This is a genomic window from Swaminathania salitolerans, from assembly GCF_007988945.1.
Classification (GTDB): Bacteria; Pseudomonadota; Alphaproteobacteria; order Acetobacterales; family Acetobacteraceae; genus Swaminathania; species Swaminathania salitolerans.
In genome coordinates, this window is the sequence record NZ_BJVC01000002.1 from 1 (window position 1) to 115,343 (window position 115,343).

Sequence of the window (115,343 nt, forward strand, 5' to 3'; positions counted from 1 at the left end):
ACGCGTCCCGTCACGCGCACGCTCCCCTCTCTATGCTTCGTCCCTCACTATCTCCCTGACACAAACAGCGCAGGGTAAGGCAGAAGCGACGTTGCACTGATCGCTTTTGATCAAACCTGTCGCTGATCCGCTCCTAGCTTTTCCCTACATCTCCAGATTGTCCCGCAGCGCGAGTTTTGCCTGCGGCGTTTCTGCGCTTTCGTGCGCCTTGGGGAGTGAACCGGAACATGCCTTTCCAGCTTTCGATCGCGCCATGCTGCTGGGGGGTCGACGATCCCGACCGCGAGGGGCTTCCCGATTGGCGACAGGTTGTGACCGAGGCTGGTCTGGCCGGATATCGCTGGATGGAGCTCGGTCCTACGGGGTATCTCCCCGCGGAGAGCCCTGAACTGGCAGATCTCATGCGGGAACACGATCTCTCTCCGGTTGCCGGAACGGTGTTCGACGATCTGGTCACGATTTCGAACCGCGATGCCTTGATCGGACATACGCGCCGCACCTGCGCCGATCTCGTTCGTCTGCGCCGAGAGACACGAATGAGCACGGCGATGCCGCTCTATTACGTGATCATCGATTGGGGGCACGAGGCGCGCGATTATGCGGCCGGTCATCCGGATCGCGCGCGGCGCCTCGACATAGCCGATCACGTCGGGATGATCGAGACGATACGGACACTCGCCCGTATCGCATGGGAAGAATACGGCATACGCCCGGTCATTCATCCTCATGCGGGGGGGCATGTGGAATTCGAGGATGAGATCGAGCGCGTCCTGTCCGAAATTCCGCAGGAGGTCGCAGGGCTCGCTTTCGACACCGGTCATACGGCCTATGCCGGTATGGACCCCGCCCGAATGATCGCGCAATGGGGGCAACGGATCGACTACGTTCATGTCAAGGATATCGATGGGGCAGTCTTCCGGAACGTGATGAAACGACATATCCGCTTTTTCGATGCATGCGCCGAAGGTGTCATGTGTCCGATCGGGAGGGGCATGCTCGACTACGAGGCGATCCGCGATGCGCTGCTGCGTACAGGCTATGATGGTGCCGTCACTATAGAACAGGAGCGAGATCCAGCATCCTCCGGGAGTAGCCTTGAGGACGTAACCGGTAGTCGAGTCTATCTGGAAAATCTCGGTTTCGGCAATGAGGAAAGATCCGACGCCTCGCGAGCGGTGATGAAGCAGGCTCCCGGTCGAATGATAAAATAAGGGACGTCTCCGGTAAAAAGGTTATCCTTTATGGAAGAGCGTGGCATTGATTGTTGCGTTCTTCTACTCATCAGGGAAACCGTCATGTCTCCGATCATCAAGAAGCTGCGTCACCCCAAGGAGGGTCTCTATGGCGGCATAATCAGGGTTTTCGGCTGTCTCTTCTGGATTTTCATACTGCTGTTTGCCATCGCAGAGGCGCTTTCCTCACCCCACGGTGGGGCCAGAATCCTGATGATATTGCTCTACTTTGTCTTGGGACTCGTTTTTACTCTTTTTGGCGAGGCTCTCTTCCGCGCGCGCGCGATAGGCAACATGGTCGAGGTGACGCCCGCCCAATTTCCCCGGATTCACGGCGAGATCACGGATGTCGCGCGCGCGCTCGGCCTTGCCGTGGCTCCCAGAACCTTCATCTACAATTCGCACGGCGTCACGAATGCCTTTGCGATGCGTCTCTTCCGCACGCGATACGTCTTTCTCACATCCGGCATCGTCGAGGCAGATGACGACGCCCAGCTTCGCTTCATCATCGCCCATGAAATCGCCCATCATGTGCTCGGCCATCTCAATACGATCCAGCGCTTTCTCGCTGCTCCGGGCATCTTCGTTCCGTTTCTCTATCCGGCGTATTCTCGCGCCCGGGAGTTCAGTTGTGACGCCGTAGGAGCCTCCGTCATTCCGGATCCGGAAAAGGCGCTCACGGCCTTGCAGATGCTCGCCTGTGGCGCGCGGCGTCTCAATGCGCAGATGAACAGCACGGCCTTTTACGCGCAGGAGGATCATGTCCCGGGCATTGCGGGCTTCGTTCTGGAAATCTTTTCGAGCCATCCCCGCCTGACCCGCCGCGTCCAGCGGCTGCGGCGCTGTTTTCCCGCCCGGCGGGCCCCAGTCTCCTGAAAGTAGTCTCCTGAAACCGGCGCTCTCGTCATGCCGCCCCGGTCTCGCTCCGGGGCCGTGCAGGTCGGCTGCGCTCAGAGAGGCATGCGTATGCTGACAGAGAACGCCCTCGGGGTGCCGAGCAGGATCTGTGACGGATAGCTCGTATCGGCCCATTGCACGTATTTTTTATCACCGACATTGTCGATACGTCCGAACACAGTGATGTTCTCTCGCGCGTGCCAGGCCACGAAGAGGTTGACGAGCGCATAATCGTTCAAGGTCAGCCGGTTCGCATAATCGCCCTTGCGGGCCGAAACATAGCGAAGTCCCGCTCCGAGATCGACGGGGAGGGCAAGGGGGCTCGACCAAACCCCCCAGAGATTCGCGGTGAGGCTCGGCACGTCAGGCACCTGGTTGCCTGAAGCGTCGAGTTGCGGAGAAGGAAAGAACCGCCCATATCGGGCATGGGTATAGGCGACGTTACCGGAAAGGCTCAGAGCCTTGTCTGGACGCCACATGCCGGACCATTCCACGCCGCGCGCGTTCTGGGTTCCCGCTGTCGAAACAGCGTCCTGCCCTGTCTGAACGAGGATATGACGGCGCCGGATGTCGAAAAAGGCAAGAGTCGAGACGAGGCGACCGGAGAGCGTGTGGCCCTTGATGCCGATTTCGCCCTGGCGCGTGCGGCTCAGGCGGGTGAACTGACCGCGATTGGCGAGAAACAGGTTCGAACCAGGCGGATCCTCGGCGGTGGTGTAAACACCGTAGAGACTCAGATTGGGAAGCAGATCGTAAACCGGGCCGATCCGGAAATTGCCTGGCGTGTAATGTCCCTTGAAACTGGTCGCGGAATCGTATGCGCCGTTTTGTTTGTAGTTCTGTCGATCGAGCGATAGCCAATCATAGCGGAACCCGCCAACGAGCCGCAGGGACTTCCGCAGTTCCAGCGTATCCTCGACAAAAATCCCGGCATCGACCATCGTCGTAGGGGATTTCCTGAAAGGATACTCGCCGGGGAAAGGACCTGAAACGCCGGCTTCGGGATCGGTCAGGGAAACGCTGTCCGCATAGGTTGCGGAGGGGAAGCCGCGATTGCGTATGAAGCGGAGATAATAGGCGTCCGCTCCGACCACCACGCGGTTTCTGACACCGAGAATACGGTGGTCGTATCTCAGGTCGAGGGCGTCGCCGACCTGATGCTGGTTCTGATAGACATAGAAACGATCGCGACCGATCTCGCCCGGAGGGATTGGACGGCCCGCGCTGTCGGCGTCATCAGGTGTCCGGATATAGGTGTAGGTCTCCGCATTGTTCCACCGGCGCTTCGCGTACAGGAAATAGGCCTTGTCATGAAGGGTGAGGCCCGGACTGACCTTCCAGTCGAGATGCAGGGTCGGCAGGGCATTGACGGATGACGCGCGCGGATCGCTGACATTGTAATTCCGCCAGAGCGATGCCTTGCTGATCGCCAGCCCATCCGCGGAATGCAGGAGTCCGCCCTGCACCGGACCTGCCATGCTCTTCGGTACCAGAGGCGTTCCATAATAGGTCGAGAGAGAGTCGGTCAGATAGTCGATGCTCAATCTGGCAGCGAAATCATGGCCGGGCTGCCAGAGCAGGGTCGTTGTCCAGTCGTTGCTTCTGGGGTTGGCTCCCTTGACATATCCGTCGGACGAGGTGCGGCTGAAATCGCTTCGGAGCGCGAGCGTTTTCGCAAGCGGAACGGACAGACCGAACCCGGCATTCCAGCTGTTGAAACTCCCGTAGGATACGAGAGCCTCTGCCCTAATGCGTTCGAGATCCGGGCGCTTGTAGCGCATATCCATGGTCCCTCCCACGGCCCCCTGTCCGAACAGGACGGAAGACGGTCCTTTCATGATCTGGACCGAGGCGAGGTTGAAGGCATTGGCCGGTCGATTGACCATCGTTGTAGGGCCGAAATAAAATCCGTCCCGGAGAATGAGCACCTGATTGCCGCTGAAACCTCTCATCATGAGCTGGGCAGGGTTTCCGGGAGATCCTCCGGATGTCACGCCCGGTGCGAAATCCGCAGCATCCTCGGCATGGGTATAGCCCCGCAATGCGATCGTCTTCTGTGTGATGACCGAGAGAGAGGCCGGCGTGTGTTGCTCGGTCAGACCGAGCCTCCCGCCGATCGCCGGCCTCGATTGCAATCCGGAGGGCGTCCCGTGCGCGGTGATGATCTCGTCACTTTCCTCCGGCGCAGTGATCGCGTCGGAAGTTGCGGCGGATTCCGCGCGGCCCCGCAGGTCATGCGTCGAGGCGCGCGCACCGGTATTGGCGCGTGACAGGGGTTGCGCGCATGCGCGCGGGAACAGGCTCTGGAACGGGAGGGCAACAGGCGACAGGGCAAAAGGCGACAGGGCAAGAAGAGAGATGCCCGCCAGAAGGCCGGGCCGGGAGGAAGAAAAAGGAGACATGAGCGGCTGCGCGTATTTCCGAATGACATGTCACTACGATGGGCCGCCTGAGCGGCCCCCTCAGGGACACCCCGCCCGTCGGTCTCGTGCATGACGATGGCTGATGGCAGGTCTCCTGACTCGTGTATCGCCGATGAAAGAGCAGCCTTCCCGGGGGGAAATCCCAGTGGCATGGCGTGACGCCTTGTCTTTCATCTCCTCACTTACAGTTGCGGGGGCAGTCACGGCTTCGAACCGCGTTCCCTTTTCATCCCGCCAGGCGGGAACCATCACGCGCAATCTACCTTTAGGATCGCGAAAGTCAACGATATGTTATAACATACGGATCCGATCGTTCCTTCGGCGTATGCCATTCCGTGCATGCCGTGAGAATGGAATGGACGTCTATGCGCCCATACAGAAGCGTGGATCGGAGCGGCTCGGCTCTCCGTTTTCGACATGCCCGGCAACGCTCAGCATACAGCCTTTGCCCTCCTCCACGATGTCGAGATGATACCAGCGATCGTTGGGCGCCAGAGCGACGGAGAAGACCAGCGACTTGCCGTCATCGGATGTCAGGGGCGTCGTTGTCCGTGCATAGTGATCGAACACGGAAAGGGCGCGGGCCGTGCTGCGCAGGTCGAGGAGCGTAAGAGTGAGACGATTATCGTCGCTCTGGATGCGGGACACGAGATCGGCTTGTGCATGCTGGAAATGATAGAAGCCGTTCGGCCCGTAAATGGTGACGGGTGCGTTCTCGTGGCAGACGAATTCGCGCGTTTCTGCTGGAAGCAGCGTCACATGACGCGAGGGAAGACCGGTCTGCCTGATCCGGAGCACAGCGCCTTGCGCGCCTTCGTTCGACAGGAGAAGGCGCCTCGCATCGGACGCGTCGCTACGGACAGAAAGACGATAGGGCAGGGCGCGCGCCGGGCGTTGGCCCTCCTCCTGTTCGGGCAGCGATCCCCGTTCGGGCAGAACCGGCGGCGGATGCTGGCACGAAAGCCGGGTCTGATAGAGATAGGCGTCGGTATTGGGCAGGATCGTGGTCCAGACGGGATCCTTGCGTGAGAAATCGAATGCCGAGGTGAGGTCGCCGCAGACGGCACGACGCCACGGGGTGATTTCGGGGCAGGGAACGCCGAACCGTTCTTCCAGAAACCGTATGACCGAGCTGTGATCGAAAACCTGCGAATTGACCCAGCCCCCCTTGCTCCAGGGGGAGATCATCAGGGCAGGGACCCGAGGCCCCAACCCGACCGGTTCGCCGTGATAAAGCTCTCCTGCAAGCAGGTTCCCGCGATCGCTCTCCCCGACAGGGTCGGGAACCGGAGGGGGAACATGGTCGAAAAACCCGTCATTCTCGTCATAATTCAGGATGAAGACGGTTCTGGACCAGATTTCGGGATGGCGGACGAACACGTCGATCAGACGCGAAATGAGATGCTCTCCAAAGCCGGGAGGCGCTTCCGGATGCTCCGACAACGCAGCGGGGGGCACGATCCAGGAGACCTGCGGCAATGCGCCGCTCGCAACATCCCGCTCGAATGCCTCGATCAGGAAACGCCCGTCCAGAGCGTGCATGTTCTGCTGCGTCGAGCCGGGGACGATGGCGCGTGCCTGACGGTACCGCCAGCCATTGCGGTCGAGATTGCGGAACTGCCGGAACGAGGCGAGGGGATTATCGCCGAAATTGTCGTATTCCTGATAGATTTTCCAGGTAACGCCCCCATCCTGCAGGCGGTCCGGATAGGTCGTCCAGTCGAAAGGAGCGAAGGCGGCATTATCATGCGCCATGTCTGCCGACCAGTTCCCGTCATCGACATTCTCGACGGCCTGTTTGCCGTCCCGTCCCACGGCGAGACCATTCGTCCCGGTGAAGAAATAGAGGCGGTTGGGGTTGGTCGGTCCGAAGATCGAGGCATGATAGGCGTCGCAAATCGTGAACGCATCCGCGAGGGCATAGTAATAGGGAATTTCACGACGCGTGAAATATCCCATCGTCATGGCGGTCTTGTTGGGGATCCAGCAATCCCACTCGTTCCATTTCGACTGACTGCCTTTCCAGCTATGGTCGAGACTCTTGAGACAGGCCGCCGAGGTATGGACGGTATCGAAACGTACCGGCCATATCGCCCGACCGTTTCCGTCGCGCTGGGCGAAGACCGACGTTCCGTCCGGCTGGCGTTCCGCACGTGGATCGCCGAATCCGCGCACGCCGCGCAACATGCCGAAATAGTGATCGAAGGAGCGGTTTTCCTGCATCAGGATGACCACATGCTCCACATCCCGGATCGTTCCGGTCACGCGGTTTGCAGGGATGGCGAGAGCCTTGCGCAGATTATTGGGTAGAGCGGCTCCGGCGAGCGCCGCTGCGCCGAGATTGAGAAAGCGCCGACGGGTGGGGGTCATGCGGATCGTCTCCTCCGGTCAGTCGAAATGCTTGCGCAGGGTGAAGAACACCATGCGGGGGGCGGCGGCCTGCAGGGTCTGGAAGGTGCCGTTCGGGTCGGAATTGACGAAACCCGTGCTCCCGACGCTTGCGACATAACGCTTGTCGAACAGGTTCGTGACGTTGATCTGGGCATCGAGCCCGCGCAACCAGAAATCGTGGCTCTTGAAGCGATAGCCGACATTCAGATTGAACACATCGTTGGCCGGCACGGACGCATCGTTGGTATAGGTATAATACCGCCTGTCCTGGATCTGCATCAGGATATTGCCCCAGATCCGTCCATCGTCATATCCGAGCTGCAGATTGGCCAGATTGCGGGGCATGGCGACGACGTTCTTGCCCTTGATCCTGGCTGTAACGGTACCACCCGCATAGACGTCGTCCTGATAGAAGGAGTTGTTGAAGGCATAGGAGGCGAAAAGCGACCAGTTCGGCAGAAACTGCCAGTTGACCGCCGTATCGATGCCACGGGAGATCACCCCGCCGACATTCGTCAGAACCGAGGGGTTTCCCTGGATGCCGACGCCCTGCGTTACCGAAAGCAGGCGGTTTTCGAACTGGACGTAGTATCCGGTCACCGTCGCCTGCACGCCGCCCGCGTGATACCGGTATCCGAGCTCTTCCGTGTTCGACATTTCGGGCTTGAGCTTACCCTGAAGCGCCTGGAAACCGGCCACCGTCGTGGAGAACGGTCCCGCCGTCTGGGCGCTTTCGAATGCGCTCATGTTCCGCGCATAATCGACGAAGAGTTCATGATGACGGTTGAACCGGTAATTGGCGCCGATCTGTGGCAGGAAACCGTTCGTCGTGTTGAGCGCACCGGAGGGGAAAGCCGTTCCGGTCGGCACTCCGAGGTAATTGCCGCTCAGGGCACGCGCTGCATTATCGACGATGAGAGATTTGAAACCGTAGCTGAGCTTGAGCTTCGGTGTGATCTTCCAGGTATCATCGAGATGAACCTGATAGGTCTTCGTGTTGAAGACGCTCTGCCACTGCGTGTAGAACGACCCCGATCTGTACCAGTGGATCGACCCCGGAGCCCCCGAGTCCTGAAGGGGGTAAAAGCGCCGCGCCTGATTGAAATCGTTGTTTTCGAACCAGAATCCGCCCTCGATACTGTGGTTGGCGATCCTGTAGGTCAGACTGCCCAGAAAACCGGCACGCTGGATCATGTATTCGGTCGTACGGGTAGAGAGCGGTGAGCCGCCGAGCGCGGCAGGCGTCGGGACATAGGGCGTCACCCAGGCGCCTTCGCCCGAATTTGTATGGCCGTACCCCATCACGAAACCGCTCAGACGTCTGTTGATTTTGAAATCGAGACGCCCGTATCCGAGGGCGTCTTCGCGCAGCCCGGCGGCGTTGTAATAGACGGTATCCACATTCTGGATGCCCTCGGGGTAGGGCGTGCCGTTCTGATAGGCATGGGCGATCTGCTTCGCCAGAGCGTAATTCCCGGTGATGTTGTCGAGATCGTATCCGTAGGTGCGGATCTGGGAGAGCGAAATGTCCTGATAGTCGTTTTCCCCGCGCTTGGACCAGTCTCCGAACAGCGTGAGCTTGAGATTCTCACCCAGAGGCTGGACATATTTCGCGTTCGCCTGATCCTGACGCTGGACACCGTCTCCTTTCCACTTGTTGGCGTCCTGATGGTTGTACGAGACGTAGAACTTGCCTCCTCCCCTGAGACGACCGCTATTGACCCGGGCGAAGCTGCGCCAGGTCGAGGCCGAGCCGATCGTTCCTGCGACATCCGCGCCGAATTTGTCCGTCGGATCGATGGAGGTGAACTGGAGCGCTCCGCCCAGATCGTTCGAGGCGGCGACGCCGAGCGCTCCCGCCCCCTGGGTCAGGGTGGAGGGGCCGTTATTTTCGGTCTGGAGTGCCCGCCCGATGGAGAGGCCGTTATTGTTGCCATAGGCGAGATTGCCGAGCGGAACGCCATCCATGGTAAAGCCCAGCCGGTTCTGCCCGAAACCGCGGATGATGATCTGTTGCGACCATTCATACGAGCCGAGCGGATCGGAGGAGGTGAACATCACGCCCGGCAATTTCGAGAGCGCCTTGAACGGGCTCGTTCCGGGTGTGTATTCCTCGATGGTGCGGCGGGAGATCGTCTGGGTTTCGCGCGCCTGCCCGGCGCCGAGAACGATGATCGACTCGGTGCGCGGCGTCGCGTTTTCCTTCTTTCCGGCGGGAGTTACGCCGTGAGCGGGTGCTTTCCCGTCAGCGCGTGCAGGAAAAGCGACGAGCATCAGGGAAAGGCTCGTGGATAAAGCGAGGCCGCAGGCGGGTTTCATCATCATCTACCGGATTTGTGACGTTTTCGGAACGCTTACGGTAGATAGAGATTCCGGAAGGTTTTCGTGTGATGATTTCGTGAAATGCTTTCTGAAACAATATTGAAATACGATTTGCATATATCCTTAATAGTCACGTCCCCATAGATATCTTCTTCCCGGTTTCTTTTTCTTCCTGCACTCTTCCGCCTCGCGATCGGGCGAGAGCCGAAAGGGATTGCAGGAAAATGACTCCGCCCGTGGCGCAGGAGAACCGGGGCGGCCGCAGAAATCCGGCGCGCGCATCCCCGGATATGCCCCGCCAGGGGCAGCGTACCCGTGTTTCATGGCGCGATGCGTCTGGCGGAAGAGGGAAGTCACTGGAAAAGGAAAGTCATCGGGAGAGAGCGAAGGTAAGACCGCCCATGACGGTGAGGCCCTGATTGGGAATTGAGGAGATCTGGCTTACGAAATAGCGTCGATCGGTGATGTTGTCTGCATTGACGAAAAGCCTGAGCTGTCGGCTCAGCTGATAGGCACCGAACATGTCGAACACGACATAGCCGCTCTGCCGGGGATAGGCGCCGCCCAGACGGGACGGTTGACCCAGCGTCCGGGTTGCGGCGCGAACCCGTGCGCCGAGTGTCAGCCTGTTCTCCAGAAGATGGATGCCGAGTGTCGAAGCGAGCACGGATCGCGGCGGGGTGGTCAGAAAGGCGCCGTATCCGCGGTAATCCGGAGCGCCGAGCTCCGTGGTGGTATTCGTATAGGAGAGGCTTCCGAAAACGAGGGATGACTCGTAACCGAGCTTCCCCTCGAAACCGTGGGTGAAGCTGTTGCCCGACGTGTTCTGGTAGAAATACCCGATATTCGGAATGAACGATCCGGGTGAGGGGCGACCGACAACCATGGTCTGTGCGATATAGTCCTTTATCCTCGTATCGAAATAATCGCCGTCGAAAGTGATCCTGTCGTTATCTCGCAACACGTCACGATAGCGCAGTCTTGCGCCGGCCTCCCATCCGAATGTGCGTTCAGGAGCCAGAGCCGGGTTCGGGATGAATTTCAGGAAACCGAGCCCGGGATGAGACCCGGCCATGAGCGTCTCCGTCGTGGATGGCGGACGGAACCCGAGTCCGTAGCTTCCGTATAGCTGGAGGCCGCGAACGGGGCTGACGGCCAGCGTGACTTTCGGATTGACGGCATCGGCACTGTTACGCGTCGCGAATGCGCCAGCCCCGGCGGAAGTGAACCCACCCGCCTCGTTCACCCCGCTGCCGGTGAGGCGATACGTGTCGTAGCGCAAGGCGCCAGTGAGCTGCACGATGCGCCAGTTCAGCGCAAGTTGTGAAAAGGCGCTTCCGATGGCGCGCGTGCCAGAGGGCGTGGCCCCGTCATAACCGGTCTGGTCGCGCGTCGCGACCGCATCGTGATAATATTCCCCGCCATAATCCAGACGGGCGCGAACCGGCCCCAGGGAAAACCGGGAAGCGTTATCGGCCTCGAAGCCGAGTGTCGTGAGGCCGTAATGCGTCAGATTGGCGGCAGCGACCGTCTGGGCGCGGAACGACGGCGTGAAGTTGCTCATCCCTTCGGAGACAACATACCCTTTGACATGGAGGGAGAGCAGCGCGCTGCCGCGTGGCGTGTAACGGTATTCGACACTGCCCTGATTGTTGCCGATCGTGTTGGATGTCGGAACGTTCGCGGTCCCCTGACCGAAAGCATTGTGATAGATGACCGTACCGAGGGTGAGCGACTGGTCTGCCCCGGGAACGATTCCGATCTTGAAAAGACCCGATTGCAACCGCTGATAGGTATTGGGTATGCGATTGCTCTCCCCATCGGCATAATCGCCCGAGCTGCGCATACTGAACGCGGCAGCGACGCTCAGCCAGCGACGGAGATGCGCGCCTGCGCCGATCATGCCCGATCCGTCATAATTGTTCGAGCCGCCAAGGGCGCGTGCGGTCACACCATAGCGCTTTCCCTGTTCGACCATGTCGTCGACCCCGAGGGTGTGAAGATTGACCACACCGGCGATCGCCCCCGCGCCGTCACCGGTGGCGACCGTGCCGCGCTCTACCTCAAGTCCGGACAGAAGCGCCGGATCGACGAAGACGCTCCCATTGGCTCCATGGCCGCTCGTCTGGAAATTCTGCCGGGCCCCGTCGATCATGACGTTGACCCGGCCGAAATCCTGCATGCCTCGTATGGAAATCGCGAGGGACGGCGAACCGTCATTCTGGAAATACACCCCCGGCAGCCCGGTCAGGATCATATAGGGCTCGGTCGGCGAGACACGAAGGATGTCCTTCCTGCTCAGAACGGAACCGGCCTGCGGGACCGCCGGAAGCGCGTCGCCCCTGATCCTCATGCGGGGCAGGGCGATCGCGCGGGCAGAGTCCGACCCATCCCGCCTCGTCTCGGCTTTGCCGGCTGCGTTTGCGGGGGCGTCTCCGGCTGCGTCTCCGGGCCTGGCCGGACTGGCGGGCGGCGTGTCCGGATCCGGCCCGGAGATGGTGGCGGCCCCGGCATATGCCGTGAGCGGGAAAAGCCCGGAAAGCACGATGCCCGCAAGGGCGAGCGAGGGTGAGAGAGCGCGTTGGCGGCCTTGGATGCCCATGATCGGAGGTCCCGGAGTCGTTAACAGAACGAATGGATCGATATTGCGAACGCTTCTCACTTGCAAGTCACGAAACTTCGTTCTATTCCCTTCGCGACGATGGCGGGTGAGGGGCAGGGGCCCGTTCCGGCCCGGTCGGAAATCCTCGGGGGTGTCATGAACGTCAGATTGTGCAGTCGTCGTCAGTTCGGTCTATCCGCCCTGATGACGGGTTTTTCCGGTGCCTCGATTCGTGCGCCGAGAGCCGATGGCGCGCGCCGGTTCGTCATGCAGGACTGCCGGGGCAGGCGCGTTGCGATCGGTTCGATGGACCGCATCGTATCGATCGGCGGAACAGTGACCGAAACGCTTTACGCGCTGGGGATGGCGCACCGGATCGTTGCGGTCGATATCACCTCGACCTATCCGCCCTCGGCGCTGCGTGAGAAACAGTCGATCGGCTATATGAGAACGCTTTCCGCCGAGGGGATTCTCGCGCTCCGGCCCGACCTGATCATCGCGATGAACGATGCGGGGCCCGCAGCTGCCATAGACCAGCTCATTGCTTCGGGTGTGCCGATCGTGATGATCGATGCGACAAGGAGCCTCGACGCCGTCGGTAAACGTATTCTCACCCTTTCGAAGATCATGGGCGCCGAACAGGCCGGAACCGCGATGGTCGTCCGTATCGACAATCAGAAACGGACGCTCAGCGCATGGAAATCCCTGCATCGCGAGCGGGCGCGTGTTCTCTTCGTCATGCGCATTGCCAACGGGCGGCCGATGGCGGCCGGGGCGGATACGGCCGCCGATGCCATCATCGGCCTTGCGGGGGGCGTCAATGCCGGGGCAGGGATGAGCGGTTACAAACCGCTCGAACGGGAGGCGCTTGTGGAACTCAGACCGGACGTCATTCTGATGATGAGCCAGGGAGGTCAGGCGATGCGCGAGGCGCTTCTCGGAGACGAGGCGATCAGGATGACCCCCGCCGGTGAGCGACACGCCATCATCGATATGGAGGGCGAGAAACTTCTCGGCTTCGGCCCGCGTACGGTCGAGGCAGCATTCGAACTGGCCCGGCAGATCGATCGTGTGACCCGTCCGTCATGAGCATCCGGAGTCGGAAGCCCGGGGTGACGCTGCTCCTCCTTGTGCTGCTCCTCTCGAGTGTGTTCGTGCTCGCGCTTGCGACCGGGCCGAGCGGGATCGGTCTGCGGTCCCTTTTCGTATCGCCCGGCCCGGAAACGACCCGTTCTGCCACCGGTCCCGACATGGCGCAGCTGATCGTTCTGTATATCAGGCTGCCGCGGGTGGTGCTTGCGACCCTTGTCGGTGCGGCGCTCGGCGCGGCGGGCGGCGTCATGCAGGGCGTGTTCCGCAATCCGCTCGCCGACCCAGGACTGATCGGCGTTTCTCCCGGGGCCGCGCTCGGCGCAGCTTTCGTCATCGTCGAGGGCGCGCGCTGGCCGGGCGCCGGGGGTATCATGCAGCTGGGCGTTCCGGTCGGCGGTATGGCGGGGGCTTTCATCATGACGGCCATTCTGAATCTTCTCGCCTTGCGCGGGGGCGGGTTTTCCACGAGCCGTCTCATTCTTGCAGGGGTCGCGCTGGGCGCGTTTGCCGCCTCGCTGACCGGAATACTGACGTATCGCGCAAACGATTCCGCTTTGCGTGACCTGGCGTTCTGGAGCATGGGCAGTCTGGCCGGAGCGTATTGGCAGGTTGTCGTCATCCTCCTCCCCCTCGTGCTGGTTTCCCTCATCCTGCTCATCGGTCTCTCCCGCCCGCTCAATCTCCTCCTCTGCGGCGAGGAGAACGCGGCCCTGATGGGCTGCCATGTGAGGCGGACGAAATGGCTGTCGATGCTCGCGGTGACGCTCGCCGTAGGGCCTTGCGTCGCCTTTTCAGGCGTGATCGGGTTTGTCGGGGTCGTCGTGCCGCATATCGTGCGGTTGTTCGCCGGGCCCGATCATCGTTTTCTCGTCCCCGCCTGTGCCCTGCTGGGCGCAGCGCTCCTCATCTGCGCGGATATGATCGCACGCATCATCGCCGCGCCGTCGGACGTTCCGGTCGGGATCGTGACGGCTGCGCTCGGTGCACCGGCATTCCTGTGGTTTCTCCTTCGCACCCGTGACGGCGATCTGCCGTCATGATGCTGCGTCTGGAAAACGTCACGGTCAGACGTCAGGATCGTCTTCTTCTCGATGGCATTTCCCTGTCCCTGCCAGCGGGCGCCTTCACGGTGATCGTCGGGCCGAACGGCGCGGGAAAATCGACTCTTCTCCGTGTGGCAGCGGGGTTGATACGGCCGGAGCGCGGGACGGTCCGGATCGACGGTCAGTCTCCCGATACGATGCCATCGATGCGCCTCGCGCGATCGCGCGCCATGCTCACCCAGGACCATGCCATCGAGGCGCGCTTCACCGTGCAGGATGTCGCAGCAATGGGAGTCGTTGCGCCCTCTTCCGGACGGGCGCGCCTGCGCCGCATGGTAGAAGTGTGTCTCACCGAGACCGGTCTGCGCGGCTATGAGGGGCGCGATGTGACGACGCTTTCGGGGGGAGAGCGCCAGCGTGCCCATCTGGCGCGCGTGCTGGTCCAGCTGCGCTGGCAGGGGCCGCGTACGCTGCTTCTGCTCGATGAGCCGGTCTCCGCACAGGATATCGCGCATCAGATGCGCGTTCTCTCCCTCGCGAAGGCCCATGCTGCCAGAGGCGGCGCCTGTCTCGCCGTCCTGCACGACCTCAATCTCGCGGCGGCCTGTGCGGACCGTATCGTTGTCCTCGATCGCGGACGGCTCCACATTGAAGGAACGCCAGCGCAGATCCTGACGCAAGACATGCTCTCGGACGTGTTCTCTCTCGAATTCTCACGTCCGGGCATTCATCGCGAGACGATGCGGCCCTATATCCTGCCGCACGACCTCGTTTCGTCCCCTATCGTTCAGGCACCGAAAGGCACGCTTCCATGTATATCGCAATGAACAGGTTTCAGGTCCTCCCCGAAAGCGAAGAGGCTTTCCGGCAGCGCTGGCTGGACCGGGAGGTCCTTCTGACCACGGTACCGGGCTTCCGGTCCTTCGCACTTCTTCGCGGGCCCGAACGGGACGACCATATTCTCTGGGCTTCCCATACGGTCTGGGACTCCCATGAAGCCTTCATCGCCTGGACGAAATCGGAGCAATTCCGCAAGGCGCATGCCGGGGCAGGCGGGAACAAGCCTCTCACGCTCGGCCCGCCGGTCTTCGAAGGTTTCGAAGTGGTCCAGCAGATCGGCAGCTGACGACAGGGCAGAAGCTCACGACAGGACGGGGGAGGCTTCCTCCCTCGTTCGATCGGGCTCTCGTTCGATCGGGCCTCTCCTCCGATCGGGCCGGTCGCTCGTCCCGCCTTCGAGGGGGCGGGTCAGGGAGATGCGGTTTGCGGTGGATCCAGCAACAGATCGAAGACACGATCGCAGCTCGCCTTGCGTATGGCGGCGCGATCGCCCTCGAATCTGTTGATCTCGTGATAGGGCGTATGGGTGCCGCGAACCAGGCCGATGCAGACGGTGCCGACCGGTTTGTCCGGTGTGCCGCCTTCCGGTCCGGCGATTCCGGTCACGGAAACCGCGATCGTCGCATCGGCGGTGGCCTGCAAGGCCCCGAACGCCATCTCGACCGCAACGACCTCGCTTATGGCGCCATTGGTCTCGAGACTGAGATGGGAGACCGCGAGGGCCGTATTCTTGAGCGCGTTCGAATAGGTGACGAAACCGCCCTCGATGCAATCGGAGGACCCCGCAATATCCGTCAGGGTCGCCGCAATCAGACCGCCCGTGCAGCTCTCGGCGGTGACGAGCCGATCCCCGGACGCGCGGAGTCGGTCGAGAACGCGGCGCGCCTTGTCGGAAGTGGGCAGATCAGCCATGAGCGCCGTTCTCCAGAACACGATAAAGAGCCATGTTTTCCTCCACGCGCTGGATATAGGAGCGCGTCTCCTCATAGGGCAGACTCTCGATCCAGTCGACAAGTCCGTCCTCGCTCATGGGGGCTGGCAAGGGGAGCGTCTCGAGCCACTGATCGGTCCGGTACGGTCCGGCATTATAGGCGGAGAGCACCGCAGGGACGACATTTCCGAAGCGGGCGAGAAGCTGGGCCAGATAGTGCCGACCCAGAATGAGATTGGTCGCAGGATCCTTCAGCCCGCGCGCGCTCGTATCCATCCCGGTCAGACCTGCACGGCGCGCGACATCATGCGCCGCACCCGTCTGGAGCTGAAGCAGCCCGATCGCGTGTGCGCCACTGACCGCATCGGGATTGAAGCTGCTTTCCTGTCGCGCGACAGCCAGGGCGAGGCCGTGCGGCAGGCCGTCTCCCTCTGCTTCCGCTCCGTCGAGCACCGGCCATCCTTCCGGATAAAGCGCCTGCCCCAGTCTTCCGGTGCGACGCGATGCGAAAACCGCGGGTTCGAGACAGCCGATACGCAAGGCGAGGCGTGCGATGGCTGCCTGTCCCGGGATATCCTGCGTCCGGGCATAGGCCATCATCAGGAAGAGACGCGCATGCCCATCGTCGTTGCGGGCATGTAGCTGGCTGGCGGCCTCGATCAGATCGTCGCGTGCGACCTTGCCGCTTGCGGGGGCAGGAAGACGATCGAGGGCGGCGACCAGACCCGGGATCGTGCCGTCGGCTGAGATCAGGCTGTCCTTGCGTCCGGCCAGAATCGCAAGGGCGCGTTGACCGTAGAAGGTCGTTGGCATGGTCGCGGCCTCGCGCCATGCGTCTTCTGCCCTGGCCTTTTCTCCGGCTGCGGCATAGCTGCGTCCGAGCCAGTAGAAACCGCGGCTCTTCGTGAGCAGGCTCGTCTGCCGGGCGAGCGGCAGAAAGGCCTCCCGCGCGAGATCCGGACGTTTCGAAAAGCGCAGTGCGATCCAGCCGGAGAGGAAATGCGCCTCCGCGGCGGCCGCTTCGCCATTGGGGAGCGTGGTGTCGCCCGCGAGATCCTGCGCAGGGCCGACAGCGCCTTGCATGAGAAGTGTCCGCGCCAGACGCAGGCGCTCGCCGGTCCAGTTTTTCGAGGGGTGACGCGCCTGTATCGCAAAGCCCCGGTTCTTCCAGAGCGTGACGGCTTCATCGAGCCGCTCGGCGCGACGCAGCTGGACCAGTCGCGCGAGAAGGATGTCCGGATCCTCCTGCAATGACGGCGGGAGTGCCTCGAATTTATCGTCCGCATCCGGCGTCCTTGCGCTCAGGGCGAGGCGGGCTGCGGCGCGCTGGCGCTGATCCGGAGCAAGGAGCGCGATCTGCCGCGAGGCGGCCGTGAACTGGCGCGTGCGAATCTCCCGGTCGAAACGGGCGAGATGATCGGCAGGTGTCAGCGCGGTCGCATAAGTGGAGAGGATCTGGCTCGCATCGCTTTCCCTGTCGGCTCCGTCCCGCCAGATCCGCCGCGCCTGCGCCGTCGCATTCCGGAGATACGGTGCGCAACGCATGAAGGCCTGGACGACGGTAAGCGTTTCTCTGGGACAAAGCGCCTGAAGCGCGCTCTCCGGGGTGCGCGATGCAAGAGCCTGCTGATAGCGGAGTTTCATGAGCCCGTATTGAGGCCAGACCGGTCGCAATGCGAGGAAATCGGCATAATCGCTGGCGGTGACGGTCCGATCCGGCTGGATGAGTGCAAGCCAGCGATCGAGACGCTCCGAGACGGCGCCAGAAGTCATGCCGGTGACGACAACCGGGCCTGATCCTGAACCCGGGCCTGATCCAGCCGATGCCGATGCCGATGCCGGTGTCGCGTGCAACGGGGCGGGTGCCGCCGTCGCTCTCGCAATGGGAGCGGGCACGGCGCTGCCGGTGGGGGCGATCCGTGCCTCGCCCGCGCAGCCGGACATGACGAGGACGGTCCCGGCCAGAAAGGCCGCCCGGACGGGATAACGGCGTTCGTGACGACGATATTCGTGACGACGGTGTTCGCAAGGGCGGCTTTCAGGCCAGAACATGATGGATCACCTCGGCGCTGCCTTTCCAGATGAGTTCGATGGCGACGAAAGCCACGATCGCAAGGCCGAGCCAGGCAATCCATCGGTAGCGTTCGAGCAGACGGGCCACGAGAGAGGCTGCCACGCCCATGAGCAGGACCGACAGGGCAAGACCGGTCACAAGTATGTAAGGATGCCCGATCGCCGCACCGGCCACGGCGAGCACGTTGTCGAGGCTCATGGAGAGATCGGCGAGCACGATCCGGAAGATGGCCTGCCCGAGCGATCCCGGGCGTTCGGCCTCCTCATGCGTGTCCGGGGAGACGAGTTCCTGGTACATCTTCCAGCAGACCCAGAGCAGCAGGATGCCGCCTGCGAGGGTAAGGCCGATGACGGCAAGGAGCCGCGATGCGACGAGGGCCAGAAGGATACGCATCACCGCCGCGGCCAGCACACCGACCGCGATGGCGATGCGTCTCTGCCGGGCCGGAAGACCGCGTACGACCATGCCGATCACGACAGCGTTGTCGCCAGCGAGCGTGATGTCGATCATGACGACCTGGGCGAGCGCGATCAGGGCGTGCCAGGTAAGATCAGGCGCCACGTTTCTCTCCTCACAATACGCATGACGCGTAACCGCGCGCCATGTTTTCGCAACTTGTCTGCAACGGGCGGATCGTACTGAAAGGCGCGGGCGCGCGCAATTCGGCCCGACCGCACGACATGGCGAAGACCTGCGATGGGCGGTGTTAAGCGGCGTCGAGTTCGGGTATGAGAGCGCGATCGAAGGTGCTTATCCCAGGAAGGAGCTCGCCAGACCATGGTGCCACGCTACAGCCGCCCCGTCATGACCGCCATCTGGTCGCCCGCCAATCGCTACCGGATCTGGTTCGAGATCGAGGCGCTTGCCTGCGAGGCGATGGCGGAGCTCGGCGATATCCCCAGGGAGGCAGCCCGTATCATCCGCGAGCGTGGCGATGCCGCCATGGCTGCGTTCTCCGACGAGGATCTGGCACGGATCGACGAGATCGAAGCCGTCACCCGTCATGATGTGATTGCCTTCCTGACATGGCTCGCGGAAAAGATCGGCCCCGAGAGCCGGTTCGTCCATCTCGGCATGACCTCCTCGGACGTGCTCGATACCTGCTTTTCAGTCCAGCTCGTCCAGGCGACCGATCTCCTGCTCGAGGATCTCGATGCGGTGCTCGCTGCGCTGCGCAAGCAGGCTTACGCGCACAAGGACACGGTCACGATCGGCCGCAGTCACGCCATTCATGCCGAGCCCACGAGTTTCGGCCTCAAGATCGCAGGCCATTATGCCGAGTTCGCCCGCAATCGCACGCGCTTGCTTGCGGCGCGCAGCGAGATCGCGGTCTGTGCGATCTCGGGTGCGGTCGGTACCTACGCCCATATCGACCCGCGCGTGGAGGAATTCGTGGCCGAGCGCCTCGGTCTCGCAGCCGAGGACGTATCGACCCAGGTGATTCCCCGCGACCGGCATGCCGCGTTTTTCTGTGCGCTCGGCGTCATCGCGAGCGGGATCGAGCGACTGGCGGTGGAGGTCCGGCACCTGCAGCGCTCGGAAGTGCGCGAGGCGGAGGAATTCTTCCATCCCGGCCAGAAGGGCAGCTCTGCGATGCCCCACAAGCGCAACCCGGTCCTTTCCGAAAATCTGACGGGTCTGGCGCGTCTCATCCGCTCTCATGTCGTGCCCGCACTCGAGAACGTCGCCCTGTGGCACGAGCGCGATATCAGCCACTCTTCGGTCGAACGCAATATCGGCCCCGATGCCACGATCGGCCTCGACTTCGCCCTGACCCGACTGGCGGGGATGATGGACAAGCTGGTCGTCTATCCCGAGCAGATGATGGCCAATCTGGAATCGCTCGGCGGGGTCGTCCATTCAGGCGAAGTGCTTCTCGCTCTGGCGCGTTCGGGTATCTCGCGCGAAGATGCCTACAGGATCGTGCAACGCAATGCGATGGAGACATGGACGAAGCTCGGCCAGCCGGAAGGGCGCAGCTTCCGCGAGAATCTGGACAACGATCCCGAAGTGGCCGGGCGGGTCGACGCCCGGGTGCTCGACGAGGCGATGGACAGCAAGCGGCACCTCGTTGCCGTGGACCGCATCTTCAACAAGATTTTTTGTTAACCTAACATAAAACCTGTTGACCTTGTCCCGTTCGCGTGTGGAAGTAACCAAGTTGTAATCTCGGGCGTGGCCTGACGATATCGAGGACTTGGGCTTTTCAATGGCTTCCACATCAAACGCGCGCGGGCGCTCCCTGACCAACTTCATCGCGCTGATCGCCGCGACGGGCGGTCTGCTTTTCGGTTACGATACGGGGATCATCTCCGCCGCGCTCCTCCAGCTCACGCCGCAATTCCGGCTGACGACGGAAAGCGCGGAAATCGTGACGTCCGCGGTCATTCTCGGGGCGCTGATCGGCTGTATCTCGGCCGCACCGCTTTCGGACAAGCTGGGCCGCCGCCGGACGATCATCGCCGCAGCGACCCTGTTCCTCATCGGTACGGTCATCGTGACCTATGCCGATTCCGTCATCGTGCTTACCCTGGCGCGTCTCATTCTCGGTCTGGCCATCGGCGCATCGTCCCAGATCGTCCCGATCTACATCGCCGAGATCGCCCCGCCGGAGCGGCGCGGCTCGCTCGTGGTGGCCTTCCAGTTCGCCATCGCCTTCGGTCAGCTCGTTTCCTTCGTTACGGGCTACCTCCTGCAGGATTATTCATGGCGGCTGATGTTCGGCCTCGGCGTCATTCCGGCGGTCATCCTGTTCATCGGTATGCTTTTCCTGCCGAACAGCCCGCGCTGGCTTGCCATGCAGGGCGAGTTCGAGCAGGCGCGCGACGTTCTCCGTCGTGTCCGCCACTCCGATGAGGCTGCCGATCGCGAGCTGAAGGAAATCACCGACCAGCATGACGAGAAGGCGCCCCTGTCCGAGGTCTTCAAGCCCTGGGTGCGGCCTGCGACGATCGCCTCCGTGGGGATCGCGCTCCTGTGTCAGCTCACGGGCGTGAATGCGGTGATGTATTACGCTCCGACGATTTTCGCCGATGCCGGGTTCGGTCAGTCTTCCGCCCTCCTGACATCGGTTGCCATCGGCGTCGCCATGGTCGGTACGGTGACCTTCGGGGGCTGGGCGGTCGATGCCTGGGGGCGGCGTACGCTCATGCTTCGCTTCATCCCCGGCGCCGTGATCTCTCTCGTGATCCTCGGTTTCATGTTCTTTGCCGGGGCGACGCATGGCACGGGGGCCTTCATCACCGCCGCTGCGATCGTCGGGTACACCATCTTCAATGTCGGGAGCCTTTCGGTTGCGATCTGGCTCGTCGGTGCCGAGGTCTATCCGCTTTCCTGCCGCGGCACGGGCATGAGCCTCGTTGCCGCGAGCCATTGGGGTGCGGATCTGATCATCTCCCTGACCACGCTCAGCATGGTGAGGGCTCTCGGTGCGGGCGGGACGTTCTGGCTCTTCGCCGCCGTCAATGCCTTGTCGTTCTTCTTCGTTCTCCGCTACGTGCCCGAGACGAAAGGGCGGTCGCTCGAGCAGCTCGAGGCCTCGCTGCGGAACGGCACCTTCGCCCCCGTGGACCGCAAGAACGCGGCTGCGACGGCAGAGTAAGCCGCGCTGCGATCAAGGGTATGAAGGGCGTTGCCGCACTGCTATATGCGTGGCAACGCCCTTCACCCATTTTGAAAGATCGTCATGGCACGCCGTCGTCAGCTCTATGAAGGAAAAGCCAAGATATTGTTCGAGGGGCCCGAGCCGGGCACGCTCGTGCAGTATTTCAAGGATGACGCATCGGCCGGAAACGGCGTCAAGAAAGGGATCATCACAGGCAAAGGGGTGCTGAACAACAGGATCAGCGAACACCTCATGCTGCGTCTTCACGAGATCGGCATTCCGACGCATTTTGTCCGTCGCCTCAATATGCGCGAACAGCTGATCCGCGAAGTCGAGATCATCCCGCTCGAGGTCGTCGTGCGCAATGTGGCTGCCGGATCGATCGCAAAGCGTCTCGGCCTTGCCGAGGGCACGCGTCTCCCCCGCTCCATTCTCGAATATTACTACAAGAATGACGCGCTCAACGATCCGATGGTCTCCGAGGAGCATGTGACGGCATTCGGCTGGGCCAATGCGCAGGATCTCGACGAGATGAATGCCTATGCGCTGCGCACCAACGATTTCCTGTCCGGAATCTTCCAGGGGATCGGAATCCAGCTCGTCGATTTCAAGCTCGAATTCGGTCGGCTCTGGGAGAACGACGAGATGCGTATCGTGCTCGCAGACGAGATCTCGCCCGATAATTGCCGCTTGTGGGATACCAAGACGAGCGAGAAGCTCGACAAGGATCGTTTCCGTCGCGATATGGGACGGGTCGAGGAAGCGTATCAGGAGGTCGCCCGACGTCTCGGAATTCTGCCCGAGGCCGGAAATGGCGATCTCAAAGGACCGGAGGTCATGCAATGAAAATTCGCGTCAACGTCATGCTGAAGGAAGGCGTGCTCGACCCCCAGGGCAAGGCCATCGGTCATGCGTTCGAGGTTCTGGGCTTCTCCAATGTGGGTGAAGTACGCGTGGGCAAGACCATCGAGCTCGAGGTCGACACCGCCGATCGCGAGGCGGCAGCTGCGCAGGGCGAGGCCATGGCGCGCGAACTCCTGGCGAATCTCGTGATCGAGGATTTCGCAGTCGAGGTCGCCGAATGATCCGCAAGCTGGCTCTTCTCACGGTCGTCGCTCTCGCTCTGCCGGGAGCGGCGCTGGCGGACGTACACCGTCTCTCCTCCATGCAGGCCGGTCGGTTCGGGCAGATCTGCTCCAAGCCGCAGGGACGAGGCGTATGCGACGCCTATATTGCGGGCATGGCCGATGCCGGTGCGCTTGCGGCCCTGAACGCAAAGGCGCATGGCGACATGCAGGCTTCGGGCGGCTTCTGCGTTCCTGATGCCGAGACCACAGAGGCCATGCGCGGCAAGGTCCTCTCATGGCTCAAGGCCCATCGTGACGTGCTGGGTGCGCCGGTCGGAAAGTCGGTCTTTGCGGCGCTTCATGCTGCCTATCCGTGTTCACCGATGAAGGGGAACAGTCTATGAAGGCGGGTATCGTTCTCTTTCCGGGCACGAACCGCGAGCGGGATATGGCGCAGGCGCTGCGTCTCGTCTCGGGTCGCGATCCGGTCATGCTGTGGCATCGCGACACGAGTTTGCCGCAGCTCGATCTGGTCGTGCTGCCCGGCGGGTTCAGCTTCGGCGATTATCTGCGATCGGGCGCCATGGGCGCACATTCGCCGCTCATGCGCGAGATCCGGAGTTTCGCCGAGCGCGGCGGTCATGTTCTTGGCGTCTGCAACGGCTTCCAGATCCTGACAGAGGCGCAGCTGCTTCCCGGGGCCCTGCTGCGCAATGCCGGTATGCGCTTTCTCGCCCAGGAGCATTTCCTGCGCGTGGAAACGGCTGACTCCCCCTTCACGCGGGACTGGTCCAAAGGCGATGTCTTCCGCGCGCCGCTTGCACATGGCGATGGCAATTACACGGCAGCCCCCGATGTTCTCGATCGCCTCGAGGCAGAGGATCGCGTCGCATTCCGTTATGTCAGCGCACAGGGGCAGGATGACGCCGCCGATCGTCGCTGCAACCCGAACGGGAGCCAGCGTTCCATTGCCGGGGTTCTGAGCGAGAACCGACGGGTCTGCGGTCTGATGCCTCACCCCGAAAATCTGGTCGATCCCGATCTCGGCGCGACCGATGGCGTTCCCCTGTTTTCCAGCCTGGTGAAGAGTCTCGTGGCATGAGCATGACCGTCAACGCCGAACTCGCCGCCCGTTTCGGTCTTTCCGCCGAGGAATACCAGAAGGTTCTCGACATCATGGGCCGCGTGCCCAGTCTGACCGAGCTGGGTATCTTCTCCGTCATGTGGTCGGAGCATTGCTCCTACAAATCCTCCCGGGTTCATCTCAAGACCCTCCCGACGAAAGCCCCCTGGGTCATTCACGGCCCGGGGGAAAATGCGGGTGTCGTCGATATCGGCGAGGGACTGGCAGCCGTCTTCAAGATGGAAAGCCATAACCACCCGTCTTTCATAGAGCCGTATCAGGGCGCCGCGACGGGCGTAGGCGGCATCCTGCGCGACGTGTTCACGATGGGCGCACGTCCTGTCGCCAATCTGAATGCGCTGCGTTTCGGCGATCCGTCTCTTCCGGTCACGCGTCGGGTGATCGATGGCGTGGTGCGGGGCATCGGCGGTTACGGCAATTGCGTTGGCGTACCGACCGTTGGCGGAGAGATCAATTTCCATCCGGCCTATAACGGCAACCCCCTCGTGAACGCGATGACGGTGGGGATCGCCCGGACGGACAAGATCTTCCTGTCTGCCGCCGCCGGTATCGGCAATCCGGTGGTCTATGTCGGCTCCAAGACCGGGCGTGACGGCATTCACGGCGCGACCATGTCTTCGGCGGAATTCGACGAACATGCGGCGTCGAAGCGCCCGACCGTGCAGGTCGGCGATCCCTTCACGGAAAAGCTGCTGATCGAGGCCTGTCTGGAACTGATGGCTACCGATGCCATCGTGGCGATTCAGGATATGGGGGCGGCCGGGCTCACCTCCTCCGCGGTCGAGATGGCCGGCAAGGGCGGGGTCGGGATCGAGCTCGATCTCGACAAGGTGCCCCAGCGCGAAACGGGCATGACGGCCTATGAGATGATGCTCTCGGAGAGCCAGGAGCGTATGCTCATGGTTCTCAAGCCCGAGCGAACCGAGACGGCGCGTACCATTTTCGAGAAATGGGATCTGGACTTCGCAGTCGTTGGCGTTCTGACCGATACGGCGCGCATCACCGTCAGGCATAACGGCCGGACGGAAGCCGATATCCCGCTTGCGCCGCTCGCCGATGAAGCGCCGCTCTATCATCGTCCGCTGGTGCATACGCCGCCGCCGGGAAGGATTGGCATCGTGGCCGATCCGGTGGGGATCGAGCACGCCCTTCTGACCCTGCTGGCCTGTCCGGACCTGGCCTCGCGGGCCTGGGTCTGGAACCAGTACGACAGCGGCGTGGGCGGACAGACCTCCCGGCGCCCCGGTGCGGCCGATGCCGCCATCGTGCGCGTGGAAGGGACACGTCGCGGCCTTGCGATGACGACGGATTGCACACCGCGCTACTGTCAGGCCGACGCCCATGCAGGCGGAGCCCAGGCTGTCGCGGAGGCGTGGCGCAACATCACGGCCACGGGCGCCCTTCCTCTGGCCGTGACCGACAACCTCAATTTCGGGAACCCCGAAAAACCCGAGATCATGGGGCAGTTTGCCGATGCCGTGCGCGGCATGGGCGAAGCCTGCCGGGCGCTCGATTTCCCGGTCGTGAGCGGGAATGTCTCGCTCTACAACCAGACGAGCCACCCGAACGGGATCAGCACCCCGATCCTGCCGACACCGGCAATCGGTGCCATCGGCGTGATCGAGGATGTCACCAAGGCCGTGGGGCTGGCTATGCCGGAAGGCTGCGAGCTCGTGCTGATCGGCGAGATCCGGGGCGAGCTCGGGCAGTCGCTCTGGCTGCGGGAGATCTGCCACCGCGAAGAGGGCGCTCCGCCGGTCATCGATCTCACTGCCGAGAGACGCAACGGCGATTTCGTGCGTCGCATGATTGCTGAAGGCCGGGTCGAAGCCTGTCATGATATCGCCGATGGCGGTCTGCTCGTCACCATTGCCGAGATGGTCATGGCGAGCGGAACCGGATGCTATCTGGAGCGGCCGCATTTCGGGACGAGCCTCCACGCCTGGTATTTCGGTGAGGATCAGGCCTGCTATGTCATCGCGACCAAACAGGCCCGGGAGCTGATCGATGCCGCAGAAAGCAGCCACGTTCCGGTGCGTCATCTGGGGCGCAGCGGGGGCGATGCGCTCGTCCTCAACGAAGGCATGAAACTGTCCGCAGAGAGGATGCGCGAAGTCAATGGCGCGTTCTTCCCGAAATTGATGGAGCGTTGAACCATGCCCATGAGTGCAGAAGAAATCGAACGGACGATCAGGGCCGCTCTGCCCGACGCCGTGATCACGATCGAGGATCTGGCCGGTGATGGCGATCATTATGCGGCGACTGTCGTAAGCGCAGCCTTTGCCGGTCTGCCACGCGTGCGCCAGCACAAGCTGGTCTATGACGCCTTCGGTGGGCGTATGGGTACCGAGCTTCATGCACTGGCGCTCAGGACACAGGCTCCCTGAACATAAACACCCTGACAATCGAGACTGCGTTGGTCTAGGATGGCGTCATCACAGCCAACGCACTTATCGGGAAGAGGATAGAAAAGATGGCCGAAGCCGTATTCCAGCAGATCCAGCAGCTCATCGATGGCAACCCTGTCATGCTTTTCATGAAGGGAGACAAGCTCTTCCCGCAATGCGGGTTCTCGGCGCGCGTCGTCAAGATTCTCTCGCATATGGGGGTCGAGTTCGAAACGGCGGACGTGCTGGCGAGCGCTGAACTCCGGCAGGGAATCAAGGATTTCTCGCAATGGCCGACAGTGCCTCAGCTCTATGTCAAGGGCGAGTTCCTCGGTGGATGCGACATCGTCACCGATATGTTCCAGAGCGGCGAACTCGAGTCTCTTTTCGACGAGAAGCAGATCGCCAGAAAGGTGGCATGAAGGCGCCTCATTGACGCCATAAATTGAACGATGTGCCATAGTTTGGTCGCAAACTATGGCACGATTGCAACACCCCTCCGGTATCTCGAAAAAACCGTTCATCCGGCTCTTGTTGCCACTCCGACCCGCCGCCTAACCTTGTGGCCATAGAGCAGAGGGAATTGAATATGCGGCGTATTTCGGTAGTCAGGCGTGCCACCCCCTTGATCACGGCGGGTCTTGTGTCAGCAGGCCTTTTCTTCGGTGCGCAGGGTGCGAGCGCGCGAGAGATTACCGATCTCGAGGCATCCAAGCTGACTCTGGATGCGCTTACCGCGACGCCGGTAGCCCATCACGTGACGCATCATTCCCATCATTCCGCGAGCCACCGTCATTCGGCTGCGAGCCATCACCAGGCGACCTCCAGGCACTCGCTGGTTCACACGGTCGTCTATCATGCCAAACCCTCCTCGACCCACGGCAAGAAGCGCCATAGCCGTCATCACGGGTAAGATCGCTCGGGCGCGGTTCGTTCTCGCACCTTCCTGCCGCGGACCTATGCCCGTTCCGGCTCGATGAGGTGAGGCGGCACAGGGAGCGGGATCAGGGCAGGGCGGCTTCGATCCAGCGTATCGTCCCCCTGTTATCGTACAGGACCACATCGAAGCGGGTTTCGTCCCTGCGCCATTCCGGCCTCGTCGCAAAGACGAATTCAGCGGCGCTCATCAGGCGAGAGCTCTGTCTCGCGCCGAGAGAAAACGCGGCCTCGTCGAGGGTCCGGCGGCGCTTGACCTCCAGGAAAACGAGACATCGCGCATTCGCGGCAATAATGTCGATCTCGCCAAGCGGCGTACGCAGACGGCGCGCCAGAATCCGATAACCATCCCGTTCGAGGCGCGCGCAGCTTCGTGTCTCGGCGGCGAGCCCCTCGAGATAGGCGGCAGTGCCACGGTCGCGGCGCAGGCCGACCATCAGGTCTTGCGCAGGAGTCGCGCCGCCTCGACGGCAAAATAGGTGAGAACGCCGTTGCACCCGGCCCGGCGGAAGGCGAGAAGGCTTTCGAGAATGGTCTTGTCGCGATCGAGCCAGCCATTCCCGATCGCGGCCATGATCATCGCATATTCCCCCGAGACCTGATACGCGAAGGTCGGCGCCCGGAACCTGTCCCGTACCTGCCGGATGATGTCGAGATACGGCATTCCGGGCTTGATCATCACCATATCTGCGCCTTCCTCCAGGTCGAGGGCCACTTCGCGCAGCGCCTCGTCGCTATTGGCCGGGTCCATCTGATAGGTGCGCTTGTCTCCCTTGAGCAAACCGCCCGAGCCGAGCGCATCGCGGAAGGGACCGTAGAACGCGCTGGCATATTTGGCCGCATAGGACATGATCCGTACATGCTCGTGCCCCGTCTCGTCGAGTGCCGCACGGATTGCGCCGATACGGCCGTCCATCATGTCGGACGGCGCGATGATGTCGATCCCGGCGCGGGCCTGGTTTACGGCCTGGCGTGCGAGACATGCGACCGAGGCATCGTTGACGACATAATCGTTCTCGATGAGCCCGTCATGTCCGTGATCCGTATAGGGGTCGAGCGCGACATCGCCGATCAGCCCGAGCGCGGGATAGACGGATTTGATCTTCCTCGCGGCGCGACACATCAGATTATCGGGATTCGTTGCCTCGCTCCCGGTTGCGTCTCGTTTCTCCAGAGGCGTGATCGGAAACAGGGCGATGGCGGGTATCCCGAGCGCAACCGCCTCGGCCAGATGTTCGTCGAGAAGATCCACACTGACGCGCTCGATCCCGGGCATGGATTCGACCCGCGAGCGCTGGTTGCTGCCTTCACAGACGAAAATGGGCCAGATCAGATTGTCGACGGTCAGGGTCGTCTCGGCCACCAGCCGACGGGTGAAGGCGTCGAACCTGTTGCGACGACCGCGTGTGGTCGGAAAACTGCCATGGATCATGCGCGGGTCTCCTTGCTGTTCAGGACGCTGTTCCGGCGTCCGTAGACCATATAGATGATTAGTCCGAAGGCGAGCCACAGAAGAAGGCGAAGCCATGTCAGACCGTCGAGAGAGAGCATCACGGCGCCGCAACTCAGAATGCCGCATATGGGCATGAGAAGCCCCCCCGGCGCCCGGAACGCACGGACGCGCTCAGGCTCGCGAAGACGCAGGAGAAGCACTCCGATACAGACTATGACGAAAGCGAGAAGCGTGCCGATGGAGGTCATGTTGCCCAGGGCGGAAATGGGAACGAGACCTGTGAGGAGACAGGTGATGACGAGAAAGACCAGATGGGACGTCGCAGGCGCGCGGGTGCGCGGGCTCAGTCTCCCGAAGATCTGCGGCAGAAGGCCGTCATGCGACATCGCATAGAAGACACGCACCTGACCGATCATCAGCCCCATCAGGACCGAGATATAGCCGAACAGGATACTGAACTTGATCGCGCTTTGCAGCCAGGACATGTGGGTCACATCGACTGCCGTCGCCACGGGGCTGCCGTCATTTTCCATCTGCCGGTAATCGACGACCCCCGTGAGCACCAGGGCAAAGACGATGTAGATCACGGTGCAGATGGCAAGACTGCCGAGAATCCCGATGGGCATGGTGCGCTCGGGGCGGCGCGCTTCCTGCGCCGTGGTCGCGATGATGTCGAAACCGAGATAGGCGAAAAAGATCATGCCCGCGGCGCGCATGATGCCCGATATCCCGAAATGGCCGAACTCGCCCGTATTGGGGGGGAGGAACGGGTGATAGTGCACCGATTTGATGAATGGCGCGCAAAACACCACGAAAGCGAGCACGACGGCGAGCTTGAGCACGACCACGACCGCATTGATCCGTGTCGATTCCGAAATGCCGCGCAGAAGCAGCATGACGATGAAGACGATCGCTCCCATAGCCGGGAGGTTGATCCAGCCATGGGCAGTCGTCCCATCGGCAAGCACGACCTCGGTCAGAGGGGAGGCCATCCAGCGGGGATCGGGATGGATATCCCATTGCGCGAGCATGGAGGCGAGGTAACTCGACCAGCTCGATGCGACGGCTGCGGCGCCGACCGTATATTCCAGCACGAGATCCCAGCCGATGATCCACGCGACCAGTTCACCGAGCGTGGCATAGGCGTAGGAATAGGCGGAGCCAGCCGTGGGGATCATGCTGGCGAGCTCGGCATAGCAGAACCCCGCGAAGCCGCAGGCGATTGCTGCGATGATGAAGGCGATCACCACGGCAGGTCCGGCATTATGGGCGGCCGCAATCCCGGTCAGGCTGAAGAGTCCGGCCCCGACTGTCGTCCCGACGCCCAGTGCGATCAGGGAAAAAGGGCCGATGACCCGTTGCAGCCCGTGGCGCGCGTCGTGCCCGGTGGTGGGTTCGATCGGTTTCCGCCGCCACAGGGCGGCAGTGGGATGGGCCATGCGGCGATCCTTATCAAGTCGTCCGTCGCGCGCGGAACGGGTTGGCGACGAAGGGCAATCTGAGATATTGCCCTTCGGGATACGCGATTTTCGACAACCGCGCGCCCCCTCTGGGAGAGAAAAGAATGACGACCCGCGAGAATATGACCGCCCAGCATGATTTCTTCCATCAAGGCCTGCAGGATGCCGACCCCGAGGTCGCAGCCATTCTGAACGCGGAACTGGTCCGCCAGCAGGACGGGATCGAGCTGATCGCCTCCGAGAACATCACCTCCTTCGCGGTTCTGGAAGCGCAGGGCTCGGTCCTGACGAACAAATATGCCGAAGGCCTGCCCGGCAAGCGGTATTACGGCGGTTGCGTGGACGTGGATCGCGTCGAGACGCTCGCCATCGAGCGCATCAAGGACGTGTTCGGCGCAGCTTATGCCAATGTGCAGCCTCATTCCGGTGCCAATGCCAATCAGGCCGCCTTCATGGCGCTCGGCAAGCCCGGCGATACGGTGCTGGGCATGAGCCTTGCTGCGGGCGGTCATCTCACGCATGGCGCTGCACCCAACTACTCCGGCAAGTGGTTCAACGCGGTCCAGTACGGGGTGCGTGCCGAAGACGGCTTCCTCGACTACGAGGAGATGGAGCAGCTGGCCCGCACGCATAAACCGTCGATCATCGTGGCGGGCGGCTCGGCCTATCCGCGCCATATCGATTTTGCGCGGTTCCGTCGCATCGCCGATGAGGTCGGTGCCTATCTGATGGTGGATATGGCGCATTTCGCGGGTCTGGTTGCTGCGGGTCTCTTCCCGAGCCCGGTACCCCACGCCCATATCGTGACAAGCACGACCCACAAGACCCTTCGCGGCCCGCGTGGCGGAATCGTGCTCACGAACGATCCGGAAATCGCGAAGAAGGTCAATTCGGCGGTCTTCCCGGGCCTGCAGGGCGGCCCCCTGATGCATGTCATCGCTGGCAAGGCTGTCGCTTTCGGCGAGGCGCAGGGCGAGAAATTCAAGGCCTATCAGACGGCCGTAGCCGAGAATGCCCGCGTTCTGGCCGAGGAGCTCGTCACGCGCGGCTTCGATATCGTGACCGGCGGCACCGATTGCCATCTGGTGCTCGTCGATCTCCGCCCCAAGAAGGTAACGGGCAAGATTGCCGAGGCCGCGCTGGAACGTGCAGGCATCACGGCCAACAAGAACGCGATTCCGTTCGATCCCGAGAAGCCTTTCGTCACGTCCGGCATCCGTCTCGGCAGCCCCGCCGCCACGTCGCGCGGATTCGGCAAGGAGGAGTTCCGGACCATCGCACGTATGATCGACGAGGTTCTCTCCGCCTATGGCACGGACTCGCAGGATGCGGTCGAGCAGCGCGTGCATGAAGAGGTCAAGGCCCTTTGCCGTCGCTTCCCCATCTACGACGTTGCCTATCCCGGCGCCTGAAGCGGCCTTGAAACGAAGCGGCCTTGAAACAGAGGGGGCGGATGCCGGCTCGGACTCCGCTCCTCGAGGCTGACCGGTGACCTCTCCGGGAGCGATACCAGCCTGTCGTCGCCAAGCTGCGGACAGGGGTTGCCGGATTTCGCTTCCGGGGGGGGGGATCCGGTCCTTCGGACGGAGAGGTGGTAGAGGAGGCGGTAGAGGAGGCGGACGTCAGAGATGGCGGGCCAGTCTTACCGCGAGCTGGCCGCGGCGTACGCAGAGATTGGGCATGATGAGAATGCAGCCGTCATAAGGCGTGCAGATCTCGTCCTGGCCGTCCGTTGCAATGACCGTCCCTGCATCGGCAATAGTCTGTCCGCCCCTGTAGGGGGTCTCGAACCGGAAACAGGCGCTGTGGGCCACGACGTTATCCGTGACGACAGCCTGTTGCGGCATGGTCGGATGCGGAAAACAGGCATCGAAATGAAAGCGTGCCGCGTTGTCGATGAAATAGCGTATCGCGTTGCGGCTCGTTTCCACGGTTTCGGGCGCCCAGTGCTGCCCGGCCTCCAGCAGCACGCTGCGCGCCCCGCGCTCGGGAGAGAGGAAATGAGCCTCCTCGATCAGTCTTGCACCCCCGACATGCCCCAGATCGGTCAGAGTGAGAAACGGCGTGTCGGAGCAGGCGGACAGGGCGCCGGCGAGCGCGGTGGAACGTTCTGTCTGGGGTGAGATGAGAAGAGGCGACGAGTCCCAGAGCATCGAATGCAGGTCGAGAAGCATGTCGCTTCTGCGGATGACGGGGAGAAGCGCCTGGGCGCGGGCCATTTCCGGCGAGGCAGGGCGACGGGCCAGCCTTTCGGTACTCCAGACCCTGTTGAGATCTTCCCCGGTAAAGCGCGATGCCGTCGGGCTCTGACCGTCGAAGCGGTGGAACGATTCGAGATTCGCGAATACGAAACGGACAACGCCGCAGAGGGGGCGTATGTCCTCGCGCAGAATCTGATCGAGGGCGATCGCTCCGGCAAATTCATTGCCGTGAATCAGCGACACGATCGTTATCTCGGGTCCGACGCGCCCGCTGTCCCGTTCGATGACGCCATCGATCCCGATATTTCCCTTCTCCCATGGGGTCAGATCCGGCGGCGCGATCCGGATAGGAAATTCGGGCAGATGACGTGGAAGAGTCAGTTCCGTCGGGACGCTTCGCTTCCGGCGCCGGACCGGAAAATGGTCCCGCGGGAAAGCGCCGCAACTCATGCCGACAGGCACACGCGCCTGACGAGCGCGTCGATCATCGTCTCGCAGCGTGCGATCTGGTCGCGGGAGATCCATTCATCGGGTCTGTGGGCCTGCTCGATACTTCCGGGTCCGCAGACGATGGTGGGCAGGCCAGCCTGCTGGTAGATCCCGGCTTCGGTCCCGTATGAAACATAGCCTGCACTGTTATGCCCGGTGACCTGCTGGAGCAGGGAGGCGAGCGGCGCATCGGGAGAGAGCGCGAGCGGAGGCAGATCGACGAGCGGCGTGAAGACGAGGCCGCATCCGGGACCATCGGCGCGCAGTGCGTCGTGCAGGGGAGCGAGGGCATTGAGGATGCGCGCGTAGATCTCCTCGTTGCTTTCTCCGGGAACCGCGCGCCACTCCATCTCGAAGCTGCTTTTTTCGGGAACGATGTTGAGAATGCTCCCCCCTTGCGCCAGCCCGACCTGCATTGTCGTGTGATCGGGGTCGAAGCCCGGCACGTGCAGGCCGTCCTGCGGGAAGGATTCGGCAATTTCGGCGATGATGGCGATCGCCTTGCCCATGGCATGGAGCGCATTCGTCCCGAGGGCAGGACGCGAGGAATGGGCAGGGCGCCCCGTGATATCCACGCGTACCGTATATCGTCCCTTATGGGCGATGACCGGGGCGAGGAGGGTCGGCTCGCCGATCACGCAGAAATCGGGCATCAGACCGCGCTGCTGCACATCCGCGACGAGATGGCGCGCGCCGTCGCATGTGATCTCCTCGTCGAAGGTCAGGAACAGATGGACCGGCCGCAGAAGCGCCTCGGCCCTGATACGCGGGATCGCTACGAGCATGACGGCCACGAAGCCCTTCATGTCCGCGGCACCTCGTCCGACGAGCCGTCCGCTCTCTTCCCTGAGCACGAAAGGATCTGCCGACCAGTCCTGTCCCTCGACCGGGACGCAATCGACATGTCCCGAAAAGGCAAGTCCACCCGGCGCTACCGGACCGAGGATCGCATGGAGGTTCCACTTGCCCGGCTCCGGCCCCACGCTGCGCCAGAAAGGAACGTCCATCCGGGTGAGATAGTCCTCGACCCAGCTCATGAGCGCGGCGTTCGGGTTGCAGCTCGTGGTGTCGAACGACACGAGTTTCGCCAGAATCGCGCAAACATCCATACCGGGGAGGGGCGGAGGGGTCATGTGACGAGTTTAACCCCGGCGCAGAGAAAAGCTCAAGCAGGCGGGGGAGCGGAAACGGTCGCATCCCCTTTCCGGAGGGGGTGGCGGAAGATCACGAAACGATGCTGATCCGGTAGCCGATCTCCTTTTCGATCGCACGAAGGAGAAGCCGGTCGTCGCGCGTGCAGAAAGACAGCGCCTCTCCCCGCTTTCCGGCTCTCGCCGTGCGACCGATCCGGTGCACATAGGTCTCGGCCTTTTCAGGGAGATCGTAATTCACCACGAGATCGATATCGTCGATATCGAGCCCGCGTGCAGCGACGTCGGTCGTAAGAAGGATCTGCGCCTTCCCGCTGCGCAGCGCTTCGACCGCCTTCTGTCTGGCGGTCTGATTGAGATCGCCATGCAGGGTCGCGACGGCGAAACCGGCTTTCCGGAGCAGCTTGCCAGTCTGTTCGACGGCGGCTTTGGTTCTGAGAAAGACGATCTGTCGTCCTTCGGTCTTGCCGCAGGTTTCGGTCAGGGTTTGCGCCTTGTCTTCTGCTTCGACGAATAGCGCCCTCTGCTTGATCCGTCGCGGGGTTACGGTCTGGAGGGCGAATTCGTGCAGGACCGGCTTGTGAAGCAGGCGCTTCGCCAGAGCGCGCGCCTCTTCCGGCAGCGTTGCCGAACACAGGATCGATTGGCGTTCACGGGGGATCTGAAGAAGGATTTCCGCGATGGCCGTGCGGAATTCGTCATTGAGCATCTGATCGACCTCGTCGACCACGAGAACCTCGATCATGTCGAGCCGGCACGATCCTGCAGCGAGAAGATCGAGAAGGCGGCCGGGGGTGGCGACCGCGATATCCACCCCTTCGTCGAGGGCGGCAATCTGGGCGTCACGCGGAAGCCCGCCACAAAGGAGCCGCGTCCGGAAGGCGAGCCTGCGGCCCACCTGTCGGAAAACACCGGCAATCTGGCTTACCAGTTCCCGCGTGGGGGCGAGGACCAGAACGCGCGGAGCGGTGGACGCACGCGCGCCCTGCGACCCGACGAGCCGCTGCAGGACCGGCGCCACATAAGCGGCTGTCTTGCCCGATCCCGTCTGGGCGACGAGAAGGACATCGCTCCCGGCCACGAGGCTGGGCCAGACCTCGGTCTGGACGGCGTTCGGGCGCGCGATGCCGTTCTGCGCGAGTCCGGCAGCGATGAGAGGGTCGAAAAGCGGAAAATCCGGGGCGGCATGCGTGGTCATGGGCAGCTTCTTGCCAAAAAACCGCCGGTGAAGGAATTACCAACTCATGAGTGTTGCGATCATAGCCGAAGATTTTGCCGGAATGCGTGCCCAGGCCCGAGGCCTCGTGGAGCGCGCCGGACTGCCATGGCATTTCCACCCGGTCCGTATGACCGGCATGTGGCGGCATGTCCCCACGCGCTTCTGTCCCGTTCCGCTCGCGCATACGGCCGGGATCGCGCTTCCGGCCGGGACCGCGCTGCTCGTCAGTGTCGGGGGCACGGGAGGGGCGATCGGGGCGGCCATGAAACGGAAGACGGGCCTGCCTCTGGTGCAGATCCAGAATCCGCGGATGTCGGCGCGGCATTTCGACCTGATCGTCGCCAGCGTTCATGACAGGATGTCCGGAGGCAGGGTTGTGTCCTGCCGCACCGCCTTGCATGGCATCACACCCGATATCCTCCGTGACGCGCGGATCAAATGGTCGCCGCGCCTGCGCAAGCCCGGTAAATTTCTCCTTTCCGTACTCATAGGGGGAACGAACGGGCGATTCAGGTTCGGCGTCGAAGAGGCGCGCGATCTTGCCCGGACCCTTCTGGGCATGGCGTCGACAGCGCCGGTGCATTTCGCGCTGACACCGTCACGACGCACCGACCCGGCGGCGATGGCGGTGCTCGAAACGATGCTGGCCGGCCAGGATGCCTGGTTCTGGCGCGGAGAGGGCGAGAATCCGTATCAGGGCCTCCTTGCCTGCGCCGATGCGATTGCGGTGACCAGAGACAGCGTATCGATGGTTTCCGAGGCGGTCGCCACCGAGGCACCGGTGATGATCATCGATCTTCCCGGGCGTTCGAGGCGGATCGGCGCCTTTATCGACGGGCTTGCGGCCGAAGACAGGGTACGCCCCCTCGGAGCGGAATGGATGCTCTGGCCTGTATCGCCGCTTGACGATACCGGTCGAGCGGCAGAAGAAATGACACGACGTCTTGCTCTCCCAGGAGGGCGAGACCCGCAATAAGGAAACGAGGTCAGGACGGCCATGCTCGATATCATCACTTTCGACGCTCAGGGCGGCGGTAACATTCTCTACAAGGCCCTTGCCCATCCGCTTGCGAGCGAGGCCCTGCGAGATGTGGCGGCGACCCTGGCTGAGAGCGGTGCCTTTGCCGTGTACGACCCCGAGAACATGTTGCAGACGCTGGTCGCGCTCTATCCCGAATTTGCGCCGCAGGCCGGTGTCTATACCCATGATACCGAACAGGTCGGGCTGCCGGACGGTTTCGGCGGGCAGAAACTTGCGCTTACCGATCTCTCGACAGGCAAGGCCCGCGCCGTGCTGGCTCTTTCCTTCGAGCAGGAAAAGATGCGCGCGCGCCTGTCGCGCGTAACCCATGCCGACCAGCGTATCGTCTCTCTGGAGCCCGCCAAGCTTCCCGAGCGTATGCTGACCAATACGCGCGCCTATCTCGACAAGCAGAATTTCGCGACCAATTTCGCCTTTTTCCGGGATGACGAGCGCTTCAGCACGAGGCTCGTGACCGCAAATTACTGGTGCAATTACGACGCGACCGATGTGCGTTACTGGATGCGCCTGTTCGATGGTGACGGCGCGATCCTGGCGGAGTGGGAGCATGAAGTGCCGGATGCCCCGGCTGGAATCGTGGTCGATAGCGCGGAGATCCGCGAGCGTTTCGGCCTGCCTTCTTTCTGCGGGCAGCTCTTCATTCATGTTCTGGGGGCGAGGGGACACGACGTCGTCAAATACGCGCTCGATATCTACGGCAAGAACGGAGAGAAGAGTCTGTCGGTCACGCATGACGCCAATGCCTGGCCGTCTCCCCGTTTCGCGACGTTGCCCGCCCCGCGCGAGGATGAAAGACTGGTTCTGTGGGTCCAGAACAGTCATGCGACCCCGATCCCTGCCGGGGCGATCACGCTGAACGAGATGGGAGAGGATACCGCCTATCCCGTTCCGCTCGAGATCGCGCCTTTCGCCACCTATCCTCTCGATGTCGGCGCGCTGGCCCCGGGAATCGTCTGGCCGGCGCAGTTCGAGCTGCGATCGGGCAATCATGTCGTGCGTCCCCGTTACGAGATCACGCAGGGCGCGCTGACGCGGATCGCGCATCTCAATGTCGAGCGTCGCGATCTGAAGCCCGAACCCGCCCTGAGAGCGCTGCCTCCCTCGATGGGACGCGGATTCGTCCTTCCGTTTCCCGTGCTCGATCCGGCCCGTTTCACGACCGTCGTGCAGCCCAATCCCATGTCCGAGCAGATACATAGCCTTCCGCTCAGGATCGACGTGTTCGACGAGGCAGGCGCGCTCGTCTCGCAGCGTTTCCTCGGCAATCTGCCGCGCAATCATCATGTCGCGGTCGCGCTGCACGAGCTGACCGATCGCCCGGGACACGCCGATCTCGTGTACGATTTTCGCGACGGGGGAGACGGCGATGGCTGGCTCCACGCCATGATGCGTTATGAGAGCCGGGAGACGGACCATGCCGCCGAAACCAGCTTCGGAGGGCATATCTTCAACACGCTCATGACGTGGCGTTCCGAGCCGCAATCCTATGCAGGACCGCCGCCCGGACTGACGACACGTCTGTTCCTGAAGCTCGGGCAGGAGGGACATGAGAGCTTCTCGTGTCTGATCCATCCGGCCTCTGTCGAGGGAACGGCGCCTTCGGAAACGGTGCTTCATCTCTATGCGCACGATGGTGTCGAGCTCGAACGTCGCCGGATCTCGATCAATCCGAGCGGGTCCTACATGGTCTGGCCGCATGAGATATTCGGCCCCGAGAAGGTCGCCGAGGCCGGTATCGGCGGCTATGTGCTGATCCGCGATCTGTCTTGTCGTCTGTTCGGCTACCACGGCCAGCGGGACGCGCGCGGCGGCTTCTCTCTCGATCACATGTTCGGCTTCTGATCTTTTTCCATCCCCCCTCTTGTCGCGTCTCCCGCTCTTTGCTAGAGACGCGTCACCGCAGGATGGGTGCGTAGCTCAGCGGTAGAGCACTGCCTTCACACGGCAGGGGTCACAGGTTCAATCCCTGTCGCACCCACCATCCTCCCCCGCAGAAAATAGCCGTTTCCTGAGGATCGAACACTACGGACCTCGGTGTATTTTGGTTCATTCCGGTACGTTTCGAGTCGAGTCGTATCGTGTCGAATCGTGCCAGATCCGGACCGCTTACTGCGAGTCGGGCCTCTCGAGCTGCCTGCCGAACCGAACGGTTCCGTGACGGCAGATACAGTGCGGTATCTCGTCTCGGGGCCACTTTGCCGGTCGCTGTGACGGGTGCGCGGCCCAATATTTCGAGCTTCCGCCTCACGACTACTTCGCGAAAATCTTGGATGCAGACACACCGAAGAGGGACAGGTCGGAACGCTCGAAAGGCTGCATTCATCCCATCGATGGAAAGAGTTGCCGGTAAGCGAAGACAGCGCTGGAAAGCTTGGAAGCCAGCCATCGGCGGCTTGCACTGCCGGGCAAGTGTTTCCCCTCCATGCCCCGCCCCGCAGGAGCAGGCGGGGATTCGAACTCTATGATGGGCCTTGCCTTTCTCCGGTCGCGCCATGCGTGCGCGACCGGGGAGAGGGGGTCAGAATTCGCTCGTCAGCGTTGCGATCGCGGCGAAGGGCGAGGCGATCTTGTAGGTGGGGGTCGAACCGCCGATGGTGTTGCCGAAAACGCCGATTGTCGGATTTGCGTTCGTCTGGGGAGACTGGATCCAGCTCAGATACTGGTTGTTGCTGATGTTCTGCAGGTTGAGCCTCAGGATCGGGCGCTTGAAGATTCCGACCTTCGGGAAGCGATAACCGACACCCACATTCATGCGCACATAACCCGGAATGCTCTGGTCGTTCATGAAGGTGGCATATTGGCGTGCGACATATTTCAGGTTGAAATTGGCGAAGCGCGTGCCGTCGTCATAGTCGAGGCCGAATCCGACCTGCCAGTCAGGTGCCTGAGGAGCGCGCTTTCCGGCGCTGCGTACGTAATCCGCGCCGCTTCCCGAACCCGCCGGGAGATTGCTGTCGGTCACCGCGTGCAGATATTCCACCGAGACATAGGGGCGGAAATTGTGGATGGGCCGCGTTCCGATCTCGGCGTCGAATCCGTCCGAATGCATGCCGCCTGCATTGATATTGGTGGAGTAGAACGCGCCCGATGCCTGATCCTGGACGGATTGGGTGTAGAGTCTGTTGGTGAAGTTGTAATGGAAATAGGTCAGGGAGGAGGAGATCAGATCCCCCTGATAGCGCCAGCCTGCCTCTTCCGAAATCGAGATTTCGGCTTTCTGGTCGGGGTTGGCAAGGGTCGAGTAGAGACCTGTTTTCTGGTTGAAGCTGCCAGCGTCGTAAAGCGCATAGTTTTGCGGCATACGGAAATTCGTCGCCACGGAGACGAAGACCTGGTTCCTGTTGTCGATCTTGTATCTTATGGCGGCTGTGGGAAGCGCCTGGTTATAATTGGTCGAAACATATTTGTTCCGCACATCCGGCAGGTAGTTGGTGCCGTTTCTTTTGACGATGGAATATTTCAGACCGGCATCGATTGTCAGCTTGTCATGCAGGAGGGACAGGCTGTCTCCGATGAAAGGCGTGTGCACCTGGGTCTGGGTGAACGTGTTCCGATACTGAGCCTTCGCGCCGTTGCTCAGGATGACATTGTTCTCGTCGCCCCATTGACTGAGGGGCGTCCCGTCCGGTCCGACGAAACTGTAAGGCGCCGTCTGGCGCTGCTTGGCGTATTCGAACCAGTAGCCGATCATGAGTCGGTTGATTCCGGTCGTGAGGGTCAGTTTCGTCGTGGCGCCCGGACGATAGGTTTCCGTGAGAGACGGATTGTAAAGCACCCTCATACCCGTTCCGCCCTGCCCGTTGACGGTGCCGGAAAGCGTCTGGGTTCCGTAGGTGAAACGGGACATGTCCGTATATTGTGCGCCACCGCCATTGCCGTAGCCATACCAGAAATAGGGGGTTTCGGTCAGGGTCAGATGATCGTTCAGCTTGAAGGTGGACGGCATCGAGGCATAGATATTGGTGAAAGGGTTGGGGCGGGTCTTGTAATAATTGACGGAACCCGGTCGTGTCGGCGTGTAGTAATGTGCGTCGTACACGGTGTTGGGCGGATCGCCCGCGGCCAGACCGCTTCCGCCCACCGGGTTGATGAAGCCGGTGCCCCATTTCTTCCAGCTCGCGAGGCTAGCATTCGGATAGGCGTTGTTCTGGATGTTGTTGCCGACCACGGCCAGAGAGACACGATTGCCGTCGCCCCAGTCATTCACGATCTTCATCTCGCCGTGTTTCTTGTTGTCCCAACCCGGGCCGCGCCAATGATCCTGACGGCTCTGCGAGTAGGAGAAATAGGCTCTGAGATTGGTCGCGCCGATCCTGCCGGTATCCAGACGCAGAAAGCCGCGCGTGGCATTGAAGGACCCGTAGGTCATATCGACCATCCCGCCGGGGCGGAATTTCGGATCGATCATATACATATCGACCACACCGCCCGAGGCGCTGATATGAGGCGAGTCGAGATCGGCCGAGCCCTGCGCCAGGCGCACGGTCTTGAGGTTCTCGGCATCAACGATTTCCTGCGGATAAACGGCGAAATTGCCGATATCGTTGATCGGGAAGCCCTCGAGCGTGAACCCCATCTGGGATTCGGTCAGGCCGCGAACCGAGAGATTGCCACCCGTCATGCCGAGCGGATCGGTGTCGGATACGTTGGCGCCGGGAAGCAGGGCAATGAGCTGCATCGGGTTCAGCGCCGGATTCTGTTTGGCGATGAAATCACGGGTGATTTCCGAAACCGATTTGGGGCTGTCCTGATTGACCATGAGACCGCCGCCGAAGGCGCGCCGCGTGACGCCATCGCCATAGCTATGTCCGGTAACCTCGATATGCTCGTCGGTCGGTGCGGTGGCGCCGAGCATGGAGGGCGCACGCGATGCCTCGGTGCGGGCGCGTCCGGGCTGCTTTGACGCCGATCCATGCGTGGCGGGATTATTCCGGGTCGAAACCGAATCGTTCCGCTTCTGTGCCTCGGCGCATGGCGCGAATAGCGTAACCAGTGCAGTCGTCGCGAACAGTGTCGCTGTGCGTGAGAACATGGAGCCGGTCTTTCGTGACATGATAATGAGTACCGTAGGGCATAAGTATTGCGTGATGGTCCGACTGCCATTGACTAGAAGAGAAAACGGAAATTCGTTCGTCGCGTCTTCGGCCATGCGGTCGGGCATGGCTCGCTTGTTATCGGGTTCTTCATGACAGCAATGTGAAATGACGGAATGTCGTTCCGCGCTATCTGACCACTATGTCAAAAAAGCCACATTTGTCATTGTTTGACATATTCCGAGGCAAGCGGAAGCAGACCTGACACCGCCATGGACCCACATGACCGGGACGCAATGCCAGACGCCTGTCGTCCATGCGGCTTCCGTAACATCTGTCGATCAGGGATGAGTGTACACGGGAGATTGAGGCCCGAGGCGGCTGCGTCATCGCCCGGCACTTCGGGGCGGTGGGCTTCGACACCATATCCGTGCCGAGGCGCAGCGAGGATCGGATGCGCATCCCGAACGATCTGCCCGGATCAGTCTCGTTCCCATCCGCCCCGGTCGGAATGCAGGCCCAGGGGAGAAGAGGTTTACGCTCCCGGCTGGACGATAGCGCCGGAACGCTCGAGCATGGCAAGCGCCATTTCCCGTTCGCCCATGATCACGTGATCGGCTCCGAGGCTCGCGAGATGCTCGACCGCGCTGTCGTAATGCGCACGCGCAATGATCGTCAGGTCCTTCCTGATAGCCCGCGCCTGCGAAATGATCTGACCCGCCTCGAACGGCTCGGGAATGGCCACGAGCAGAAGTCGCGCTTTCTCGAGATTCAATGCCTTGACGGTCCGGCTCTCGACCGCATTCGCGACGAGGCATTCGACGCGGTCCGGGGGATAATCCGGGGTGGAGATCTTCCCGGTCTCGACGATGAGCACTTTCTCGCCCTTTCGCATCAATCCGTCGACGACGAGACGACCCACGCGCCCGTATCCGACCACGATGACATGATCGTCGAGACGCGTCGGGACAGGAGGCGGGAGGAGGATACCCGTCTCGTCCGGCACCGCATCGGTCGGATGGGGCGCGCGTCGTGCGATCCAGGCCTCGATCCTCTGCGTCGCCATGAGAATGAACGGATTGACCAGAATCGAGAGTATGGACGCCCCCAGGATGAGATCGCGCCCGTGCGGGTCGAGAACGTGCATCTTCACGCCCAGTGCCGCGAGAATGAAGGAGAACTCGCCGATCTGCGCCAGGCCGCTCGCAATGAAGAGGGTGGTGTTCCAGGGCTGTCTCAGCAGCCTCAGAATACCGATCACTGCAAGGGGGGTGCCGATCATGATCACGAGAAAGGTCAGCAGAAGCGGCAGAGGCTGACGAAAAAGCACGAGCGGATTGAACAGCATGCCCACCGAGATGAAGAACAGAACGGCGAAGGCATCGCGCAGAGGGAGGGTTTCCTCGGCGGCGCGATGACTGAGCTCGGACTCGCTCAGCACCATTCCGGCCACGAAGGCCCCCAGCGCGAAGGAGACGTCGAACCATTCGGTGGCGATGAAAGCGACGCCGAGAGCCAGAGCGAGCAGGGAAAGACGAAACAGCTCCCGGGATCCGGTATGGGCAACATAATGCAGAATGGCGGGGATGACGCGCTGCCCGACCACGAGCATCAGCGCCATGAAGGCCGCGACCTTGCCGATCGTGAGCGCAATTGCGACGAGAATGCCGCCCAGGCTGATCGAGGCATGGCCGCCAGCCTGCATGATCGGGGCAAAGATGGGGAGCAGGACGAGGGCCAGAACCGTCACAAGATCCTGGATGATCAGCCACCCGACCGAGAGACGCCCCCGCTCGGTCTCGATCAGGCGCTGTTCTTGCAACGTTCGCAGGAGGACGACGGTACTGGCGACGCTCAGCGCTATGCCGAAGATGAGACACGCACCCGGCGTGAAGCCGAGCAGCCAACCGACGCCCCCGCCTATCAGGATCGAGGCGGCGATCTGCATGAGCGCGCCCGGAACGGCGACGGCGCGGACCGCGATCAGATCCTTGAGAGAGAAGTGAAGACCGACCCCGAACATCAGCAATATGATACCGATCTCCGAAAGTTCGCCTGCGAGCGACTGATCGGCCACGAAACCGGGGGTGAACGGTCCGACGGCGATCCCGGCCAGAAGATAGCCCACGAGAGGCGAGATCCGGATACGCTGCGCCAGTGTGCCGAGGATGAAGGCCATCCCGAGGCCCATGACGAGAATGCCAATCAGCGGGGTATCTTGACTCATGAAGTGATCGGGTCCCGGACTCAATGAAAACACTGGGTAAACAGAAGCGGAACCTTCGGGGATCGTCGCAGGATTTGCAATCCGGCTTTCTCATTTTCCGCGCGACCGGTCAGTATTCATCTTTTGTCACGAACTTCATGCCGGATGACGACCCCAAGCCGATGGGGCAGATTTTCAGGAGATCTTCTGCATTCGTCTCGATGCTTTCTCATGATCGGCGAGAATACGGTCGAGATCGTTCTGGCAGGGTTGCCCCTCCCTGACGCATACCTGACCATTGACGACGGTATACCAGGCCATTGCCGGGGCGCAGCGAAGCAGTGCCTCGACGGGGTCGCTGAGTGCGCCCGCGCGTGCCACGGGCGGTATGTGCCAGATAACCAGATCGGCGCAGGCTCCGGGGCGGAGATGGCCGATTTCATCGCTCCAGCCGAGACAGGCCGCACCGCCTCTGGTCGCCATGTCCAGCGCATCCCGCGCGGTCATCGCATGGGGGCCGTTGCGGTAGCGTCCCAGCAGCAGGCTCATGCGTGCCTCGAGCCAGAGCGATCCGTGATCGGTAGAGGCCGAACCGTCGCATCCGAGCCCAACGGCCATGCCGCGCCGGCGCAGATCCATGACGTCTGCCGAACCGCCGCCGATCATCATGTTGGAACAGGGACACTGGGCGGCACAGACACCCTTGCGCGCGAGACGATCGATCTCTCCGGAGGAGGGATAGATGAAATGAGCGACCCAGGCGCGATCGTTCGACCAGCCCGAGCGCTCGAAGAACTCGACAGGAGTACATCCATAGCGTTCCCGGCAATAGAGGATCTCGTCACGATCTTCTGCAAGATGGGTGTGGAGCCGTACGTCATGGCGTTCGGCCATGGCGGCGCTCTCTGTCATGATCGTGTCCGAAACGCTGAACAGCGAGCAGGGAGCGAGGGCGATACGGGTCATCGCGCCGGGCGAGGGATCGTGAAAGCGGCGTATGAGCCGCTCGCAGTCCTCCAGTATCGTCGTCTCGTCCTGAACGACGGAATCCGGCGGAAGTCCCCCGTCCTTTTCCGAGCGGGTCATCGAGCCTCGCGTGGCCATGAAGCGGAATCCGAGATCCCGCGCAGCCCGGATCTGGGCATCGATCAGATGGGGCCGGGGATGCACGTAGTGATGGTCCATGGAGGTCGTGCATCCGCCCAGAAGAAGCTCGGTCATGGCGATCCGGGCGGAGAGATAGACGTTTTCCTCGTCGAGTCCGGCCCAGAGCGGATAGAGTCCTCTGAGCCATTCGAACAGCGTACCATTGGTGACGGGAGCATAGGCGCGGGTAAGATTTTGGTACATGTGATGATGCGCATTCACCATGCCCGGAGTGACGAGCCGCCCTCGCGCCGAGATCCTGTCTGCGGGCGGCACGCGATTCACGGGCTGGGGATCGCAGGGGCCGCCGGTCGCAATGACACGGCCCTCCTCGATGTGAATCCATCCGTCCGGAATTTCCCGGTTCCTGTCGATATACAGATAGGCATCGTGAACGAGGAGAGAGCGGCTCAAGGAGATCTCTCCCAGAACCGGTCATGCAGTGCTGCGGCCTCATCCTCGAGGAGGGGGCCGATGACGACAACCTCTCTCTGGCCCGCTGCGAACACGGTTCGACAGGGAAGGTCGAGCGTCGGGTTTTCTGGGTGGTTGCCGGTCAGTGCTTTCAGATGGGCCTCCGACTGTCCATAAACCACGCGTCCGATCCCTGCCCAGTAGATGGCACCGCTGCACATCGCGCAGGGTTCCGCCGAGCTGTAGAGCGTGGATCCGGCCAGCAGGGTGCGGTCGAAACGACGGCTCGCACGGCTCGAGAGAAGACGCTCCGCATGGGCCGTCATGTCTCCGCCTTCCGAAGTGAACCCGTTTCCCTGGCGCAGGAGAACCCTGCCTTGCGGCGAGACGAGAATGGCGCCGAAGGGATGATCGCCCTTCGCCCGGGACATGCGGGCAACGGCAAAGGCCTCTCGCAGGAAAGCGCGATCGCGCTCCGGATCGGGCTCGCTCATTGCGCTTCCTTCCAGTGCGCTCGACGGGTGGGGGCGGGGATGCTCAAGCGCCGCGCCCGTCATGTCGTGCGGGGCGCGATGCCCCGATCATGTCGCCCCGATCGCGATGCTCCGGCCGTGACGCCCCGAACGTGACACCCTGGGCGCGGAGCCATCGGCGATAGGCGACCGAACTGCGATCGGAGAGGGTCGAGATCTCGCTCGACGAGTCCAGGGGCATCGCCTCCGGTCGGTGATTTTCCAGTATCGTCCGGTCCTGGAGGAAGATCATCTGCTGGAATGCGACAAGGGCGTCGCGGTCCGAATTGCCGTCCAGCAGAAACATGACCGGATGGGCACGGCAGGTTTCCTGGGTCATTGGCTGGACGAACAGGGCGATCACATCCTTGCGCCCGGGCTGCTCCGGGCAGGTCTTGTAAAGCAGGGTCGAGAACGGGGATGCGATACGATAGATGTAGTCGACCATGAGCCCGCCATCGGCCGAAAGGGCTGCCTGAGGCTGGAAAAAGCGGCATTCAACGGCCCAGATCTCCTGACCGTCCTTTCTGGTCTCGACCGAATAGCGCTCGACTTCCGTCCTCGGTTCGGCACCGAGGATATCGGTATGAACGAATGGAAAATGCGCCATATCGAGAAAGTTCTCAACGACCCGCAGGGCCGAGGCACGCACCATGACCGATCCGCAGCAGACCAGACGCCGATCGTCCTCCATGGCCTCCTCGATGACGGGGACGAGATCGTGTCCCGTCCCGTCCGACAGGAAAGAGGTCCAGACATAGCCATATCGCAGGAGGGCGGTAAGCGGCCTGTCTCCCCACATCGCCCGGATCGTGCCGTCCGGGGCGCGGGACAGGGCGATCTCCTCCCCCAGAAGCAGCGTCACGATGCCATCTGTCGTGACGTCCTCTTCCATTCCGAGCGGATACCACTGGCGCAGCGTCACCGGATCCGCATCGGGAAGGAGAGGCATAAATCCGTCCTTTGATCGTCTCGTTTCGGGTTCGTTCAGAATAATACTGTATTCGCTCTTGTCAAAAAAATAATTACAGGCAAGATCGCGGAACGATCTCCTTGTGGAAGGACCGTCTCCCGATGACAGGACCTTTATACGTTCCGCGTGGCAGAAAGCGTTACAGTGACGCGTCCCGGGCCGGGCACGGTTCGGGATACCGCGGGACGCGACGGACTATCGGGCTGTGATACCGGTCGGACTGAGCAGGGATCTTGCCTGCAACGAGATCGCACCCGTCAGGCATGGCGATGACGCGTTTGTGCTCTGGCGGGACGAAGGCGGCATTCTTCATGCTTTCGAGGATCGCTGCCCGCATCGCGGGGTCCGTCTGAGCCTCGGCTTCGTTCGCGATAATCGCCTCGCCTGCCTCTATCACGGATGGCAGTTCGATGGAGACGGGGCGTGTCGCCATATCCCGGCTCATCCGGCGCTCAAGCCGCCCTCGACCATAAGAACCCGCCTTTTCAGCGTTATCGAACGCGCCGGGATGATCTGGCTCGCGCGGGAGGACGAAGCCCCGCCTGCAACCGCGCTTCTGCCGGCCGAGACGAGACGGGTCGGCATACGCAGCCTTGCAGTCGAGGTCGGTATCGCGACGGTACGATCGGTCCTGTCCTGCGACCGGGCATTCTGGCTGGAGCGCGACGGTCGTCTGATCGCGTTTCACGCGCCGGAACCGGCGATATCGATGCTCCATCTCGCAATCGCGCCCGGGGAGGATCGGAAAGAGGCCTCGTCATGGCTAAGTCATCTGCGCGACGCGCTCGAGGATCATGCATCCGGGAGGGACGCATGCTGATACTCCGGGGGTGGATCGTCGATGAGCGCAGCTATGCGATCCGGCTTGCGGCGTCCCTGCTCGGAATTGCCCTGGCCGAGGATACGGATCGCCGCGCCGAGCGGTTCGGTCCCGTTCTCGAGGACGAGACGGGCGAGCGCGCTCATGTCGGTTTCTACGATTGCCTTTCCGGGCTCGCCACGCTCCCGCGACGGCCCTGGGTCTGGCCGGATCCCTCCGGGCGCGAGATGCTCGATTGGGCCGTGGATTCGCTCGAACGCTTTTCCGCGGTGCGGCGGGCCGTGCTCTGCGCAACCCGACCTTGCGACGGCAGAACACCCGAAATCCTGCATATCTACCGGAGTCTGGAGGATCGTCTGCACGACAGGGCCATGGAGGACGGATTATGGCTCTCCGGGCCGGAATGCGGCTTCGTCGATGTCGCGATCTTTCCGGTCGCCGGGCTCGCGAGGGATCTGGGCATCGGGATGGATCTCTACCCGGCCATACGACGCTTCGACGCCGGCATGAGGCGTCAGGCCGGATTCATCACGATGCCCGGCATCGCGGCATGTCACTGAGGGGGGCTCGCCCCGTTACGGCGCGCTCGAGCGCGTCCCTTTGCCCGATGCCGAGGCGCAGGATGACCGGTGCTGCCGGTGCCGCTCTCGCTTCGCTCGTATTTCCCGGCACTGCGCGTTCCGCGAAGCATTTCGGAACGCTTGCCGAGTCCGAACTCCTCATAGGGTTTGCGCATACCAGCCCGGTCAATGACGGAGGATGGACGCAAAAACACGACGAGGCGATCAGACATCTGCACGCGCTCTATCCGGCGATCAGGACCCTCTATGTCGAGAGCGTTCCCTATTCCGCCGATGCGACGCGCATTTTCCGCCAGTTCGTGGCGGAAGGGGCGCAGATGATCATCGCCACCTCGAATTATGGCGATTTCATCAGCGATGTCGCAGAGCAGGCACCCGACACGATCTTTCTCGAATGCGACGGGCACCGGGTGAGCGATAATCTCGGCTGGTATTACATGACCCACTGGTATGCGAGTTATGTGATCGGCATTGCAGCCGCACGTTTGAGCCGGTCGGGTCGTCTCGGCTATGTCGCCTCTTTCCCCACGCCTTCGGTTCTGGCGAGTGCGAATGCGACGCTTCTTGGCGCGCGCAGCGTCAATCCGTCCGCGACACTCAGGGCGATCCCGATCAATTCCTGGTTCGATCCGCAGGCTGCGGCCTCTGCCGGTGCTGCGTTGATCGATAGCGGTTGCGATTTCCTGGCCGGGATCATGGACGATCCCGGCTATTTGCGGGTGGCGCAGCAGCGCGGGGTGTGGGCAGCGATGTGGAATACCGACATGCGCCAGTTCGGCCCCGACGCCTATGTGAGTTCGGTCGTACTCGATTTCGCGCCGTTCTATGCACAGACCGTCCGCAGACGGCTCGCGGGTAGCTGGAGAGCGGAGGGTCGTTTCCTGAAGCTGGGAGAGGGTGTGGATCGCGATCGCTGGGGCGCGCGTGTCCCTCCGGCCGTGGCGCGGGAAGCCGATGACGTGCGGCGGCGCATCCTGGCCGGGTGGTCGCCTTTCACCGGGCCGATACGGGATTCCCGGGGTATCGTCCGGGTCGCGGAAGGGCACACGATGAGCGATGCCGATATCTACGCCTGGGACTGGCAGGTGCAGGGTGTATCGGGCCTTGTCTGAGTCTGTCTCTCCCGCCCAGCCCCGTCCCGCCGGCTATCCTCACGGCGTGCCGCCGCTTCTCGCCCTGGAGGGAGTCTCGAAATACTTCCCCGGCGTGGTAGCGAACGAGAACGTATCGCTCGCCTTCTATCCGGGGGAGATCCACGCGCTTCTTGGCGAGAACGGGGCCGGGAAATCCACCCTGATGAATATCGTGACCGGCCTGTATCGTCCGGATCGCGGCGAGCTGGTTCTGGATGGATACGGCGTGTCCTTCGACGGGCCCGATGCGGCAATCGCGGCAGGGATCGGCATGGTGCACCAGCATTTCAAGCTCGTGCCCCGGTTCACGATTGCAGAAAATCTCGCCCTCGGTCGTCGGGACATGAGAGGCATTCTGTCACGGCGGAAACTCGTGGCATTTGCGCGGCGGGAAGCCGAGAAATACGGCTTCGCTTTCGATGTGGAGGCCCGTGTCGAGACCCTGAGCGCCCCGGAGCAGCAGCGCGTCGAGATCGTACGCGTTCTCGGTCGGGGTGCCCGGCTCCTCATTCTGGACGAGCCGACCGCGGTGCTCGGGCCATCGGAGGTTTCGGAGCTCTACGCGGCGCTGCGCCGGTTCCGCGCCGATGGAGGGGCGGTGATTCTCATCAGCCACAAGCTCGAGGAGATCATGGCGCTTGCCGACCGGGTGACGGTCCTGCGCCGGGGGCGGGTCGTCGCGACCCATCTCGCCGGTTCTCTCTCTCCCCAGGCGCTTGTTGCCGAGATGATCGGCCATGCGCCCGTAGAGGCTCTCCCAGCGCCAGAACCCCTTGCAGTCGATCCGGATCGCGAGACGATCTCGCTGCGGGATGTCACGATGCGTGACGAAAGCGGTCGTCTGCGCGTTCACCCGGTTTCGTGCGATATCTTCCGGGGGGAAATCTTCGGGATTGGCGGTGTGACCGGAAACGGTCAGGTGGCGCTTGCGGAAATGCTCGCCGGATTGCGTCATCCGGATACGGGCCGCATCCTTGTCGCAGGGCAGGATATGACCGGGCGCCCTGTTGCCGCCTTCGTCGAGATGGGCATCGGCTATGTGCCGCAAGATCGTCTCCGTCAGGCTCTTGCCCCTGCGCTCGGTGCCACCGAGAACGCTGCGCTGCGCGTCTTTCGTACGCCACCCGTGGGCGGCCGGTTTCTCTGGAACGAAGACGCTGCGACCCGCTATGCCCGCCTCCTGATCGACGAGGCCGGAATCGCTCTGGCCGATCCCTCCCGCCCGGTTCGCGGTCTCTCCGGGGGGAACCAGCAACGCCTCGTTCTGGCGCGGGAAAGCCGGATTGCCTCCCGTTTCCTCGTCGCCTGCTATCCCGGGCGCGGTCTCGATCTCGGCGCGATGGAGACGATGCGGTCCGCTCTCGTCGCCCTGCGCAATACAGGGAGAGGGGTCGTTCTGGTTTCCGAGGATCTCGACGAACTTCTCGCCCTGAGCGATCGCATCGCCGTCATGAGCGGGGGGCAGGTCAAGGCCATTCTCGGGCGGGGCGAGGCCACGCGGGAGGATATCGGCGCGCTCATGAGCGGGCATGGATCCGGATCCCGATGAGAGGCGAAGGCAGACAGATGGCGGTGATATCCTTCCGCAGAATCGTGATCGCACGCATGATCGCAATCGGGATCGTCTTCCTGCTCGTTGCCGCAGGGATATACGGGCTCGGCCTCGATCCCGGTATGGTCGGTCGTCTCGTCGTGACCTCTACTTTCGGCACGCGGTTCGGCCTCGAGAATCTCGCGCTCTACATGACGCCCCTTCTCCTGACCGGGGCGGCCGTCTGGCTGGCCCTGCGCGCAGGGCTTTGGAATATCGGTGCCGAGGGGCAGTTTCTCGCCGGCGCGTCTGCCGCTGCGGCGATCGGTTTGTCAGGGGGGGCGAACCCTGCTCTGGCCGGAAGCCCGGCCGCGTTCATGTCTTCGTCTCTGACGCTCGTTCTGGCCATGACCGCATCCTTTCTCGCCGGGGCGCTCTGGTCCGCCCTGCCTGCTGCGGGGCGCGCCTGGCTCGGAGTCAGCGAAATCATCACCACCCTGCTCATGAACTTCATCGCTCTCTATATGGTCTATGCGCTCGTTACGGGACCGTGGGCAGACAAGGTCACAGGGGCCCAGATGTCCAGCGCGCGCATCGAAGTCGTTCTTCCGGCATTTGCGGGCGCGGTTCATTGCGGGTGGCCCATCGCGCTGCTGGCTGTGGCCATGCTCGCCTTGCTGTTCCGCAGGAGCCGTTTTTCCTATTGTCTTGCCCTGTGTGGATCCAACCCGGAGGCCGCCCGCTACGCGGGGATCGATGTCGGCCGCCATGTGTTCGTCACGCTTCTTCTCTCGGGCGGTATTGCCGGGATCGGAGGGATGATCGAGGTTTTCGGAACCGTGCATCGCCTCCAGGGCGGCCTGGCCAACGGGTATGGCTATCTCGGCATCGTCGTCGCCCTTCTCGCCCGGAAATCGGCATTGGCCCTCGTTCCGGCCGCCTTGCTCATGGCGATCATTCTCAATGCCGGTATCGTGCTGCAAACGGTTCAGGTCAGCGCCTCGGCCGTTCTTGCGATGACCGGTCTGCTGGTTTTCGCGATCGCCGTGGCGGATGACTATGCGGCATGGTCCCGCTCCGGGAGAGCATCGTGACTCTGGTTCTCGCGCTGGTTCTGCATGCGATGGCCTATGGCAGCATTCTCGCGCTTGCCGCGCAGGGAGAGGTTCTGGCCGAGCGTGCGGGTGTGGTCGATCTCGGTGTGGAGGGGCTCATGGCTCTCGGCGCGGTTCTCGCCGTGATTGTCGCCGATGCGACGCATTCGCCATGGGCAGGCTGTCTGGCCGCTGCCGCGATCGGTGCCGCAGGGGCCGCGGCCTTCGGTTGCGCGACGGTCATCCTCGGTGCCAGCCAGACATTATGCGGCGTCGCGCTGACGCTTCTGGGTCTTGGCGCGAGCGGCGTGCTCGGTCACTCCGTCGCCGGACGCCCCGTTACTGCAACGCTGCCGCAATGGACTCTTCCCGGCCTCTCGTCAGGCTCCCCCATTGGCCCGGTATCCAGTCAGGGGCCGATGGTCTGGATCGCTTTCCTGATCCTGCCGCTGATCCTTCATGTCTTTCTGTTCCGCACTGCGCCCGGCCTTGCGCTTCGCGCTGTCGGTGAGGCCCCGGCCTCTGCCGATGCGTCGGGTCTTCCGGTTATCCGTATCCGGATGCTCGCGGTGAGTGCAGGAGGCGCGCTCGCAGGGCTTGCCGGTGCTGCCATGACGCTCTCCGTATTGCCTGTCTGGTCCGAAGGGATGATCGCCGGGCGCGGCTGGATTGCGGTGGCTCTGGTCATCCTCTGCGGATATCGCCCCGTTCTGGCTGCCCTTTCCTCGCTTTTCTTCGGGTTCGTGATGTCGCTCGGCTTTTTCGGTCAGGCGCAGGGCTGGCCAGTCGCTCCGCCCCTCATGAATATGAGCCCCTATGTCGTCACGATCCTGTGCATGATCGTGCCGTCCATTCTCTTCCCGAAGCTCAGGCGGCTCTGGGCGGCGCCGGCAGCGCTCGGTGCGCCCTATCGCCGGGAGGAGCGCTAGGCAGAAACGCCGGGCAGGAGCGGGCCAGGGTATGGCGCCGGAAGGCGGAGAGCCTCGGCTTGCGGATGTGGGCCAGCAGCCTCCGGATCGTAAGCTTCTCGCCAGAAGCGTTCGGGCCGTAAGCGCTCGGATCGGGGGCGCTCGGGCCGGGGGCGTTCGGACCGTAAGCCTCCAGACCGCAAGCCCCCGTACCAGAAGCCTTCAGAACGACCAGATGGCGTCGCAGGAGAACCAGAGCATGTTGTTGGTTCCGTTGCGTACCACGGGGTCTTCCACCGTTGCCGCCCGGTTGAAAGGCTGGGTTCCGTTGAGCGATTTGTCGAGCCGGATTTCAGGGCGTACCGTGAACTTCCCGAGTTTGAGGTGACGATTGACGAATTGCGGCTGGTAGGTCACGCCGACGGTCAGCTCCCCATAGGTCGTGGGCGGGGCGATGTAATAGGGGTAGGGTGCGTTGCGCAGCGCGTCGGTATAGGCGGTCGTGCTGGCATAGGAAGCGATGACGGCACCCGTATTGTCGCGGAAGACCTCGCCGCGCAGATTCAGGCGGACGGACGGATTGATATCCCATGAGAGATAGCTGGTAACGCCATAGACGTCGTCCCGCGAGACATCGTCATGCAGATAGGTGCCGTTGACCGTCGCGGCCAGCCGATCGCTGAAGTGATAGGTCAGCAGGATATCGCCGTTATACTGCATCTTGCTGTTTGCCGCCGGTCCGATTCCGGCACTGGTCCAGCCGGCGGGCGAGGTGACAGGATAGCCGTTATTGCCCTGCGGGCCGAAACGACCGATCACGTGACCGTCCAGCTTGCCGTCCATCAGATGCGCGAAGGCGAGACCCGCATAGCCTTTGGGGCGGCTGTTATTGCCCGCCCCGCCAAACGTCGTGGAATTGCCGGCATCGATTCCGAGCAGCCAGTCCAGATGATCCGTCAGATGTGTGGTCGAGAGAATGCCCACGGTTTCGAACGGAACGATGTAATCGGACGCGTAATTGAACGTATAGAACTGGCGTGCCAGGGCGGGCGTGCCTTCTGCCCCCATGAGACCGTAGATCTGTCCGATCTGGAAATCGACACCTTTCGGCACGATCCATGGAACATGAACATCGACATGCGCCTGTGTGGGGACGAACTGGTAGAGGCCCGTCAGGGCCTTGTCGGCCATACCGATCGTCGGGTCGAACCGGGCATCCGATCCATACATGACCTCGGCGACGAACCCGATCCCGTAACCGCTCCCGATATTGGTGACCGGATGGGAGATGGACCCCATGATCTGGTTGAGCGTGACGGTGTTTGCGCGGTCCGTATAGAACTGCGCGAAGTTGCGGCCCGATTTCGTCCAGGGGTTGCCCGCAATACCGGCTTCCACCGTCAGATGGGCTTCGAGCCCGTTCCAGTAGGTCGGCATCTCGCCGGAGCGGGGATGGAAGAGATTGCCGCCATGCTGGTCGGGGATCGGCTCTGCCTCATGGGGGTTCGGGGCGTTGCCGAGATAATCCGAAGTCGGTCCCGTTCCTTTCTGGACGTCGGGCATTCTCTTTCTGGCAGCTGCCGCAGCCGCGTCGGTCGTGTTCGCTGCCGGACCGGAAGTGTCACCGGTCGCTGCCTGAGTACTTCCTGAGGCTATGGCTGTACCTGCCATGAGGATGGCGAGGGAGAAGGCCGGTCTCAGATAGTGTCTGCCCATTATGTCTTTCCGTAATCCTAACGTTCCTTAACCGTTTCCGTAGCAGTTTTTTTAATGCCTGCCAAAAACAAATAGGCCAGGAGAATGAATGTCACGTAATACAGAAACAAAACGAAATTATAGTATATCACGGCGCTCAGGCAGATGAGCGCACCGACAAGCGCGAAGCCGGGAAGGAACGGATAGAGGGGGGCGCGATAGCTGCGTTCCAGCTCCGGTGCGATCCGCCTCAGGCGAAACAGGCTGATCATGCTCGCGCAATACATCGTCAGGGCTCCGAAGACGGAAAGCGTCACGAGTGTCGCCGTCAGGGGCTGACCGTGGATCGAGACGATGTCATCGGCAAAGATCGCAACGATACCGATGACGCCTCCGGCGAGGGTGGCGCGATGCGGGGTATGAAACCGCGGATGCAATGTGCCGAGCCAGGCGGGAAGGATCGACGCCCGCGCGAGGGCGTAGATCTGGCGTGCATACCCCATGATGATTCCATGAAGCGAGGCGACGAGACCGAACAGACCCAGCCATACGAGCATGGAGAGCCAGGGGCTGTGAGGTCCGACGACCCGTTTCATCGCCTGGGGCAGAGGATCGTTGAGATTGGCGAGCTGCGTCCAGTCGCCGGAGCCCCCCGCGAAGATCATGACCCCGAAGGCGAGAGCGACAAGGGTCAGGACACCGGCGAGATAGGCGATCGGGATCGAACGGCGCGGGTTGCGTGCTTCTTCCGCGGCCATCGCGACCCCTTCGATCGCAAGGAAGAACCAGATCGCGAAAGGAATGGCCGCGAAGAGTCCGCCCATGGCCTCCCATCCGAAATGGGGCGCATGTCCCCACCCCATTGCGGTGAAATGGGCCCAGGAGAACGAAGGGGCCACGACGGCCATGAACACAAGAAGCTCGACGATGGCCGCGATCGTGATCACCAGTTCGAAGCTCGCGGCGATATGGACCCCGGCGATGTTGAGGGTCATGAAAAGCAGATAGGCCCCGCATGCCGCGAGTTTCGGGGGCAGGGACGGAAACTGCACGTTCATATAGGCCCCGATCGCGAGGGCGATTGCGGGCGGGGCAAAGATGAACTCGACCAGGGTCGCCAGACCCGTGATGGCGCCGCCCGTGCGTCCGAGGGCACGGCTGGCATAGGCAAACGGGCCGCCCGCATGAGGGATGGCGCAGGTCAGCTCGGTAAAGCTGAAGATGAAAGCGGTATACATCGCGGCGACGAGACAGGTCGCGCCGAGAAAACCGAGTGTTCCGGCAGTCGCCCAGCCATAGCTCCAGCCGAAATACTCGCCGGAAATGACGAGGCCGACGGCGATACCCCAGAGATGGAATGCGCCCAGTTTTTTCTCGAGCTTCGGTGCTTCAGTCGTCATGCGGGGTTTCCGGGGAAGGGGAAGGGGAGGAGGAAGTGGGAAAGGAAGAGGCGGCCGAAGAGACGGAAGAAGGCGCAAGGGACGGTGCGCGATCCTTGAGGGCGACGCCGGTCGTCTGAAGACGGCGCGCCTCGTTCAGAAGCCAGACCAGCTTGGCGCAGGCTTCCGGAATGGCCAGACCGTGAGCGTGGATATTCGAAAGACAGTTTCGCCGGGAATCCGGCGTGCCGGAAACGGGTCTGTAGGTCAGATAGACGCCCATACTGTCGTGAACGGAAAGACCGGGACGCTCGCCGATCAGGACAGCGACGAATGCCGCCCCCATCGTTTCGGCAATTTCGTCGCCGATAGCGACACGGCCTTGCAGGGCGATTACGGGCGGCGCGATGCGCCATCCGGGCAGCGCCTCGCAGACGGCAGAAAACAGGGCAGGCCCCTGGGTTTCGACCGCCCGTGGCGAAAGCCCGTCTGCAAGGACCAGAACGAGATCCCACCGTTCGCGCGGCAGGACCGCCCGAGCGGACCTGCAAAGCCGTCTTCCCAGATCGGGCCTGCGCAGATAGGTCGCCCGGTCGCTGGCCTGACTGGAGACGACGAGAGGTTCCGGGCACAGGGGGCTGGCGTTGCGTATCGCCGCCGCAAGACGTGCGGGATCGAGAGCGGCATGGACGGCATCTCGCGCTCCGGCATGACAGCCCTGGAACGCAAGAACGTCGCGGGTGATCTGGGTGTCGCCCGTGCGCCCGAGCCCGATGCGTGCCCGGGTCGCGTTGCGAAGACGCGCCCAGGGATCCGGTGAAGAGGGACCCGACGATACGGCCTCGCGGGTTCCGGACTCCGCTTTCGCAACGGTCTCCCTGTCAAAGCTGGCGCGTGGCGGCAAGCCGGTCATGAGTCCCATCCGATCATGCGCGAGAGAGGCGTATCGGGCAGGGCGGGCGCCTGCATCCGTGCCGTCTGGGGATCGTAGAGCGCCATCCGTTCGAGCCATTGCGCGAATTCCGGCGCCGGTCGAAGGCCGAGAATGGCGCGTGTCGTCAGAATGTCGCTGAAGGCCAGGCTCTGGTAGTTGAGCATGATATCGTCCGCACCGGGAACGCCGATCAGGAAGGTCACGCCCGCCGCACCGAGCAGAAGCATGAGCGCGTCCATATCGTCCTGGTCGGCCTCGGCGTGATTGGTATAGCAGACATCGCAACCCATGGGCACGCCGAGCAATTTGGCGCAGAAATGGTCCTCGAGGCCGGCGCGGAGGATCTGTTTCCCGTCATAGAGATATTCCGGCCCGATGAAGCCCACGACCGTGTTGACCAGAAGCGGGTCGAAGGCCCGGGCGACGGCATAGGCCCGGGTCTCCACCGTCTGCTGATCCACGCCGTGATGGGCGTCGGCCGAGAGTGCCGCGCCCTGTCCGGTCTCGAAATACATGACGTTCTGGCCGCAGGTTCCGCGTCCGAGCGCACGCGCCGCATCATGCGCCTCCGCAAGGATACCGAGTGTCACGCCGAACCCCTCATTCGCCTTCTGGGTTCCGGCGATGGACTGGAAGACGAGGTCGACCGGACCGCCCCGGTTGATGATTTCGATCGTGTTCGTGACATGGGTCAGAACACAGCTCTGGGTGGGAATGTCGTAGGTGATCCGGAGGGTCTCGAGCATATCCAGCAAGGCAAGGCCGTTTTCGACGCTGTCGCTGGCCGGGTTGATGCCGATCACGGCATCGCCGCATCCATAGAGCAATCCGTCGAGCGTGGAGATCGCGATGCCCTTGAGGTCGTCCGTCGGATGATTGGGCTGAAGGCGCGAGGCCAGAACGCCGTGCTGGCCGATCGTGTTGCGAAACCGCGTGACGATCTCGATTTTCCGGCTGACCGCGATCAGATCCTGATTCCGCATGATCTTGCTGACGGCGGCCACCATTTCCGGCGTAAGCCCCGGGGCGACCGCCCTGAGCGAGACGCCGTCGGTTTCATGAGCGAGCAGCCAGTCGCGAAACGCGCCGACCGTCATATGTCCGACCGGCGCAAAAGCTCCGGCATCGTGGGTGTCGAGAATGAGGCGGGTCACATCGTCCGCCTCGTAGGGAATGACCTGATGCTCCAGAAATGTCTGGAGCGGCAGATCGGCCAGGGCGATACGAGCCGCGACCCGCTCGGTCTGGGAGACGGCAGCCAGACCGGCAAGCTGATCGCCGGAGCGCAAGGGAGAGGCCGCGGCCAGCAGGTGACGAAGATCGCGGAATACGAACCGCTCTCCCGACAGAGTTGCGGCGAGAATCATGATGATGGCGTCTCCTGTCCCGGCTTCTTTCGCGAGTATAGGTGTCTGCCGCGCGCCGACCAGTGCAATTTTGTAATGTTCTTTATCGACAAGGAGTTACGGACCTGGACCCTGGCGGGAACCGGGCTGACGCCGGACCCGGCAGAAGAAGCCTTGCCACGTCTTGACAACCGCGTGAGGGGAGGCCCCGTGGCCTACCGGATTCTGATATTCTGCTCTATCCGGTATGTGATTAATCACAGGGAGAGTGATCATGGAGATGAAGTTTTCTGCCGCCGATGTCGATCTCGATTTCGGTCTGGGTGGCAAGGTCGCTCTCGTGACGGGCGGAGCCTCGGGAATCGGTGCCGCCATTGCCGAGGCGTATGTTCGCAAGGGGGCGCGTGTGGCCGTGGTCGATGTCAATCACGACAACGCGGCCGCGAAGGCCTCGGCACTCGGAGAGGCCGCCCGGCCATTCGCCTGCGACGTATCGAACCCCGAATCGGTGAAATCCGTCGTGGCGGCGGTCCGGGACTCCTTCGGGCGGATCGACATCGTGGTCAATTGCGCGGGTGTCGTGTTCCTCGCTCCTGCGGAAAGCCTCAGCATGGAGCACTGGAACAAGACGATCGCGATCAATCTCACCGGCAGTTTCGTGATGACGCAGGAGGCCGGACGGGTCATGATCGAGGCGGGCAAGGGAGGGCGTATCATCAATCTCGCCTCTCAGGCCGGTACCGTCGCGATCGAGGAGCACGTCGCCTATTGCGCGTCCAAATTCGGTGTGATCGGCATGTCGAAAACCTTTGCCGCCGAATGGGGCAGACACGGCATCACGGTCAATACGATCTCGCCGACGGTCGTGATGACCGAGCTCGGAAAGAAAGCCTGGGCGGGAGAAAAGGGTGAGGCGGCGATCCGTCGTATTCCCGCGGGCCGGTTCGCCATCCCCGAGGAAATCGCTGCCGCTGCTGTGTTTCTCGCATCCTCCGGCGCCGCGATGATCAATGGCGCGGATCTTCTGATCGATGGCGGTTACACGATCCTCTGATCCTCTGATCCTCTGGCCCTGTTTCCCGCCTCATGGCCGGAAGCGGGGTCAGGTATCGATGCTGCGTGCGGACCGCATGTCGAGATGGAGGGCAGCGGCGGCAGCGGCCGAGGCGCGCGAGCTGAAACCGGCCTTGTTGTAGATCTGCTCGGTATGCTTGTCGATGGTTCGTGAGCTGATACCGAGGATCTGGGCGATATCCCGGCTCGTTTTGCCGCGTGCGATCCAGAGAAGAACCTCCGCCTCCCTCGCACTCAGATTGAAGGCCGTCTGGAGGGCGCTTGCCGGGTTCCGGACGGTTCGCTCCACCTTGAAGAGGAGCTCGTCAGGAGCGCTCTCGCCCACGATACGGAAATCGAGATCGTGGCTGGCAAGAGCCTGCCTCCGGAGGATGCCTCCGGAGGTTGCCCCGGTTGCGCTGCGAGCCAGGGTTTCCGCAAGTCCGGGCCAGTCGGGAATGTCATGCAGAAGCTCTGCGGCCTGCGGTGTCGCCCAGACCAGTTTTCCCGAGCGATCCAGCGCAAAGAAGAACCGACCGGCACGATCGAGCGCGGCATGGGCGAATGCCATGCGCCGCGCCGCGCCGAGGCGGATCTCGAGACGCGCGGCGATCTCGGCAATGTTGAAGGGCTTCGTCACATAATCGACCGCCCCGCTCTCGAAGGCCCGCAGGACATGACGGGTTTCCGTCAGTCCGGTCATGAAGATGACGGGAAGACGCGACAGGAGAGGATCGGCCGTGATGCGCTCGCATACCGCCCAGCCATCGAGCCCGGGCATGCAGGCATCGACGAGAACGAGATCGATCCCGCCGCGCGCGAGGATATCCAGCCCTGTCTGGCCGGATGCAGCCAGTCTGACGATATAGCCCAGCCGGCAGAGTTCCCGGTCCATCAGCCCGAGAGACGCGGGATCGTCGTCGATGACGAGAATGACAGGTCGGGAGGGAGCGGTTTCATCCATCGGACAGGGCCTCCAGGGCGTCGCGCAGGGCATCCAGTCGATAGGAGGCCGCCAGCGCCAGACAGTGCCGGACGGTTTCCTTCTCGGCCTCTGCGGTCGTTTCGATCAGCGTTGCGAGAGACGTCCTGACGGCGGCGAGGTCTCCGGCGTCCAGCAGGTCCAGCAGCGCATCGCGTCGCGCGCCGGACAGCGTCTTTTCCGCAAATGCGCCGTCTTCCCCCCTGCCGGACGGATTGTCATCCCCGCCGACATCCCTGTCCGGCCGTGTCCCACCCGGCCGTGTCCCACCCGGCCGCGTCCCATCCCGATACGTCCCGTCCTGCCCTGCTTCGGGCTCATCGGGATGGTCTGGATGCGATCGTTCGGGAGCGGTATCGAACGAGAGGCCGAGCCTGATCCCGATCTCGGAAACGAGGCGGGGGAGATCGACCGGCTTTGCAAGCACTGTCGCGTTCTCGACCGCGTCGATACGCCCGCGAGAGGTCTCCTCCAGATTGCCGGTAAGGAAGATGATGGGAGGATTGCGTCCCAGCCGCGCGCGCACTGCACGGGCGAGCGTGCGGCCGTCCATTTCCGGCATGGTCAGGTCGAAAAGAAGGAGATCGGGCGGATCTCCGGTCAGGCTGTCCAGAAAAGACGCGCCATTTGGGAAACAGGAGATCTCGAACCCGATCGGCGCGAGGCAGGCGCGCAGAATGGCAAGATGGTGAGGCTGGTCGTCAACTGCGGCAATACGGCGCCGGCGCCCCGCATATCCCGGCGGAAGACGATCGACCGGTTTGGCCGATGCCGCTGCGAGTTCGGAAAGCATGAACCTGAGGCGGAATCGCGTCCCGACGCCCGGCGTGCTGGAAAAACCCAACTCGCCGCCGAGCACTTCCGTCAGAAGCCGGGTGATCGTCAGGCCGAGACCGGTTCCGGGAATATCCGAGGCGGCGCCGCGCTCGAACGGTTCGAAAATGCGCTCCTGATCCTCCGCCGCTATGCCCGGTCCGGTATCCTCTATAACGAATTCGGCTATCTGGGCGCGCCAGCGAACGATGAAGCGGATATGGCCCCGATCCGTGAATTTCACGGCGTTGAAAAGAAGATTGAGCAGGATCTGACGCAGTCTGTGCGTGTCCCCGTTGACCCGGCCCGGCAGGGGAGAGCCCGGCTCATAATGGAAGACCAGGCCTTTGGCCTGGGCAAGGGGAGCGACCATGCGCGCGACATTCTGCAGAAAGGCCGGAAGATCGATCTCGTCGCGATAGATCTCGATCCGTCCGGCCTCGATGCTCGCGATATCGAGCAGACCGCCAAGCAGCGCGGTCATGTGGTTGGCGCTCTCCGTGATGGTCTGCAATTCGTTCGTGCCGTTCGCCCCCTCGGAGAGATCGCGCGCAAGAATCTGGGCATATCCCATGATCGTATTGAGCGGCGTGCGCAATTCGTGGCTGATACCGCTGATATAGCGTGTCTTCGCAAGGCTGGCCGCTTCCGCCTTCGCCCGGGCCCGGTCGAGCGCCGCCGCGGTGCGATCATGGGCGGCGATCTCGTCGAGCAGGAGCCGGGTCTGTTTGCGCGTCTCCTCCTGCGCGGTGCGATGCCCCTCGAGGCTCATGACCAGCAGCCAGCAGATCAGCCCTGCGATGGCGAGGCAGAGCGCCACCGCATTCTGCCAGTCATCGAGAAACGCGTAGAAGGCAAGGCAGGAAAATGCCGCAATCGGGGCGAAAAGGCCGAGAAACCGGACAAGAGGCGTATCGAGTTTCGCGTGCCATCGGGCGGGGAAACATCTTCTGATCTGGGTGCCGAACCGCGTCGCGGCAGGTTTGCACCGGTCGCCGCACCGCGCATCGAGGGCGCAGCAAAGCGAACACAATGTTGCGCCATAAGCGGGACAGGGTACGAGATCGTCGGTCTCGAAAGTCGCGCTGCAGATCAGGCAGGTCTTTTCGGCGCCGCGCGACCAGGGCCGGGAGGGGCGACGGGCCAGACAGGTCCTGCCACGGGTCCGGTGGGCGAGAATGATCGTGGTGGCTCCCGCGATGAGGAGCGCAGCAAACGGCGCATAGGCACGCAGGGTCGTTCCGGCAAGCCCCGAGCTGGAAACGAACCCGCCCGCCAGAGCCAGAAGGAAGGCCAGAACCCCCACCGGATTCAGATCCGGCAGGAACGCCCTGCGGAACTCGGCCTTCTGCGGAACCAGACCCAGAGGACGGCAGATGACGAGATCGGCCGCGAGAACACCCATCCAGGCCGCTGCGATCACGGCATAAGGAATGAGACCCCGGCCTATCCGGTCCGTCAGCCCCGTCTCGACGAGGCAGAGCGCGAGCGCCGCCGTCAGAACGACGTGTATGGCTCTTCCCGGATGGGTATGGGTCAGTCGCGAGAAGACATTCGACAAGGCAATGGAGCCGGCATAGGCATTCGTTATGTTGATCCGGCTCTGCGCCAGCAGGATCAGGAAAAACGTCGCAACGGGCGCCAGACCGTGAGGCAGGAGGCGGGAGAAGGCGACATCGTACATGACGATCGGTCGGGCAGCGTCATCGGCCGAAACGCCGGAGCGCACCAGGAAAACCGCGATCAAACCGCCAGCAAGAAGCTTCACGCCCCCGAACACGATCCATCCCGGCCCGCCGAGAAGCAGGCTGCTCCACCAGCGCAGCCGCGATCCGGATGTCCGTTCGGGCATGAACCGCATGAAATCGGCCTGTTCGGCGCTCTGCAGAAGCAGAACGAGCAGGATGGACGCGCAGCATCCTGCCGATAACACGGAGAAGGCACCGGCGCCTGAGGCGGGCGCGATCGCGGCTGCAGGAAGAATGCCGGGAAGGACGGCATGCCCTGCGAGAAATCCGTCCGATGGGCCTGCCCCCGAGGGAAACATCCCGGACGAGGAAATCCCGGAGGACAGGCTCCAGGGGAATCCTCCGCTAGAGACGATAATGGCGCGGATATCCGTGGAGGAAAAAAACGCGATCAGCGGTGCGAGGTTGAGGACGATCCATGGAAGGAAACTCCAGGCCTGAAACCGCCTGATGGTCCCGATGCCGAGGAAAACGACCGGAACGATGGATCCCGAGGCGATCAGGGCCGCGACCCAATGCGGCAGGTCGAGCGTGGCCATGAGACACGACGCAAGGATAGAGGCCTCTATCGCGAAAAAGAAAACGGTGAATCCGGCATAGAACACGGAGGTCAGAACCGAGCCGAGATAGCCGAAGCCCGTGCCTCTCGTGAGAAGATCGATATCGAGCCCGGTGCGCGCCGCACGCAGACACACGGGCAGACCGACGAGAAATATCGTGATCCCCGCAAGAAGCAGTCCCGCGAAAAGATTGGCAGGGCCGAAACCGAGTGCGAGCGCGCCGCCTATGGCCTCGAGAGCGAGAAAGGAGCACGCACCGGAGGCAGCGAGAAAACCCTGTTCCGGCGTGGAAAACCGCGCCGAACGCGCCATGTGTCTGAGCGCGTAATCCTCGCGGCTCTCATCGGAGGCGAGACGGTTGTACTGGCGTCTCGCCGGAGTGATCCTCAGGGGATGGGCCGGTCGCGCACTCAAATCTCTGGTCTCCGTCAGGGGCTTGCGGGGCGGCACGAGCGGTCGGGAAGACCGGAGAAGACGACGAAACGTATGCGGAAGTTAATACGCAGGATTGCGTATGGTGCATAGATCGGGGCGCGGCGAACAATCGGGGCATGGTTCACGATGAGGAAGCCCGAGCATGAACGCCTCTGTATCGCGTCTGACACGTCGCGCCCTTGCCCGTGGCGGGCTGGGGCTGGCCGCCCTGTCCGGCTATGCGCCCCGGGCCCGTGCAGCCGCTCCGGGCGGTGCGCCGATCCGCATTGGTATCCTGCACTCCCTGTCGGGCACGATGGCGATCAGCGAAACGACGCTCAAGGATGTCATGCTCATGCTGGTGGCAGAGCAGAACCGGCGCGGCGGCGTGCTCGGGCGTCCACTCGAGGCCGTGGTCGTCGATCCCGCATCGAACTGGCCGCTCTATGCGGAGAAAGCCAGACAGCTCATCGCGGTCGACAGGGTCTCTGCCATTTTCGGCTGCTGGACCAGCGTGTCGCGCAAATCCGTCCTGCCGGTGGTGGAGGAGCTCAACGGGATTCTCTTCTATCCCGTCCAGTACGAAGGGCAGGAATGCAGTCGTAACATCTTCTATACCGGTGCCGCACCCAATCAGCAGGCCATACCGGCAGTGGATTACCTCCTCGGCGAGGAGGGGGGCGCGGCGAAGCGTTTCGCCCTGATCGGGACCGATTACGTTTACCCCAGAACGACGAACCAGATCCTGCGCAACTATCTGCTCGCCAGGGGAATCACTCCGGGCGACATCATGATCGATTATACGCCTTTCGGACAGTCGGACTGGCAGACGAGCGTCTCGCGGATCAAGGCGTTCGGCTCCGCAGGCAAGAAGACCGCCGTCATCTCCACGGTGAATGGCGATGCCAACGTGCCGTTCTACAAGGAGCTCGGGAACCAGGGAGTTTCGGCCACCGATATTCCGGTCATGGCGTTCAGCGTCGGCGAGGAGGAACTTGCCGGGATGGATACCGGCGGTCTCGTGGGGCAACTCGCGGCCTGGAATTATTTCCAGAGCATCGATACCCCGCAGAATACGGCGTTCATCAGATCATGGCGCGACTTCACGGGCAATCCGAAGCGGACCGCCAACGATCCGATGGAAGCCCATTATCTCGGCTTCAATCTCTGGGTGCAGGCCGTAACGAAAGCCGGGACGACCGATTCCGATGCGGTCATAGACGCGATGGTCGGGCTTCGTCAGGGCAACCTCACGGGCGGGACCGCCGTCATGCTGCCCGATCATCATCTTTCGAAGCCCGTCTATATCGGCGAGATCCAGGATGACGGACAGTTCGCCGTCGTCTGGCAGACACCCGCCGAGATACCCGGCGAGGCCTGGTCCCGCTATGTGCCCGAAACCCGGACGCTCGTGGGCGACTGGACCGCTCCGAGGCATTGCGGAAATTACGACACGGCCCGCAAGCTCTGTCTCGGGGGGCGTCATGGCTGAGGCACGGGCTGCCGTACTCCTCGTTGCGCTGCTTTCGGTTGCCTCGTGCCTCCCGCTGGGTCCGGCGATCTGCCTCGCACAGGACCGGACAGGAATACCGACACCGACACCGGCACCGACATCAATTCCGGCCCCGATATCGGCCCCGGATGTCGGGCATTCAAACGCGGTGAGCGATGCCGATGGCGAAGCCCTGCGCGCGCTCGCCTCACGTCATTTCGAAGCGATCGGCAGAGGCGTCGCCCGGCTCGGCGTTTCCGATGCGCCCTGGGGGAAAGCGGTTCTCGAGGCGTTGCATGACGGTCGTCTGGCGGTGGGCTCCGACAGCGACCGGATCGTCATCCGGGAAAACGGCGTCGCTCGCGATGCGGTCACGGGCGCGACCCTGACGGGTGACGCATTGCGCAGGATCCGCGTCAATAACCGTATCCGTGGCGCGATACGGATCGCGCTGGCCGAACGGGCGCTGAGGGCAAACGACGTGTCCGCGCGCGAAGCGGCTGCAATGGCGCTCTATCATCATCCCGGCGCCGATGCGCTCCCCGTTCTCGATCGTGCGATGTCCCGGGAGAAGGCTGCGTCCGTCAAACGCGCCCTTACGCTTGCGCGCGCGGCCATTGTGCTGAAGACAGGCGCCGCGCCCGGGCAGGAACGCGCAGCGGTCGAGACACTCGGCAAGAGCGGGCGTCTGGATGCGCGCGGTCTGCTCGCCGGCGTCGCGTCCTCCTCCTCCGATCCCGAAATCGCGGGTTCCGCCAGAAAGGCAGTCGCCTCGATCGATCGAAGGCAGCGCCTGTGGGGCATCGTCCAGAACGTGTTCTACGGGGCCAGCCTCGGATCCGTGCTGATGCTCGCAGCCATGGGGCTTGCCGTCACTTTCGGCGTCATGGGCGTCATCAACATGGCCCATGGCGAGCTGATGATGATCGGTGCCTATGCCACCTATGCGACGCAATACGGGTTGCATCGCTGGCTGCCCGGGCTCGAGACCTGGAGCCTTGCCGTTGCGGTTCCGGTCGCCTTCGGGGTCTGCTGGCTCCTCGGGATTGCGATCGAGAAGGGGCTGATCCGGTTTCTTTACGGCCGTCCCCTCGAGACGCTTCTCGCCACATGGGGGTTGTCGCTCTGTCTCCAGCAGCTGGTGCGAAGCCTCTTCGGCCCGACCAATGTGGCCGTCACGACACCGTCCTTTCTTTCGGGCTCTGTTGCGATCGGAGGCACGGAAATCACGATCGGACGCATCGCCATACTCGTCTTCTCGGGATGCGTCATGGCGGGGCTGCTCTTTATCCTGCGTCGTACCCGGTTCGGTCTCCAGATGCGCGCGGTCACGCAGAACCGGCGCATGGCAGCCCTGATGGGCATCCGCACAGCGCGGGTGGATGCGCTGACTTTCGGGCTGGGATCGGGAATTGCAGGGCTCGCGGGTGTGGCGGTCAGCCAGATCGACAATGTCAGTCCCAATCTGGGACAGGGCTACATCATCGACAGTTTTCTCGTGGTCGTGTTCGGCGGTGTCGGCAATCTCTGGGGCACGCTGGCCGCCGCCATGACCCTCGGCATCGGAGACAAGGTGCTCGAGCCGCTGATCGGTGCCGTCTCGGGCAAGATCCTGCTGCTCGTTCTCGTCATCCTCTATATCCAGAAACACCCGCGAGGCATGTTCCCCCTGCGTGGACGTGGAGTGGACTCATGAAAACCTCCATGGATTTCAGATCGGTCCGTCTTGCCGCAGGGCTCGTCCTGCTGCTTTCGGCGGTGCTTTCTCTCGGCAGCCTCCTGCCGCAGCAGGGAGTCTTCTCCGTTTCTCCCTTCGTGGTGACGATTGTCGGGAAATATCTGAGTTACGCATTTCTCGCCCTTGCGATCGATCTCGTCTGGGGGTTCGCCGGTATTCTGACGCTCGGCCATGCGGCGTTCTTCGCGCTCGGCGGCTATGCGATGGGGATGTACCTGACCCGCGAGATCGGTGCGCGCGGCGTGTACGGCAATGCCCATCTGCCGGATTTCATGGTCTTCCTCTCCTGGTCGGATCTGCCCTGGTACTGGATGGGATCGGAGCATTTTGCCGTCTCGGTTCTGCTCGTTCTGCTCGTGCCTGGCGCGCTTGCGGCGCTTTTCGGATGGCTCGCCTTCCGCTCGCGCGTGTCGGGCGTCTATCTCTCGATCATCACCCAGGCCCTGACCTTTGCCCTGATGCTCGCCTTCTTCCAGAACGGGCTCGGCTTCGGTGGCAATAACGGTCTGACCGATTTCAAGGACGTGCTCGGTTTCGACCTGCATCAGGCGCGGACCCGCGCTGCGCTTCTCGCACTTACGGGCGTTTTCCTGGCCGGATCGCTGATGCTGGCCCGCTGGGTGGTGAGCGGCCGGTTCGGTCGCCTGCTCGTGGCCGTACGCGATGCCGAGAGCCGGACGCGGTTCATGGGATATCGCCCCGATCATGCCAAATTGCTGGTCTGGATCCTGTCCGCCATGATCGCCGCCGTCGGCGGGGCGTTCTACGTCCTGCAGGTCGGAATCATCAACCCGGGAGAATTCACGCCGGGAAACTCGATCGAAGCCGTCATATGGGTCGCGGTCGGCGGGCGCGGAACCCTGAGCGGCGCCGTACTCGGCGCTGTGCTCGTCAATTTCGGCAAGACCCTGTTCACGGCGTGGATGCCTGAATTCTGGCTGTACGGTCTGGGCTTTCTCTTCATTGCGACCACGCTCTTCCTGCCGTGCGGGCTGGTCGGGCTTGTGGGATCGATGGGCGGCAGGGCAGGGCGCAATGCCCGGACCGATCCGACACCGGAGCTTGTCGAGCCAGGGAGGGATGAGGAATGAGCGAGGACTGGCTGCTCGATCTGAGCCATGTCTCGGTCACCTTCGACGGTTTCCGGGCGATCAACGACCTGACGCTTCGCCTTCGCCCCGGAGAGATGCGCGCCATTGTCGGGCCGAACGGTGCGGGCAAGACCACGATGATGGATATCGTCACGGGAAAGACCCGACCGGATTGCGGCAGCGTCCGTTTCCGGGGGCAGGAGCTGACGCGCTTCGACGAGCCGACCATCGCAAGGCTCGGAATCGGGCGCAAGTTCCAGAAACCGACGGTATTCGAGGCGTTGAGCGTTCACGACAATCTCCTTCTCGCCCTGAGGGGAACGCGCTCGCCGCTGCGGATGCTGTTCCTGCGCGAGACGCCGGACGAAGGCGAGCGGATCGCGGGGCTTCTCGGGCGCATCGGCCTGACGGCCCGGGAGAGGCTTCTCGCGGGTGCGCTCAGTCACGGACAGAAGCAGTGGCTGGAGATCGGCATGCTCCTTGCGCAGGATCCCCGCCTTCTTCTCGTCGATGAGCCGGTTGCGGGCATGACCGATGCCGAAACCATGCAGACGGCTGATCTGCTGCGCGACATCAACACCTCTCACAGCGTGATCGTGGTCGAGCATGACATGGATTTCGTGCGCGCGCTGGGTGTGGACGTCACGGTTCTGCACGAGGGATCGGTCCTGACGGAAGGCACGCTCGATCGCGTCAGCGCCGATCCGCGCGTCATCGACGTCTATCTCGGTCGCTGAGAGGAGAGAGACCATGCTCACGATTACCGATATCGCGCTGCATTACGGCGAAGCGATCGCGCTTCGCGGCGTTTCCCTCAGCGCCCGGCGCGGCGCGGTGACCTGTCTGCTGGGCAGAAACGGGGTCGGAAAGACCAGCGTGCTGCGTGCAGTAACCGGAATGCACGGCATTTCCGGCGGCAGCATTCTCTGGGAGGGGGAAGAGATCGCGCATCTTCCGGCGTGGGAGCGTGCAAGACGCGGCATTGCGACCGTTCCGCAGGGGCGGGACATTTTCCCGCTGCTGAGCGTGCGGGAGAATCTCCAGACCGGTTTCTCCCTTCTGCCGCGCGGGCAGAGGCGCATCCCCGAGGAGATCTTCGCGATCTTTCCGGTGCTCGGAGACATGCTCGACCGCAGGGGGGGCGATCTTTCCGGCGGGCAGCAGCAGCAGCTCGCCATCGCACGGGCGCTCGTCACCAGACCGCGCCTTCTGGTGCTGGACGAACCGACCGAAGGGATCCAGCCCTCGATCATCAAGGATATCGGCAGGGTCATCGCCATGCTGCGCGATCGCGGGGACATGGCACTGCTTCTGGTCGAGCAGTATTTCGAGTTCGCCTACGACCTCGCCGATAGCGTCGTCGTGCTCGACCGGGGTCAGGTCGTCGCGCAGGGCACGATCGGGACCCTCGACCGCCAAGAGGTGCGTCGACATGTGATGCTCTGAAGACGGCGCCCGTCATCCGCAGCCCTCATCCCCTGCATTCTGCCTCCGGGGAGCACTCCCTCAACCGCGCGCAACGACTTGTGCGCAAACCGGTTCGAAAGGTCGTTCCGATGCATCTGACACCTTATGAAGTCGACAAACTTACGGTCGCAACGACCGGCATGCTCGCGCAACGGCGCCTCGCGCGCGGGCTGAGGCTCTCCTATCCCGAAGCGATGGGGCTGCTCGCCTTCGTGCTGCTCGAGCTGATCCGTGACGGAAATCACTCGGTTTCCGAGCTCATGCAGATCGGGGGACGCATACTCGGGCGAAGGGAAGTCCTGCCCGGCGTGCCCGAGATGATGACGGATCTGCATGTCGAGGGGACGTTCGCGGACGGGACGAAGCTCGTTGCTGTGCGGGCGCCCGTTTCGCATGAGGAGGGGGATCTGGGTCTCGCCCTTCATGGGAGCTTCCTGCCGGTGCCCGATACCGCGCTGTTCGGCGCGCAGGCGCAGGAGAAGGCCGGGACGATCCTGGTCGAGGAGGGGGTCATTACGCTCAATGAGGGGCGTGACTCCGTAACCATCGACATCACGAATACCGATGCCCGCCCGGTGCAGATCGGCAGCCACTTCCATTTCGGCGAGGCGAATCCCCGCCTGCTTTTCGACCGCGATGCGGCTTATGGCAGGAGGCTCGATATCCCGGCCGGGACCGCCATCCGCATCGAGCCGGGCGAGACCCGGACCATCACGCTCGTCCAGATCGCAGGCAACCGGGTCATCCGGGGAGGAAACAACATCGCAGACGGTCAGGTCGGTGCCGCAAACCGCAGAACCGCGCTCGGACGCGTGACGAACCGCGCTTTCGCCCATACCGGCTGAACAGGAGATTCATCATGGGATATCAGATCGACCGTGCCCTTTACGCCAGTCTGTTCGGGCCGACCAAGGGGGATCGCATCCAGCTCGGCGATACCTGTCTTCTTGCAGAGATCGAACACGACTACACAGTCTATGGCGATGAATGCGTGTTCGGCGCGGGGAAGGTGATCCGCGACGGAATGGGGCAGAATTCCGGTCTCGGGCCTGAATACACCCTGGATTGTGTGATCACCAATGTCGTCGTGATCGATCATACCGGGATCTACAAGGCCGATATCGGTATCAAGAACGGCCGTATCTCCGGGATCGGCAAGGCGGGCAATCCGGACGTCATGGCCGGGGTCTCGCCCGATCTGGTGATCGGGGTCAATACCGAGGTGATCTCGGGTGAGGGCAAGATCCTGACCGCGGGCGGTGTCGATACCCATTTCCATTACATCTGCCCGACCCAGCCTGAGACGGCACTGGCAAGCGGCATCACGACGCTGGTCGGAGGCGGAACGGGGCCGGCCACGGGCTCCCTTGCGACGACCTGCACGCCGAATCCGGAATATCTGCGCCTCATGATGCAGGCGACCGACAATGTCCCTGTCAATTTCATTTTCTCCGGACGGGGCAATTCCTCGCGCCCGGACGGAATGAAGGAACAGATCCTCGCAGGAGCCGCGACCCTCAAGCTGCATGAGGACTGGGGGACCACGCCGGCGGCGATCGATACCTGCCTCGGCGTGGCCGACGCCTATGACGTGCAGGTCACGATCCATACGGATTCGATCAATGAGAGCTGCTCGGTCGAGGATTCCATCCGCGCCTTTGCCGGGCGAACCATCCACACCTATCACTCCGAAGGGGCGGGAGGCGGTCATGCGCCCGATCTCATGCGGGTGTGCGGCGAGCCCAATATCCTCACCAGTTCGACGAGCCCGACCAATCCCTACACCGTCAATACGGTTGCGGAACATCTCGATATGCTGATGGTCTGCCATCATCTCGACAAGGATATTCCGGAGGATGTTTCCTTCGCTGCAAGTCGCATCCGCCCGCACACGATTGCGGCCGAAGGGGTCATGCACGATATCGGCGCCATTTCGATGATGACATCGGACAGCCAGGCCATGGGGCGCGCGGGCGAGGTCGTCACGCGCAGCTGGCAGATTGCCGATCTGATGAAAAAGCAGCTCGGTACGCTGGCGGAGGACAGCGCGAGGAACGACAATTACCGCATCCGGCGCTATGTCGCGAAATACACGATCAACGGAGCGATCGCTCACGGGATCGGCCATCTCGTGGGGTCGATCGAAAAGGGCAAGGTGGCCGATCTCGTCCTGTGGTCTCCCGCATTTTTCGGAACACGCCCCGAACTCGTTCTGAAAAGCGGTTTCATCGCCTATGCGCAGATCGGCGATGCGAACGCATCCATTCCCACGCCGCAGCCCGTCATCATGCGGCCCATGTGGGGGGCGACGGCCGCCGGAACCGCCCGGACCTCGATGCTCTTCGTCAGCGAAGCGTCGCTCAGTGAAGGGCAGGTCTCGTCCTACGGTCTGGGCAAGCGGATCGAGCCCGTCAGACGCTGTCGTACCATCGGAAAGGCGGACATGATCCTCAACGATGCGACGCCGTCCGTTACGGTCGATCCCGTGACCTATCGGGTCGCGATCGACGGACAGGAGATCGATATCGCACCGGCGGAAACGGTGCCGATGAGCCGTCGCTTCAGTCTTTTCTGAGCCGGAGCGATGGCAATGTGGCAACAAAACAACACATTGACATGGTTTGTCGCTCAGAAATGATATTCCGTCAAAAAACCAGAGGAAAATATCGTTTCTTATCAATAAGTTGGGATGACTGAAACAAAACTGTCATATGAGAGTCATCAAAGCTTAGCGGGTAGCGCGAAGAGGAAGGTCCTAAGCACAGGGCCGCCCCCTTCTCGCTATCCGGATGATACCGACATGAAATGTTCCCCCCGAGCGTGGCGCCTGATACTGGCAACGGCATCGGTCTCGCTCACGACGCTCGCCGCCGCGTCTCCATCCCAGGCGGCCAGCATGGATCAGATGACCATGATGGAGAAGCAGATCAAGGCGATGCAGGCGCAGCTTGCCACCATGAAGCGCGAGCATCAGCGCGAAATGAACCGCATCCACCAGCAGATGGCACAGCAGCGTCAGGCCGAGGAAACCGACCCCTATGGCGCGCGTAACGCCTATCGTGGCGCGCCGCCTCACGCATCGGCGTCGCCCAATGCGGGTTTCGCGACGGCTGCTGCGCCAGGGCCCCGGAGCGATCAGCTTCTGCCTCCGGTGAATGCGGCGACGCCTTACGGTCAGCTGACCGGCACGCCGACCGGGCGGGTGCTCAATCTCTACGGTCCTCTCCACAGGGGGCAGGTCCAGATCGGCGGCGTTCGTATCACGCTTGGCGGATATGCCGAGGCCGCGACCATATTCCGTTCCAGGAACAACGTTGCGGACATCTCGTCGAATTACGGCTCGATTCCCTTCGCCAATAACCCCAATTATCACATCAACGAATTCCACGAGACGGCCCGTCAGAGCCGGCTCGCTGCCCTGGTGGAAGGCGACATCACCAAGGCCCTGCGCGCACAGGCCTATATCGAGACGGATTTCCAGGGGGCCGGTTCCGCATCGAATTCCCGACAGTCGAATTCCTATGTTCTGCGCGAGCGCGTGTTCTACGGACAGCTGATCGACGACGTGGACGATCTTACGCTGCTCGGAGGGCAGAACTGGTCGCTTCTGACCATGTTCAATCACGGTATGCGCGCTCGAGACGAACAGGTTCCGCTCACCATCGAGGCACAATACGTTCCGGGCTTCAACTGGACGCGTAACACGCAGATCCGTCTCGTGAAGGGGTTCGATCACAGCCGTTACAATATCGGCCTGTCGGTGGAGAACCCGCAGCAGGTGATCTCGCCCGGTTCGGGCGGACAGTATCTCCCGCCGGGTGCCGTATCGGGCACGTATCAGAATGCGGGCGCGAATGTGAACAATCCGTCCACGAATTATTCGACCGACATCGCGCCGGATATCATCGCCAAGGTCGGTGCCGATCCGGGATGGGGACATTACGAGCTGACGGGGCTGCTCCGTTTCGCTCATAGCCGCGTATCCTATGACGGGTACGGCAAGAGCAGCACCCATGTCGCCGGTGGCGGTGGCGGTGGCCTGATTCTTCCGGTCAATAAGAAGCACAAGGTCTATTTCCAGGCATCCGGCCTCGTCGGCACGGGCATTGGCCGTTACGGAACGTCGAATATTCCCGATGTCACCATCGACCAGAAAGGCCAGGTCAAGCCGATGCCCGCCGCCAATGTGCTGGTGGGGCTCTATGGCAATCCGACGAAGGCCCTGCAGCTCTATGCCTATGGCGGTATGGAGATGCTCCGCGCACGCTCCTATTTCAATGCCGGTGGGAAACATTACGGCTACGGCAATCCGCTGTATAACGTCAGCGGGTGCGACGTCGAGGGGGCTGCCTCCTCGGCCTGTCAGTCGAGCATCAATCGCGTGGTCCAGGGCACTGCCGGGTTCTGGTGGACCTATATGCATGGCGATTACGGCACGCTTCGCGTCGGCGCGCAGTATTCCTTCACCTATGTCTCCTCGTTCAGCGGGGTCGGTGGAACGCCGCATACGAACGACAATATGGTCTTCCTGTCGCTTCGTTATCTCCCGTTCCAGTAGGACCGGGGCCAGGGCGTGCGTTGCCACCGGGGACGGTCGCGACGCAACGCAGGGTATGAGCGCCTGCGATACCGGGACAGACCGTGCCCCGGTATCGCAGGCGATGTCATTCCGATCCGGAGTGCGGCGCGTGTCCCTCAGAAACCGGAGGAGACCGAGACCACACCGGCGAAACCGCCTCCCACGAAATAGGTCGGTGCCCGCCCCGGTATCGTCGTGCCGTAAACGCCCTGTGTGGGGCGGGCATTGAGCGCGACGCCATTGACGCCCGAAAGATATCCGGATCGCCCCAGATTGATGAGATTGAGCTGGATCTGAGGGGTTTTCAGAGCGCCGGTTCGCTGCAACCGGTATCCCAGAGAGAGATTGGCGGTCGCGAAACCGGGTATGCGCTCGTCATTCATGAGGGTCGCATAGGTCGGCCCGACATAATTGCCGTTGAAGACACCGAAAAAGGCGCCGTCATCGTAGGAAATCCCCAGTGCCCCTGAGAAAACCGGCGTGCGGATGGCTTTTTTCCCCCGTGTCGGGAGGGCATCTCCACCGGTCCGGATATCGTTGTCGATCGTTGCCCGTGTGAGCTGGCCGGACAGATAGGGGCTGAAACCGTGCCAGGGGCGCAGACCGGCCTCGAACTGTACGCCACGCGCCGTCTGGCCCCCGCCATTGATGGACTCCGTAATCATCGCGCCGTTCAGAACGCTCGTGGTCGAGATCTGCCGGTTTGTGAAATTGTAATTGAACAGGGCGACGGAAACCGAAAGGCGGCCGCGATGCCGGTAGCCGATTTCCTCGCCGATCGCATATTCGGCCTTCGTGTCGCTCGACGCCCTGCGCGTCTGCTGACCGGTCGAGACACTGAACCGGTCCTCGAAATTCGAGATGCCGGACGGGGGGCGAAACCCGGTTGTCCCGTTGATGTAGATCTGGTCTTTCGGGGTGATCCGGAACGAGGCCGCGACCTGGGGAAGGGGGGCAACATAGCTCTCGCCGTTTCTGTAGCGCGCACCGGGCAGGATATTGGTGACCGAGCGGGACACCATTACCACCCGTGCGCCTCCCTCGAGGGTCAGCCTGCCATCGAGCAGCGTGAGCCGGTCGGATAGCGAGAGCGCATTGATCTGCTGGGTGAGGTTGGCATCATAGGACGTCAGCGGCGCACCCGACTGCGTCAGGATCGGAAAGGATCCCCACTGGTTCGAAACCCCGCCCTGTGCATCGGGCAACACATAACGGGACAGGTTCGGATAGGCGTAGTAGGAATACCAGTAGGACAGGGCGAGGCGATTGCGCCCGGAGCGATAGCTGAGTGTCGTATCGAGGCCGGGATGGGACTGGGCAAAGACGTCCGTCGCGACCGCGACGAAGCGCTCGCCCCGATTATCGGGGACCTGAAGCGTACCGGCAGGACGATTTCCCTGATAGCTGCCCGTCCGGCTCAGTGTCGTGCCGAAACTGTCATAGCCCCAGACATAGACCAGATAGGGCGTGACATCGAGCCGGACCCCGCGACCCAGCCCGAGCGATACGGGCAGGGCTGCAAAACTCTGCGCCCGGGCGTTTTCCTGAAACTTGTAGTAGTTGCTGTCACCCGTCGCGTAACGTCCGTTATAGTTGAATGCCGTGCCTTCGGCGCGCCACTGGGCCAGGGTCGGCTGTCTCAGATAATATTGTCTCTGGCGATTGAACGAGAACAGCAGGGAGGCGCGGCTCTCCTTGCCCCATTCGCGCACGAGCCGCATATCGGTGTGATAACGCCGCGTCGTTCCCGGTCCGCGCCATTGATCCGCGCCACGATAGGAAAACGACACGAAACCCTTGAGCCCCGTCCGGCCGATCTTCCCCGTATCGTAACGCAGAAATTCGCGGTTCAGGCCGTAAGACCCCCAGGAACCGCTGACGAATCCGCCGGGACGGTCGGAGGGCATCCGCATCCTGACCGAGAGCTGCCCCCCGACGGCATTGTAAAGCGGTGCGGAGAGATCCGCCGCGCCCTGCGCCAGGGTCACCGAGGCGATATTCTCGTTATCGGCCGTGGCAGAGGTGTAGGGCATGAGGAAGAGCGGAGGCGCTGCCGGGACACCCTCGAACAGATAGCCGATTTCCGTCTGGTCGAGGCCACGAACCGAGAGACCCTGCTGATCGTCATTGGTCCCGAGGGGGTCGTTGGCCGAATAGATCACGCCCGGAAGATCCGCAATCAGCGCCGTGGGCGACTGGGTGGGCGATTGGCGGGCGATGAAGTCGCGTGTCAGGCCGCTCTGGGCGCGGGGGGCGCTCTGTTGCGGCATCAATCCTCCACCCGCCGTGTGTCGTGTCACGCCATCCGGATCTGTGCGACGACGATGCACTGTGATCGATTCCGCGCCGCGCCGCGGATCGGTCGGCATGGCCAGGGGCCTATGCGCCGGGTCAGGAGACGAAGACATGTGTCCCCGATGCGACGCCTCTCCATCGCTACCTTCGGGGTCGATCCCGTCCTTTTCCTGATCGTGACCGGTCTCGCGAGCCGCGCTCGCACCGGCGGGGATGGCGGCCAGGACGAGGCATAAGGTCGGGGCGATCCATGCGATGCGGCAGGTCAATGAGGCGGGATCCGTGTCACGTTCTTCCGTTGTCAGAGGTGAAGCTATCGTTTCGGGAGAGGTCAGTAAAATGATATAACATAACAAACGATGACGGCAGGCTTATCGCTCCGGTCTGCCTATCGGCTCCGCAGCCATATCGTTTCTTCGTTGCGCGGGCAGCAACGCCGACAGGGTCCGCGCATGGGCTGACGACCTTTTGCGACGATCTGTCCCGGCGAGCTGCTTCGACAACCTCCACAGGAAGAATAGGAGAGTAATCGTGTCCGGTTTATTCGCACTGGACGTGTCGTTCCGGGGGTTGTAACCCCCCGGTGAAAGAAAACGGGTTCAGGGATCGTGTCGCTTCATCGTTTCGCCAGTTCGGGAAGGAGGTTCGACCAGACGCGATGGCGATTGCGTCTGCCGATCGTCCTGTTGATGCTGAGCGCTCTGCTCGGCACGCTCGCACTGCAGAGTCTCGCCTCATACGATGAAACCCCGCGCGCCGAGATCGAGCGTCTGACCGGGATAGATATTGCCGCTGCCCTCGTGCAGGCGCCCCATAGCGGCTGCGACGACATGTCCGGGATGATTGCTCCCGGGCGCGACCATTACCGTCACAAAGGCACCCATCATCACGATGAGGGCTGTGCGCTCTGTCCGCTATTCCAGTTTGCAGCCTTTTTTCTCGCTCTTTTCGTTTTTGCGGCCTTTATCCGTGTTCTCCGTTATCGTTGCCGACATGCGATGCCGCCCGCGCGCGCGCCTCCGGTTTGTCGCTGGGCCATGCCCCCGTCCCAGGCGCCGCCATTCCTCCTGAAGCCGCTCGCCTGCTTCTGACGACGTCCCTGCTCATGGTCGGGGTGTATGGGTCGGGAGCAGTGCTTCCTCCCATCAGCTTCAGGACCACCCTATATGTTTCTGCAACATTCATGCAGCCTGCACAGCCGCGCGCGGCGTGCGCTGGGATGCACCTCTCTTCTGGCGCTTCTCGTCTCCTTCGATGTGCGCGCGGCGGATCGCGGGGAGACTGTCGTCTCCGACGCCGCTCCCGCCGCCACACCGGTTCCGTCATCCGACACCACAGCCGAAGCCGACGAAACACCGACGGAGTATCTCACCGTTCAGGGAATGAGACGAAGCGCCTTTCATAGCGTCGATACGGCCGATCTTCTCAAGGGATCGCTCGGCTATAACGTGCAAAGCGCCGGAGGCGTATCTGCCCTTCCCGTGCTGAACGGGATGGCGGACGATCGTGTCGCGACCATCATCGACGGCATGCGGATCGCTTCGGCCTGCCCCAATCACATGAATCCCGCGATGTCCTATATCGATCCGGACGCGGTCTCCCATGCCGAGGCGATTGCGGGCATCACCCCGGTGAGCCTGGGAGGCGACAGTACGGCCGGGACGATCCGGATCGAACGTCGCGACCCGCTCTTCGCCCGGTCCGGCCATGTTCTCGTGACCGGTCATGTCCGTGGGGATTATCGCAGCAACGGGGGCGGGTCGGGTGCCTCGGGCACGGTGACCGTCGCGAATGACATGTTCAGCCTGCGTTATACGGGGTCATATGCCCATGCGAGCAATTATCATACGGGAGGCGATGGCAGACAGGTTCGTTCGACGAGCTATCTGAGCTTCAACCATGCCGTGACCGCCGGAATGAAAAAGGACAATCACCTCGTCGCCGTGACCTTCGGCCAGCAGGATATCCCGTATGAGGGTTTTCCGAACCAGTACATGGATATGACGAATAACCGCTCCACCTTCGTCAATGGCAAGTATCGCGGGTCGTTCGACTGGGGAACGCTGGATGTGCGGGGATTCTGGCAGCGCGTCGATCATGTGATGAACATGCTCGGCGACAAGGGCGGCCACAGCGCCACGACCGGAATGCCGATGAACACCGACGCGCGCACTGCCGGTTATGCGATCGACGTCACGATACCGCTTTCGCTGCGACACAGCCTCAAGCTCGGCAGCGGCTTCGATCATAACGGGCTCAATGACTGGTGGCCGCCGGTGGCTGGCAAGATGATGATGGGGCCGGGGACCTTTCACAACATCAATGACGGCCATCGCGATCGTCTCGGGCATTATATCGAATGGAACGCGCAGTGGACGCGTCGTTTCTCGACGCAGCTCGGGCTGCGCAGCGATCTCGTGATGATGAATACGGGCAAGGTCGCGCCCTATTCCTGGACCGGCATGATGCAGATGGCGGATATCATGGCCGCAAAGCAGTTCAACGCGCGCTCCCATGCGCGTACCGATACCAATTTCGATGTGACCGCGACCGGACGCTGGGTCGCGCGCGACAGTCTTCTCATAGAAGGGGGATATGCCCGCAAGACGCGCTCGCCCAACATGTACGAACGCTACGCCTGGGGCGCCGGATCGATGGCGACCCGCATGATCGGATGGTTCGGGGATGGAAACGGCTATGTCGGCAATCTCGACCTCAAACCCGAGATCGCCAATACGGCGAGCATGACGGTGACCTGGCACGATCCCGCAGGGGAGGGGTGGAATGTCCGTGTCCAGCCATTCTACACCTATACCCAGGGTTACATCAACGTCGTCCGGCTGGGGCAGCTTCCCAACGGCCGGGAGAAGCTGCGTTTTGCCAATCACAACGCGCAGAGCTATGGCATCAACGGCTCGGGTCAGCTGCGTCTTTGGGATACGCGCCGGTTCGGTCGCGGCAAACTCGTCTCGACCTTCCAGTGGGTGCGCGGTCAGGATTTCGTGACCCATTCCGGGCTCTATCAGCAAATGCCTGTCAACGGTACGGTCGGCCTGCGCGAGACCTACGAGAACTGGACCGGGCGCGTGGATGTCACGCTGGTCAAGCGCAAATCCACGGTGGATTGGCTGCGTGACGAGCCGCGTACACCCGGCTACGCTCTCCTCGGTCTGGGCGGAAGCTACCGTTGGCGCAAGCTCACGCTCGATGCCAGTATCGAGAACGTGTTCAACCAGAAATATTATCTGCCTCTCGGTGGGCTGTCCCTCGGCGATTACCGCCGGACGAACCGGTTTGCGCCTCTCGCCGGGCTGGGCCGCTCCTTCAACCTCAGTCTGACGGCGGCATTCTGATACGAGGTACCGGGTGTAGGGTCCTGGGTGCCGATCGTCCTGCGCCGTTATCCCCGTCAGACGCCCGACGGGGATAACCGCCTCTTCGTGCCGCAACCGCGCCCTGCATCATGATGGGTCATTCCGTTCGGGCCGGGTCTGCTATAGAGCTGCGCCGCCACCCTGCGGAACAGAGCGGCCCATCACGATGCAGGGCGTGGTGCGAACAGGACAGGGCCGTCCGAACCGGGCGGGGAGGGGAGTGAGCGTATGGAAAGCCAGAATTGCGGAGAACGCCCGGCATCGCGCCTGCCCTCCGGGTCGCCTTGCGAAGCCCCGCAGGAGGCGTCCTTGCCCTGGCATGCTCTGACCATACTCGCTCTGGCCGCCTGTGTGACCTTGCTGACGGAGATCATGCCAGCGGGTATGCTCACGTCCATAGGCGCCGGATTGGGTGTTCCCCAGTCTGGCGCAGGGCAATTCATCACGGCCTTCGCCCTGGGCGCGCTCCTTTCGGCGCTGCCCTGCGCAGCGCTGACACGGGAAATGGGGCGAAAAAGGCTTCTGCTCACTGGGCTTGCGGGGTTTTTCGTGACCGATTGCGGAAATGCCCTCGTGACGAATCTCGCCGCCTCTCTGGTTCTGCGTTTCCTCGCCGGATGCGCAGGCGGGCTCATCTGGGGATTGTTCGCGGGATACGCGGCGCGTCTCGCTCCCGCGCCTGCGCGGGGACGGGCCATCACGATTGCCGGGAGCGGCGTGACACTCGCGCTCGTCCTCGGGGCGCCCCTGAGTGCGCTGATCGGACAGGTGCTCGGCTGGCGAGGGGTTTTCGCCGGAGTGGGCATTTCGAGTGGGCTTCTCGGCCTGTGGGCCATTGCCGCTCTTCCCGATGTCGCGGGTATGCGAGGCGGCACCCGGCTGGATCTGCTCTCGGTGCTGCGACGCCCCGGGATCGTCGCGGTCTTGCTCGTCATCTTCAGCTATGTCACCGCACACAGCCTGCTTTACGTCTATATCGAGCCTCTTCTGGCGCCGAGCGGGTTGGCACATCGCGTCGATGGACTCCTGCTCGTTTTCGGAGCCGGCTCGGTTGCCGGTCTCATTCTGACCGGTATTCTGATCGATCGATATCTCGCCGGACTCGGTACGATCGGCATCCTGATGCTGATTCTCGCGACAGCCCTTCTCGCTGCGGCGCTGAGCGAGGCGCAGGTCGTCTGTTTCGCGGTCGTTCTCTGGGGCATGTCATCCGGAGGGTTCGCTGCGATAACCCAGAGTGCCATGGCGCATATCAGCGGTGACGCCATGGATGTCGCTCAGGGCATGGCAACGACCGCGTGGAACGGTGCGGTTTCCCTCGGCGGAATCATCGGTGGTCTTTTACTTGCGCATCAGGACGTCGGTTACTTTCCCGCCGTCGCGCTGGGGCTTGCCGCGATTGCGATGATCGCCTTTCGCGGCATTATTGCTCCCCGCCTTGTTCACTGAATACGGATCTGTCTTCCGGCATTGAGCATCTTTCTTCTGTAACGCCATCCCGCCAGCCCGGCGGCGGCAACGAGACAGAGACTGGCTGAAATGCTCAGGGTGAGCGATTGCATGTCGGACATCGCGAAATGCGCGTGTGCGGGTCCCCACCATCTCATGGCTTTCTCCTTCTTTCCTGCAATTTCGGGTCAGGCTTGGGCCGGTGCGATCCGTCGGAGGAGACCTGCTGGCCTGATAGAGACGGAGCATGGACCTCAAGACGACAAAGAGTCAATACAGTATTCAGTGTTTATTGTTGAAAGACCTATTTGTAAACGACAAGTAAATAAAAGACCGCAGCGGTATCGTTTATATGTAACACGGTTTCGTTTCGAATATTTCCTTTCAGTGTGACGAAACGCATCGACCTCCCCCCCCGAACGAGCGGGAGGGACGGGATCGCGCGCGCCTTGTCCGGATTGCGTGCGGGCGCGAGTGGCGATGTGCGGAAACGCAAGCAGAGGCACTCCGTCTCGCGGAGGCCTGTAAGCGGTATCACGCCGTTGCCCTGTCGTGCCGGTCGTAGCGTCCGGATGGATCCGGCACTTGCCGGGGGGGCGCCCGTCATCAGCACCGTTCGGCGGACGTATCGTCCGCTGGTACGGCGCCAACGCGTCCTGTTGCGTCGGGTCGCTGTGATCGATCACGCAGGACGCTCGAGCAATGGCTTCAGCATTGCGCATCTCAGGCAGGAACACCGCATCGACGCCCCCGGGTCGGTAGCGCCTCTCACGCCCATGTCAGTTTCCCGGCGTTGCCCTGTGTGCGTAGGTATCGATTGCGCCCTTGCTGGATGACCGCAACCGGCCAGTCGATAGGAGAAACGGAAAGAATGCGGAAAAACCGCCTCAGCCGGATGCTGGTTCTCGCGGCCTGTTGCAGCTTCGCGGGCGCGCTTTTGCATCTGGGCTGTATCTGGTTCGGCGCAGCGTGGTACCGCTGGCTGGGTGCGGGCGAGGCCATCGCCCGGATGGCCGCTGCCGGTGAGGCCTATCCGACAGTCATCACCCTTTGCATTGCCGGTATTCTCTTGGTCTGGGGAGGCTATGCCCTCTCGGGGGCAGGGGTGCTGCCGCGATTGCCGCTTTTACGTATCGCCCTCTGTGCGATCACCGCGTTTTATCTTCTGCGCGGATTGGCGTTCGCGCCCATGCAGATATGGTTTCCCGGGCGGAGTACGGCGTTCTGGTGGTGGAGCTCGACCATTTGCTTCACCTTCGGGGTGCTGCATCTGGCAGGTTTGCGTCAGGTCTGGAGCAGAATCCAGACCCGGGACAGGTAGCCCATCGGAGCCGGTGCTGCGTTCCGGATCCGGAACGCAGCAGGAACGCTCTCAGTTTTTGGGCCAGTTCTTGGTGACGTCGTCCTTGACGGACTGGGGAAGCGGCACATAGTCGAGCTTTCTGGCTTCTGCATCGCCGTTCCTGAGCGAATACTCGAAGAAGCTTTCGACCGCCTTGCCCTGGGAGGCATCCTGCGGGTTGGTCGGCACGAGGACGAAGGTCGCGCTCATGATGGGCCATGCGTTGGCGCCGGGGGTGTCGAGAAGATCGACGGCATAGTGATCGGCATGCGCCCAGTCGGCATGGGACGCCGAAGCGGCGAAGGACGCTGCATTCGGCTGGATGAAAGCGCCATCGTGATCGCGCAGCTGCGCCATGTTCAGATGGTTGCGGCTCGCATAGGCGTATTCGACATAGCCGATCCCGCCTTCGGATTCCTTGACGCCGGCTGCGACGCCGTCATTGCCGCGTGCGCCTGCACCGCCCGCCCAGGCGATCGACGTTCCCGCGCCGAATTTCTGTTTCCAGCTCGGTGCCACCTTCGAAAGATATGAGGTGAAGACGAAGCTCGTGCCCGAGGCATCCGCGCGGTGGATCGGTGCGACATCGGCATCCGGCAGCTTCAGGCCGGGATTGAGTGCCTTGATGCGCGCATCGTCCCAGGTTGCGATCGATCCATCATACAGACCGGCAATCGTCGGCCCGTCGAGCTTCAGCATGCCGGCCGGTATCCCGGGGACATTGACGATCACGACGATACCACCCATGGCGGTCGGAAACTGGTACAGCTTGTTGGTGGCGAGTTTGGATGCCTCCATGGGCTTGTCCGACGCGCCGAAATCGACGGTGCGGGCAATCGCCTGGTTCTGCCCGGCGCCCGAACCGACGCTCTGATAATTGACGGATATGCCGATGGCCTTCTGGGCGGAATTTCCCCAGACCCCGTAGATCGGGGCAGCGAAGCTCGATCCGGCCCCGGTGATGGTGGCGGCGCTGGCGACGCCGCAGGTCAGCGCGAGAGAAAGCGAAACGGCGCCGAGCATTCGGGAAAACTGCATCTTGTGACCTCGATCGGACTGAGTGACCGGGTCGTTCTATCGGCGCCAGCAACAGGAAGATACAAATATAAGATGATAGTTTTATGAAAGAGCGAAGCCCTCGCATCCCGGATCCATCGTCTCGGGGGTGCCTTCAGAAGCTGACACCCGTCTCGAAATCGATCAGCAATGCGTTCTTGTAGCGGTTCGTCCCCCCGGGATGCCAGATATACTGAAGACCGGGTCGTACCGTCAGCCAGGGCGCAGGACGCCATCCATAGTTGATTTCGCCGGCATGTTCGCCACTCGGTTTGAGCAGACCGCTGTTTCCGCCCTGGATCTCCTGAAGCTGGCCGACATAGCTCCCGAGTTTCGGGTTCACGAAATTGAACTTGCCGCCAATGCTGATGGTGTCGTTGGGCCGGTTCCAGAACGTGCCTTTCCTGACGATACCCCAGGTGATGTAGTATGGTGCGATCGCCGTGCGGGGGTCACCCCAGGTGAAGGAGAGGAATGCAACCGTGGAGCGGTTCGGGTCGGACGCATCGCGCTGGAGCATCTGATCGCCTTCGAACCACCCGCCGTACCGGCCGCGCACCTTGTCGACGGGCAGATTGCCGAGATTGACCCCGCTCGGTTCGAAGCCTGCGAGCTGGGAATAGACGTTCTTGACTTCCGACGTATCCCAGTAGCCACCGAACTTGATATTCGTGGGGAGACGGCCCTTCGTGTCGGTACCACCGAAATGCCATCCGATCTGGAAGGGCAGATAGGCACCCGTCGAATTGTGCAGCCACATTTTCCAGGCATAGCCGGTGTTGGAAATCGTGGGGTCGACGTTGTAGATGCCGGCGGATACCAGCATGCGCTCATCGCCGAAGGGGAAGAGCTTCACGAAGGCGCCCGGATGGGCTGTGGGGTAGTAGCCGTAGCCGGAGTTGCTTGCGAGCGCCTGGGGCATGCCGCAGATCGCGTTGGATTCGAACTGGCAATAGAGGTTCATGCCCCAGTGCATCGTGGACTGGGCGAAGTCGTTTTCGGTATTGATCCAGCCGATCTCGGTATCGACATAGCGGTTCCACTGCATCTCCCATGAGAGCCGCGTGAAACGGATCGTCTCGCCCGATCCGAAGATCTCCTGCGGGCTGTTCAGGGCCGGGAGCTGCTGTCCGATACCGGCGCCGGTTCGTTCGGTGAGCAGGATGTGGAACATGCCAAAATTCCGGCCTGTCAGCTGGGCGAAGTTCACATCCGCGCCAAGTGCCACCTCATGGGCATAGCGTGTCGTCTGGGCCCGCCCGCCCGTCGGGTTGCCTGCCGTATCCTGCAGATAATGTCCTTGCGGGACGATACCCATGTTCTGCAGACGGGTGCGCAGCCCACCCCAGTCCCCGGTCATTGTCGGCTGCTTCAGCCAGGCATTGAAGCTCTCGGGGAAGAGGGATTCATTTCCCGGCACGGGAACGAAAGGATGACGGACGGTTCCCAGCGTCTTCTGCGAACGATCATAGGGACTGCCGTACAGATTGGGCGGGTTGTCGGCGTTCTTTCCGCCCTGGCTCTGCCCCGACATCACCTTTTCCGTCGGATCGAGATTGGCGGAGACCTGGGTCGTTTCCCCCGTATTCTGCCCCCGATCCTGACTCTGAGCGAACGCCTGATGTCCGATGAAAAGGCTCCCGAGGACGGTGCCGGCCATCCAGAGGAAACTCGTCTTCTTCATCGTCGAGGCGGTCATGGTCACTCTTGCTCACGGATCGGACTTGACGCCGGTCGAACGGCGTCATTTGACGCTTCCCTAAAGTTATTTCGGAGTATGACAAGCGCCTTGGGCTTCAATCTGGCGGTCCCACAATATGGGCGTAAGGCCTGTTGTATCGATGCAACACTCATGATTTGAGATGGAAACTGGTTAAAATAGCGATAATAGTCAACACATCGTGGGTAATGTTAATTTTCTGCAAAGGCGTCGCATGTGACGCCGAAGAGGGATGACCGCTGGAGCGATCAGCCCTCTTCCTTTCCCCTGTCCGGCGCCGGAAGCCTCAGAACCAGCTTCTGATACCGAATGTGAGCCGGAGTGCTCCGGCGGTGTCGCCGCGTTCGCGTGCGAAATGTCGCGCCTGCTCTAAATACCCGTCATAGGTGACAGCAATGTAAGGCGCGAATTTGCGCCAGATCTCATAGCGGAGGCGCAAACCGGTATCGATGTCGGAGAGACCCGCGCCACTGCCTCGGGGCTTGTCCGCTTTCGAATAGAGATTCAGTTCCACCTGCGGCTGGAGAATCAGCCGATTCGTGATCAGGATATCGTACGACCCCTCGAAGCGGCTGGCGAAGCGACCGCGATCGCTCACATAGCCGGTCGCCTGGAACTCGAACTGATAGAGGGCGAGCCCCTGGAGTCCGAAAGCGGCCCATGTCCGGGTGGGGCCGCTGTCGAGATCGACCCGGATACCCGACTGGACGTCGAAATAGGTTGAGATCGAGCGGCTGTAGAGGAGTTCCTGATCCCCGTCATCCATCCGGCCCTTGGTGATCGTTCCCTCGGAACGCAGCCAGAGGCGGTTATAGTCGCCCCCGGCCCAGGCCTCACCGTCCCAGCGAAAGCTGGAGTTCGCTCCGTCCAGTCGCCCCTCGAACTGGTTGAGCAGGCCATGCACCCAGATGCCCTGATCCATGACGGGCTTCACGCCGTCTATATAGGTCGGCCCATCGTCGTTCTTCATGCTCGCGGGATTCCCGGTTGCCGGGCTTGCGGTCCCTGACGGCAGTGCGACCGTGCGTGGCGCAGCGGAGACGGGCGACAGGGCGACCATCTCGCCAAGTGCAGGGGAAAGGGCGAGGAGCGCGCGCAGGAGTGCCGCCCGGGAGAGAAAGCGCGCGCTCATGACACCACCACGGTCCGGAACATGCCCAGATGCATGTGATAGATGAGGTGACAATGCATCGCCCACATGCCCGGTGTGTCTGCGGTGACCAGATAGCTGAGGCGCGATCCGGGCTGCGACAGAACCGTATGCTTGTTCGGCCGGAGATCGCCCTGACCGTTTTCCAGTTCGCTCCAGAAACCATGGAGATGAATGGGATGCTCCATCATGGTGTCGTTGATGAGCGTGATCCGGACGCGTTCGTTAAGACGCAGCCTGACGGCTGGTGCCTCCGAGAATTTCTTCCCGTTGAAGCCCCATATGTAGCGCATCATGTTGCCGGTGAGATGCAGAACGATCTCCCGGCTCGGCGGACGGCGATCCGGCCCCGGTTTGAGCGCGCGCAGCATGGCGTAGGTCAGGACGCGGCGGCCGTTATGCTCGAGTCCGTCGCCGGGGTCGTCGAGACGGTCGATCGGATGCCGGGCGATATTCTGGTTTTCCACATTGCGCGGAGGCGGACCGGGGTCGACCACCACCGGCGCGGGGACGGGCTTCACACGTCCTTCCACGGGGGGCGCCCCGTCATCGGCTCCATGCATTCCGGCCATGCCTGCCATATCCGCCATACCGGCCATGTCAGCCATGCCGGCCATGTTCGCCATACCGGTATGACCGCGATGGGCCGCGTGTTGCGGCGCGGCCTTGTCGCCACGCCCCATATTCATGCCCATACCCATATCGATCATGCTGCGTACCGGACGGGGATCCATGGGTGGCACGGGCGCGGTCATGCCCGGACGCGGAGCAAGCGTCCCCCTGGCGTGACCCGTCCGGTCTTCCGACTGGATGAAGATCGTGTAGGCCCGCAGTTCGGTCGGTGAGACAATCAGATCGTAGGTCTCGGCGGGGGCGATCCGGAACTCATCGACGGGAACGGGTTCGACCTCGTTCCCGTCGGCCGAAACGATCGAGAAGCGCAGTCCGGGAATACGGAAATCGAAGAGCGTCATGGCCGAAGCGTTGATCACACGCAGTCTTATGCGGTCGCCGCGGTCGAAGAGACCGGTCCAGTTCCCGTCCGGAGTCTGCCCGTTGATGAGATAGCTGTAGATCACGCCGCTGACATCGGAGATATCCGTGGCAGACATCCGCATGCGCGACCATCTCAGGCGCGACGCAAGCGCATCGTGCAGGCCGTGGGAGCGGGCCTCGTGAAAAAGCGATACGACGCTGCGCTGCCTGAAATTGTAATAGTCGTCCTGCTGCTTGAGATTGCTGACGATGTCATGCGGGTCCACATCGCTCCAGTCGGAGAGCACCATGACGTAGTCGCGCTCGCAGGGATCGGGATCGGGTCTTGCCGGGTCGATGACCAGGGCGCCTGCCAGACCCTGGGCCTCCTGCATGGCCGAGTGGCTGTGATACCAGTAGGTGCCCGACTGCCGTACGGGAAAACGATAGGTAAAGCTGCCGCGCGCGGGAATGCCCGCATAGCTCAGTCCCGGCACGCCATCCATATTGGCGGGCAGCCGGAGGCCGTGCCAGTGGATCGAACTCGGTTCGTGAAGACGGTTATGGACGGTGATGACCATGTCGTCGCCTTCACGCCAGCGCAGCGTCGGGGCGGGCGCGCAGCCATTGACCGTGAATGCCTGGCCGGTGCGCGATCCGACCGTCCAGGGGCGTGTATCGATGGTGAGATCGTAATGCGCGGCTGACCGTTCGGGGATGGCATAGGGGGAGGCGGCGCGCGTTTCCGCCCCGGCTGCCGGAATGAGGGCGCCCGCGTTCCCGTGAAATGCGTCCGGGAGGAGTGCCGAGGCGCCAAGCCCGGCCAGCCCGGTGACGAAGCGCCGACGCGTCGATGCGGCGCGGCGTGCTGGAAGATGCAGCATTGGAATAACCCTGAGAAAGAGATGGCGACCGCGCCGTGCTTTGAGTCGTGCTTCGAGCCGGGTTCTGCGGTCGTCGGTGTCAGATGGCGTGTATGTCTGACAGGGTCTCTCTGGGGGGGCGCAGATCGGGCGCTCTGCGGCTTTCCGCAAGATGGAGCACCGGAGCCGGATGGAAAGAATGCGTGGCGATCTTCCTGCCATGAAGGCCGGTCCGTTCGAGAACGGCGACAAATCCGGGCATGCAGGCCGCATCCATCACGCAAGCATGGCATGGCGTATGGGAGGGCGCGCTCTTTTCCTCGGCGTCCGGGCAGCCCGGGGCGGAGGAAGCCTCCCTGTCCAGTCTGGGGGAAGACGCGAAGCGCAGTGCGGGCAGGCCCGACCGGTCCCGGGGCGATATCGATGCGACCCGCTCCGTTCCACGCCCAGTCCTTTGCCCAGTCCTGTGCCCAGTGCTGTGCTCAGTCCTGTGCGCACTGTCTTGCCGGAATGCCGCGCCTTTTTCCGCCGCCGGATTTGTCCTGCCCATATCGTGCATCGCACAATGCTTCATGCTTGCAGTCGCGAAAGCGGCATGGACCGGCAATGCGTGCAAGAAGCCCGCCAGCGAAAGCAGCGAGAGAAGCACGATCGAAAGGAGGCGGTTCGGGCGCATCGACCTCGGTTCGGGAGGAGGGATTTCAGTCGGAGGCGTTCATACTGTCGAAACCCGACATTGAATGCAACATGTTGCCGCCCCATTCTCTTATAACCCCATTCTCCTTTAACAATGAACCGATCCTGACTGACGAAGGAATTTCACCATGGCCACACCGGTACAGATCAAAGTCGATGGCATGTCTTGCGGCGGTTGCTCCAGCCGCCTCGAAAAGGCGCTCTCCGGTATCCCGGGCGTGACGCATGTCTCGGCCGATCACGCCACGGGCGAAGTCACGGTGGAGACAGCAGGAGCTGACATACCGCTTTCGGCGCTCGAGACCGTAATCGAGGATTCGGGTTTCGACGTCAGGAGAAGCTGAGTCGACTGTTCCCGACCGAGGTTGGTGTCCCGGGTGGGCGTTCCGGCGCCGTGCGGAACGCCTCTGATACGGGCCGATAAAGGCAGGCGCGCCGGATGGCCGCGCCCGGACGCAAGACGATGAACAGGATTCCGGAACCCCGATGGCCAGTCTGAACCTCGATCTCGAAATCACCGGAATGAGTTGCGCCGCTTGCGCTGCGAGGCTCGAGAAGCTTCTCAACCGTCAGGGCAATCTTCACGCCAGTGTCAATTTTTCCTCTCGCAGGGCGTTGATCGAAAGCGATGGCGACGGTCCGGATCTCGATGCCATCGAGGCGCTCATCGAGAAGGCGGGGTTCGGCATCGTCTATGAGGAACGTCTCTTCCAGATCACCGGGATGAGCTGTGCATCGTGCTCATCGCGGCTGGAACGGGTGCTGAACCGGATTCCCGGGGTTTCGGCCTCGGTCAACCTCGCCTCCGGGCGTGCCATCGTCCGGAGCGTTGCCGGAACGATGAACGACGACCGGTTGATCGAGGCGATCGCAAAAGCGGGCTTCGGCGCCCGACCCGTCGAGGAGGAGGCATCGCAGCCCACTCCCCGGCAGGAACGCGGCGCGTTTCGCGAACTCGGCATAACCGCGCTCTTCTGTCTTCCATTCCTGGTCGGCATGGTCTTCATGGCGTTCGGGAGGCATGATTTCGTGCCCGTCTGGCTGCAATTCCTTTGCGCCAGTTTCGTCCAGCTCTATTCGGCGCGTTATTTCTACCGGAGCGCTTTTCACGCCCTGCGTTCCGGCTCGGCCAATATGAACGTGCTCGTCGTGCTCGGCACGAGCATCGCCTATGGCTTCAGCGTCATCGTCATGGCTTTCGGGCTCGCTCTGCCGGTCTATTTCGAGGCGAGCGCGTTCGTGATCTTTCTCGTATCCGTCGGGCGGGCTCTGGAAGAGCGCGCGAGGCACCATGCGGCTCAAGGGCTCGAAGCCCTTTTGCGCCTCAAGCCCCAGTCAGCGAACCGGGTTGAGGGTGAGGAGATCGTGCCTTGCCCTGTGGACGCGTTGCGGCGCGGGGACGTGTTCCTCGTAAGGCCGGGTGAAACCGTGCCCGTCGATGGCACGGTGATCGACGGATCGACCGAGATCGACGAGTCCATGATGACGGGCGAATCGGTTCCGGTACTGAGGCAGGCCGGGGATACGGTTCTGGCAGGGACGATGAACACCACCGGTGCGATACGCGCCCGCGCGACATCCCTTGGCAGCGATACCGCGCTCGCACGGATCGTCGCGCTGGTTTCGCGCGCCCAGGGATCGAAGGCCCCGATCCAGCGTCTGGCCGACCGGGTCTCGGCGGTTTTCGTCCCCGTCATCATTGCAATCGCGCTCCTGACCTTTCTCGTCGGCTGGGGCGTGACCGGCGATGCGGTCTGGAGCCTCGTCTCGAGCATTTCGGTTCTCGTGATCGCCTGTCCGTGTTCGCTGGGCCTTGCGACCCCGACGGCGCTGATGGTCGGCACGGGCAGGGCTGCCAATGCGGGAATATTGTTCCGGAACGCCGAGGCACTCGAACGGATTCACAAACTGACCCGTATCGCCTTCGACAAGACGGGAACCCTGACGACCGGCACGCCGACAGTGCGCGACGTCATCGTGACGAATGGCGCGAGCGAGAACGATCTGATCGCGGTCGCAGCGGCGCTTGAGCATAATTCGGAGCACCCGCTCGCGCGAGCGATCTGCTCGTTCGCGCAAGAAAGGCATGCGAAGAGGCATGGGGAGAGGCAAGGCGAGAAAGAGCAGGATCCGCAGGCGGCGATGACAGGGTTCCGGGCCATTCCAGGCAGCGGTGTCGAAGCGGAATGGCAAGGGGATATCTGCAGGCTGGGCACGCCTGCCTTCCTCGCCGCCAGCGGTGTGGACATGGCGTCGTTTCCCGACGCCGCACATGCGATGACGTCGGCAGCCGTGGCACGAGGGACGGTGCTTCTGGGAGTGCTGACCCTTGAGGACGGGATCCGTCCAGAGGCGGCGGAGGTTCTGGGCCGCCTCAGGCAGGACGGGATCGAATCGGTCATGCTGACGGGCGATACCCGACCCGTGGCGGAGAAGATCGCAAACCTCCTGCGGATCGATCGCGTTTATGCCGCCCTCAAGCCGCAGGACAAGGTCAGGACATTGACGGAGCTTAGGGGACCGGGGCAGGTCGTGGGCATGGCCGGGGACGGGGTAAACGACGCACCGGCCCTCGCCGCTGCCGATATCAGCATCGCCATAGGCTCCGGATCGCCAGCTGCGATGGAAACGGCGGACCTCGTTCTCATGACTTCGGATCTCAGGGCGATTCTCGATGCGTTGTCTCTCTCGGCGGCGACCGTCCGCAAGATCCGCCAGAACCTGATCTTCGCGTTCGGCTACAATATCGCTGCGGTCCCTCTGGCTGCCTTCGGCCTGCTGAATCCTGCCATCGCGGGAGGGGCCATGGCGTTGAGTTCGGTTTCCGTCGTCACGAACTCGTTGCTTCTCAGACGGTGGAGATCGACGCGCTGAGCGCATAATCTGGCGTCATGACCCAGCCGGACTCTCATGCGGCAAAACTGCGATCACACAATGAGATGACAGAATGAAAGGAAGCGAGACGCCATGCGATACGATCGGGACGAGGACGGAGTCGAGAGCGAGTTTCGGCAATTGCTCGAAGAAACGCAGCGGGATGCGCAGAGCCTCAACGCGCTGAGCGGGCGCGATTCGGGAATTCCCGAGGATCTGAGGCTCAGGATCAGCGCTCTGGCTGACAAGATAGACGCCCTGGTCGATCTCTCCCGTTTCCACTGACGCGGCACCCCGATGGCGACGCCCCGATAGCGCGACATTCCGGTAACATACGTTGCGTTTTTGCAACGCGCGGGCATGAATGATCGTCTCGGCCTTGTAACGGACAACTGGAGACTTGCCGTTACGGACCGGTCCTGCAACGAAGTATGACAGTATCGTCACTTTCTTCGTTCAGGTCCGAAACGTCATGAGATATCAGTCCGTACTCGCCCGTGTGCTCGGGGCGACTATTCTGTCCTCGGCTGCCTTTTGCCTTCCCGACGCCCTTGCTGCGACGGCGGATACAGGGTCTGGCGCGGGAATGAAGGCGAATACGCAGTCTCATTCTGGAAACGGCACGCTTCGCACGGGCAGGAAGGCCAAGGCGACGCCGCGCGCTGCATCGCTCTCGGCAAAACCCTCCGTCACGACGGATGGGTCCAGAGCAGCGGTCCCGGTCGCGGCACCTGCAGCCAAGCCCGTCTCCCGTCGCCGGACCTTGTCGGCGCCGGTCGCTGAGGGCGGAACGGAGAGCATCGTCGTCACCGGCTCGATGCTGCGCAGCTCGAACAACCAGAACGCCAACCCGGTTCAGATCGTGACCGCAAAGCAGATCCAGCAGACCTCTGCCGTGACGCTCGGCGACTATCTGCAGCGTCTTCCCTCGATCGGCAATTCGGGCGCGTCCAATACGCAGACAAACGGTTTCGGCGGCGTCTCCTGCACCGATATCCGCAATCTGAGCAGCAAGCGCGTTCTCGTGCTGGTGGATGGCAAGCGCGTTGCACAGGACCCGGGTGCGGCCTGCGTCGATCTCAACACGATCCCGATCGAACAGATCGCGAGTGTCGAAATCCTGAAGGATGGCGGTTCGGAGCTCTACGGTGCCGACGCCGTATCGGGTGTCGTGAACATCAAGCTGCGTCACGATCTGACAACGGGTGGCTTCACCATTCGAGGCGGCATCACCGATCGCGGCGATTCCCGGACCGGGCTGATTTCCGGATTCAAGGGATGGAATTTCGATCATGACAAGGGCAACATCACCCTCGCGGGACAATACATGACCCAGGGGCCGGTCATGCAGCGCAACCGGGAGTGGTCGCGTCTCGTGCAGGCTTCGAACGATCCCGGCGTGCCGCCCATCTACGGTTCCGGATATTCCGCCAATACGCGCGTGCTCAGCGGCCCGGGGGCGGGCCTCATATCCAATAATGACGGGAGCACATTCTCGAACTATACCAGTGCCGATCGCTATAACTACGGAAACAACCAGAGTCTTTCCAACTACATCCAGAATTCGGTACTCTCCGGCGATGCGCATTACCGGTTCAGCGACCATTTCAACATCTACGCCAATGTCCGCTATGCTCACAAGACCGCTGCGGCGTCTCTCGCACCGTCACCCGTTGCGGGATCCATCTATCCGTCCCAGCTCTCCAACCCCCTGACCCTGCCTGCAAACGCCCCTTACAACCCGTTCGGCGTCGATACGATCGTCCAGCGGCGCTATACGGATCTGGGGGACAGGCGGCAGGAATATGCGACCGACAATCTCCAGATCACCGGGGGGATGAACGGTCTTATCGCCCATGACTGGTATTATGATGCGTCGATGGGGTATGGCGTGAGCCAGGCACGCTACGACACCAACAACATGGGCAATTACCGTCATATCCTCGAGGAATACGGTATCCGCCAGATCGATCCGACCGATCCGGGCAGCGCCGTGACCTACGACCCTTCCGTCTGTCAGGCAGCGGCAGGATGCACGTTGCAGAACCCCTTTGCGCCCATGTCGCAGCAGGGGGCGTCCTACGCCAAGTTCAACCAGCACGATCATTCGCAATACATGATCCGTGACTTCAATCTGCGCGTGAACAACGACAAGGTCGTGAGGATGCCCTACGAGCATGGCGGCGCTCTGGGTCTCGCCTTCGGTCTCGAACACCGCAGCGAACAGCTGAGCTATGCGCCCGATCCTCTGGCGGTCAACGGCGATACGACCGGCAACACCCAGTCCTATACCGGTGGCGGATTCAACGCGACGGAGATCTATGGAGAGGCGAAACTGCCGCTTCTGCGCGATGCGTTCCTCGCCAGGGATCTGACCGTGGATGCGCAGGGACGCTGGTCTCACTACAACACGTTCGGAAATACCCAGAACTGGAAGGTCGGCATCAACTGGGCGCCGATCCGCGATATCAGGTTCCGTGCGACACTTGGCACCTCCTATCGCCAGCCCAATGTCTATGAGCTCTATCAGGGGCAGTCTCTGGGTTACGCCGCGGCGAACGATCCCTGTTCGGGTGCGTCGAGCCCGACCGTGGTTGCCAACTGCATGAAGCAGGGGATCGATCCCTCGACTTTCGAGGTTGCCAATTCCGGTCAGGTTCCGGCGATCAGCGGCGGAAACCAGAATCTGAGGCCGGAAACCGGACGCACCTATACGGTCGGCACGGTGATCACGCCACGCTGGGTGCCGGGCCTCTCGGCATCGGTCGAATACTGGCATTATACCATCAAGAACGCGATCAGTGCCGTCTCGGCGCAATATGTGCTCGATTCCTGCTATACGGGTTCCTCGCCGCAATACTGCTCGGACATCACGCGCTCCTCCAACGGGCAGATCAACTATGTCAGTACGCTGTATGACAATCTCGGCGGTCTGAAGACATCCGGCATCGATTTCGATCTGGATTATCGCTTCCGTATCAACCGCAGCAACGTATTGACCCTGTCGAACAATCTGCAGCAGATCGTCTCTTACCTGCAGCAGAACGAACCCGGCGGACAATGGTACAACTATGCCGGTCGTCTCTTCTTCCAGGGATCGTCAGCCGTCGGGATGCCGAATGGCATACCGCGTCTGAGCAACTACACGACGGCCTCGTGGCAGCATAAGGCTTTCACCTTCACCTATATGCTCCATTATACGGGCGGTATGGTCTGGAACGACATGTCGCAGGATCTGACGCCGCAGACGGCGGGTCAGTGGCGGACGCCTGGGATCTTCACGCATGACGTGACCGTGAATTATCGCTGGAACAAGTGGAATTTCGAGGGCGGGGTGAATAACATCCTCGACAAGAAACCGCCTTTCGTCCTCGATACGGCCACCAATACCGCCAATGCGATCTATTCCGGTGCTATTATCGGCCGGTATGTCTTCCTTCAGGTCAATCGTTCGTTCTGAGCCCGGTTTCCAGAGCCTGCCTGCGTGCCGTGACGGCACGCGGACAGGACAGGCAGCCTCAGCGTGTGATCAGGCGCAGGCTGATGGCACCACCGGCAGGAGTAACCTGCATCGCGCATTGCGCGAAATCCGGAGGACCGAATCTCAGTACCGGATTGCGGGAGAAGCCGACCGGCTCGGTCGGCATACCGATGAAGGACCGGTCGAGCTTCCCGTTTCCGTTCCGATCCTGGAAGACCTGAACCGCATAGATCCCCGGCTTCACGTCCGGAAAGGTCGCAACCGTCTTCGGGGGGGTGGCAGGCAGTTCCGTCCTGTAGTCGCAGCTCCGTTTCAGGAATTCGTCCTTGCGGCACAGGGCGATACGGATCGTGCCTTTCGCATCGGGCACGTTCTCGATTGTGGTCGTAAGGCTCGCTCCCCGTGCCGGAGCGCCGAGACAGAAAAGCGACGTTGCCGCGAAAGCAAGGAGTCCGGCAAGACGGGATCTGTCATGTATCATAGTGACGTCCTCTCCAGGATACGGGGCGCTTGAGAATATGGCGCAGCCGGGCGTGATACTGGATCACGAGCAACAGGGCTACGCCGAGAGGATGGAACACTATCCCTTTCAGCGATTGCCGGCTACGCAGCGCGATCAGAAGCCTGACACCCAGACTCGCAAATCGCGCCAGACGGATGGATCGGGATGAGCGGCACAGGAACGGCAGAACATGTCCGCCGCCAAGGATCACGGTCCAGACCGGAAGGGAGACCGGACCGGCGAGCCCCTCCACAGCGTTCTTCATGAGGCCTGCATAGACTTCGCGCGCATTGCGATACATGCGGCAGGTTGCGATGTCGGAGGCATCGATGATGGCTGTGCGAAACCCGGCCTGACGCATATGGCGCGCCAGAGCCAGACCGTCATGCAACCGGCTCCTTATCGCAGCATGGCCGCCCGCCCGACGATAGGCATCCGCGCGAACGAAGACGAGCTGACCGCAGGCAGCAGCGAGGGCCGGTTGCGTCCCGCGGTCGAACGGCAGGGGAAGATAGCCCTGGATCAGCAGGTCGATGAAGGGCAGCAGCATCCATTCGAGTATGCTTTTCGTGATCTGTCTCGGCACGCCGCTGATCATGTCCGGCTTTCCGGATGCGTTCGCCCCGGCGGTCAGGCGCGCGATCGCACCGCGTTCGAGGCGGACATCGGCATCGAGAAACAGGAAAAACGACCCGTTCGCATGGTCGGCAAGCTGGGCGCAGGCATGGGTCTTTCCGCACCAGCCTTCCGGCAGATCCGCGCCCGCGACGATTCTGAGGCGGGGGTCGGCGATCGTGCGCGCGCGGGCAGCCGTACCGTCATCCGAATGGTCGTCGAGGACGATGATCTCGGCGACGCACGCACTGTCCTCCAGCACATTGCGCAGGACGTCAACGATCTGTCCCGCCTCGTTTCTCGCGGGAATGAGGACGGAGACCCGGGGTGCTGCGTGATTGCCCGGCTTTGCGGGAAGCTTTCCGAGTGCACGAAGATTGGCGAGAGCGACGATGCAGGGGAGAATTGCGAGAGCGAGGGCACTGCGCTCGAGACCGCGCTGAACGGGGCCGGTTTCAGGTCTGCGCATTGCGATGTCCGCGCCTTCCCACGCTGGTGAGACCGGTAATCAGTCGACGGAAGAGAGCATAAACGCCCCCGGGTCCGTCATCGCGTTCATCACGTCGACCGAATACGGCCTCGAAACCGGAAAACTCTCCGGCCACCACCCGTTCCGCCAGCAAGTCCATGGTTTCCTCGAGAGCGGCTTCCAGCGTGGCGGTCAGGGAAGAGGGGCGGAGCCCTTCTCCTGCCTCGAGCGGCGTGCCGAACAGGACGGCGATCTCCGACCGGCTTCCGGCTCCGCTCACATATTCCAGTGCGACCGGAACGATCAGGGCAGTCCTGCATGATGCCGCGAGATGGGCGACGCCGGGGCGGATCGCCAGAGGACGCTCGCGCACATCCGCGAAGCGTCCCTGGGCCGTGATCCAGAAAACGCCGCCGCGCTTCAATATGGACCGGGCCTCTTGCAGGAAGCGTCTTATCGAAGCCGGCTCTTTCGGGTCGAGGCCGATGAAACCCGCCCGGTTCAGAAAGGGATAGGTCGAAAGTGCCCTGGCCTCGATGGGACCGAAACCGGGCCGGTCCTTGAACAGCTTCGTTTGCAGCGTCGCAAATACGGCCGGATCCCACCAGGAAGGATGGTTCGTGTAGAGTAGCACCCCCTGACCCGCCCCGGGCCGGGGAATGGCACCGGCGACGAGCAGGGAGGCAAAGCGGCTTCGCACGCGCGAGGCGAGGGCCTGGGCCACGCGCGCGGAGAGGAACGGCGAACGCCCGTACGCGCGCGTGAGGTCACCCGGCACGGGCCAGCCCGGGTTCTCTCCCCCTGACATCCGCATCCAGGCAATCGGCCGCGATCCACCCGGACATCAGGGCCATGGGCATTCCCGGGCCCGGATGGGCGCTCCCGCCCGCGAAATAGAGGCCGCCCAGTCCGGCGGAGCGGTTCGCCGGTTTGAAGCCGCCATCGAGCCGACCGTGACTTGCGAGACCGTAAATGGCGCCCGCCTGCGGGGCGTAGCGCCTGTGGATGTCCATCGGTGTGAGATGATGCTCGCACTGGATGCGGGACCGCAGATCCGGCATGCCACCGGCCCGCTCGAGCTTTCTGAGGATCGTCTCGCGGTAACCGGGAAAAATCTCCGTCCAGTTCTGCCCCGGGCGGAGATAGGGCGTGTGGACGAGAACATAGAGCGCCTCCCCACCGGGAGGGGCGACCCCGGGTTCCGTCCGGGCGGGAGCTGCGAGATAGCAGGTCGGGTCCGGCGCCGGGCGTCCCTCGCGGTAGATGGCTTCGAATTCTTCCTCGGGATCGCGAGAGAAGACGAAATTATGGTGGGCCAGATGGTCATAGGCCTTGTTCAGCCCGAGATAGAGCACGACCCCCGAACAGGCCGGTTCGCGCTTCTTCCATTGCCGCCGGAACTGCCGCCATGCTGCGGGTGCCCGATCCCGGTCGATCAGCTCCCGCATCGTCCGCACCGAGTCGGCGTTGGAAACGACAGCAGAGGCGCCGATCGTCTCGCCATTCTCCAGAACAACGCCATGGACGCGCCTGCGGTCATGAAGAATCCTGACGACCCGGCTATCCGTCCGGAACGTGACTCCCTGTTCTTCGGCAATTTCCCGCAAGGCTTGGGGCACGGCGCGCGTCCCTCCGACAGGATACCAGATGCCCTCATCGACCTGCATATGAGCGATGCCCGTCAGCACGGCTGGCGCCTGCAGGGGGTTCGAACCGACATACTGGGTGAAATGATCGAATACCTGCACGGCCTTTGGATTGGCGATGCGCTTCCTGATCTCGCGCCCCAGGGTCGAGTGCATGCGCAGGGCCGCGATGTCGCGCATGACCTCGGGGCGGAACGACTGCCCGAGATCGAGCGTGTCCCCGATGCCACCGACGGATTTCCAGAACACGAACCGTCTGGAAATGTCATGCAGGGTCTCGCTCATCGCGATGAGATCGCGATATCCCTTTCCGTCACCGGGGTGGCGATCCTCGAGAGAGCGCGCCATGGCCTCGATATTCTCGAGAAGATCGAGCCGGTCGCCATCGTCGAAGAAACACCGCCATTGCGGGTCGAGGCGATGCATTTCGAGGCGATCCTCGAGAGTGTGGCCGGCCTCGTTCATGATCCTGCGCAGCACCGAGGGGAGGGTGAGGATCGTCGGTCCCATGTCGAAACGAAAACCCTGGTCCTTCCACTCGGCGGCTTTTCCTCCGGTCCAGTCATTGGCCTCGCACACGACCACGTCATGCCCCCGCGCGCTGAGCGTGCAGGCCGCGGCCAGACCGCCAAGACCTGCGCCGATGACCACAACCGGACCGTCGGAGGCGCGGCCCGGAGCCTGGGCGCCAAAGGCGCGGGGACCGGGCGCGTGCGCGCTGGCGAAACCTGGCTTCTTCATCAGACCGATCCTCTGCTGCATTCCGCGACGAGAGGGGGAGATGCAATGCGCCGATCCGGCGCGATCGCTCTCGTCTTTCCCAGATCGCCGATCATGAGATCCGCGCTGATGCGGGCCCCCTCGAAGATTACCGGAAGACCGCTGCCCGGATGCGTGCCTCCCCCGGCAAGGTAAACGCCTTTCACATCGTCGAAACGGTTGTGCGGGCGCCTGTGAAGCATCTGACCCAGCGAGTGGGCGAGGTTGAAGACCGCCCCGCGATGCACGGCGTGATCGTCCTGCCATTCCTGCGGCGTGACGGTTTTCTCGACGAGTATCCTCTCCTCGATATCGCCGAAACCCGCATCCCTGAGGCGGGCCAGAACGATCCGGCGCGCGCGCTGCCGCGCGGACTCATCCCAGACGAAACCGTTTTCGTGAAGATTGCCGACGGGCATGAGAACATAGAGCGCCGTACATCCCTCGGGCGCCTGACCGGGATCGGTGACGCCGGCATTCTGCACATAGAGCGAGGCCTTGTCGGAGAGGACCTTCCCCTCCTCGATCTCAGCGAAGTTCCGCTCGTAGTCCCGGGAGAGAAAGATCGTGTGATGCGCCTGGTCGGGCATCTCGCCCCTGAGGCCGAGATACATCATGAAGGTCGAGCACGAGAATTTCTTTTCGGCAATGCGCTCGTTGCGCCATTTCCTGCGGGTCGTGTTGGGGAGAAGCCTCTGGATCGTGTGGGCGAAATCGCCATTGACAACGACCGCGTCGGCACGGATCTCCCCCTGTCCGGTCCTGACCCCTGTCGCGCGCCCGTTCTCGGTGCGTATTTCCTCTACCGGCGTGGAGAGCGCGAACTTCACCCCCAGTGCCTCCGCCGCCTGTTTCATGGCAGCCATAACGGCTTCGGTGCCCCCTCGGGGGTGAAAAATGCCGAATTCGTGCTCCATGAAACTCAGGATCGTGAAGAGCGACGGGCAGCGATAGGGCGACATGCCCAGATATTTGCTCTGGAAGGAGAAGGCGAGACGCGTGCGGGGATCCTTGAAATAGCGGGCGAGATCGCTGTCGATCGAACGCAGCGGGGCGAGAACCGGAAGGGCCCTGATCATGTCCGGACGCACGAGATCCAGCGCCGAGTTGAAGGGCCGCTGGAGCGGCGCGATGAAGCGATCGAACTTGCCCCTGTTGTCGTCGAGGAAGCGCCGGACGTGTTTCGCGTCCTGTGGCGAGATCTTTGCGATCTCCGCTTCGAGACGCTCCGGGTCGGTCGTGACGGCGAGACGGGGACCGTTCTCGAAAACGAGATCGTAGAGATGTTCGAGCCTGGTCAGGCGTACCATCTCATCGAAGGAAAAGCCGCATCGGGCAAATATCTCCCGGATGATCTCGGGATAGAGAAAGAAGGTCGGACCGATATCGAAACGGAATCCCTCGAACTCGAAACAGGAAGACCGACCGCCGACACGGTCCTCCTTCTCGAAAACGGTGACTTCGGCACCCTCATGGGCAAGCAGCATTGCAGATGCAAGCCCCCCCGGCCCGGCACCGATCACCGCGATCCTGCGTGAGGCGAGAGACTGGTTTTCTGAAGAACGGTCCATTTGGGCGCTTGCGGCCATCAGGCGTGACTTTCTTGATACCGGGTGAGGCGAGGCTGAGCGATGAGCGCGCGATCCGGAGCGGGCGCACGCGTGAGAGACCCAGATGAAAACGGCGGTCGGGTCATACGGTTTCGCCCGGTCGCGCTTTAACCGCGGGCGGAGCGGAAGCCCGCAGGGAGGAGATGGAACGCGAAACGGCGTCGGACCGATACCGAGACCGGTCGCGTCAGGGCCCGGAGGCCCTCTATGCCGCGCGTCACGCCATAACCGCTCTGTTTGGCACCGCCGAAGGGGAGGCGGGGATCCGCGCTCGGAACGATCACGTCGTTGATCGTGATGGTGCCTGCCTGGATCCGTCCGGCCAGAGCATTCGCGGCCTCTTCCGGTCCGAAAATACTGGCGCCCAGACAGTGTTCCGCTCTTTCGTCGAGGGCGACCGCCTCATCCATGGAACTGACCCCGATGATTGCGAACCAGGGGGCGAAGAGGTCGAGATCCGCCAGATCCGCATGGGCCGCGTCGAGACAGAAGATATGGATCTGCCCCAGACTCAGAACATCCCCGCCTGTTTGTGCCACACGCGCGCGGAGCGATTCGAGGCCGGGCGGGAAGGGACCTTCGTCCTCGATCCGGTCTCCCAGAAGGCAGCGCAACTGTTCCACCAGTCTCGGTACGGCGTGTTTGTCGATGAACACGCGGCGCGGAGCGATGCAGGTCTCCCCACGGTTCAGCAACGCCGAGAAGCAGAGTGCGCGGGCCACACGGGAAAGATCGGCATCGGGAAGAACGAACACGGGGTCGGCCCCCGACAGTTCCATGATTGTGGGTGTCAGCGTGGCAGCGGCGGCTGCCGCAACCTTGCGACCCGTTTCGCGTCCACCGGTCAGGATGATGAGGTCATGGCGCCGGGCACAGGCATCGGCGCCCGCATCCTCCTGCAGAAGGGTGACAACGCCGCCGGGAAGACCGGCCCGGCGCAGAAGCGTCAGGAACAGGCTGAGCAGGGCTGTGCGTCCGGGGGCCGGTTTGAGGATGACCGTATTGCCCGCAACGATCGCCTGGAGGGTCTGTATCCCCGCAAGCATGAGCGGATAGTTTCCCGGAGCGAGGATGAGGATCGTACCGAGCGGGCGTCGCTCGACCCGGCTCGTAACGCCTGCCAGCCATAAGGGACGCCCCAGGAGGGAGAGCGTCCCGGGCGAAAGAATCCTGCGTGCGTCCGTCAGGAGAAACCTGCAGGCAGAGAGAAGCGGAAGGATTTCCGCGACGAGAACGGTGCTGGCCGGGCGGTCGCGCATGAGATGCAGGATTTCCGGAAGCGCCCCGGTAAAGCCGCGCAGGAAGCGGCGCAGGATACGCAGGCGCGCATTCAGCGCGGTTTCACGCCAGAGGGCAAAGGCGGCCGAGGCGATATACGCTGCATCCCCTGCGGATTTAGGAGCGGAAACGGGGTCCCTCACATTCGGGTAAGACGCGCGCATGGCCTGCTCCGATCCGTTGAGAGGCATTAACCCGTATGACCGGAGCAAGTTCCGGTCCCTCCCGTCCCGGCCCCTGACGGGATGACTCCCGTGCCGCGTTCCGGCCTGGACGTATCGGCGAGGGTAGCGGTGACGCGAGCTTCCGTCTCTTTGTGATTATCGTGTGATATATCACGGAAAAGAGAAAACAAAAAACGAGACTCACGGCGCCTTTTCCCCTATCTTCAGTAATGCAGAAATAAAAATATAGATTTCATAGTATAGACGTTTCGATATCTGCGGGATTCGGAATCGATCCTGTTCATAAAGATCACATTTCTGAATCCGCGAACAGGCGGGGATGAGATATGAAAAATTCCACGCAGGCAATCATGGCGATCGATGAGGGAACCTCAGGCACGCGCTCGGCTCTCGTCGGAGCCGATGGTGCGGTGACCGCGCTGCATTATGAGCCCCTGACAGTCAACGCACCGCGCCATGGCGTGGTAGAACAGGATGCCAATCATCTGCTCGAGCGCACCGTCTCGGTCTGCCGCAAGACGATCGCGGAAGCCAGGGAAAACGGTGTCGAGATCGTCGCTCTCGCGGTCGCAAACCAGCGCTCGACCGGCGTTCTGTGGGACAAGCAGACGGGCAGGGCGATCGTACCGGCCATCGTCTGGCAGGATACGCGTTATGCGTCTCTTCTGGCGCAGATGGAAAGCCGATGGGATCGCGAGCTGTTCGAAGTCGCGGGTCGTCCGATCGCAGGTTACGCCCTTTATTACTGGGCGGCCCAGCATATCCAGAACACCCCGGAGGTTTCTGCAGCATGGTCGAGGGGAACGCTGGCGTTCGGAACCGTCGATACCTGGCTCCTGTGGAATCTGTCCCGTGACAAGATTGTCGTGACCACGCCGACGAATGCCGCTGCAGCCGGGTCGTTCGATCTGCGCCGCAACATCTATTACGACAAATGGATAGAGGCGCAGGGCTTCCCGTCCGCTCTCCTGCCCGAACTCAGGGAGGAGAGCGACGATTTCGGATACACCGATGAATCGATGCTCGGCATATGCGTGCCGATCAAGGCATCGTGCGGCGATCAGCATGGCGGCATGATCGGCCTGGGCTGCATCGGAACCGGTCAGGCCATGTGCCTGCACGGTACCGGATCCTTCGTCGATCTCGTGACGGGGGAGAGCTTTCCGAAAAACACGGGTCTCAACGAGACGACGTTCAGCCTGATTGCGTGGCGTCGGCGCCAGAGATCGATTTTTGCGGTCGAGACGTTTTCTGCCACGACGGGATCCGCACTGAACTGGGCCTGCAACCAGATGGGATGGTTCGAATCCCCCCAGCAGATCAGCGAGCTCGCCGCGCATGTGGACGATGCGCATGGGTTGATGTTCATGCCGACCCTGACCGGGTTGCGCCTTCCCCAGCTCTGTGTCGATGCGAGAGCGACGATGGCCGGCCTGTCGATGAGCCACAACCGCGCGTCTCTCGCGCGGGCGCTTCTGGAAGGGGTCGCCCATTCGGTGGTGTCGTGTACGGATGCGAGCAGCGCGGTGGCCGATCTCGCAGTAAGCGAAATCATTGTCGGTGGCGGGCTCTCATCGAGCACCACGCTTCTTCAGCTCCAGGCAGATCTTGGCGGGGTGACGGTTCGTCATCGCCCGGGTTCGGCGCGCGCAACGCTTCGCGGCGCTGCGTTCCTCGCAGGATGCGACGGAACGTTCTGGGATGGGCTCGAGGCCGCACGCGCGACCCTTCCGGAGGGGACGCTCTATCATCCCGCGATCTCGTCCGATGAGCGTCTCCAGAGGAGGGGCTATTGGCACGCGATCGCTGCCTCGGAAGTGGAGCGCGTCGCGTCGGGTTTCTATGCAGAACCCAGGCATGTGGCATGACAGGGCTCCTCTCCTGCGAATCGGCGCGGGTCAGGTCCATGGCCCGCGCGCGCAATGCTCCCGTGACGCTGAACAGACGGGACGCCTTTGCAGCACTCGGATCGGAAACATTCGATATCCTGATCGTGGGCGGTGGCGTTACCGGGGCGTATTGCGCATTCGATGCCGCCCTGCGCGGCTATCGCGTTGCGCTCGTTGAAAAGGACGATTTCGCGTCCGGCACATCCTCCAAATCGTCGAAAATGGTTCATGGGGGACTTCGCTACATCGAGCAGGGCAATCTCGGTCTCGTTGCTCATGCTCTGCTTGAGCGCCAGCGTTTCCGACGCAATGCGCGTCATCTTGTGCAGCGTCTTCCCTTCCTGTTTCCCGTGTCGGCAAGCGGGGGCGTATTCGATCCGCGTCTCGCGCGTGCGTTTGACGGGTTGCTCTGGACATACGATCTGGCCGGGGGCTGGCGCGAGGGTATCCTTCACAAGCGTATCGATCCCGCGGCCGTACTCGCTCATTGCCCGACCCTGAAGCCGGAGACCCTGCGCGGCGGGCTTCTCTATTATGATGGGCGCGTGGACGATGCGCGTCTTACCCTTTGTCTCATCCGGTCCGCAGCGGCTCTTGGTGCGGTGGTCCTGAACCGCGCCCGGGTCGCCGAACTCTCGCGCTATCGTAGCGGGCGTGTCGACGGAGCGATCGTACGGACGGATGAGGGGCGGGAAATTCGCGTGCGTGCGCGCTCTGTCGTCATGGCGACGGGCATATGGCTGCGGGACTGGAAAGGCACGTGCGACGACACGCCTGCCTTGCAGGTCCGCCCTGCCAAGGGCGTGCATGTCGCGGTTCCCTGGATGAAAATCCGCAACGATTGCACGCTCACGATACCGATGAGGGGAACGAAGCGCCGTGCCTCCATCACGCGATGGGGCGATGTTTCCTATATCGGAACCTCGGATACCGATTATACGGGCGATCTCGACGATATCCGGTGCAATCGCGACGAGATGCTTGCCCTGCTGGAAGGGGCCAGCGACTCCCTGAATGTCACGCTGTCGGCGGATGACGTGGTCGGAACGATTGCAGGCTGTCGTCCTCTGGTCGCATCGGGACATGAGGGCAATACGGTCGATGTCAGTCGGGACCACACGGTTCATACCGGCCGGGATGGCGTCGTTACGATTGTCGGCGGCAAGATGACCACGTCACGCCATATGGCCGAGCAGACGATCGACGCGGTGGGCCGGATCCTCGGCCGGAGGCGTCCATGCCATACCAGGCACAGCTATCTTCTCGGTGCCGCCGGATACGACCCCCAGGCGACGCTCGCGACCGGAGGCATGGCCGCTCATCTCGCAGAGCGCTACGGAATGGAGGCCTGTTTCGTCAGCGATCTCATGGCCGCGGATGCAGGGCTTTCGGCCCCTCTTGTCGAGGGCCTCCCCTACACGCGTGCCGAGGCGGTCTTCGCGCTCCGCCACGAGATGGCGATGAGTGTGGACGATATTCTCTCCCGGCGAACCAGAGCGCGCTTCATGGCGCGCGATGCCTCTGCAAAAGCCGCGGAGGCCGTCGGGGAAATCGTGGCGCGGGAACGCGCGCTCGCGCCGGAAGTGATCCGAGCGCAGGTCGCCGATTACCGCGCCGATATCGCGCGGGAAAAAGCCGCATTACAGGAAGGATAGGCAGATGATCAGCAAGGATGCTATCGCCCGTGGCTATAATCACGGGGATTATGTCGTGGGTGCCCCTACGCCTCCCGCTTATGCCCGTTCCATGACCGAAATCGGCAAGACCGCCGGTCTTGCACGGGATCCCGTGATCGTCCCGAAACCGGTACTCGCGCAGCTCGAAGCGATTGCCGATCGGGTCCAGACCGCACGCGAGGACATCGTCACCCAGACGCGCGACTGGTGGTCGGGTACGAGAATCAGTGAGACGTCGGGCAGACCTGCCGTGACCGAGGGCGCATTCGTCCGTGTATCGCGGGTGGAACAGGTGCAGGAGATCATGAAACTGGCCTTCGCTCACGCCATCCCGGTCACGGCCTCTGCGGGACGTTCGAATGTGACGGGCGCAGCCTTGCCCTTGCGGGGGGGTATCATCCTCGATCTCTGCGGTCTGAACCGCTTCATAGGGTTCGATGCCGGGAGCCAGCTGGCGGAAGTCGAGGCAGGTATTTTCGGCGATGTCTTTGAGACAGTTCTCCAGAGAGAACACGGCGTCACGATGGGACATTGGCCCTCATCCTTCGGAATAAGCACCGTCGGGGGCTGGATAGCCTGTCGGGGGGCGGGTCAGCTTTCCACCCGGTATGGGAAGATCGAGGACATGGTGCATACGCTCGATGTCGTTCTGGCCGATGGCCGTCTGGTCACGCTTGGCGGTTACCCACGCGCGGCTACCGGACCCGATCTCAAGCAGATCTTCATCGGCTCGGAGGGAACGCTCGGCATCATCGTGAGAGCACGGCTCAGAACGCATAGACTGCCGGACCATGCTTCAGCCCTCTGTTTCGGATTCCAGAGTTTTGCGGCCGGCCTGGAAGCCTGCCGACGCATCATGCAGGCTGGCGCCACTCCGGCAGTTCTGCGACTGTACGACGCACTGGAGAGCGGCATCCAGTTCGACCGTCCCGGGACAAACGTCCTCCTCATAGCCGATGAAGGTCCGGAGCCGATCGTCTCGACCTGTCTTGAGCTCTGTCGTTCCATCTGCGAGGAAGAAGGAGAGACCCTTCCCGCAGAAGCGATCTTCGAACGCTGGCTGGATACGCGCTATGCGACGGAAAAACCGGCCGAAGGCTTCACGCAGACGAGCGGATTCGTGGCTGATACGCTCGAGATGGCGGGAAGCTGGGGATGTCTCCCGCAGATTTATGACGAGGTGGTGGCTGCGATCAATGAGGTTCCCGGAACGCTTGCGGGCTCGGCGCATCAGTCCCACGCCTATCTCGAGGGGGCCTGTGTCTATTTCTCACTCAGGGCGGATATTCCCCCTGCGCACCGCGAGGAATGGTACCGCACGGTCTGGAAGTCTGTGAACGACGTCCTTCTGCGATACAGGAGAGACGTCACGATAAGTCATCATCACGGCGTCGGTCTCCTGCGCGGACCATATATGGAGCCGGCACTCGGAGAAGGGTTCGAGGTTCTCAGGACAATCAAGAAGGCGCTCGACCCCCGGAACATTCTCAATCCCGGCAAGATGGGATTTTCTCTCTCCTGACGGGAGCGGAGCGAGCCCCGCCATTTGCTGTCCGATATGGAAACCAGAACGGGGATGCGACCCAACCGGCATCCCCGTCATTCCGTGAGATCTGCAAAAAAAACGGCGCGGGCAGGGAGGCATCAAGCCCGGGCGCATCCCGGGATTGACGAAACACCCCTCCCGCCGATCTCATATTCCGGTAAGGCGCGCGCATCCCCTTCAGGGTAAACCGCACCCGCGACTGCTCATGAGATCCCCTGCTGGGGCTTCGCTCATGGTTCGTCCGAGCGTGACGGTCACGCTAATGCGCTATTCACAAGTTCAAGCGTGACGATCGGCCCCCGAGACGGTCCGATCGTCGTGTGTTCCGGTTTTTGCGTTCTCCGGGCCAATCGCTCCCGGTTACATGGCTGCGGCGAAGATCTCCATCACCTGGGCCTTGGTCGCCTTGCGCGGATTGGTGAGCATACAGGCATCTTTTTGTGCATTTTCGGCCATGATCTCGTGATCTTCCGTCTTGACGCCGAGTTCAGCGAGACCCGAGGGGATTCCGACGGCGCCGGACATGGCCGAGATCGCATCGATCGCGGCTTCGGCGGCTTCCTCCCGGCTCATCAGCTCCGTCTGCACCCCGAGGAGACGCGCGATTGCGGCATAGCGATCGGCCGCAGCGATCAGATTGAAGCGGCACACATGCGGGAGGAGCACGGCATTACAGACCCCATGCGGGAGGTTATAGAACCCGCCAAGCTGATGTGCCATGGCATGGACGTAGCCCAGAGACGCATTGTTGAACGCCATGCCGGCGAGATATTGCGCGTAGCACATGGCCGAACGCGCCTCCATGTTCTCACCATGGGCGACCGCCTTCGGAAGCCAGTCCGCAATCAGTCTGATCGCCTTCTCCGCGCAGGCATCCGTAATCGGCGTTGCCGCGGTCGAGACATAGGCTTCGATTGCGTGGGTCAGGGCATCCATGCCGGTCGCCGCCGTGAGTCCGGGCGGCATTGCGACCATCAGGCTCGGATCGTCGATCGCAATCAGCGGCGTGCAGCGCCAGTCGACGATCGCCATTTTCACATGGGTTTTCGAGTTGGTGATGATACAGAAGCGCGTCATCTCGGACGCCGTGCCGGCCGTGGTATTGATCGCGATCAGCGGGGTCATCGGGGTTTTCGATTTATCGACCCCTTCATAATCGCTGATATGGCCGCCGCCTGCGGTCACGAGGCCGATCCCCTTGGCGCAGTCATGAGACGACCCACCACCGAGGGAAACGATGAAATCGCAGCCGTTTTCCTCGTACATCTTGACGCCGTCATGCACATTGACGTCGGTCGGGTTCGGTTCGGCGCCCGCAAAGACGATCGTCTCCAGCCCATCCTCGCGGAGATAACCCGCGATGACGTCGGCGACGCCCATCTTCTTCAACCCGGCATCCGTGACGACCAGCGCCTTCCTGGCACCGAGCGCCTTTGCGCGCTTGCCTGTCTCTTTCGCGCAGCCGGGGCCGATGAGCGTGACGCAGGGGATGAAGAAACTGTCGGTACGATCGGCAAGGGAAATATGGGCCATGTTCGAAATCCTCTCATGACGAGACACCGCGTCCACGAGGAGGATCCCCTTTGTGGACTCCAGTCTCGCGATCATGCACGCGAAGCTACGTCCCGGAAATAGAACTCATGCGTAAAGGAGCATCAATATTTCTCGATCCGGATGTATTCGCATGATTCGACACTGCACTTATCGGTAAGTCCCAGAGGTAGTTCGGATGCTGAACTATCCGGAGGCAAGTCCGGTCAGTGCCAGTTTTGCGAATAGATCTCCATTGCGGCGACGGACACGCGCAAAGTGAGCACGCCGCCGAGCAAGAGCAGGATCGGTCCGATCCCCCGTCGATCGGCGCTCTGCGGAAGGCTCACGATCGCACCGAGATAGATCGCCCCCGCCGCGAGGAGGAAATATCGTCCCTGCAGCCCTGTGATGACCGCGGAACTGACCGGTGTGAAACCGACATAGAAGGCGATAAGGATCAGCATGACGCTGGCCAGTCCGATGCTCAGGAAAAGAGCGCCGATCAGGGGGCGAGACGGTCCCTTGCGTTCGGTCAGAGCCAGCAGGAACACCAGCACTGCGGTCATCAGGGAGGCGGTCTCTCCGATCTTGAAGAATTGCGGAGGTGGGCCTCCGCCGAAACGTCCGTAGATATCCAGCCACCACCAGTGAGCACCGCTCTCGAGCGTGCGGATGACGAGACCTGCCACGTGCCATGGATGTGTGAGCAGCAGATGCGCCGCGAGGTGAGGGTCTCCGCCCGTTTTCCAGTAGACGGCTGGAACGAAGGGAAAGACGATATTCCATAGCAGGGCGGTCGCGATGCTCGCCCCCATGACGCCGCCGCAGAACAGCAGCCAGCTGCGACGGTGCGTGAACAGGGCAGGGGGAACCATGAGGATCGCAGCCGAGAAAACACAGCATGTCAGCTTGAGAAGACCGAGCGTTCCACCGGAGAGAGCGAGAAGAAACAGATCCCGTCTCGTGAGGCTGTCTGCCTGCAGGCTGCGCAGACACAGGGCGAAGAAGAGCAGCGTCAGCGCATTCGTCAGGGGGTCCGCGCTATAGGTCGATGCAAGATGAAGGCAGGTCGGAGTCGTGAAGAGCAACACTATCCCGAGGCGTCCCCAGGGCAGGGTTCTGACAGCGAGGGCGAGTATCAGCAGATAGCCGATCAGATTGCCAAGGCGTCCCATGAAGAACTGCGTGTCGATACGGGCATGCAGGACGCGCGATGTCAGCAGTCCGAGACCGGACGGCAGATACATGATCGGAGAATAGGACGCCGTCGAGGGAAATTCGAGGCGTTCCCTCCCGGAAGGCTGTCCTGTGAGTGCGTCGGCCAGTTCTTTTGCCGCCTGGCGATCCGATGAGAGAGCCCGATCCCTGCGGTTTTCGAAATAGCGGGCGAATGCGATCAGGCGGTTCTCGAGATCGCCCCCGAGCATGTTCCGGTCATAACGTTGCGGGAAGAGGTTGCCCTGGGAGACCTGCAAGGCGCGTTCGAAGTGGAACTGTTCGTCGATTCCGCTCACGGGGGTAACGAGGTAGACGAAGAAATAGCCGATAACGGCGATCAGGCAGAAATAGAGTGTGATGACCCGATTGTAGGCGGTATTCGGTGTCTTCGCGCTCATGAGCAATACCTTGTCCGGACCGTCAGGCGATGCGTGTTGCATCGATTCCGGGGAAGTAACATTACGAACTGCAATCGGGCAATGGCCGTAACGCCTGACCGGCCCGGGCGAGGCGCGTCCGCGCGGGGGCTGGCGGGCTCACTCGGCACGATGCCGGATCGGCAGCTCAGTCCCGGACCTGCCTGCCGGGGGCGGCATCCATGCACAAGCCCCGCAGGATATCGGCAAAGCCACGGAGGATTCCATTGGGCGCGCGATTTGCCATGGCCATCGCGATCGAGGCTCTCGGCACTGTGCCCAGAATGGGATGGAAGGTGACGCCTTCCGTGCGGATCTGCCGGAGATAGGCGGGAACGATCGCAACGCCCATGCCGGTTGCCACCATCGGTACGGTGGCTGCAATCTGCGGTGCCGCCTGGCCGAGAAGCGGCGAAAACCCCTCGATCAGACAGGCCGCTATGATCGTATCGTAATATCCGGGACCGAGATGACGCTCGAACAGGATCAGCTGATCTTCCGCGATGTCGCGAAGATGGATTCCGTCCTGCCCGGAAAGCGGATGTGAAAACGGCAGAACGATCATGGAGGGTTCATCCATGAGCGGCCGGACGATGACATTCGGATCGGGGACAGGGGGACGGACGATGGCGATATCGAGCTGGCCGTTCTGTAGTGCCCTGCACAGAACGGGCGTATTGCTCTCTTCCAGCGTGACCCTGACGCCGGGCCTCGCCTGACGAAACGCATGGATGGCGCGCGGAATCAGCGGAAGCAGGGTCAGGCTCCCCGCCATGCCGAGCCTCAGGCTCCCCTCATTGCCGGTGGCCAGTCCCTGCGCAAAAGCGCGGAACTCTTCCGAGAGCGCGAGAATGGTCCGTGCCCGTTCGATCAGCTGCGCCCCGGCTTCGGTCGGAATCGCTCCGGCGCGGGAGCGTTTGAACAACCTCACCCCGAGATCGCTCTCGAGCCTCGCTATCTGCTGGCTCAGGGGCGGCTGTGCCATGCGCAGAGCCTCGGCGGCTCTGGTGAAACTGCCCTGATCGGCGATCGCGACAAGATAGCGCAGATGTCTGAGATCCATGGCCATATGCATCCGATATGGAAAACGCTCTCATTATATATTGGAAGTTTCGAAAGGTAAAATCTACGCTATTGCCCAGATCATCTGGAGACATGGCCATGAGCTTCACCGTTGGACAATATCTCGCTGAACGCCTGAGACAGATCGGGCTCAGGCATCATTTCGCGGTTGCGGGCGACTATAATCTCGTCCTCCTCGACCAGCTTCTTACCGAAAAGAGCATGCAGCAGGTCTACTGCTGCAACGAGCTCAATTGCGGCTTCTCTGCCGAAGGTTATGCGCGCGCCCATGGTGCGGCGGCTGCGGTCGTCACCTTCGGCGTCGGCACGATCTCGGCGATGGATGCGCTGGCCGGGGCCTATGCCGAAAACCTGCCCGTCATTCTCGTCGTCGGAGGGCTGAACTCGAACGATCGCGGGTCCGGCCGGGTGCTTCATCACACGACGGGTACGACCGATCACGAGTTCCAGCTCCAGATGGCGCGCCAGATCACCTGTGCCGCCGAGAGCATCAACGATGCCGCCTCGGCACCGGCGAAGATCGATCACGTGATCCGCGCTGCCCTGCTGAACCGGAAGCCGGTCTATCTCGAGATTGCCTGCAATATTTCCGATGCCGAATGCGTCCGCCCCGGGCCGGCCTCCTCTTTCCTCCGCCCGATCAACGAGGACCGGGCCAGTCTGGTGGCGGCCATCGAAACGACGCGCGACTGGCTGAAGGGGAAGCAGGAGATCGTTCTCCTGGTCGGAAGCAAGATCCGTGCGGCCATGGCGCAGAAGGCCGCAATCCGTCTCGCCGATCGTCTGCCCTGTTCGGTTGCGATCATGGCAGCGGCCAAGAGCTTCTTTCCGGAGACGCATCCCGCCTATGCCGGGCTGTACTGGGGCGAGGTGAGCGATCCCGGTGTGGCGGATCTGGTCGAGAAGGCAGACGCCGTTCTGTGTCTCGCCCCCGTGTTCAACGATTATTCGACGGTGGGCTGGACCGCCTGGCCGAGGGGCGAGTCCGTGCTCACGGCCGATCCGGATCGTGTCACCGTGGCCGGTCGGAGCTTCGACGGGTTCACGCTCGAATCGTTCCTCGAGGCATTGGCCGATTCCTTCGGTGAGCCGCGGGATCTCCAGCCGCGTGAAGTTCGTCCTTTCGCGCCGGAGCCTGCCGCACCGGATGCGCGGCTCACGAATGACGAGATGCTGCGCCAGATCCAGCGTCTCGTCTCCTCCGAGACGACCCTGACCGCGGAGACCGGCGATTCCTGGTTCAATGCCATGCGTCTCGGTCTTCCGGAGGGCGCGCAGGTCGAGGTCGAGATGCAATGGGGCCATATCGGATGGTCCGTACCCAGCACGTTCGGTCAGGCCGTGGCGGCGCCGGATCGGCGCCATGTTCTGATGGTCGGGGATGGATCGTTCCAGCTCACGGCCCAGGAAGTGGGTCAGATGATCCGTTATGAGCTGCCGGTCATCATCTTCCTCGTCAATAATCGTGGCTATGTCATCGAGATTGCCATCCATGACGGCCCGTACAACTACATCCAGAACTGGGATTATGCGGCTCTCATGGCTGCGTTCAACGGTGGAACCGGCCACGGTCTCGGTCTGCATGCGGGAACCGGAGCGGAGCTGGAAGAGGCGATCGAAAAAGCCGTGGCCAATCGCAGGGGCCCGACCCTGATCGAATGTTCACTCGACCGCGAGGATTGCACGGAGATGCTCCGCAAATGGGGCAAAGTCGTTGCGAAGACCAATGCCCGCGCACCGCAACAGGCCTGATTGCCGGCATTCGGACAAAAAAAGAGCCGGGGAGGATACTCCCCGGCTCTTTTCGTCATGATGCGCCCGGATGTCAGCCCAGCGCGGCGAGGAGTGCCTGCGTCAGTTCGGCTGTGCCGGTCTCGCCACCGAGATCGCGGGTCCGCACGCCGTCGATACGGATGACCCGATCGATTGCCGTATCGATGCGTGTGGCCAGATCCTGCCGGCCGACATGGGCGAGCATCATGCTCGCTGCCATGAGGAGCGCGAGCGGGTTGGCGATGCCCTTGCCTGCGATGTCGGGGGCCGAGCCGTGAACCGCCTCGAAGATTGCGGCATTCGGTCCGATATTGGCACCCGGCGCCATGCCGAGCCCACCGACCAGCCCCGCCGTGAGATCGGAGAGAATATCGCCGAAGAGATTCGTGGTGACGATCACGTCGTACTGCCACGGATCGGTCACGAGCTGCATCGCACAGGCATCGACGATGCGCTCTTCGACCGCGACCTTTCCTTCGTATTCCCTAGCGATCCGCCGCCCTTCCTCAAGGAAGATCCCGCTGAGGATCTTCAGGATATTGGCCTTGTGGACGAGCGTGACCTTCTTGCGTCCGTTGGCCACTGCATAATCGAAGGCGAAGCGGACAATACGGGCACATTCGCGACGTGAATTGAACCCGGCGCCATAAGCCAGCCCCTTCGGATCGTCTCCTTCAGGGAGATAATGCTCCATCGCGGCATAAAGACCCTCGATATTCTCACGGACCACGACGAGATCGATCTTGTCGAAACGTCCCCCCGGAACGACGGTGCGCGTGGGACGAAGATTGGCGTAGAGACCGAATTCCTGACGCATCGTGACGTTCACGGATTTGAATCCGGCGCCGACCGGTGTCGTCAGCGGCCCCTTGAGGGCGAGGCCGGTCTTGCGGATGCTGTCGAGGGTGGGCTGCGGAAGCGGCGCGCCGAACTGTTCGATCGCACCCAGACCTCCTGCCTGCCGGTCCCAGGAAAAGGGTGCCCCCAGTTTCGCGAGGATCTCGACCACCGAGGCAGTGATCTCGGGGCCGATGCCGTCACCTTCGATGAGCGTAGCGGGTATCAGCTGGTCAGCCATGCATCTCTTCCTTTGTCAGTTTCCGATCGGTGCACAGGCGTTTTCGAGCCATGCACGATCCCCGTCATCCAGCCCGGGCCCGATACGGGTCAGCGTTTCCTCATGATAGGCATTGAGCCAGTTCAGCTCTCCGGGTTCCAGTAACGATGCCATGATCAGCCTGCGATCGAACGGCGCGAAACCGAGAACCTCGAATTCGAGGAAACCCGTATTGTCGCCAAGCGGAGCGGGCTTCACCATGAGGAGATTCTCGAGCCGGATGCCGTAGGCGCCCGGCAGATAATAGCCGGGCTCGTCGGATACGATCATGCCCGGCGCGAGCGCGATCGGGCGTGGAACCGCGCTGATGTTCTGCGGTCCCTCATGAACGGAGAGATAGCTGCCGATTCCGTGGCCCGTACCGTGATCGTAATCCAGTCCTGCCTGCCACAAGGCATAGCGGGCGAGGCAATCGAGACGATGACCCGTCGTTCCTACAGGGAAGCGGGCGCGGGCGAGGGCGATATTTCCCTTGAGCACGCGGGTGAATGCCTCGCACAGGGCCTTCGGCGGCGCTCCGGGGCCGGTCCAGAGCGTTCTCGTGACGTCGGTGGTACCCGCATCGTACTGCCCGCCACTGTCGATGAGATAGATCTGATCCGCCTCGAGAACGCGATCCTCGCCGGGAAGCGCGCGATAATGCGGGAGAGCGGCGTTCGGACCCGCAGCGGAAATCGCCGGAAAGCTCTCTCCGCGATAATCGGGTGAAAGCGCCCTGAACCCGTCGAGCGCATCGGCCAGACCGGTCTCGCGCATGCCGGTTCCCTCACGGGAGACGAAATGCAGGAAACGGCACAGGGCAAGGGAATCGACCAGATGAACCTCGCGCGCGCCGTTCTGCTCGGTCGCGTTCTTGCAGGCGCGGGGCAGGGCGCAGAGATCCGGCCCGCGCTCGACCTGCGCGCCGGCTTCGCTGAGCGTCTGGATAAACCACAGAGCAGTCTGGGCGGGATCGATGCGGACCACCTGTCCCGACAGTGCCTTCAGGCGGTCGGGCAATTCATGAGGCGGCAGGATCGAGACGTTTCGGAACGATATCGCGGCATCCGGGCTGACGCGGGTGATGTCGATGAAGACCTCGAGCGAGGCATCCTGATGGAGGATTGCGAAA

The 115,343-nt window shown here is 62.3% G+C and carries 89 protein-coding genes, 1 tRNA gene and 1 riboswitch (1 of these 91 running past the window's edge); of the genes, 48 read left to right on the forward strand and 42 right to left on the reverse strand.

All coding sequences use genetic code 11. The features are described 5' to 3' along the window. The first annotated feature begins 227 nt into the window (after positions 1-227). Together SSA02_RS04120 and SSA02_RS04125 are read left to right on the forward strand one after the other, a co-directional pair. Complete coding sequence (locus SSA02_RS04120) at positions 228-1,211, forward strand: TIM barrel protein (protein WP_147092706.1); 984 nt, start codon at positions 228-230, stop codon at positions 1,209-1,211. A gap of 84 nt (positions 1,212-1,295) precedes the next feature. Further along, on the forward strand, positions 1,296-2,108 hold the full coding sequence (locus tag SSA02_RS04125; RefSeq protein WP_186807667.1) for a M48 family metallopeptidase: 813 nt from the start codon (positions 1,296-1,298) through the stop codon (positions 2,106-2,108). A gap of 74 nt (positions 2,109-2,182) precedes the next feature. Here SSA02_RS04125 and SSA02_RS04130 read toward each other — a convergent pair whose 3' ends face one another. From SSA02_RS04130 to SSA02_RS04145, 4 genes are all read right to left on the reverse strand, one after another. Beyond that, positions 2,183-4,531 carry a TonB-dependent receptor gene (locus SSA02_RS04130; protein WP_147092708.1) on the reverse strand — a complete coding sequence of 783 codons (2,349 nt, stop codon included), beginning with the start codon at positions 4,529-4,531 and terminating at the stop codon, positions 2,183-2,185. 88 nt (positions 4,532-4,619) lie between these two features. After that, positions 4,620-4,817, reverse strand: a riboswitch (cobalamin riboswitch). Positions 4,818-4,915: 98 nt separating this feature from the next. Further along, positions 4,916-6,922, reverse strand: a complete 2,007-nt coding sequence (locus SSA02_RS04135; RefSeq protein ID WP_147092709.1) for a phosphocholine-specific phospholipase C — start codon at positions 6,920-6,922, stop codon at positions 4,916-4,918. A gap of 18 nt (positions 6,923-6,940) precedes the next feature. After that, on the reverse strand, positions 6,941-9,262 hold the full coding sequence (locus SSA02_RS04140; protein WP_186807710.1) for a TonB-dependent receptor: 2,322 nt from the start codon (positions 9,260-9,262) through the stop codon (positions 6,941-6,943). A 373-nt stretch (positions 9,263-9,635) separates the two neighbouring features. Then, positions 9,636-11,867: a TonB-dependent receptor domain-containing protein gene (locus tag SSA02_RS04145; RefSeq protein WP_147092710.1), complete on the reverse strand. Its 2,232-nt coding sequence runs from the start codon at positions 11,865-11,867 to the stop codon at positions 9,636-9,638. A gap of 156 nt (positions 11,868-12,023) precedes the next feature. Between SSA02_RS04145 and SSA02_RS04150 the strand changes: the two genes are divergently transcribed. Genes SSA02_RS04150 through SSA02_RS04165 form a run of 4 tightly spaced genes read left to right on the forward strand, consistent with a single transcriptional unit; the run spans position 12,024 to position 15,128 of the window. Further along, complete coding sequence (locus SSA02_RS04150) at positions 12,024-12,956, forward strand: heme/hemin ABC transporter substrate-binding protein (RefSeq protein ID WP_147093353.1); 933 nt, start codon at positions 12,024-12,026, stop codon at positions 12,954-12,956. A gap of 23 nt (positions 12,957-12,979) precedes the next feature. Beyond that, positions 12,980-13,999: a FecCD family ABC transporter permease gene (locus tag SSA02_RS04155; protein WP_246103621.1), complete on the forward strand. Its 1,020-nt coding sequence runs from the start codon at positions 12,980-12,982 to the stop codon at positions 13,997-13,999. Continuing rightward, the gene (locus tag SSA02_RS04160) at positions 13,996-14,829 is read left to right on the forward strand and encodes a heme ABC transporter ATP-binding protein (RefSeq protein WP_147092712.1); all 834 of its coding nucleotides are present in this window, start codon (positions 13,996-13,998) and stop codon (positions 14,827-14,829) included. The genes SSA02_RS04155 and SSA02_RS04160 overlap by 4 nt, the downstream gene beginning before the upstream one ends. Continuing rightward, a complete protein-coding gene (locus SSA02_RS04165) occupies positions 14,814-15,128 on the forward strand; it encodes an antibiotic biosynthesis monooxygenase family protein (RefSeq protein ID WP_147092713.1) in 315 nt (104 codons plus the stop codon). Before SSA02_RS04160 ends, SSA02_RS04165 begins: the two co-directional genes overlap by 16 nt. A gap of 122 nt (positions 15,129-15,250) precedes the next feature. On the opposite strand, the gene SSA02_RS04170 is transcribed toward SSA02_RS04165, so the two are convergent. Together SSA02_RS04170 and SSA02_RS04175 are read right to left on the reverse strand one after the other, a co-directional pair. Next, positions 15,251-15,754 (reverse strand): CinA family protein, encoded by a 504-nt coding sequence (locus SSA02_RS04170; RefSeq protein WP_147092714.1) that lies wholly within the window; start codon positions 15,752-15,754, stop codon positions 15,251-15,253. Next, a complete protein-coding gene (locus SSA02_RS04175; RefSeq protein WP_186807668.1) occupies positions 15,747-17,546 on the reverse strand; it encodes a lytic transglycosylase domain-containing protein in 1,800 nt (599 codons plus the stop codon). Before SSA02_RS04175 ends, SSA02_RS04170 begins: the two co-directional genes overlap by 8 nt. Between SSA02_RS04175 and SSA02_RS12680 the strand changes: the two genes are divergently transcribed. Beyond that, entirely contained in the window at positions 17,545-17,760 is a 216-nt protein-coding gene (locus tag SSA02_RS12680; RefSeq protein WP_186807669.1) for a hypothetical protein, read from the forward strand. The genes SSA02_RS04175 and SSA02_RS12680 overlap by 2 nt on opposite strands. 51 nt (positions 17,761-17,811) lie before the next feature. Here SSA02_RS12680 and SSA02_RS04180 read toward each other — a convergent pair whose 3' ends face one another. Continuing rightward, on the reverse strand, positions 17,812-18,408 hold the full coding sequence (locus tag SSA02_RS04180; RefSeq protein WP_147092716.1) for a TerC family protein: 597 nt from the start codon (positions 18,406-18,408) through the stop codon (positions 17,812-17,814). A 216-nt stretch (positions 18,409-18,624) separates the two neighbouring features. Here SSA02_RS04180 and purB point away from each other — a divergent pair, with 216 nt between their 5' ends. From purB to SSA02_RS04230, 10 genes are all read left to right on the forward strand, one after another. Then, entirely contained in the window at positions 18,625-19,956 is a 1,332-nt protein-coding gene (gene purB, locus SSA02_RS04185; RefSeq protein WP_147092717.1) for an adenylosuccinate lyase, read from the forward strand. Positions 19,957-20,056: 100 nt separating this feature from the next. Then, positions 20,057-21,448 carry a sugar porter family MFS transporter gene (locus SSA02_RS04190; protein ID WP_147092718.1) on the forward strand — a complete coding sequence of 464 codons (1,392 nt, stop codon included), beginning with the start codon at positions 20,057-20,059 and terminating at the stop codon, positions 21,446-21,448. A gap of 84 nt (positions 21,449-21,532) precedes the next feature. After that, positions 21,533-22,297: a phosphoribosylaminoimidazolesuccinocarboxamide synthase gene (gene purC / locus SSA02_RS04195; RefSeq protein WP_147092719.1), complete on the forward strand. Its 765-nt coding sequence runs from the start codon at positions 21,533-21,535 to the stop codon at positions 22,295-22,297. After that, positions 22,294-22,536: a phosphoribosylformylglycinamidine synthase subunit PurS gene (gene purS / locus SSA02_RS04200; protein WP_147092720.1), complete on the forward strand. Its 243-nt coding sequence runs from the start codon at positions 22,294-22,296 to the stop codon at positions 22,534-22,536. Before purC ends, purS begins: the two co-directional genes overlap by 4 nt. Beyond that, complete coding sequence (locus SSA02_RS04205) at positions 22,533-22,922, forward strand: Rap1a/Tai family immunity protein (RefSeq protein ID WP_147092721.1); 390 nt, start codon at positions 22,533-22,535, stop codon at positions 22,920-22,922. Before purS ends, SSA02_RS04205 begins: the two co-directional genes overlap by 4 nt. Beyond that, positions 22,919-23,620 carry a phosphoribosylformylglycinamidine synthase subunit PurQ gene (gene purQ, locus SSA02_RS04210; RefSeq protein WP_147092722.1) on the forward strand — a complete coding sequence of 234 codons (702 nt, stop codon included), beginning with the start codon at positions 22,919-22,921 and terminating at the stop codon, positions 23,618-23,620. Before SSA02_RS04205 ends, purQ begins: the two co-directional genes overlap by 4 nt. Further along, entirely contained in the window at positions 23,617-25,815 is a 2,199-nt protein-coding gene (gene purL / locus SSA02_RS04215) for a phosphoribosylformylglycinamidine synthase subunit PurL (protein WP_147092723.1), read from the forward strand. The genes purQ and purL overlap by 4 nt, the downstream gene beginning before the upstream one ends. Before the next feature lie 3 nt (positions 25,816-25,818). Then, complete coding sequence (locus SSA02_RS04220; protein WP_147092724.1) at positions 25,819-26,049, forward strand: BolA family protein; 231 nt, start codon at positions 25,819-25,821, stop codon at positions 26,047-26,049. A gap of 86 nt (positions 26,050-26,135) precedes the next feature. After that, entirely contained in the window at positions 26,136-26,471 is a 336-nt protein-coding gene (grxD, locus tag SSA02_RS04225; RefSeq protein WP_147092725.1) for a Grx4 family monothiol glutaredoxin, read from the forward strand. A gap of 167 nt (positions 26,472-26,638) precedes the next feature. Next, complete coding sequence (locus tag SSA02_RS04230; protein WP_147092726.1) at positions 26,639-26,962, forward strand: hypothetical protein; 324 nt, start codon at positions 26,639-26,641, stop codon at positions 26,960-26,962. 91 nt (positions 26,963-27,053) lie between these two features. Here the strand turns inward: SSA02_RS04230 and SSA02_RS04235 are convergent, their stop codons facing one another. From SSA02_RS04235 to SSA02_RS04245, 3 genes are read right to left on the reverse strand one after another with little or no spacing between them, the layout of a single operon-like run. Beyond that, the gene (locus SSA02_RS04235; RefSeq protein WP_147092727.1) at positions 27,054-27,422 is read right to left on the reverse strand and encodes a YraN family protein; all 369 of its coding nucleotides are present in this window, start codon (positions 27,420-27,422) and stop codon (positions 27,054-27,056) included. Then, entirely contained in the window at positions 27,422-28,417 is a 996-nt protein-coding gene (hemB, locus tag SSA02_RS04240) for a porphobilinogen synthase (protein WP_147092728.1), read from the reverse strand. The genes SSA02_RS04235 and hemB overlap by 1 nt, the downstream gene beginning before the upstream one ends. Further along, on the reverse strand, positions 28,414-29,877 hold the full coding sequence (locus SSA02_RS04245) for an APC family permease (protein WP_147092729.1): 1,464 nt from the start codon (positions 29,875-29,877) through the stop codon (positions 28,414-28,416). The genes hemB and SSA02_RS04245 overlap by 4 nt, the downstream gene beginning before the upstream one ends. A gap of 125 nt (positions 29,878-30,002) precedes the next feature. Between SSA02_RS04245 and glyA the strand changes: the two genes are divergently transcribed. After that, on the forward strand, positions 30,003-31,310 hold the full coding sequence (gene glyA / locus SSA02_RS04250; protein WP_147092730.1) for a serine hydroxymethyltransferase: 1,308 nt from the start codon (positions 30,003-30,005) through the stop codon (positions 31,308-31,310). A gap of 210 nt (positions 31,311-31,520) precedes the next feature. Here glyA and SSA02_RS04255 read toward each other — a convergent pair whose 3' ends face one another. The 3 genes from SSA02_RS04255 to SSA02_RS04265 all read right to left on the reverse strand — a co-directional run bounded on the left by SSA02_RS04255 (position 31,521) and on the right by SSA02_RS04265 (position 34,937). Then, on the reverse strand, positions 31,521-32,549 hold the full coding sequence (locus SSA02_RS04255; RefSeq protein WP_147092731.1) for a M14 family metallopeptidase: 1,029 nt from the start codon (positions 32,547-32,549) through the stop codon (positions 31,521-31,523). Beyond that, entirely contained in the window at positions 32,546-33,721 is a 1,176-nt protein-coding gene (gene argE / locus SSA02_RS04260) for an acetylornithine deacetylase (protein ID WP_147092732.1), read from the reverse strand. Before argE ends, SSA02_RS04255 begins: the two co-directional genes overlap by 4 nt. Positions 33,722-33,812: 91 nt before the next feature. Beyond that, positions 33,813-34,937, reverse strand: a complete 1,125-nt coding sequence (locus tag SSA02_RS04265; protein WP_147092733.1) for a DEAD/DEAH box helicase — start codon at positions 34,935-34,937, stop codon at positions 33,813-33,815. Positions 34,938-34,983: 46 nt separating this feature from the next. On the opposite strand from SSA02_RS04265, the gene SSA02_RS04270 reads away from it, so the two are divergent. The 3 genes from SSA02_RS04270 (at position 34,984) to SSA02_RS04280 (ending at position 37,981) form a co-directional block, all read left to right on the forward strand. Then, entirely contained in the window at positions 34,984-35,934 is a 951-nt protein-coding gene (locus tag SSA02_RS04270; RefSeq protein WP_147092734.1) for a mitochondrial fission ELM1 family protein, read from the forward strand. A gap of 21 nt (positions 35,935-35,955) precedes the next feature. Then, positions 35,956-37,842: a hypothetical protein gene (locus tag SSA02_RS04275; RefSeq protein WP_147092735.1), complete on the forward strand. Its 1,887-nt coding sequence runs from the start codon at positions 35,956-35,958 to the stop codon at positions 37,840-37,842. Positions 37,843-37,906: 64 nt separating this feature from the next. Continuing rightward, a tRNA-Val gene (locus SSA02_RS04280) sits at positions 37,907-37,981 on the forward strand. A gap of 537 nt (positions 37,982-38,518) precedes the next feature. On the opposite strand, the gene SSA02_RS04285 is transcribed toward SSA02_RS04280, so the two are convergent. From SSA02_RS04285 to SSA02_RS04305, 5 genes are all read right to left on the reverse strand, one after another. After that, on the reverse strand, positions 38,519-41,032 hold the full coding sequence (locus SSA02_RS04285) for a TonB-dependent receptor (protein WP_246103623.1): 2,514 nt from the start codon (positions 41,030-41,032) through the stop codon (positions 38,519-38,521). Between the two features lie 536 nt (positions 41,033-41,568). Further along, positions 41,569-43,260, reverse strand: a complete 1,692-nt coding sequence (gene ybaL, locus SSA02_RS04290; protein WP_147092736.1) for a YbaL family putative K(+) efflux transporter — start codon at positions 43,258-43,260, stop codon at positions 41,569-41,571. Positions 43,261-43,434: 174 nt separating this feature from the next. Next, complete coding sequence (locus SSA02_RS04295) at positions 43,435-44,799, reverse strand: 8-oxoguanine deaminase (RefSeq protein WP_147092737.1); 1,365 nt, start codon at positions 44,797-44,799, stop codon at positions 43,435-43,437. Further along, positions 44,796-45,293 (reverse strand): nucleoside deaminase, encoded by a 498-nt coding sequence (locus SSA02_RS04300; RefSeq protein WP_147092738.1) that lies wholly within the window; start codon positions 45,291-45,293, stop codon positions 44,796-44,798. Before SSA02_RS04300 ends, SSA02_RS04295 begins: the two co-directional genes overlap by 4 nt. Positions 45,294-45,336: 43 nt before the next feature. Continuing rightward, complete coding sequence (locus SSA02_RS04305; RefSeq protein WP_246103624.1) at positions 45,337-46,263, reverse strand: aromatic ring-hydroxylating oxygenase subunit alpha; 927 nt, start codon at positions 46,261-46,263, stop codon at positions 45,337-45,339. A gap of 226 nt (positions 46,264-46,489) precedes the next feature. Between SSA02_RS04305 and SSA02_RS04310 the strand changes: the two genes are divergently transcribed. The 6 genes from SSA02_RS04310 to SSA02_RS04335 all read left to right on the forward strand — a co-directional run bounded on the left by SSA02_RS04310 (position 46,490) and on the right by SSA02_RS04335 (position 52,372). Then, on the forward strand, positions 46,490-47,104 hold the full coding sequence (locus SSA02_RS04310) for a Rieske (2Fe-2S) protein (protein WP_147092739.1): 615 nt from the start codon (positions 46,490-46,492) through the stop codon (positions 47,102-47,104). Beyond that, entirely contained in the window at positions 47,098-47,664 is a 567-nt protein-coding gene (locus SSA02_RS04315; protein ID WP_147092740.1) for a glutathione S-transferase family protein, read from the forward strand. Before SSA02_RS04310 ends, SSA02_RS04315 begins: the two co-directional genes overlap by 7 nt. A 62-nt stretch (positions 47,665-47,726) precedes the next feature. Continuing rightward, positions 47,727-48,797 (forward strand): BMP family ABC transporter substrate-binding protein, encoded by a 1,071-nt coding sequence (locus SSA02_RS04320; protein WP_246103625.1) that lies wholly within the window; start codon positions 47,727-47,729, stop codon positions 48,795-48,797. Beyond that, a complete protein-coding gene (locus tag SSA02_RS04325; RefSeq protein WP_246103626.1) occupies positions 48,790-50,367 on the forward strand; it encodes an ABC transporter ATP-binding protein in 1,578 nt (525 codons plus the stop codon). The genes SSA02_RS04320 and SSA02_RS04325 overlap by 8 nt, the downstream gene beginning before the upstream one ends. 17 nt (positions 50,368-50,384) lie before the next feature. After that, positions 50,385-51,443: an ABC transporter permease gene (locus SSA02_RS04330; RefSeq protein WP_246103627.1), complete on the forward strand. Its 1,059-nt coding sequence runs from the start codon at positions 50,385-50,387 to the stop codon at positions 51,441-51,443. Next, positions 51,440-52,372: an ABC transporter permease gene (locus tag SSA02_RS04335; RefSeq protein WP_147092743.1), complete on the forward strand. Its 933-nt coding sequence runs from the start codon at positions 51,440-51,442 to the stop codon at positions 52,370-52,372. Before SSA02_RS04330 ends, SSA02_RS04335 begins: the two co-directional genes overlap by 4 nt. A gap of 201 nt (positions 52,373-52,573) precedes the next feature. Here SSA02_RS04335 and SSA02_RS04340 read toward each other — a convergent pair whose 3' ends face one another. From SSA02_RS04340 to SSA02_RS04355, 4 genes are read right to left on the reverse strand one after another with little or no spacing between them, the layout of a single operon-like run. Beyond that, a complete protein-coding gene (locus tag SSA02_RS04340; protein ID WP_246103628.1) occupies positions 52,574-54,067 on the reverse strand; it encodes an outer membrane beta-barrel protein in 1,494 nt (497 codons plus the stop codon). 17 nt (positions 54,068-54,084) lie between these two features. After that, a complete protein-coding gene (gene eat / locus SSA02_RS04345) occupies positions 54,085-55,446 on the reverse strand; it encodes an ethanolamine permease (RefSeq protein ID WP_147092744.1) in 1,362 nt (453 codons plus the stop codon). Then, positions 55,436-56,338, reverse strand: a complete 903-nt coding sequence (gene eutC, locus SSA02_RS04350; protein WP_147092745.1) for an ethanolamine ammonia-lyase subunit EutC — start codon at positions 56,336-56,338, stop codon at positions 55,436-55,438. The genes eat and eutC overlap by 11 nt, the downstream gene beginning before the upstream one ends. Continuing rightward, positions 56,335-57,726 (reverse strand): ethanolamine ammonia-lyase subunit EutB, encoded by a 1,392-nt coding sequence (locus SSA02_RS04355; protein WP_147092746.1) that lies wholly within the window; start codon positions 57,724-57,726, stop codon positions 56,335-56,337. Before SSA02_RS04355 ends, eutC begins: the two co-directional genes overlap by 4 nt. Before the next feature lie 253 nt (positions 57,727-57,979). Between SSA02_RS04355 and SSA02_RS04360 the strand changes: the two genes are divergently transcribed. Beyond that, positions 57,980-58,759: an SDR family oxidoreductase gene (locus tag SSA02_RS04360; protein ID WP_281287513.1), complete on the forward strand. Its 780-nt coding sequence runs from the start codon at positions 57,980-57,982 to the stop codon at positions 58,757-58,759. Positions 58,760-58,807: 48 nt separating this feature from the next. On the opposite strand, the gene SSA02_RS04365 is transcribed toward SSA02_RS04360, so the two are convergent. Together SSA02_RS04365 and SSA02_RS04370 are read right to left on the reverse strand one after the other, a co-directional pair. Continuing rightward, entirely contained in the window at positions 58,808-59,722 is a 915-nt protein-coding gene (locus SSA02_RS04365; protein WP_147092747.1) for a response regulator transcription factor, read from the reverse strand. Continuing rightward, positions 59,715-63,275 carry a hybrid sensor histidine kinase/response regulator gene (locus SSA02_RS04370; protein ID WP_147092748.1) on the reverse strand — a complete coding sequence of 1,187 codons (3,561 nt, stop codon included), beginning with the start codon at positions 63,273-63,275 and terminating at the stop codon, positions 59,715-59,717. Before SSA02_RS04370 ends, SSA02_RS04365 begins: the two co-directional genes overlap by 8 nt. Before the next feature lie 163 nt (positions 63,276-63,438). Here SSA02_RS04370 and urtA point away from each other — a divergent pair, with 163 nt between their 5' ends. The 8 genes from urtA (at position 63,439) to SSA02_RS04410 (ending at position 73,621) form a co-directional block, all read left to right on the forward strand. Next, positions 63,439-64,767 (forward strand): urea ABC transporter substrate-binding protein, encoded by a 1,329-nt coding sequence (gene urtA / locus SSA02_RS04375; protein ID WP_147092749.1) that lies wholly within the window; start codon positions 63,439-63,441, stop codon positions 64,765-64,767. After that, positions 64,760-66,463 carry an urea ABC transporter permease subunit UrtB gene (urtB, locus tag SSA02_RS04380; RefSeq protein ID WP_147092750.1) on the forward strand — a complete coding sequence of 568 codons (1,704 nt, stop codon included), beginning with the start codon at positions 64,760-64,762 and terminating at the stop codon, positions 66,461-66,463. Before urtA ends, urtB begins: the two co-directional genes overlap by 8 nt. Positions 66,464-66,471: 8 nt before the next feature. Then, the gene (gene urtC / locus SSA02_RS04385) at positions 66,472-67,596 is read left to right on the forward strand and encodes an urea ABC transporter permease subunit UrtC (RefSeq protein ID WP_371859192.1); all 1,125 of its coding nucleotides are present in this window, start codon (positions 66,472-66,474) and stop codon (positions 67,594-67,596) included. Then, a complete protein-coding gene (gene urtD, locus SSA02_RS04390; RefSeq protein ID WP_147092752.1) occupies positions 67,593-68,333 on the forward strand; it encodes an urea ABC transporter ATP-binding protein UrtD in 741 nt (246 codons plus the stop codon). Before urtC ends, urtD begins: the two co-directional genes overlap by 4 nt. 13 nt (positions 68,334-68,346) lie before the next feature. After that, positions 68,347-69,042, forward strand: coding sequence for an urea ABC transporter ATP-binding subunit UrtE (gene urtE, locus SSA02_RS04395; RefSeq protein WP_147092753.1), 696 nt, complete (start codon positions 68,347-68,349; stop codon positions 69,040-69,042). Between the two features lie 110 nt (positions 69,043-69,152). Then, the gene (ureB, locus tag SSA02_RS04400; protein WP_147092754.1) at positions 69,153-69,908 is read left to right on the forward strand and encodes an urease subunit beta; all 756 of its coding nucleotides are present in this window, start codon (positions 69,153-69,155) and stop codon (positions 69,906-69,908) included. 14 nt (positions 69,909-69,922) lie between these two features. Further along, positions 69,923-71,638, forward strand: coding sequence for an urease subunit alpha (gene ureC / locus SSA02_RS04405; RefSeq protein ID WP_147092755.1), 1,716 nt, complete (start codon positions 69,923-69,925; stop codon positions 71,636-71,638). 225 nt (positions 71,639-71,863) lie between these two features. Then, positions 71,864-73,621, forward strand: a complete 1,758-nt coding sequence (locus SSA02_RS04410; RefSeq protein WP_246103629.1) for an OmpH family outer membrane protein — start codon at positions 71,864-71,866, stop codon at positions 73,619-73,621. Between the two features lie 137 nt (positions 73,622-73,758). On the opposite strand, the gene SSA02_RS04415 is transcribed toward SSA02_RS04410, so the two are convergent. After that, the gene (locus tag SSA02_RS04415; RefSeq protein ID WP_246103630.1) at positions 73,759-76,206 is read right to left on the reverse strand and encodes a TonB-dependent receptor; all 2,448 of its coding nucleotides are present in this window, start codon (positions 76,204-76,206) and stop codon (positions 73,759-73,761) included. A gap of 339 nt (positions 76,207-76,545) precedes the next feature. Between SSA02_RS04415 and SSA02_RS04420 the strand changes: the two genes are divergently transcribed. The 3 genes from SSA02_RS04420 to SSA02_RS04430 all read left to right on the forward strand — a co-directional run bounded on the left by SSA02_RS04420 (position 76,546) and on the right by SSA02_RS04430 (position 80,760). Further along, positions 76,546-77,028, forward strand: a complete 483-nt coding sequence (locus tag SSA02_RS04420; protein WP_147092756.1) for a hypothetical protein — start codon at positions 76,546-76,548, stop codon at positions 77,026-77,028. 75 nt (positions 77,029-77,103) lie between these two features. Further along, positions 77,104-79,290, forward strand: a complete 2,187-nt coding sequence (locus tag SSA02_RS04425; RefSeq protein WP_147092757.1) for a TonB-dependent receptor — start codon at positions 77,104-77,106, stop codon at positions 79,288-79,290. 330 nt (positions 79,291-79,620) lie between these two features. After that, positions 79,621-80,760: an MFS transporter gene (locus SSA02_RS04430; RefSeq protein ID WP_186807670.1), complete on the forward strand. Its 1,140-nt coding sequence runs from the start codon at positions 79,621-79,623 to the stop codon at positions 80,758-80,760. On the opposite strand, the gene SSA02_RS12685 is transcribed toward SSA02_RS04430, so the two are convergent. Continuing rightward, the gene (locus tag SSA02_RS12685) at positions 80,754-80,918 is read right to left on the reverse strand and encodes a hypothetical protein (protein ID WP_186807671.1); all 165 of its coding nucleotides are present in this window, start codon (positions 80,916-80,918) and stop codon (positions 80,754-80,756) included. The genes SSA02_RS04430 and SSA02_RS12685 overlap by 7 nt on opposite strands. A gap of 713 nt (positions 80,919-81,631) precedes the next feature. Here SSA02_RS12685 and SSA02_RS04435 point away from each other — a divergent pair. Further along, a complete protein-coding gene (locus SSA02_RS04435) occupies positions 81,632-82,081 on the forward strand; it encodes a hypothetical protein (RefSeq protein ID WP_147092759.1) in 450 nt (149 codons plus the stop codon). Between the two features lie 51 nt (positions 82,082-82,132). On the opposite strand, the gene pstS is transcribed toward SSA02_RS04435, so the two are convergent. From pstS to SSA02_RS12690, 5 genes are all read right to left on the reverse strand, one after another. Beyond that, positions 82,133-83,140, reverse strand: a complete 1,008-nt coding sequence (gene pstS / locus SSA02_RS04440; RefSeq protein WP_147092760.1) for a phosphate ABC transporter substrate-binding protein PstS — start codon at positions 83,138-83,140, stop codon at positions 82,133-82,135. A 133-nt stretch (positions 83,141-83,273) separates the two neighbouring features. Continuing rightward, entirely contained in the window at positions 83,274-84,857 is a 1,584-nt protein-coding gene (locus SSA02_RS04445; RefSeq protein WP_246103631.1) for a carbohydrate porin, read from the reverse strand. 307 nt (positions 84,858-85,164) lie between these two features. Next, complete coding sequence (locus SSA02_RS04450; protein WP_246103632.1) at positions 85,165-86,010, reverse strand: copper resistance protein B; 846 nt, start codon at positions 86,008-86,010, stop codon at positions 85,165-85,167. Beyond that, a complete protein-coding gene (locus SSA02_RS04455; protein WP_147092761.1) occupies positions 86,007-87,887 on the reverse strand; it encodes a copper resistance system multicopper oxidase in 1,881 nt (626 codons plus the stop codon). Before SSA02_RS04455 ends, SSA02_RS04450 begins: the two co-directional genes overlap by 4 nt. Before the next feature lie 79 nt (positions 87,888-87,966). Further along, positions 87,967-88,128 carry a hypothetical protein gene (locus tag SSA02_RS12690; protein WP_186807672.1) on the reverse strand — a complete coding sequence of 54 codons (162 nt, stop codon included), beginning with the start codon at positions 88,126-88,128 and terminating at the stop codon, positions 87,967-87,969. A gap of 562 nt (positions 88,129-88,690) precedes the next feature. Between SSA02_RS12690 and SSA02_RS04460 the strand changes: the two genes are divergently transcribed. From SSA02_RS04460 to SSA02_RS04475, 4 genes are all read left to right on the forward strand, one after another. Then, a complete protein-coding gene (locus SSA02_RS04460; protein ID WP_147092762.1) occupies positions 88,691-88,906 on the forward strand; it encodes a heavy-metal-associated domain-containing protein in 216 nt (71 codons plus the stop codon). 142 nt (positions 88,907-89,048) lie between these two features. After that, positions 89,049-91,436 carry a heavy metal translocating P-type ATPase gene (locus SSA02_RS04465; protein ID WP_147092763.1) on the forward strand — a complete coding sequence of 796 codons (2,388 nt, stop codon included), beginning with the start codon at positions 89,049-89,051 and terminating at the stop codon, positions 91,434-91,436. A 93-nt stretch (positions 91,437-91,529) separates the two neighbouring features. Further along, positions 91,530-91,721: a hypothetical protein gene (locus tag SSA02_RS04470; RefSeq protein ID WP_147092764.1), complete on the forward strand. Its 192-nt coding sequence runs from the start codon at positions 91,530-91,532 to the stop codon at positions 91,719-91,721. Positions 91,722-91,908: 187 nt separating this feature from the next. Beyond that, positions 91,909-94,896, forward strand: coding sequence for a TonB-dependent receptor domain-containing protein (locus SSA02_RS04475; RefSeq protein WP_246103633.1), 2,988 nt, complete (start codon positions 91,909-91,911; stop codon positions 94,894-94,896). Positions 94,897-94,954: 58 nt separating this feature from the next. On the opposite strand, the gene SSA02_RS04480 is transcribed toward SSA02_RS04475, so the two are convergent. The 6 genes from SSA02_RS04480 to SSA02_RS04505 form a co-directional block, all read right to left on the reverse strand. After that, positions 94,955-95,398: a DUF2141 domain-containing protein gene (locus tag SSA02_RS04480; RefSeq protein WP_147092765.1), complete on the reverse strand. Its 444-nt coding sequence runs from the start codon at positions 95,396-95,398 to the stop codon at positions 94,955-94,957. Then, positions 95,388-96,503 (reverse strand): glycosyltransferase, encoded by a 1,116-nt coding sequence (locus SSA02_RS04485; protein ID WP_147092766.1) that lies wholly within the window; start codon positions 96,501-96,503, stop codon positions 95,388-95,390. The genes SSA02_RS04480 and SSA02_RS04485 overlap by 11 nt, the downstream gene beginning before the upstream one ends. After that, the gene (locus tag SSA02_RS04490; RefSeq protein ID WP_186807673.1) at positions 96,490-97,311 is read right to left on the reverse strand and encodes a lysophospholipid acyltransferase family protein; all 822 of its coding nucleotides are present in this window, start codon (positions 97,309-97,311) and stop codon (positions 96,490-96,492) included. The genes SSA02_RS04485 and SSA02_RS04490 overlap by 14 nt, the downstream gene beginning before the upstream one ends. Beyond that, positions 97,271-98,890 carry a phytoene desaturase family protein gene (locus tag SSA02_RS04495; RefSeq protein WP_147092768.1) on the reverse strand — a complete coding sequence of 540 codons (1,620 nt, stop codon included), beginning with the start codon at positions 98,888-98,890 and terminating at the stop codon, positions 97,271-97,273. Before SSA02_RS04495 ends, SSA02_RS04490 begins: the two co-directional genes overlap by 41 nt. After that, on the reverse strand, positions 98,890-100,479 hold the full coding sequence (locus SSA02_RS04500; RefSeq protein ID WP_246103634.1) for a phytoene desaturase family protein: 1,590 nt from the start codon (positions 100,477-100,479) through the stop codon (positions 98,890-98,892). Before SSA02_RS04500 ends, SSA02_RS04495 begins: the two co-directional genes overlap by 1 nt. A 146-nt stretch (positions 100,480-100,625) precedes the next feature. After that, positions 100,626-101,960, reverse strand: coding sequence for an aldehyde dehydrogenase family protein (locus tag SSA02_RS04505; protein WP_186807675.1), 1,335 nt, complete (start codon positions 101,958-101,960; stop codon positions 100,626-100,628). Between the two features lie 347 nt (positions 101,961-102,307). Here SSA02_RS04505 and SSA02_RS04510 point away from each other — a divergent pair, with 347 nt between their 5' ends. Genes SSA02_RS04510 through SSA02_RS04520 form a run of 3 tightly spaced genes read left to right on the forward strand, consistent with a single transcriptional unit; the run spans position 102,308 to position 107,068 of the window. Next, complete coding sequence (locus SSA02_RS04510) at positions 102,308-103,849, forward strand: FGGY family carbohydrate kinase (RefSeq protein WP_147092771.1); 1,542 nt, start codon at positions 102,308-102,310, stop codon at positions 103,847-103,849. Then, positions 103,846-105,525, forward strand: a complete 1,680-nt coding sequence (locus tag SSA02_RS04515) for a glycerol-3-phosphate dehydrogenase/oxidase (protein WP_147092772.1) — start codon at positions 103,846-103,848, stop codon at positions 105,523-105,525. Before SSA02_RS04510 ends, SSA02_RS04515 begins: the two co-directional genes overlap by 4 nt. Before the next feature lie 4 nt (positions 105,526-105,529). Next, positions 105,530-107,068: an FAD-binding oxidoreductase gene (locus SSA02_RS04520; protein WP_147092773.1), complete on the forward strand. Its 1,539-nt coding sequence runs from the start codon at positions 105,530-105,532 to the stop codon at positions 107,066-107,068. A gap of 384 nt (positions 107,069-107,452) precedes the next feature. Here SSA02_RS04520 and mdh read toward each other — a convergent pair whose 3' ends face one another. The 3 genes from mdh to SSA02_RS04535 all read right to left on the reverse strand — a co-directional run bounded on the left by mdh (position 107,453) and on the right by SSA02_RS04535 (position 111,322). Next, on the reverse strand, positions 107,453-108,625 hold the full coding sequence (gene mdh, locus SSA02_RS04525; protein WP_147092774.1) for an iron-dependent methanol dehydrogenase: 1,173 nt from the start codon (positions 108,623-108,625) through the stop codon (positions 107,453-107,455). Positions 108,626-108,849: 224 nt separating this feature from the next. Next, on the reverse strand, positions 108,850-110,241 hold the full coding sequence (locus SSA02_RS04530; RefSeq protein ID WP_186807676.1) for a DUF2142 domain-containing protein: 1,392 nt from the start codon (positions 110,239-110,241) through the stop codon (positions 108,850-108,852). Between the two features lie 166 nt (positions 110,242-110,407). Beyond that, positions 110,408-111,322, reverse strand: a complete 915-nt coding sequence (locus tag SSA02_RS04535; protein ID WP_147092776.1) for a LysR family transcriptional regulator — start codon at positions 111,320-111,322, stop codon at positions 110,408-110,410. 98 nt (positions 111,323-111,420) lie between these two features. On the opposite strand from SSA02_RS04535, the gene SSA02_RS04540 reads away from it, so the two are divergent. Beyond that, the gene (locus tag SSA02_RS04540) at positions 111,421-113,094 is read left to right on the forward strand and encodes an alpha-keto acid decarboxylase family protein (RefSeq protein WP_147092777.1); all 1,674 of its coding nucleotides are present in this window, start codon (positions 111,421-111,423) and stop codon (positions 113,092-113,094) included. 73 nt (positions 113,095-113,167) lie between these two features. Here the strand turns inward: SSA02_RS04540 and SSA02_RS04545 are convergent, their stop codons facing one another. Together SSA02_RS04545 and SSA02_RS04550 are read right to left on the reverse strand one after the other, a co-directional pair. Beyond that, positions 113,168-114,193 carry an isocitrate/isopropylmalate dehydrogenase family protein gene (locus tag SSA02_RS04545; RefSeq protein ID WP_147092778.1) on the reverse strand — a complete coding sequence of 342 codons (1,026 nt, stop codon included), beginning with the start codon at positions 114,191-114,193 and terminating at the stop codon, positions 113,168-113,170. Between the two features lie 15 nt (positions 114,194-114,208). Next, positions 114,209-115,343: the 3' portion of an aminopeptidase P family protein gene (locus SSA02_RS04550; RefSeq protein WP_147092779.1), read on the reverse strand. 635 nt of this gene lie beyond the right edge of the window; only the last 1,135 of its 1,770 coding nucleotides appear in the window; its start codon lies off the right edge, out of view; it ends in the stop codon at positions 114,209-114,211.

Coding starts and splice junctions, on each gene's coding strand:
- SSA02_RS04120 (WP_147092706.1), top strand. CDS start 228: ATGCCTTTCCAGCTTTCGATCGCGCCATGCTGCTGGGGGGTCGACGAT.
- SSA02_RS04125 (WP_186807667.1), top strand. CDS start 1,296: ATGTCTCCGATCATCAAGAAGCTGCGTCACCCCAAGGAGGGTCTCTAT.
- SSA02_RS04130 (WP_147092708.1), bottom strand. CDS start 4,531: ATGTCTCCTTTTTCTTCCTCCCGGCCCGGCCTTCTGGCGGGCATCTCT.
- SSA02_RS04135 (WP_147092709.1), bottom strand. CDS start 6,922: ATGACCCCCACCCGTCGGCGCTTTCTCAATCTCGGCGCAGCGGCGCTC.
- SSA02_RS04140 (WP_186807710.1), bottom strand. CDS start 9,262: ATGAAACCCGCCTGCGGCCTCGCTTTATCCACGAGCCTTTCCCTGATG.
- SSA02_RS04145 (WP_147092710.1), bottom strand. CDS start 11,867: ATGGGCATCCAAGGCCGCCAACGCGCTCTCTCACCCTCGCTCGCCCTT.
- SSA02_RS04150 (WP_147093353.1), top strand. CDS start 12,024: ATGAACGTCAGATTGTGCAGTCGTCGTCAGTTCGGTCTATCCGCCCTG.
- SSA02_RS04160 (WP_147092712.1), top strand. CDS start 13,996: ATGATGCTGCGTCTGGAAAACGTCACGGTCAGACGTCAGGATCGTCTT.
- SSA02_RS04165 (WP_147092713.1), top strand. CDS start 14,814: ATGTATATCGCAATGAACAGGTTTCAGGTCCTCCCCGAAAGCGAAGAG.
- SSA02_RS04170 (WP_147092714.1), bottom strand. CDS start 15,754: ATGGCTGATCTGCCCACTTCCGACAAGGCGCGCCGCGTTCTCGACCGA.
- SSA02_RS12680 (WP_186807669.1), top strand. CDS start 17,545: ATGCCGGTGACGACAACCGGGCCTGATCCTGAACCCGGGCCTGATCCA.
- SSA02_RS04175 (WP_186807668.1), bottom strand. CDS start 17,546: ATGACTTCTGGCGCCGTCTCGGAGCGTCTCGATCGCTGGCTTGCACTC.
- purB (WP_147092717.1), top strand. CDS start 18,625: ATGGTGCCACGCTACAGCCGCCCCGTCATGACCGCCATCTGGTCGCCC.
- SSA02_RS04190 (WP_147092718.1), top strand. CDS start 20,057: ATGGCTTCCACATCAAACGCGCGCGGGCGCTCCCTGACCAACTTCATC.
- purC (WP_147092719.1), top strand. CDS start 21,533: ATGGCACGCCGTCGTCAGCTCTATGAAGGAAAAGCCAAGATATTGTTC.
- purS (WP_147092720.1), top strand. CDS start 22,294: ATGAAAATTCGCGTCAACGTCATGCTGAAGGAAGGCGTGCTCGACCCC.
- SSA02_RS04205 (WP_147092721.1), top strand. CDS start 22,533: ATGATCCGCAAGCTGGCTCTTCTCACGGTCGTCGCTCTCGCTCTGCCG.
- purQ (WP_147092722.1), top strand. CDS start 22,919: ATGAAGGCGGGTATCGTTCTCTTTCCGGGCACGAACCGCGAGCGGGAT.
- purL (WP_147092723.1), top strand. CDS start 23,617: ATGAGCATGACCGTCAACGCCGAACTCGCCGCCCGTTTCGGTCTTTCC.
- SSA02_RS04220 (WP_147092724.1), top strand. CDS start 25,819: ATGCCCATGAGTGCAGAAGAAATCGAACGGACGATCAGGGCCGCTCTG.
- grxD (WP_147092725.1), top strand. CDS start 26,136: ATGGCCGAAGCCGTATTCCAGCAGATCCAGCAGCTCATCGATGGCAAC.
- SSA02_RS04230 (WP_147092726.1), top strand. CDS start 26,639: ATGCGGCGTATTTCGGTAGTCAGGCGTGCCACCCCCTTGATCACGGCG.
- SSA02_RS04235 (WP_147092727.1), bottom strand. CDS start 27,422: ATGGTCGGCCTGCGCCGCGACCGTGGCACTGCCGCCTATCTCGAGGGG.
- hemB (WP_147092728.1), bottom strand. CDS start 28,417: ATGATCCATGGCAGTTTTCCGACCACACGCGGTCGTCGCAACAGGTTC.
- SSA02_RS04245 (WP_147092729.1), bottom strand. CDS start 29,877: ATGGCCCATCCCACTGCCGCCCTGTGGCGGCGGAAACCGATCGAACCC.
- glyA (WP_147092730.1), top strand. CDS start 30,003: ATGACGACCCGCGAGAATATGACCGCCCAGCATGATTTCTTCCATCAA.
- SSA02_RS04255 (WP_147092731.1), bottom strand. CDS start 32,549: ATGAGTTGCGGCGCTTTCCCGCGGGACCATTTTCCGGTCCGGCGCCGG.
- argE (WP_147092732.1), bottom strand. CDS start 33,721: ATGACCCCTCCGCCCCTCCCCGGTATGGATGTTTGCGCGATTCTGGCG.
- SSA02_RS04265 (WP_147092733.1), bottom strand. CDS start 34,937: ATGACCACGCATGCCGCCCCGGATTTTCCGCTTTTCGACCCTCTCATC.
- SSA02_RS04270 (WP_147092734.1), top strand. CDS start 34,984: ATGAGTGTTGCGATCATAGCCGAAGATTTTGCCGGAATGCGTGCCCAG.
- SSA02_RS04275 (WP_147092735.1), top strand. CDS start 35,956: ATGCTCGATATCATCACTTTCGACGCTCAGGGCGGCGGTAACATTCTC.
- SSA02_RS04285 (WP_246103623.1), bottom strand. CDS start 41,032: ATGTTCTCACGCACAGCGACACTGTTCGCGACGACTGCACTGGTTACG.
- ybaL (WP_147092736.1), bottom strand. CDS start 43,260: ATGAGTCAAGATACCCCGCTGATTGGCATTCTCGTCATGGGCCTCGGG.
- SSA02_RS04300 (WP_147092738.1), bottom strand. CDS start 45,293: ATGAGCGAGCCCGATCCGGAGCGCGATCGCGCTTTCCTGCGAGAGGCC.
- SSA02_RS04305 (WP_246103624.1), bottom strand. CDS start 46,263: ATGCCTCTCCTTCCCGATGCGGATCCGGTGACGCTGCGCCAGTGGTAT.
- SSA02_RS04315 (WP_147092740.1), top strand. CDS start 47,098: ATGCTGATACTCCGGGGGTGGATCGTCGATGAGCGCAGCTATGCGATC.
- SSA02_RS04320 (WP_246103625.1), top strand. CDS start 47,727: ATGACCGGTGCTGCCGGTGCCGCTCTCGCTTCGCTCGTATTTCCCGGC.
- SSA02_RS04330 (WP_246103627.1), top strand. CDS start 50,385: ATGGCGGTGATATCCTTCCGCAGAATCGTGATCGCACGCATGATCGCA.
- SSA02_RS04340 (WP_246103628.1), bottom strand. CDS start 54,067: ATGGGCAGACACTATCTGAGACCGGCCTTCTCCCTCGCCATCCTCATG.
- eat (WP_147092744.1), bottom strand. CDS start 55,446: ATGACGACTGAAGCACCGAAGCTCGAGAAAAAACTGGGCGCATTCCAT.
- eutC (WP_147092745.1), bottom strand. CDS start 56,338: ATGACCGGCTTGCCGCCACGCGCCAGCTTTGACAGGGAGACCGTTGCG.
- SSA02_RS04355 (WP_147092746.1), bottom strand. CDS start 57,726: ATGATTCTCGCCGCAACTCTGTCGGGAGAGCGGTTCGTATTCCGCGAT.
- SSA02_RS04360 (WP_281287513.1), top strand. CDS start 57,980: ATGGAGATGAAGTTTTCTGCCGCCGATGTCGATCTCGATTTCGGTCTG.
- SSA02_RS04365 (WP_147092747.1), bottom strand. CDS start 59,722: ATGGATGAAACCGCTCCCTCCCGACCTGTCATTCTCGTCATCGACGAC.
- urtA (WP_147092749.1), top strand. CDS start 63,439: ATGAACGCCTCTGTATCGCGTCTGACACGTCGCGCCCTTGCCCGTGGC.
- urtB (WP_147092750.1), top strand. CDS start 64,760: ATGGCTGAGGCACGGGCTGCCGTACTCCTCGTTGCGCTGCTTTCGGTT.
- urtC (WP_371859192.1), top strand. CDS start 66,472: ATGGATTTCAGATCGGTCCGTCTTGCCGCAGGGCTCGTCCTGCTGCTT.
- urtD (WP_147092752.1), top strand. CDS start 67,593: ATGAGCGAGGACTGGCTGCTCGATCTGAGCCATGTCTCGGTCACCTTC.
- urtE (WP_147092753.1), top strand. CDS start 68,347: ATGCTCACGATTACCGATATCGCGCTGCATTACGGCGAAGCGATCGCG.
- ureB (WP_147092754.1), top strand. CDS start 69,153: ATGCATCTGACACCTTATGAAGTCGACAAACTTACGGTCGCAACGACC.
- ureC (WP_147092755.1), top strand. CDS start 69,923: ATGGGATATCAGATCGACCGTGCCCTTTACGCCAGTCTGTTCGGGCCG.
- SSA02_RS04410 (WP_246103629.1), top strand. CDS start 71,864: ATGAAATGTTCCCCCCGAGCGTGGCGCCTGATACTGGCAACGGCATCG.
- SSA02_RS04425 (WP_147092757.1), top strand. CDS start 77,104: ATGTTTCTGCAACATTCATGCAGCCTGCACAGCCGCGCGCGGCGTGCG.
- SSA02_RS12685 (WP_186807671.1), bottom strand. CDS start 80,918: ATGAGATGGTGGGGACCCGCACACGCGCATTTCGCGATGTCCGACATG.
- SSA02_RS04435 (WP_147092759.1), top strand. CDS start 81,632: ATGCGGAAAAACCGCCTCAGCCGGATGCTGGTTCTCGCGGCCTGTTGC.
- pstS (WP_147092760.1), bottom strand. CDS start 83,140: ATGCAGTTTTCCCGAATGCTCGGCGCCGTTTCGCTTTCTCTCGCGCTG.
- SSA02_RS04445 (WP_246103631.1), bottom strand. CDS start 84,857: ATGACCGCCTCGACGATGAAGAAGACGAGTTTCCTCTGGATGGCCGGC.
- SSA02_RS04450 (WP_246103632.1), bottom strand. CDS start 86,010: ATGAGCGCGCGCTTTCTCTCCCGGGCGGCACTCCTGCGCGCGCTCCTC.
- SSA02_RS04455 (WP_147092761.1), bottom strand. CDS start 87,887: ATGCTGCATCTTCCAGCACGCCGCGCCGCATCGACGCGTCGGCGCTTC.
- SSA02_RS12690 (WP_186807672.1), bottom strand. CDS start 88,128: ATGCCCGGATTTGTCGCCGTTCTCGAACGGACCGGCCTTCATGGCAGG.
- SSA02_RS04460 (WP_147092762.1), top strand. CDS start 88,691: ATGGCCACACCGGTACAGATCAAAGTCGATGGCATGTCTTGCGGCGGT.
- SSA02_RS04465 (WP_147092763.1), top strand. CDS start 89,049: ATGGCCAGTCTGAACCTCGATCTCGAAATCACCGGAATGAGTTGCGCC.
- SSA02_RS04470 (WP_147092764.1), top strand. CDS start 91,530: ATGCGATACGATCGGGACGAGGACGGAGTCGAGAGCGAGTTTCGGCAA.
- SSA02_RS04475 (WP_246103633.1), top strand. CDS start 91,909: ATGAGATATCAGTCCGTACTCGCCCGTGTGCTCGGGGCGACTATTCTG.
- SSA02_RS04480 (WP_147092765.1), bottom strand. CDS start 95,398: ATGATACATGACAGATCCCGTCTTGCCGGACTCCTTGCTTTCGCGGCA.
- SSA02_RS04485 (WP_147092766.1), bottom strand. CDS start 96,503: ATGCGCAGACCTGAAACCGGCCCCGTTCAGCGCGGTCTCGAGCGCAGT.
- SSA02_RS04490 (WP_186807673.1), bottom strand. CDS start 97,311: ATGTCAGGGGGAGAGAACCCGGGCTGGCCCGTGCCGGGTGACCTCACG.
- SSA02_RS04495 (WP_147092768.1), bottom strand. CDS start 98,890: ATGAAGAAGCCAGGTTTCGCCAGCGCGCACGCGCCCGGTCCCCGCGCC.
- SSA02_RS04500 (WP_246103634.1), bottom strand. CDS start 100,479: ATGGACCGTTCTTCAGAAAACCAGTCTCTCGCCTCACGCAGGATCGCG.
- SSA02_RS04505 (WP_186807675.1), bottom strand. CDS start 101,960: ATGCGCGCGTCTTACCCGAATGTGAGGGACCCCGTTTCCGCTCCTAAA.
- SSA02_RS04510 (WP_147092771.1), top strand. CDS start 102,308: ATGAAAAATTCCACGCAGGCAATCATGGCGATCGATGAGGGAACCTCA.
- SSA02_RS04515 (WP_147092772.1), top strand. CDS start 103,846: ATGACAGGGCTCCTCTCCTGCGAATCGGCGCGGGTCAGGTCCATGGCC.
- SSA02_RS04520 (WP_147092773.1), top strand. CDS start 105,530: ATGATCAGCAAGGATGCTATCGCCCGTGGCTATAATCACGGGGATTAT.
- mdh (WP_147092774.1), bottom strand. CDS start 108,625: ATGGCCCATATTTCCCTTGCCGATCGTACCGACAGTTTCTTCATCCCC.
- SSA02_RS04530 (WP_186807676.1), bottom strand. CDS start 110,241: ATGAGCGCGAAGACACCGAATACCGCCTACAATCGGGTCATCACACTC.
- SSA02_RS04535 (WP_147092776.1), bottom strand. CDS start 111,322: ATGGATCTCAGACATCTGCGCTATCTTGTCGCGATCGCCGATCAGGGC.
- SSA02_RS04540 (WP_147092777.1), top strand. CDS start 111,421: ATGAGCTTCACCGTTGGACAATATCTCGCTGAACGCCTGAGACAGATC.
- SSA02_RS04545 (WP_147092778.1), bottom strand. CDS start 114,193: ATGGCTGACCAGCTGATACCCGCTACGCTCATCGAAGGTGACGGCATC.